This is a genomic window from Pseudomonas sp. Ant30-3 (assembly GCF_000690905.1).
In the GTDB taxonomy this organism is placed as follows: Bacteria; Pseudomonadota; Gammaproteobacteria; order Pseudomonadales; family Pseudomonadaceae; genus Aquipseudomonas.
Map to the genome: position 1 here is coordinate 57672 of NZ_JMCL01000025.1, position 104342 is coordinate 162013.

Sequence of the window (104342 nt, forward strand, 5' to 3'; positions counted from 1 at the left end):
CTGTTCGAGCAAGGTTACGACGTCAGACTCGGCACCTTCTGTGAAACCCCGCTTACACCGCGCAATTTCATGTTGCTTGCGGAGAAGTCTTGAACGTCTGCAGCCTGTGGATAACTCTGTTGATTAAATTAAAGTGGATCCAATATTTACAGCTGTTTCAGGGTTGAAACGTTGCTGATCACTTTTCATACACTCGCATAAAAAACCGCTAAAACAGGGATTTGCGCACTTAATGAGAACGGATCCACAAAATTGCTCGTCGTGGCGCGATACATATGCCGCGTTGTGCATAAGCGTTAAGCCGAAACAACATAAACAGCTTTCAAACCTTGAATATCGTTTCCTAGCGGCGGGATTTACCCACGTGAACAGCGAAATCCAAGGAACAGAATACGGGCGTTTTTTGCTGGATCTCATCAGCATTATCAGGGCTCGTGGACCTCACCTGACGCCTTCGTAAAAATAGTCTGAATTCAGGGGTTTACAGAACCATTCCAATCGCTATAATCGTCGCCCTAACACGCCGGTATAGCTCAGTTGGTAGAGCAACTGACTTGTAATCAGTAGGTCCCGGGTTCGACTCCTGGTGCCGGCACCATACAAAACAAGGGCTTGCAGCGATGCAGGCCCTTGTTGTTTCTGCTCGGGTAACATCTGGGGTAACAAAACCCATCGTTTTGCTACCCTGAGCCAGCCTCTCAGCATTGCTTGGCAGTGGTGCACTGGGGTTATTTCAAACCCAATGAATCCAGACGAGCGGCAATCCTTGCCCCGTGCTCTCGTTGTTTCAGGCGGTGCACTGGGGTGCCTTGATCGGGCGCGCTCACTCCGGCACAGCATCGGCCTTGGATACTTCCGCCAGCTCCTTCTTGATCCTGAACACGGTGGCACGTCCACAGCCGCACAGCTTCGCTATCGCATCTGCGCTCAAGCCCTTGGCGAGCCAGCCTTGCACCTTATCCCGTAACTCAGCGTCTTTTGGTCGACCGTTGAACCGGCCCTCGTCCTTCGCGACAGCGATACCCTCGGACTGACGTTGGCGAATGAATGAGCGTTCCAGCTCGCCCACTGCGCCAAGCATGGTCAGGATGAATCGGGAGGTCGGTGATTCGTCGAAGGTCAGTGATGGTTCAAGGAACTCCACCTTCACACCTTGCTTAAGCATCTGGTCCAGCAGGTCCAGCAAGTCTTTTGTGTTTCGCCCCAGCCGGTCCACGCTCTTGACCGTCACGGTATCGCCCCGGCGTAGCTTCCCGATCATCCGTTGCAGCTCTGGCCGGTCGGTGTTCTTACCGCTGGCATGGTCTGTGAACACTTCGTCAAGGCCAAGCCCATCGAGCGCAACGGTTTGACGCGCGGTGTTCTGTTCTTTGGTCGAGACGCGGACGTATCCAAACTTCATGCTCATGCTGGCGCTACCTCATTTGAAAGTATCAATTCGTGAGGTAAACGATACAGGATCGTTTGAGTTATGCAATGAGACTTATGAGACTAGAATCAGGTACCCGACGAGAGGTATCGCAATGTGTACCCTAATGAGACCTTCCGGCGACTCTTGCGCAGATCCTCAAACTCAGGCGGTCATTGCCTCAGTTTGAGGATGCCAGCGGTGATAGCGGCTGCATTCTTGTCGAGCGTGCCGAGTGCTGTGATGGCGTTGTCGTGCGTATCGGGTGAACCGGTGGCCCTAGCCCACAGCGCCACTTCTTCAATGGCAGCAGCTAAGGCGTGCTGGTTGTGCAGCAGTAGAGTCAGCACATCCGCTGTAGCGATATTGGCTTCATTCAGGTCTGGCATAACGATCATCCGTGAAGTGGGGAACGACCATCCTAGCGCAGAGCTGGGCCTGTGCCGACGTTCAGGACCGACAGGCGCGAGGGCCACGGGGGCAATGGCGATGCTTTTAGTGGAGGGACCCACTCGGGTGAGTACAATATTTTTAGGTCGCAGCCCGGAGCCGAAAAAGGGAAGCAGCCGTTAGGCCACTTCCAGTTCTGCCAAATGCCGCTCCAGCAAATGAATCTGCTGCTCGCGCTCGGCGTGCTCCAACAGGATTTCACGGACAACCCAAGGAGATACAGTTTCAAGCTGCATATCCCACGCCATGAACCCGCCGAGGTCCGTGCCTTCGTACCCGACGACTACCGACAGACTGTAATGCCGAGGCCAGATGCAATGCTGGGCCATGCTTTCACTGTGCGGCCAAGTCGGCTCTTTCGGGCTACCAGCCACCACGCTGGGTGTACCGTTCACCAAGTACCGCAGGCCGCTAGGCGAGGAGTCCGATAACGTGTACTCCTCATGCCAAGGTTTGATCTCCGGCATCCTGTTCCGTGCCTCGATCCTTGTGCGGGCGCGACTCATGCCGACACCACAGCGGTGCGATGCTGGGCGCGGTGCAGGGCCAGCAGAACGTCCACAGCCAGGTACTTCTCCCCGCTCAGGGTTACAACGTACGTGCCTGAGTTGGTGCAGCCACCGGCCACGTCTCCGGCTTCCCGGCTACGCGTGCCAGTGCAGCCGTTCCAGCGGTTCCAGCGCAGTCCGCTAGGGCTGGACAGGTCAGGGCTGAATGCTTCCTTGAACGCGGTCAGGACTTGTTTAGTGATGGGTGCTTTCATTTGGTTCTCCAATAGGTGCAGCCCACCCATTGGGTAGGCATCAAGTTTGATTTGGTTTAGGTGCCGCAAGGGCTTGGGCGATACTGCGGACGCATAACGCCAGTTCTCGGTCTTGCTGGATAAGCGGTTCGATTGCAGCGCGGGACTGTTCAGGGTCGCCAGATAGCAGCGCATCAACGGCGAGCATCAGCGGCTCAGTGTCGAGAGCCACGGACCCGGCACGCAGCACGCAGCCACCCGCTAGGAAGTACCGACCGACGGCCACGGGACCCAAGCGGTTCAAGATGACTTTCTGATCCAACAGGCGCTGGGTTCGCAGATGGCGCTGCTGCCAGTTCTCGGATGCAGCGTCATTCGTTGGTACGTACACGATCTGCCCACTTGGCAGTGTCTTGAACACGCTAGGAACCCGTGCACCGTTGCAGGCCCGACACGTCAGGTTCCGAGTGTGCCGCTCGTTCCCACCGCAATCGGTGCAATTCCAACCGTCATCAAGGAAGGTCTTAGCGCCGGACATGACAGCGGCGTACCGGGCGGGCTTCATCGCACGCATGCTCTGTAGCCTTGCCTCATACCCGGGATACCCAAGTCGCATCTTGATGAGGTCGTCGGCAGATGGGTGCTGCCCGCGCCGGAGCGCAGGCTTATGAGTGCTCACACCAAGCCCCGGAGCTTGTCAGCGAACACCGTCCCCAAGTACGGGGCAGGCTTCGCAGATTGCGACCGAGCCAGCATCACTTGTCCCCGGTCATACAGTGCGCGGGCCTTGCCAGCAGCGGACGCCTCAAGCGGAATCCATGCCTGATCCACGAACACACTCAGGACCCAACCGGCACCCGGTGCGACGGTGATGCTGTAGCTGCTCCATCCGGCAGCGTTCTTACCCGCCTCGAACGTCACAGAGCCACGCGTACCGCAGGCATCGGCCCACTCGTCAGCGAGCGCACGCCAGTCCAGAGCACGGCCTTTCACAAGAGCGGGGACATCGACACTTGGACCCGCAAGGTTCTGCGCCATGCTTGCCCGATCAGTGTCTACCAGCTCCAGCAGGAACTTGAACTCAGCGGCGGATAGATGCTCAGCGGCGCGCACGGCAGCGACTTCACCTTGAACAGCGGTCAGAACCTTGTCGGTCCACTCGGAACCGGCACTCGCAGCGGCTGCACTCTCACGCCCCAGAAGGTCGCGGTAGCGGTTGCCACGCAAGCTGTTCACACCGTGCGCGGCGAACACCCGCAGGGCGTACCGGAGATCATCCGCGGTCTTGATGTGCTCGCCTACGACTTGCCGCAGGGCTTCGCTGAGCTTCCCGCCATTACCGCGCAGGCTGTTAGATACAGGTTCACCAGCAGGAACACCGGTAATGCGCACTGAACGCGGCAGGTCCGTGCTGGCATCGATCAGCGCGATTGCATCGGCTTGCGCCAGCAGCGTATCCAAGGCCGGAACCTCAGGAACAGCGCATAGGCGCTCGGCAGGAACTGGTACAAGTACAGGTGCCGGAACGGGGGCTGCACCGTCGAAGGTCAGCGGCGCCATTAGATCGGCATCGGACAGGCTCGCCAGCGTAGCGAGCTGAGCGGCGGATGGGGTTTTGAATGCGGTCATAGTCATCTCCTTAGGAATGGAATTACGGAGTAGGGGTCTCGCGGTACGCCTGAGCGAATGCATCCGAAACCTCGACAGATTCAGCGTCGGTGCCGGAGTTCTTCAGGTAGTAAGCAGTCAGCGCCAGATCGCTTCGGGTCAGTTCCTTTCCATCAAGGATCTGCATTAGCTCATCCTCGTACTTCGCCTTCACGGCGGGGCGGGACGAGCTGCGCAGATGGCTGGTGAGGAACTCGATACGCCGGCGCTCGGTGTAGCTCAGGCTGGATTTTTTAGCGGCCATGGGTGTTTCTCCTTATGCGGTGTGGATGATTCCGGCGGCTGCCAGTGCATCAACGAGTGCCTGAGCCGTTGCCGTGTGGGCTGTGAGTTCAGTCCCGGTCGGAGGGGTGGAGGTATCTGCGTACCGCTGGAATGAGCGGTCAAGTCGGTTAGCAAGGGAGCGCAGAGCAAGGCGCTGCGCGGGAGTGAGGGTGGCGAGAGTTGCCATGGGTGATTCTCCTTTCAGGGATGGGGTTCAGGGATGGGTACAGCGGGTGGCCGGGGCCAGGGTGAATCGGTGACGGATCAGTCTTGTGTATTCAGCTCAAGGGCAAGCTCAAGCAGCACGCCGACGTGTGCAAACAGGGGCCAAGTGGGGTTCATCTGAACGAACGCTCGGAACGAACGGCAGCCGGTTCCGGCGTACACGTCATGGATGGTCAGGCCGAGTCGCTCAGCGAATCGACCGAGGCGGCCACCGGTGGCTGTGACGTACCACGCAGGGAGATGAATGCCACGGGCACCCGCCAGCTCTCGCCAGTGCGTCTTGTCAGCGAAGTCGAGTTTCAGGTTCTTGCGTGCGAAGTCTTGGGCAGCTTGACGGGTGGCCGCTGCTTTAATCGGGTTCGGTTGTACGTGCATGGTGATACCTCCGTGCGTTGGGGACGGACACACGGCTTCCACGGATCTCAGGACGCCAAAAATCGCGCTAGGCTCGAACTGGCCCAGTAGGGTCGGTTCAGCACTAACGTTGATTCTCGGGTTCTGAGAGCCGTTAAAACGGGGTGTCGGGTTGGGATGTGGCGGTGTAGCGAGGGGAGCCGGGAGGCTCGGTCAGGAATAGGTGCCAGCGTCTACGAAGGAGAACGCATCGCTGGCGGCTGCTGGGGCGACCAAACCCCAACAGCAGAAAGGGTGCCGACTAATCGGCGGTGTTACTCGTCTTCTTGATCATCGTCTAGGTTGCCTTCGTGGTAGCGGCGTAGCCAGTACGCCTCAGGCGTCTCGTACGGCGCCTCTTGAATCCACCGCTGTACATCGGCAAGGGGCTCGCCCAGCTCGGAGGCGATAGCAGCAGGCTGCATACCTTCGTGTGCCATGAGGCGAGCTTGGTGCTGGGGCATCAGCTCGCTGTCGTCGATGATCAAAGAGCCATCCGGCAGAGTGATATGGGCCATTGTCTGTGCTCCCGGTCAGTGAGTGAGTTCTGCTCTCGTCTTTTACAATGAAACTCGACGGTTTTGGGGTGTGACAAGGGGTACATGTACCCCCTGTTTTTTGGATTTTGCTGTAGTACTTACAGTACATACATCAACACCTGTCACCGGTTACGCTTCAGGAACTGCTTCACGGTGTTGACCTTCTGGCCGGTAGCTTTCGCGATAGCTGTAGGTCCATCGCCAGCAGTGAGCATACGTCGAGCGATGTCATGCCAGTGCTCTCCAGCCTCGATAATGCCAAACCGGATATCGTTCTGCTTCTGGACTTTAGCCACTTCGGCCTGTACCTGAGCTTTCACGAACTCCATCATCTGAGCATTCATGAAGGACTTTTTAACCGCTTTCAATGAGTGAGCCATAGTGCCCTCATGCAGTGGACCGGGCTGTAATGCGGAGCCACTGATAGTCAGTAGTACCGGGTGTTCAGAATGGATCTGTAAGGCCGTGCGGTTCTGCTTCGGTGTCTTACGGCACCGGACGGAATTAACCCACGCAGCCTCCTTGCCCAAGGCTTCAAGTGCAGCTTTAGCACTCGGCCCCTTGCCCTCCCCGATCTGGCCTAAGCCGTACGAGAACACCGCGTTAACGTCTGCCTGTGTAAGCCGGTGAGGCTTCTTGCCGTGCAGCTTCAAGAGGCTGCGTACCCGCTCTGCGTGCTCTTTGTTCAAGAGGTACAACGCAGTGGCGAAGGTAGGGCCTGTGCTCCCCGCGAACAGGTCAACGACTGCTCGGTACGACGGGACTTGCTCATACGCGGCTAGCTGGACGGGGGAACCTGAGTTCAACCCCTCCCACCACATTCGCTGCTGTTGGTTCATGCCCACAGTGGGGTCTTCGAATAGCGGACCCAAGCTATCTAAGGTCTGTGATAGATCAGTCATTGGTCGTCTCCTTGTGTGTGTTGGTCTTCCTCTCGGGTCGATGGCTCTTGCAGAGGGTGGACCGCAGCTCTGTGCAGTCGCTTTCTCTGGGACGTTGAGTGGTTAGCTATTGCTTGCGGATCGAAGGACGCGGTTACTAGCCTTCTCTCCCGTTGAGTGCGGTTCTATTGCAAAGTCGTTGGTAGCCTCTCTCTCCCGTTGAGTGACTAGCTAAACGACAAAGCGGCTACAGCCCTTGTAGTACGTGGCTTGTAGCTAGTGCAGACATCCTTCCCTGTCCATTAAGTGCGATTCTATTGCTAGCCTTCTCTCCTCCGTTAAGTGTCCTTCTATTGCGAAGGCTCTAGACCGGTGCGTTGCTGGGTGTGCTCCTCAGCTTGGGATAAGCGCCCGCACCTTCTCCAGCAGCTCACGCGGTGTCCTACGCGGGCAGCATCCGGCGCCACTCATCCACGAACCGATACTCGGTGAGCTCCTGCCCAGTGTCCTTGTCATACCCATGCATCGGGTCTTGAGTCGCGTACAGCATCTCGCCCCATCGCGTCAGGGCTTCGCGTTTCTCTTGATCGTAGCTGTACCGGTCGTACACCGCCGAGACGGACGGGTCAGTGTGATTCAGCACTTTCATCAGGATCAGACGGGGATACCCAAGGCATGACAATGCAGTCGCTACGGTGCGGCGCAGGTCGTGTGGGGTGAATGGCGCCAAGTTATTGAAGAACCGATCAGGGGCGAACTCATCGCGGAGGGCGTGCGCGGGGGCAGTGTCGATGACCGGGCTACCGGGCTTGCGCAGGCTCTCGAACACGGGGCCGGTTTTACCCGTCTCGGGCTTTCCGATCAGATCCAGTACCAGGTTATCGAGTGGTACGCGGTGTGTTCTTCTGTTCTTTGCTACAGCGGCGGGGATAGTCCACCAGTACCCATCGGATTCATTTGAAATATCCTCCCACCGCATCGCCAGCACTTCACCCTTACGCTGCCCGGTGAGAAGCATCACGCCAAGGGATTTCCGCACCGGGGGAGTCGCCTTAATCCAGTCAGTCGCGGTTACAGCAGCGTAGAACGTTTGGATTTCCTCGAATGAAAGCACGCGCTCTCGGCTACGTTCCCGATGCTGACGGCTAACGCCAGCGACCGGCGATTCATTCAACTCGCCCCGCTCCACTGCCCATGCAAACATCTTGCGCACCACGGCCAATAACCGGTTAGCCGCTACCCCGGCCCCGGCGTCCACCTTCTTGTCTATCAGCGCGACAATCTCACGCCGTTGAACATTCTTCGCCAGCGTGCGCCCCAGCGTGGGCACCACGTCGCGCAGTAGTTGCCGTTCATCCTCACGCCACGAACGTTTACGCGGCTTCGCGTACCGTTCTATGTAGCTGGTGCACAACTCCTGAACTGTCAGCGCCTCCTTGTTCTCGACTCGAAGCGCTATCTTTGCGGCGGCGGGGTCCCTGCCGTCTTTCACCGCCTCAGCGGCCTTCGCGTACGCGAGCCTCGCCTCCCGGCAACTCATTCCGGGGAACTTCCCGAGGGTCAAACGGCGCACACGGCCTTCGTGGCGATACATGTAACACCAGCTAATGACCTTGGAAACGCGCACGCCCAGACCGGTGTTGCCCTCATCCCAAATATCGAACCGCGTTTCTGCTGGCTTTACCGTCCTCAGAAACGCATCTGTAAGCACCTTTTTAACACCTGCCACGGCACTATCTCCTGTTACCCCGAATTCTCTCAGGGTAACACTGGAAGCACCGTAAACACTAAGGGATACAGGAAGGGATAGAGCAAACACTGGGAATACGCCCGACTCCCGCGACTTGTAATCAGTAGGTCCCGGGTTCGACTCCTGGTGCCGGCACCATACAAAACAAAGCCCCTGCAGAAATGCTGGGGCTTTGTTGTTTCTGATCCACGTATAAGCTGCGTGACAACGATGGTGATACCGACGGCACCTTTCCTGTCGAATCCCAAGGACACAGTCACCTTCTCGATCATCTCGTCTGGTGAACGGACGACATTCGAGCATCAAGCGCGTATTGAAGTCGTGCAGGAAGTCGCGATCGAGGAATCTTCAAACGGGACGTGCCTCGACCCCGTATTCCTATGCCGTCCGGCTCCTTGTCGCTCTCTTTTGAACATCATCTATATGCCGGCTGCGATTATGGGCATGGCGTTTCTACTATCTGTCCTGCACCAAGTTGCGTTTACTTGTGCTGCGCGCGCTATTACGCCATAATCACCCCACTACTCAGCCCCGTACGCAGCGATTCAGTTCGCTGGCCGTTGGGGTGAAGAAACCGGCCCCGTGCCGGTTTTTTCGTTTCTAAGGATGGGAAATCTTGCGTACCGCGTGCTTTGTAGACGGCTACAACCTATTTTACGGCCTGTTAGCGGGCACCCCATATAAGTGGCTTGATTTGCCTGCCCTGCTGGCTCATATCATTCGTGTCGAGAACCCCGACAGCACGCTCCATTCCGTGAGTTTTTTCACCTCTGGCGTCAAACCCTCCTTGGCGACCAGAGGCATTGCCTCAAAGGAAGCGCAGGACACCTACATTCGTGCACTGATTGCGCGAAACGTTATCGTGTTTTATGGGCGGCACCAGCTTGAATCGGGCAAGGCCCCACGATTTATAGATAAGGGCACTCCTGCGTCCAGGGCCGATCAGGTCGAAGTCTGGAAGCTGGAGGAGAAAGAAACAGACGTTCACATCGCGATCAGCATGTACCGGCTTGCAGCTCGCCAGGCAAAGTTGCCGTCTGAAGAACGCATTCAGCAAATAGTTCTGGTTTCAGCCGACACTGATATGACTCCGGCGCTGCGTGCACTTAGCGAGGATTTCCCTGATCTGCCCGTCGGCGTGATCCTGCCCCACCGGGAGGGCATTCAACGGACAGTCCCTGGATCGCTGAAGCAGTACGCAAAGTGGATGCGGCATGTTGTGAAGAACGTCGAACTGGCCGAGCATCAGCTCCCGCCCCGCGTGCCAACCCGAAAAAAGCCAGCTGACAAACCGACCTACTGGTGAACTGCCTCACCTGAACCCGGACACCGCCAGTTTCGCGTTTTTGTAGAAAACTCGCTTGAGCCTCATCCTGATCAATGGGCCTTCCTGGCAGCGATTCAGCGCATGAGTCCAGAAAATATCCAGCCCGTTATTATCCAGGCGATGGGTAATCGGGACCCTCTTGGGGTCGCCTATGTCGATGACGAAGGTGATGCAGAACCTTGGAAAGATCGTGAATCGAGATCACGTAAATTGACATGCCCGTTGCCTGCTGCTGTCAACATCACGCTGGCTAACTTAATTTACTTTGAAAAGTCGGAATTGCCACAGCCATTGGCAAACCAGCTTGTCCGGCTCGCTGCCTCCTGGTGCCGCACCACACAAGGTTCCAGAGAAGGCTTTCAAAATCTCTGAAACCCTCGAAAAACTCGCCTTCTGGCGGGTTTTTTCGTTTTGGGGTTGCGTCTATTTACGTCAGAAACTGGTTCAACCGTTTTAAGGGTAGAGTCTGGGATACAGGTCGCTTTTATAAAAGGGAGTACCCATGTCGCGCACCACAGCTCCGCTTTCCGATGCAGCTAGCCGCTTGGCAAAACCTACAGACCGAGCCTACAAGCTTTTCGACGGCGATAGCCTCTATCTCCTAGGCCAACCCAATGGCCGCAAAGACTTGCCATTCGCTACCAGCTTGTAGCGAAGCATTGCTTCAATTGAGGAGTGGCATGAACCATTGCTCGTTACTGCTCAAGCATCAAGCTACGCCAAATGATCATCGGCTTTTCTACAGGTGCGACATCCGGTTGCAGCTGCTCCTGCGTGTGCCTGTTGTGCGGTGGCGGCTCCTCTGGTTCAAGCGCTGGAGTCTGATACTTGGCGGCATGTACGTTATCTACTGACATTTTGTGTAGTGCGCTTATTTGATTGTTACGGTGACTTTGCCTTTTGATCTGCCCTGCTCGACGTACCGCAACGCCTCTGCAGTCGATTCAAAAGGGAAGGAGCGATCGATGACCGGTTTGATGACGCCAGCCTCGATGAGCGAAGTGATTTTTTGCAGTTGTATCCCGTCGGCACGCATAAACAAAAATGCATAGCTCACCCCATGTTTGCGGGCTTTTCGGCGAATACCGCTGCTGAGCAGGCGCATGACTTGCCCCAGCAGCCAAGACAAACCTTGCTCCTGGGCAAATTGCGCGGTCGGCGGCCCCGAAAGGGAAATGAGCTGTCCGCCAGGCTTGAGAACCTTGACCGATTTCTCCAGTACATCGGCGCCAAGGCTGTTCAACACCACGTCGAAATCGCGCAACTCGTTTGCAAAATCCTGCTGTTTGTAATCGATGACCACATCCGCCCCGAGTGCTTTCACCCATTCGACGTTCGCCGTGCTGGTGGTGGTCGCAACGAAGGCGCCGAGGTGTTTGGCGAGCTGGATGGCAAGCGTGCCGACACCGCCGGATCCGGCATGAATCAACACCTTCTGGTCTTTTTTCACCTGGGCGGTCTCAACCAGCGCCTGCCAGGCCGTCAAGACAGCCAAGGGGATGGAAGCCGCCTCGGCCATGTCGAGATTCGAGGGTTTCAGCGCGAGCGCGTTTTCGTTCACGGCGATCAGTTCAGCAAACGTCCCGATCCGTGCCTCGGGAGGACGTGCGTAGACTTCGTCACCAGGCTTGAATCGCTTCACCGCCGAACCCGTGCGAACGACCACACCGGCCAGGTCATTGCCTAATACCAATGGAAATGTATAGGGCAAGATCAGTTTGAACTCCCCCGTTTTGATCTTCGAGTCCAACGGGTTCACGCTCGTCGCATGCACCTGGATCAGAACGTCATGTACACCGACCGCAGGGTCGGGCACTTCGCCAATCATCCCGTTCTGCTTGCCGTAGCAATCGATAAAAAATGCCTTCATGTTGCAGCTGCTCTTGTCGGTGGAATGAGAGTGGGGCGCGGCCCCGACAACGTTGATGCGATTAGACGTGCAGGCTGTCAGGAGTCGAGGAACGCCATAGCCTTGGCCACGAAATCGGTATGGTGCTGGAAAATGCTGCCGTGCCCGGCGTCGGGATAAATGATCAGTTGCGCGTTGGGGATTCGCTTCGCCAGCTCAATCGAGTTCACGGTGGGCACCATGATGTCGTTGTCCCCGTTGGCTATCAGGGTCGGCATCCGCAAGCGACTGAGATCTTGCGGCGCTTGCTTGCCCCACGCAGTAATGGCTTTGAACTGCCGAAAAAATGCGCCGGGGGTCGGGCCTTTGCCCCGGTTGTGCTGGCGTTCTTTCAAACGTTGCAAATACTCGGACGCGGCACGTTGGCCGTTGGCCGTGGTAGTGAAGAACAGGTAGAACTTGGGGTCTCGCAGCGTCAGCAAACCTTTGATCATCAATGGCCAGGTCACCGAACCGACGCAGTCGATGCCTGTGCCACCGGCCGGTCCGGTTCCGGTGAGAATCAATCTGCGCACTCGTTCGGGTGCTTTCAGGGCGATGTCTTGAGCGACGAAGCCGCCGAGTGAAAAGCCGAGCAGATCAACTTTGTCAAAACCCAGCGCACGAATCAGCCCGATTGCATCGTCAGCCATCTCACCGACGGTCAATGGCGCGGCGCCGCCCGAGCCACCGATACCGCGATAATCAGTAGTGATGACACGCCGGTTTTTCGCCAGACCGTCGATGATCCTAGGGTCAAAGCTATCCAACACTGCTCCCCAATGGTTGAACATGACCAGCGGGACCTCCGTCCTGGGTCCCAGGTCACGATAGGCGAAGGGTATCCCGCCAATCAGAACCGACTGGGTCGCCGCGCTGATAAATGTCGACTGCGAACCCGCGTGATTGCATGTAGCTATAAGGGTCATGTTTACTCCGTCCGATTGCGGGGCGAGGCCGGCCTGCCCGGCATGGGTCAGACTTGAGTCAAATAGCGTTGCGCCACGGCGGACTGCCTGATCTGCGACAAAAGACCCTGACGCGCGGTTTGCAGGGCATCCCAGCGCTCGCCTTCATGCAGTGGAGGAATGGTCACTGGCTCGCGACGGTCGAAGCCCACCAGTGCGGCATCGACCAGATCACCCACTTCCATGATTTCGCTCAAGGTGTTGATGTCGATTCCGGCGCGATCCCAAATCTCCGTGCGGGTGGCGGCGGGCAGTACGGCTTGCACATATACACCCTGAGGCGAAAGTTCCAGGCTTAGGCCTTGGGAAAGGAACAGCACAAACGCCTTGGTCGCCCCATAGACCGACATGCCGAACTCAGGAGCCAGCCCCACCACCGAACCAATGTTGATAATCGCGCCTTCACCTGCTTTGGACAGGCGTGGCGCGATGGCGCTGGCGAGCCGCACCAGCGCGGTGGTGTTGAGAGCCACCAGTTGCGCAACGCTTTCGGTGCTTTGCTCGATGAAGTTGCCGGACTGTGCGGCGCCGGCATTGTTGACGAGGATGCCGATGCGCGCGTCATCCCGCAGGCGCGTTTCGACGGAGTGCAGGTCGCTGAGTTGAGTCAGGTCGGCCTGAAGCACTTCAATGGCGACGGTGTGTTCGTCACGCAACTTTGCTGCGAGCGTTTCCAGGCGCGAGTGGTCGCGGGCGACCAACACCAGATCATGCCCGCGTTCGGCGAAACGCTCGGCGTAAACCGCGCCGATGCCGGTGGAAGCGCCAGTGATGAGAACGGTAGGGCGAGTTGTCATGATGTCAGCTCTTTCTCAGGAACATGGATTGGGATTGATGCACGAACAAAACCAGGCTCGATCAGCCAGTGCCTAGTTCGCGGCAGCGCTTGATTCGGCAAGCGTCGGGTAGTCGATGTATCCCGCCGCTCCGCCGCCGTAGAGCGTGGAGGGGTCGAAGGCGGACAGTGGCGCACCGGCCTTGAGCCGCTCCACCAGATCAGGGTTGCCTATAAAAGGGCGGCCAAAGGCGATCAGGTCGGCCTTGTCATGCGCAAGGCGTGTCGTGGCCAAGTCCAGGTCATAGCCGTTGTTGGCGATGTAAGTGTTCTTGAAGCGGTGGCGCAAGGCGTCGAAATCAAAGAACGCCACGTCGCGTGGCCCACCGGTTGCACCTTCGACGACGTGCAGATATACGATGTCCAGAGCATTGAGTTGGTCGACGATGTAATCGAACTGAGCCTGTGGATCACTGCTCGATACACCATTGGCTGGCGAGACAGGCGAAAGGCGAATGCCCGTGCGATCAGCACCAATCTCGGCGGCCACCGCGGCCGTCACTTCCAGCAGCAGGCGCGCACGGTTTGCGATTGAGCCGCCGTAGGCATCAGTACGCAGGTTGGCGCCGTCCTTGATGAACTGATCCAGCAAATAGCCGTTTGCACCGTGGATCTCCACGCCGTCGAAGCCTGCCGCAATGGCGTTTGCCGCCGCTTGGCGGAAATCGTTAACGATGCCCGGCAGTTCGTCAGTCTCCAGCGCTCGAGGCTCGGAAACGTCCTCGAAGCGATTGTTGACGAACACCTTGGTCGCGGGACGAAGCGCGGAAGGGGCTACCGGCGCCGCGCCTTGCTGTTGCAGATCCACGTGGGAAACACGGCCCACATGCCACAGCTGCAGGAAAATTCTCCCGCCCTTGGCGTGCACGGCATCGGTCACCTTGCGCCATCCCTCTATCTGCTGCTGCGTGTAAATGCCCGGGGTATCCTGATAGCCCTGTCCCTGCTGCGAGATCTGCGAGGCTTCGGAAATTAGCAAGCCCGCGCTGGCCCGCTGGCTGTAATAGGCAGCAGCAAACTCACTCGGCACAAAGCCTTTGCCTGCGCGATTGCGCGTCAGTGGAGCGAGAACCACGCGGTTCGACAGCGTCAGTGCGCCGAGCGTGTAGGGAGTAAACAGATTCAGGTCGCTCATGGGTGTTTGTTCCGTGCCCGTTGTTAAATGGTCATATCGTTTGAGATTAGGATGATGATCGAAATCTAAACTGTCAATGGTTTTGATTATGATCAACATCTATGTATCATCAGCCAATAAATTTCAGCGGTAGCGAGGTATCGAACATGCGAGTGTCCAAGACCCAGGCCCAGGCAAATCGGGAGCACATCGTCGAAACAGCCTCAGTTGTATTTCGCGAGCGCGGTTTTGACGGTGTCGGCGTGGCCGACCTGATGGCCGCCGCCGGTTTCACTCATGGTGGCTTCTACAAACATTTCGGTTCCAAGGCTGACCTGATGGCCGAAGCCTCGGCCAACAGTCTTGCGCACTCACTGGCCAGCGCCGAAGCATTGAGCGTGAAGGATTTCATCGACGTGTATGTGTCCAGGGATCATCGCGACGGGCGCGCCACGGGTTGCACCATGGCGGCGCTGTGCGGTGACGCGGCGCGTCAGTCGGGCGATTTGAAGTCGGCATTCGCTGAAGGCATCGAGCGCACGTTGCAAACGCTCGGGGAAAAATACCGGACCGGGCCGGATGCAGCGCCGAGTGAGGCGAGGATGAAAATGATTGATCTGCTGGCGCGAGCGGTCGGCGCGATCATGTTATCGCGCGCCTGTCCTGACGACTCGGTGCTGGCCGATGAAATTCTGGCGGTGTGTCACGCGCAAATGACTGCATCATTATCTATTCAATCGTAGATTCAGTCGTAGAGGGGATAGATGGATGTCGCACAAAGCGCGCTGACTCGCTTTCATTTCGTCGTTGGACGAAAGGTGTGGTGCTGCACACTTCCAGCGCATGGGCTTTCCTGAGCTCTGGAGGGCTGATGCCAAAGGCTGGTAATTCCGTAAAAGTCGCTGGTGAAGTTGAGGCCAATCTGATCAAGCAGACGCCTGATCATCTGCGGACGTATCTGCACGATTTTTCGACCCAAACAACGAAGCCCTCAAGTGAGGGCTTTGTTGTTTCTGGCGTTTGGAGAAAGTGCTCTTAGTGCCCCGCACTTTGCCCCCCATCCACATGCAGAATCTCACCAGTAACAAAGTTCGCGCGATCCAGATACACAACCGCCTGCGCGATGTCGCTGATCTCACCCATATGCCCGACCGGGTGCAAGCTGCCCAGCGCTGCGTGAGTTTCCTCGCCGTGCATCGGCGTCTTAATGATGCCAGGGGAAACCGCGTTCACCCGAATTCCGCGCTTGGCGTATTCGATGGCCAGTGATTTAGTCGCTGCGTTCAAACCACCTTTAGTCAGCGAAGCCAGTACCGACGGCAAGCCGTCGATAGCGTGGTCGACCAGACTGGTGGTAATGCTCACAACATGGCCGCTGCCTTGTTTTTCCATCTCGGTGATAGCAAGTTGCGTGATGTAAAAGAAACCGTTCAGGTTAACCGACAGCACGGCGGCGTAATCTTCCGGGGTGTAGTCGGTGAACGGTTTGGCGACGAAAATCCCGGCATTGTTGACCAAAGTGTCGATGCGACCAAACCGTTCAACAGCTTCACGAATCACCCGCTGCGCTACTGCAGGGTCGCCGATGTCGCCGGCCACGGTGTGGATGTCCGGATCGGTGGACGGTTTGATCGAGCGCGAAGTGGCGACCACTTTGTAGTCCAGATCGCGGAATGCTTTGACCATACCTGCGCCGAGCCCTTGGGAAGCGCCAGTGATAACGATGACTTTTTTCGAATTGCTCATGATGAACCTCTACTCATTAATGATGATTAAAAAAGATAAGTAATCAGCCGTTGGCGGAGGCCGTGGCCATTTGTCTCAACATCTGTTCGTAGTACTCGATCGACTGTGAACCGGACACCAGATGACGACCGTTTAACACCAGTGCCGGTACCGAATTAATGCCGCGCTGCCGGTAAAACGTTTCAAGTTCACGGACTTGTTCGGCGAATGCTCCTGAGGCCAATACCTCTTGGGCAGCTTCTGCATTCAGTCCCGCTTCGGCAGCCAGTCGAACCAGCGTCTCGCGATTACTCGGGTTCTGGCCTTCGGCGAAGTAAGCGCGCAGCAGGATCTTTTTCAATGCAGCTTGCCGTCCTTCCTGCAACGCCCATAACAGCAACCGGTGCGCATCAAAGGTGTTGTAAAAGTGGCTACGCTTTTTCAGATCGAACTTGAAACCGATGGCCTCGCCTCGAGCGTTCTGCAAGGCCTTGCCGGCAGCCACGTCTTCAGCGGTGCGTCCGTACTTGCGCATCAAGTGCTCCACAGCTTCCTCACCTTCCGTCGGCATGTCCGGGTTCAACTCGAAAGGCTTGTAAGTCAACTCGACCGAAATGTCCCCGGCCACATTCTCGATCGCTTGCTCCAGCGCCGTCGCGCCCAACGCACACCACGGGCACACCACGTCGGAGATGAAATCGATGGAGACCGCGGTCGTCACGACTTGTCCCCCTCTTCAGTGAGCTGCTGTCGGTACTGCGTGGTGGAGATGCCGGCATAGCCCCAGTTATCGGTGTCGACTTCTTCGATCACGATGTGGGTCAGGTGCGGATCTTTTTTGAGCACGCGTTGCAGGGTTTCAGTGATTTCAGCGATCACCTGAGCTTTCTGCTCACGGGTAACGCCATCGCGGGTAATGCGTACGCTTACGAAAGGCATGAGGAAGATCTCCAGTGACCTGCTCATCGGGATGATGGGTAGGCGTTGGAGCTCAATGTAGGAGTTTGGAGAGACGGGAAAAAGAGGGGGGCGGGAACATCATTAGTTACGCGGTGTAATGGGTTGTTGCATGGCTCAATGCAAATACTGAATCCACTGCGCCCAATTTTTATCAAAAAAAAAACCCCGAACCAGTCGGGGTTTTATCGAGTTCTACAAACTCAACCCATCATCAAAAAACGTTGATCGGGTAATCCACAAACACGCGCACTTCGTTACCGCTGACGTTGTACTCACTCGATTTCTGCGACACGCGCAGGACCGAGCTGCGCAGGCGGACGCTGAGGTCTTTGGCCGGGCCGTTTTGTACGACGTATTTGAACTGGTTGAAGATTTCGCGCTCGGTGCCGCCTTCGCTGGTGGACGTGGTGATGTTGTCGCCACGCACGTAAGCGAAGTTGTAGGTCAGGCCTGGAACACCGAAGTTGGTGAAGTCGAGGCCGTAGCCCAACTGCCAGCTGCGTTCGTCTTCGGCGTTGAAGTCGGACCAGTAGGAGTTGGCCAGGTAGATGGTGTTACCGCCGTCACCGACGCGACCCTGATCCCGCTGATAACCGCCGTAGGCATAACCGAGGTTGCTGTCGCCGGTGCTGCGTTGGTGCGCGAGCGTGAACGAGTGTGGGCCGGTGGCGAAGACCGCAGCCAGGCTCCAGATTTTGTTGTCGTCGCCGGTGGCGCCGCTTTCCCTAACGTAGGAATCGTCCAGCTTGGTGCGGTAGCCGTTGAAGTCCAGAGTCAGCGACTGATCCTTGTCGATCGGGAAGATGTAGTTGGCGTTTACGTATTGCTTCTTCAATACGTCTTCAACATCGGAGGCGTAAAGGGCTGCCTTGAATTGATCGGTGAGCTGATAGCTACCGCCCAATACGTTGATCGACTTCAAGCCACCGCTGTCACGGCCTTCGGCGCTTTTACGCGATTCGGCGGTGAAACGACCAGCGTTCAGCTCCAGGCCTTTGATCTCTTTCGAGGTGATCAAAGTGCCAGTGTAGCTTTCCGGCAGCAGGCGCACGTTGTCGTAGCTCAGCACCGGCAGCGCCGGCATCTGGTCGCCGTAAGTCAGCGTGGTGCTGGAGAAGCGGAACTTGACCGCCGCGCCGGCCTTGGACAGATCGTCGGCTGCGCTGCCGCTTTCACCCTTCTTGAAAAAGTCGATGCCCTGCGCGCCGGTGCGACCTTTGCCGCCGTCCAGACGCAGTGCGTAAAGACCAAAAGCGTCCACGCCGACACCAATGGTGCCCTGGGTGAAACCGGACGAGAACGTACCGATAGCCGCTTGGCCCCACTCGGCTTTGTCTTCGCGCGTGTCTTTGTAGTCACGATTCATATAAGCGTTGCGCAGCAGCACTTTCAGGCTGCTGTCTTCTTTGAATCCCTTGGATTCGGCCTGGTCGTTTGCCATGACCTGTGTAGCGCTCAACATCCCCAGAGCGATCAAACTGATCCGCTTAGTCAACATTTATTCTTTTCCTTATTACGGGTTGATACGCACTGCGTCGAACGGCTGAAACGGCGCTATTGCACTCTTTTTTCACCCCGAAACAAAAAAGGCCCGCGCACGAGCAATCGCGGCGGGCCTTTTTATTATTTTTTGAGACATGGCGGTTCGCCACAGGCGTTGGGGCGAATCGTAGCCGCGCCTTTTGCTATGTGTCAATTTCACGAATCGTCTGAGAATAGGTCGAAATCGTCTAAGAAATTCTGCTACTGCTCCGACGTCGATACCCGCTGCGTATTGAGCGCGCATAAAAAAGCGCCGCCATCCCGGCAGCGCTTTTATCAATCCTTTGTTGGTTCTTATCCTTCCATCACATCCCGCAACGCATCCAGTTCTGCTTCGCTGAATAAACCAGCGGGATAGCGCTCGATGATCATCCGGCGCGGATCAGGTTTCCTGATCTGACGCGTTCCATTGGATTTCAACCAGCGCGCCAGAACCTGGAGCGATTCGCTGTTTACTGCCAGGGGATGCAACGCCCGCTCGCCCATCACATTCACTTCGGCGTTCATATCGCGCTCTCCTGGGTTGTGAGCGGCTAACTTATCCAAGGTTTATGACAGAACAACGAAGGTCTCTGCCTTACCTGTTTCACGGTATGACCGATACAAGAGCTGTGCCAAAGCGTCGCCAACGACAGCTGGCGGGCACAAAAAAACCCGCAGTCCTGACGGGCTGCGGGTTTCATTCATCTGTCGTTGTGAAACTGCTGCATCGCGAATTTTGCAAGCCGCTCATGCTGTTACGACGGCACTCACTCTTTGTGCGGTGCGGGTTGTTGTTGGGTAAGGCAGTGAATATTGCCGCCACCCAGTAACAGTTCACGCCCCGGAACCATCACCACTTCATGCTGTGGAAACAGGCTCTGCAGGATTTCCTTGGCAGGGCCATCCAATGGATCGTTGAAACTCGGCGCGATGATGCCGCCGTTGACGATCAGGAAGTTCACGTATGAACCGGCCAGACGTACGCTTGGATTGCGCTCCTGTGTACCGTCTACCGGATCAACACCGGCGCACTCCTCTTCGGTTGCGTACAGCGGGCCCGGAATCGGCATCTTGTGCACTATGAAGGGGCGCCCTTTGGCGTCAGTACTGTTTTCCAGCACTTTCATTGCAGCCTGGCAACGCGGGTAGTTCGGATCTTGCGGGTCATCGGTCCAGGCCAGCAATACTTCGCCCGGGCGAACGTAGCAGCAGAAGTTATCCACATGCCCATCGGTTTCGTCGTTGAACAAACCGTCCGGCAGCCAGATGATTTTATCCACAGCCAAGTTCGCGCTGAGCACGGCTTCGATTTCCGCGCGATTCATGTGCGGATTACGATTGCGATTGAGCAGGCATTCTTCGGTGGTGATCAGCGTGCCTTCGCCATCGACGTGAATCGATCCGCCTTCGAGCACGAAGCCCTCGGTGCGATAGCGCTGGCTGCGTTCGATCTCGAGGATCTTGCCGCCGACTTGCGAATCTCGGTTCCAGGGCGAATACAGGCCGCCGTCAAAACCGCCCCATGAGTTGAAATCCCAGTTCACGCCGCGGACTTCGCCATTGTTATTGATCACGAACGTCGGCCCCGTGTCGCGGACCCAAGCGTCGTCGCTGGACATCTCGACCACCCGGATATTCGGCACGTCGAGACGGGCGCGAGCGTTTTCGTACTGACCGGCGGACACCGCCACGGTTACAGGTTCGAAACGCGCGATGGCTTTAGCCACCGCGACATGTGCGGCTTGCGCCGGTTTGCCGCCCAGGCGCCAGTTATCCGGGCGCTCCGGCCAGATCATCCAGGTCTGGGTTTGCGGCGCCCACTCGGCCGGCATGTAAAAGCCATCAGCGCGAGGGGTGCTGTTCAAAATGGTCATGCGATCAGGACTCCAGGGAACCGTCGAGGGTCTTCAGTGTGCCATACAGGTTGGGGCGACGGTCACGGAACGAGCCCCATGCACTGCGGATGTGCTCCAGTTCATCAAGATCAAAACGGTGAATCAATACGCCTTCTTCGGTCTCGTTCAATTCCTGAACCTTCTCGCCGAACTGGTTGGCGATGAACGAGGAGCCGTAAAACGTGATGTCGTAGCCGTCCTGCTCTTCGTTACCGATGCGATTGCTGGCGATCAACGGCATCAGGTTGGCACCGGCATGGCCTTGTTGCACACGTTGCCAATGGTCACGGGAGGAAATGGTCTGGTCGTGAGGTTCGCTGCCGATGGCGGTCGGGTAAAAAAGAATTTCCGCGCCCAACAACGCCATGCTCCGCGCGCACTCCGGAAACCACTGATCCCAGCAGATGCCCACGCCGATTTTTGCGTAACGGGTGTTCCACACCTTGAAGCCGGTATCACCAGGGTTGAAATAGTACTTCTCGTGATAGCCAGGACCGTCCGGAATGTGGCTTTTACGATAAATCCCGAGGTTGGAACCATCGGCATCGATGATCGCGATGCTGTTGAAACGCGCGCGGCCCGCCAGCTCGTAGAAGCTGATCGGCAGGACCACTTGCAATTCCTTCGCAACCTTCTGGAAATGCTTGATGGCGACGTTGTCTTCCACCGTCGTTGCCAACTGCAAGTAGTCCGGATTGGGCTTCTGGCAGAAATACGGAGCCTCGAACAGTTCCTGTATCAGGATGATCTGCGCGCCTTTGGCCGCAGCTTCACGAACAAGCCTGTCGGCAGTGTCGATATTGGCTTCGAGGTCCCACGAACAGGCCATCTGGGTGGCGGCGACGGTAACGATACGGCTCATGAATCATCTCCGGGCAGTGCTGATGGGTCGATGTTTGCGTCGACCGGTGAAAGGCGCACGAGCAGTCAGTCGCCAGTGAGCAATGACGACTTTATAACCGATAAAAATCGGCTTTAAAAGAGATTCTCACGGTATACGCTAAAATCATCAGCGTAATTTGCCGATATAAATCGGTAAATACTGCCACTTTGACGGGGCTACAGACCTTCGGCCAACACCTTCGCCAACATATCGACAAAGAAATCCACACTCCGACGCGAGGTTACCATCGGCGGTTTGATCTTCAGGACGTTCAGGTAATCCCCCGTCGGCTGCATGAAAATCCCCAGCTCTCGGAGCCGGTCACACAACGCCGTGGTCTCCTCTGTCGCCGCCTCCAGAGTTTCGCGGTTGCGGATCAACTCGACGCCCAGATAGAAACCGGAGCCGTGCACTGCGCCGACCAGCGGATGAATATCGATCAGCGCTTCAAGACGCTTTTTGAAATAACCGCCGACCACTTGGGCGTTTTCCCAGAGTTTCTCCTCCTCCATGACATCGAGCACCGCCATGCCGATCTGGCAACTGACCGGGCTACCCCCTGCCGAAGAGAAAAAGTAACCCTCCGACTCCAGCGCCTCGGCGATTTCCCGGCGAGTGATTACCGCGCCCAATGGTTGACCGTTGCCCATGCCCTTGGCCATGGTGATGATGTCGGGCACAACGCCCTGCTCTTCAAATCCCCAGAAGAAATTGCCCATGCGGCCATAGCCGACCTGCACTTCGTCGGCGATGCACACGCCACCGTGTGCACGAACCAGAGCATAAGCCTGCTTCAAATAGCCTGGCGGCAGCGAGATGCCGCCCGCATTGCCGTACACCGGCTCGCAGATGAACCCGGCGAGCCGCCGCCCTTGCGAAGCGATTTTCGCCAGGTTGTGTTCGACGCTACGCACGTAGTCCGCTGCACAGTCCGCGCCGCGAAACTCACCGCGATAGGTATTCGGCGCGGGCACCGGATGCACCCAGTCGGGGCGGCTGCTCAATGCCTTGGGATTGTCGGCAATCGAGGTCGAGACCGCATCCGCACCCACGGTCCAGCCGTGATAGGCCTCCAGCACGCTGACCATATCGCGCCCGCCGCTGTAAGCCCATGCCAGGCGGATTGCCAGGTCATTGGCCTCGCTGCCACTGTTGACCAGAAACACCCGGTCCATGGAGTCCGGTGACAATTTCAACAAGCGCTCGGAAAATTCAGCGACCGCTGCATAGTTGAATCGCGAATTTGTGTTGAGCAGCGACCACTGGCGGCTGGCCACGGCGGCCATGCGCGGATGGCCATGACCGAGCACCGCGACATTGTTGAGCATATCGAGGTAAGAACGGCCCTGCATGTCGATCAGGTGATTGCGCCAGCCGCGTTCGATGCGCGGAGGGTCAACGTAATAGTGCTTCTGGGTCCGCGCAAAACTGGCATCGCGGCGCGCGAGCAAGGTCTTTGAATCGAGCTCGGGCTCGGCGTCGCAGGCCAGCCCCAGCAGCATTGCGGGTGATGGACACAACGCTTGCCACGCCGCCGCGCGCGATGGGGTGCAGAACACCGGCGAATCCAGCATACCACTGCGGCACAGCTGCACGGTCAAAGGTCCACTGACGGTCCCCAATACCTGTCCCGAAGCCAATGCTGCCTCCGCGAGCAGCGTCGGCGTGACGCCCGACATTCGCACACTCAGTTGCGCACCATCCAGTTGCAGCACACCTGGTGCCGGCTGATGGAGCTCACCGGCAAACGGCGAGGCGACCTCGGTGCCAAGGGGCACCCGCAACTCGACATGCAATGCAAAGGTGTCCGGTTCCGCAGCACTGTCCGGGCGAGTACGTGACAACCGGTATTGACCATAACGACTCGCCGCCAAGCCATGTGCTGCCGCGGCTTCGCTCAACAGACGCTGATCGATCCCCGGCTCTTCCCAGTTACCCGCCTCAAAATGGGCGCTGAGTACGCCAAGATCGATCAGGGCAAACTCACGACCCACCAGGCTTGGCAGCATCGGAGCGAAACCTTCGATAGCGATGCTCGACTGGCTATGACCAACCGTGCTGAGGATCGCGGCCTCCATCAGCTCCAGCGGTACCGATGTGGCAACGCGGAAGATTTCCCACTCGTGAATCAGATTGTCACGGCTGTAGTCATTTCCCGGATCAATGCAGACCTGTTGTTCGCCACTGAGTACCAGCACCGCCGCCCGCGCGATGATCAACGGCCACAATGCGAGCAACTCTTCATGTTGCAACGGATTGACCGAGTGATACGCCTGAACGGCCGGCAGGATATAAAACGGATCTCCCTCAGCGTGATGCAGGAGTGCCGCGCAAGTCACCGACAAATCGGTAATGCGCCAGGTGCGGATCAGATCGCCAAAATCGATAACGCCTTGCAGTTGCCAATGCCGTTGCGGATCTCGCTGCCAAACCACATTGTCATCAGTGATGTCCATGTGAATGGCCTGCACCGGCAACCTGTCGATCAACGGTTGCAGGTGTCGCTTGGCCTCTTCTGCAACGTGGGCGATCTGCGCGCGCTGCACGTCATCAGTAATCACCGGCAACAAGTGAGCGATCAACGCGTTGGCATGACGGGCGTCCCATTGAAGAGTGCGTTCCAGTCCGGCGTGATCGAAACCGGCCAGCGCCAGATCCATCTCGCCACAGAGCCGCCCAAAGCCGGCCACCACCGAAGCAGGCAGATGATCAAGCTGCGTCAGTGACTGACCCTCGATGTACTCGAGCAGGCGCACGTGCAAGGCTTGATCTGCGACCACCAGCGACAGCAAATCTTCACCGGTTTTGCCGGGGATCACCTTGGGTACCGGCACGCCGGAGTGCTCTGCCAGATGCTTGAGCCCGGCGTGCTGGGCCTGCAGCTCCAGTGCCGAATAATCACCCCGGCAGATTTTCAGGACGAACCGGCCTTGCTCACTGTCGACCCGGAAGTTGAGGTCCTGCTGACTGCCAAGGGCCTGCAACCTTCCGCGCAACCCGTAATGCTCGAAAAGCAGCGCTGAAGCCTGATCCTTCGAAACCTGTGGGCCGGGCAAACTGGCGCGATGAATCAACGTGGCAAGCGGCATACAACGACCCCTGAAAATTTTGTTAGGCGCCTATATCGCCACTGCGATGGACGATGCGCAAGTACCTTATACCTGTTGCGGACAAGCTCAGGAGTGCAGCACACGGTCGACTTCACACCGTCCGAACTTTCCTACATGAATCTCGGATTGCCTCCTCGCGCGAACGGGCGAGTTTTAGACGCTAGTCACGCCGACCAGATTCGCCTGAACATCGGCACTCGCTTCGGCCGCCGCCTTGCGCAAGAATGTCGGCCATTGACGTCTATTGCTGGAGAATCACATGAATGTTGTCACGACCGACCTGCCCGGCGTTCTGATGATTGAACCCAAGGTATTTGGCGACGAGCGCGGCTTCTTTTATGAAAGCTTCAATGCCCGTTCTTTCAATGAGGCGACGGGACTGGACGTGCAGTTTGTTCAAGACAACCATTCCCGCTCGCAAAAAGGCGTGTTGCGCGGTCTGCATTACCAACTGGAAAACACTCAAGGCAAACTGGTTCGGGTGACGGCTGGCGAAGTGCTCGATGTGGCCGTGGACATTCGTCGCAGCTCGCCGCATTTTGGCAAGTGGGTCGCGGTGCGGCTGTCGGCCGAGAACCATCGGCAGATGTGGGTGCCGGAAGGTTTCGCCCATGGTTTTGTGGTGCTGAGCGATTTCGCCGAGTTTCTGTACAAGACCACCGATTACTACACGCCCTCCGCCGAGCGCAGCATTCGCTGGGACGACCCCGATCTGGCGATCGATTGGCAACTGGACGCAGCGCCGCAACTGTCCGGCAAGGATCAAGTGGCAACGCTCTTCAAGGACGCTGACGTCTTTTCCTGAATCGCTGTGCGAATTTTCACCACGACACGTGCCCGAGGCGAGGTGCGCAGACTGCGCTCGCAAGCCTAGGCATAATGCGCCTGTACCCACAGGCGCTTGATGCTCATGACTCCGACCCTCCCCCGCAGACCCCGTTGGCGTAGCCTGGCCCTGCTCGCGCTGTGTCTGGCGCCTTTGCTGTGGCCGCTGGAGCACCTGGCCGAGCGTTATTACCGCAGCGAACTGGCCGGACAAAATCGCCAGACGCTCGACCTGTATGTCGCCAACTTGCTGGGCACCCTGCACCGTTACGAAGTATTACCGCAGATCGTCGGCGATTTGCCCGCCCTGCGCGCCGCACTGGCCGCGCCGGACGACGGCGTGACACAAGGCAACGCCAACCGGTTCCTGAAGAACATCAGCGCGCAGACCGGCGCCGAAGTGATGTACCTGATGGATACCACGGGCAAGACGCTGGCCGCCTCCAACTGGGACAAACATGACAGTTTTGTCGGGCGCAACTTTGCCTTCCGCCCGTATTTCAGCGAAGCGATGGCCGGGCGTCTGGGCCGCTTCTTCGGCCTGGGCACTACCTCGGCCAAGCGTGGTTACTTCTTTGCCGCGGCAGTACGTGACCGCGAAAAAATTGTCGGCGTGCTGGTGGTCAAGGTTGACCTCGACCACACCGAAAGCCTCTGGGGCAAAACCCCGGAACAGTTGCTGGTGACCGACCATAACGGCGTGGTGATCCTCACTTCCCGGCCGGAGTGGCGATTCCGCGCGACCCGCCTGCTGAGCGACGCAGAGCGCAAAGCCATCATCGCCATCCAGCCTTACCCGACCCGCAACCCGAAACCGTTGGATCTCAATACAGACGCCTGGCTGACCCAGACCCAGCAGATCGATGAAACAGGCTGGAGCGTGAGCATCCTCGCGCCCCGCACCCTGATCGACCGACCGGTACGTACGGTCGTGGCCATCGGCGGAGCCACTTTACTGGTGCTGATGCTTTTGCTCGGCCTGATGATGCAGCGGCGCCGGCATTACCTCGAACGTATCGCCTTCGAAGCCAAGGCCCGGCGTGAACTGGAGGGCCGGGTCGCCGAGCGGACCAGCGACCTGGAAGGCCTTAACCGTCGCCTCAAGGAAGAAGTGCTTGAGCGCGAACAGGCCCAGCAGGAACTCGTCCGCGCTCAGGATGACCTGGTCCAGGCGGGCAAGTTGTCGGCGCTGGGCACGATGTCGGCGAGCATCAGTCACGAACTCAATCAGCCGCTGGCAGCGATTCGCAGTTATGCGGAAAACGCCGAGGTGCTGCTTGATCACCAGCGCACGGACGATGCACGGGGCAACCTCAAACTTATCAGCGAACTGACCGGGCGCATGGCATCGATCATTGCGCACCTGCGGGCCTTCGCCCGGCGCGATCGCCACGCTCCGGAAAGCGTCGCCCTGCAACCGGCGCTCGACGACGCGCTGGCGTTGCTGGCCAAACGCCGACGGAGCATGGAAGTCGAGCTGATCCGCGACCTGCCGGCCGCAGCGTTGTGGGTCGAGGCGGGAGAGACCCGTTTGCGGCAGGTGCTTGGCAATTTGCTCGCGAACGCGCTGGACGCGCTGACGGAAAAAGGCCCGCCCCGTAAACTCTGGTTGAGCGCGCAGTCCACTACCGACGGCGTGACGCTGTACATTCGGGACAACGGCCCTGGCTTTTGCATGGAAGCGCTGGGGCGTGCCAGTGAGCCGTTTTACACCACCAAGACCCGCACGCAAGGTCTGGGTCTGGGACTGGCAATCTGCGAAACCCTGATGCGCGCGTTCGGCGGTGAACTGTCGTTCGCCAATCATAAAGACGGCGGCGCCCTGATCACTCTTAAATTGCGCGCAGGCGCACCGGGCGTGAGCCTGCAACCGTCCGAGGACCGTAGTGCATGACCATCGACAACCGCATCCAGGTCGTTTTGATCGACGATGATCCGCATCTGCGCCAGGCATTGAGCCAGACGCTGGATCTGGCCGGACTGAAAATCCTGCCACTCGCCGAGGCCAAGGGTCTGGCGGCGCAACTCGAGCGCGACTGGCCCGGTGTGGTGGTCAGCGACATCCGCATGCCGGGCATGGATGGCCTCGAGCTCCTGACCGAACTGCATGCGCAAGACCCGGAACTGCCAGTGCTGCTGATTACCGGTCATGGCGATGTGCCGCTGGCTGTCCAGGCGATGCGCGCAGGGGCGTATGACTTTCTGGAAAAACCCTTTGCCAGCGACTCTCTGCTCGACAGTGTCCGCCGCGCCCTGGCTCTGCGCCGTCTGGTGCTGGATAACCGCAGCTTGCGGCTGGCCCTGAGCGATCGGAATGAACTGAGTACCCGGCTGGTCGGACACTCGGCACCCATGCGCCGCCTGCGCGAGCAGATCGGCGCACTGGCGGCGACCAGGGCCGACGTGCTGATTCTCGGTGAGACCGGCGCCGGCAAAGAAGTCGTCGCCCGTGCGCTGCATGATTTGTCGAGTCGGCGTAATGGCCCTTTCGTGGCTATCAACGCCGGGGCACTGGCTGAATCGGTGGTGGAAAGCGAGCTGTTCGGTCACGAGCCGGGGGCCTTTACCGGCGCGCAGAAACGGCGTATCGGCAAGTTCGAATTCGCCAACGGCGGCACGTTGTTTCTCGACGAAATCGAAAGCATGAGTCTGGATGTGCAAGTCAAATTGCTGCGAATGCTGCAAGAGCGCGTCGTCGAACGTCTGGGGGGTAATCAGCTGATCCCGCTGGACATCCGCATCATCGCCGCCACCAAGGAAGATTTGCGCCAGTCAGCCGATCAGGGCCGTTTCCGCGCTGACTTGTACTACCGCTTGAACGTCGCCCCCCTGCGCATTCCGCCACTGCGCGAGCGTGGCGAGGATGCGCTGATGCTGTTCCAGCATTTTGCCGAAGAAGCCAGTGCACGCCACGGTCTGCCAACCCATGAATTACAACCCGGCCACCGCGCTTTGCTGCTGCGTCACACCTGGCCCGGCAACGTGCGGGAACTGCAAAACGCGGCGGAACGTTTCGCCCTGGGTCTGGAGCTGGCGTTGGATAACAGCGTGCCGGACGGAGCTGTCGGGCTGGCGGTGGAGATGGTCAGCGGCGGTCTCAGCGAGCAAGTCGAGAACTTCGAGAAATCCTTGATTGCCTCCGAGCTCGCACGCTCCCATGGCTCGGTGCGCAGCCTCGCCGAAGCCCTCGGGATACCGCGCAAAACCCTGCACGACAAATTGCGCAAGCACGGACTGAATTTCGCCGACGCTGGTGCTGGCAGCCACACTGACGAAACTGACTGAGCCAGCTTCATTTCATCCACTTGAACGACAAGGCCAATTCATGAACCGCGACAGTCGTCACCTGGAATCGATCCTCCATCGCGATATTCCCCTGACGCGGGACATGGGCCTGAAAGTGCTCGACTGGCACGATCAGCAATTGCGCCTGCATCTTCCGCTGGACGCCAACGTCAACCACAAGAGCACCATGTTCGGTGGCAGCCTGTATTGCGGCGCGGTGTTGGCCGGTTGGGGCTGGCTTCACCTGCGTTTGCGCGAGGAACGGGTGGAAGAGGGTCACATAGTTATTCAGGAAGGTCAGATCAGTTATCCGCTGCCGGTAACGATGGATGCGATAGCGATCTGCGAGGCGCCGAGTGCAGCAGTGTGGAAGAAGTTTCTGGCGATGTACGAACGTTATGGGCGGGCGCGGCTGACCCTGCACTCGCGGATTGTAAATGCCGACAATGATGTCGATGCGGTGAGGTTTACCGGGCAGTACGTTCTGTATCGTTGACGTAAAAGATCGCTGCCTCGCTTCGCTCGACAGCTGCTACAAAAAATCCCCCGCCGCGGGACCTGCAGGAATTGTAGGACTTGTAGGACTTGTAGGAGCTGTCGAGCGAAGCGAGGCTGCGATCTTTTAACCTCTGCCCCGAGCCAACGCCAACAGCTTCCCCCGCCAGTTCGCCTTAGCCGGCAGCGCAAGAAAAAACTCATTCAACAACGACTCTCGCGCCGGATAGCTGAACGGTGCACCGCCAAGATCCAGCACCTCACCGCCAGCGCCTTCCAGCACACCCTGGGCGGCCGCCGTATCCCATTGCGAAGTCGGCGCCAAGCGCGGGTAGCAATCCGCAGCGCCTTCCGCCAACAGGCAGAACTTCAGCGAACTACCGATATTGGCCAATTTCAGTTCGCCCAGACTGGCACTCAACCCGGCAAGCAAACGCTCTTGCTCGGGACTTGAATGACGACGACTGGCGACAACGGTAAAGGTCTCACCTGCGCCGGGTTCCGTGCGGACCTGAATGGGCATCGGTCCAGTGCCACCGTCACCCCGCCACGCACCCAACCCGGAGCCGCCGACATAGAAGCGCCCGTTCGTCGGCATCGTCACCACACCAAATACCACCATCCCATGTTCGATCAGCGCGATGTTGACGGTAAATTCTTCACTGCCGGAAATGAACTCCTTGGTGCCGTCCAAGGGATCGACCAGCCACCAGCGCTGCCAGCCGGCTCGAACACTCAAGGGAATGTCGGCGTCCTCTTCGGACAACACCGGAATACTCGGATCCAGCGCCGTCAGCCCGGCGAGAATCAGATGGTGGGCTGCCAGGTCGGCTGCCGTCACAGGGGAGTCATCGGATTTGGCGGTCACTTCGGTGTCAGTGCGCCAGAACGGCAGGATCGCCTCGCCAGCTTTTAGCGCCAGTTCGATAACCGGCGCCATCAACGGATGCGGGAAGTTCATGGCAGGAAGACCCCACGCTGAGTCAACAGATCACGGGCCAGATACAGCGCCGCCAAGGCCCGGCCCTCAGTGAATTTCGGATTTTGAGCCAGCGCCGACAATTCGCGCAGGTTGATGGTCTCTACGCCCATCGGCTCCGGCTCGTCACCCTCGAGTCGTTCTTCGTACAAATCAGTGGCCAGCACCACCTGGATTTTCTGGCTCATGTAACCGGGTGACAACGACAGCTCGGTCAGATGTTCCAACTGCCGTGCGCCGTAGCCGGCTTCTTCCTTGAGCTCCCGCTCGGCCGCCGCCAGCACGTCTTCGCCAGGCTCGATCAAGCCTTTGGGCAACGACAGCTCATATTCATCGGTGCCACCGCAGTATTCCTCGACAAGCACCGCGTGATCCGCATCGAGCATCGCCACGATCATTACCGCGCCATAACCGGCACCCTTGCCGACCAGCCGCTCGTAAGTCCGCTCAACACCATTGGAAAATCGCAACTTCAGCTCTTCTACGCAGAACAAACGGCTGGTGGCGACAATCTCGCGGGCGAGGATGGTGGGTTTCTGGCGCATGAGCGGCTCCTTGGCGATAGCGGGTTACTATACCCGGCCTATCCTGATTGTTGATCCCGGATATCTTTTTTAGCGCTGGAGAAGTTTTTTTATGGCCGCCCTGCCCTGGCACGACATTGACACCGTTCTGTTGGACATGGACGGCACGTTGCTCGACCTGCATTTCGACAACCATTTCTGGTTGGAGCACCTGCCTCAGCGCTACGCCGAGTTGCATGGGGTGAGCCGGGCAATGGCCGAAATGGAGTTGCAGCCGCTGTTCGAAAGGCATGCCGGTCAGTTGCAATGGTATTGCCTGGACTTCTGGAGTGCCGAGCTGAAGCTTTCGGTGCGCGAGCTGAAACTGGAAACAGCTCACTTGATCGCGCTCCGCCCGGACGCCGACACCTTTCTTGCGGCGATCAAAAAGGCCGGCAAGCGCGTGGTGATGATCACCAATGCGCACCGTGATTCTCTGTCATTGAAACTGGAAAGGATCGAGCTGGCGCCGTACTTCGAGCGGCTGATCAGCTCTCACGACTACGGCTTCCCCAAGGAAAGCCCGCAGTTCTGGGACGCCTTGCAGGCAGACCTCGATTTCGACCCGGCCCGCAGCCTGTTTATCGACGACACCTTACCGATCCTGCGCAGTGCGCGGGAGTTTGGCGTGGCGCATTTATTGGCTGTGAGTGAGCCGGATAGCCGTAAAGGGCCGAAGGACACGGGGGAGTTTGGAGCAGTGGGTGATTACCGGGATTTGGTCGCGGGTCTTTAGTCCGAGTGAGCAGCATCGCGGGCAAGCCTTGCCTCTATACCCTAGGGAGCAAGGCTTGCCCGCGATCGCTTTCACGCGAAATTAAATTACTCAGGAATACGCAAGGACTGCCCTGGGTAAATCTTGTTCACATCCTTGAGCATCGGCTTGTTGGCGTCGAAGATCTTTTGATACTTGTTGGCATCGCCATAAACGCGCAAAGAAATCGCACTGAGGGTGTCGCCCTTTTCGACCACCACAAACTTGGCCGCAACAACTACTGGCCCGGTCACAGTGATCTGGTCATCAACACCGCTGATACCGGCCACGTTACCCAGCGCCAGAAGGATTTTCTCCTTCTCCTCCTGACTGGTCGCTTCGCCTGTAGCGATGACTTTCTCGCCCTCGACTTTCACCTGAATCTTGGAAGTGTCGATACCTGTGAGGGCATCCTTGACGTGCTTGGTCAACTTCTCGCTGTTGGCTTCGGCCTTGTCGGGCGTCAACGCATCGAGGATTTTTTCACCTGCATCTTTCAAAAAGCTGAAAAGGCTCATCGTGTGCTCTCCTTGGTAATTAAGTGTCCGGACGCAAGAGACTAGACCAACCCTGCAATGCGCGGTTCCAAACCGATCAATGACGTCCGTCCGGTGCAAGCGCTAGAATCCGTTCCTCACCGCACCCATGGAGCGAAGATGGACATCAAGCAGCTCAAATTCCTCATCGCTCTCGACGAAACCCGCCATTTCGGCCAGGCCGCCGCACGCTGTCACATCACTCAGCCGACCCTGTCCATGCGTCTGCGCAGCCTTGAAGAAGAACTCGAATTGCCCCTGGTCAATCGCGGCCAGCGCTTTGAAAGTTTCACGGCGCCGGGCGAGCGTGTTCTGGCATGGGCGCGCACGGTGCTGGCGGCCTACGATGGATTGCAAGCCGAGGCCGCCGCGTGTCGCGGCAATCTGGTCGGCACATTGCGTCTAGGGGTGGTGCCGCTGTCGAGTTTCGATCCGTTGCTGTTGATGCAACGGCTGCACACCGAGCACCCGAATCTGCGCTTTGAATTGTCGGCGTTGAGTTCCGAGCAGATCCTCGAACAACTGGCCAACAATCGTCTGGACCTTGGCGTGTCGTACCTGGATAGGCTGGACGGCGAGCGCTTTGACTCGCTGGCCTTCAGCGAAACCCGTATGGGCCTGCTTTATGATCAACGTTTCTTCAGCTTCAGCGACGCACCGCTGAGTTGGGAAGCGTTGATCGAGTTGCCGTTGGGCATGCTGACCAGCGGCATGCATTTCCGCCAGTCCATTGACCACAATTTTCACAGCCGTGGGCTGACTCCGCAGCCTCTGCTGCAGACCGACGCCGTGCATCAACTGTTACAAGCCGTACACGGTGGCTTGTGCTGCGCCGTGATGCCACTGGACGGAGGCCTGGAAAATCTCACCGATCACTTGCGCTTGCAGCCTATCGAAAACGCGCAAACCCTCGCCAGGCTAGGGTTGATCATGCGCCGCAGCGCCCCACGCTCAGCGCTGGCGGAGGCATGTTTTGCGCTCTATCAGAAATCGCCAGCAGACTCTTGATCGACGTCATCTATCGGTACATCAGTATTAGCGATTAGACGCGACCTATTGACGCGCCTAGGCTTGAAGCTGACCAAACCGTCGGTGATGCCTCATGAACGCCAAGCGCCCTGCCTGCGCGACGCCAGCCCTTGAAACGCCCGCTGCCAGCCAGACTTACAGCTATTGCGACCTGCAACACATCGATTCAGCCAGCACCGAGCTGGCCGAAGAAGTGGCGTTGGCGATTGCCTATAACGGCATCAGTCAGGCTGTAATGCTGGTGACACCGACGGATCTTGAAGACTTTATCGTCGGCTTCAGCCTCGGCAGCGGCATTATCGAAGATCCCACCAATATCTACGACCTGCAGCTCAGCGGCTCAGGCTCGGCGCAATACGCGCAAGTGACCATTGCCAATCGCGCCTTCTGGAACCTCAAACAACAGCGTCGGCAACTGGCCGGCACCAGTGGTTGCGGGCTGTGCGGCGTGGAAGCGGTCGAGCAAGCATTGCCCGATCTCAAGGTGCTGCCCGGTTCGCCACTGCCGCCGGCTGAATGGCTCGATGGATTGCGACAGCGCATCGGTGCGTTCCAGCCACTGGGCCAGCATTGTGGCGCGGTGCATGCGGCGGTGTTCATGAATGCCGAGGGCGAGTTGTTGCTTGGCCGTGAAGACATCGGTCGACACAACGCCCTCGACAAGCTGATCGGCGGGCTGATTCGCCAGAACATCCCCACTGCCGGCGGCCTGGCGATTGTCACCAGCCGATGCAGCCTCGAACTGATTCAGAAAGTATTGCGCGCAGGTATTCAGACCCTGGTCAGCCTGTCGTCGCCCACGGGCCTTGCCGTGCAGTGGGCCCGTCGCCACAACCTCAATCTCATCCACCTGCCGCAGAAAAGTGCGCCGCGGGTCTACAGCCCAGCGTTGGAGAAACAAGCGTGAGTCAACATCGTCAAGCCGACCAGAAACCCGTCCCCCGCTACAAGCCCTACAAAGGCCCGGCCGGCGGCTGGGGCGCACTGATCAGTGTCGCCCAAGCCTGGTTGACCAGCGATAACGCGCTGAAAAACCTGCGCATCATGCTCAAGACCAACCAGAACGGCGGCTTCGACTGCCCCGGTTGTGCCTGGGGCGATTCTCCCGAAAAAGGCATGGTGATGTTCTGTGAGAACGGCGCCAAAGCGGTGAATTGGGAAGCGACCAAGCGCCGCGTCGACAGTGCGTTTTTTGCCAAACACAGCGTCAGTTCTTTGCTGGAACAGAGTGACTACTGGCTGGAATATCAGGGCCGGCTGACCGAACCGTTGAGCTATGACGCTGAAACCGATCGTTACAAGCCGATCAGTTGGGAAGCGGCATTCGCCTTGATCGCCAGACATTTGCAGGGCCTGTCGAGCCCGAACCAGGCCGAGTTCTACACCTCAGGGCGTGCCAGCAACGAGGCCGCGTACCTCTATCAATTGTTCGTGCGCACCTTCGGCACCAATAACTTTCCTGATTGCTCGAACATGTGCCATGAGGCCAGTGGCGTAGCGTTGGCGCAAAGCGTTGGCGTCGGCAAAGGCACGGTGACCTTTAACGACTTCGAACACGCTGATGCCATTTTCGTTTGGGGTCAGAACCCTGGCACCAACCATCCGCGGATGCTCGAACCGCTGCGCGAAGCGGTGAAACGCGGTGCTCAAGTGGTGTGTGTCAACCCGCTGAAAGAGCGTGGCCTGGAGCGGTTCCAGCATCCGCAGCACCCGATCGAAATGCTCACCAACGGTGACAAGCCGACCAACACTGCGTATTTCCGCCCGGCATTGGGCGGCGATATGGCCGTGCTGCGCGGTATGGCCAAGTTTCTCCTGCAGTGGGAGCGCGAAGCGCAGAAGACTGGCGCGCCGGCCGTGTTCGATCACGACTTCCTCAACGAACACAGCGTTAACGTTCTGGAATACCTCGGCGTGATTGATGACACGCCGTGGGAGCAGATCGTCGAGCAGTCCGGTCTGCCGCTGGTGGAGATCGAGCAAGCGGCGCGCATGTACGCCAAGGGCAAGAATGTGATCATGTGCTGGGCGATGGGTATCACCCAGCACCGCCATTCGGTGGCGACCATTCAGGAAATCGCCAACCTGATGCTGCTGCGCGGCAACATTGGCCGGCCCGGCGCCGGTCTGTGCCCGGTGCGTGGCCACAGCAACGTGCAGGGCGACCGCACGATGGGCATCAATGAGCGTCCGCCGGTGGCGTTCCTTGATTCTCTTGAACGGCGCTTCCAGTTCAAGGTGCCGCGTGACAATGGACATAACGTCGTCGAGGCGATCCACGCCATGGCCGATGGCCGCGCGAACGTGTTCATCGGTCTGGGTGGCAACTTCGCCCAGGCGACTCCGGACAGCCATCGCACCTTCAAGGCACTGACCAACTGCGACCTGACGGTGCAGATCAGCACCAAACTCAACCGCAGTCATCTGGCCCACGGCAAGGAAGCGCTGATCCTGCCGTGCCTGGGTCGTACCGATATCGATATCCAGACCGAAGGCGCGCAAGCGGTGACCGTGGAAGATTCGTTCAGCATGGTTCACGCCTCCAACGGTCAGTTGCAGCCGCTGTCGAACCAGATGCGCTCCGAACCGTGGATCATTGCCGGCATTGCTGCTGCGACGCTGGGCAGCAAACCGGTGGACTGGAACTGGCTGGTGGCCGATTACAGTCGCATCCGCGACCTGATCGCCGACACCATTGCGGGCTTCAAGGAGTTCAACGAAAAGATCAAGCACCCGGGCGGTTTTTACCTGGGCAACAGCGCCGGCGCCCGTCGCTGGAACACGCCGTCGGGTCGCGCCAATTTCCGTCCCAACATGCTGCCTGAAGACCTGGTGCACGAACGCACCCGCGCCACCGGCGCTCTGCCGGACCTGATCATGCAGTCGATGCGTTCCCACGATCAGTACAACACCACTATCTATGGCCTCGACGACCGTTATCGCGGGGTTAAAGGCCAGCGAGATGTGTTGTTTGTGAACGAGGCGGACATTATTCGCCTGGGCTTCAAACCGGGACAGAAGGCCGATATCGTTTCAATCTGGGACGATGGCCGTGAGCGCCGGGTGAAAGGCTTCACATTGCTGGCGTTTGATATTCCAGCGGGACAGGCGGCTGCGTATTACCCGGAAGTGAATCCGTTGGTGCCGCTGGAAAGCACGGGGGATGGCAGTCATACGCCAACGTCGAAGTTTGTAGCGATTCGGCTGGAGGCGGCGAGTGAGAGCGGTTTGATCATGGCCAAATCGGCTTGATGCGATAGCAGGCTTGGCCTGTTTGCGGCTCCTACGGGTTGGATACCAGAACCATTCGAATGCTTTTCTATCGCCCACAAAAAAGGCCGTTTTTTCACAAAAACGGCCTTTCCGAAGTAGTTAAAGACCGACAAAAAACACTTAAGTTCCCCAGTTAAAACAGTAACTTATAGAATTGTGTACAAGTCGTGTTACTCGTCGGATTTCGATTGTCACAATCATAAGATCGCCTCAGGATCGCGTCGTCATCCCCTTGAGGTTTCTCTATGAAGTTCTCCTCGATTCTCTTGTTGTCCCTTGGCCTGGTCAGTGGTTTCGCATCTGCAGGCGGCACCACCGAAGCAGGCGTGGGCGGCGCATTGGGCGGGGTTTTGGGCTCGGTCGTCGGTCAGTCGTTAGGCGGCAATACAGGCTCCACCATTGGCGCAGCCTTGGGCGGCGCGGGTGGTAGCGCAGTCGGCGCAGACAAACGCAGCCGTGGCGAAGCCGCTATTGGCGGTGCGCTGGGCGCAGCAGGCGGTAACGTGGTCGGTCGTAGCCTGGGCGGCAGCACCGGCAGCCTGATCGGTTCCGCAGCAGGCGGCGGCGCCGGTGGCGCGCTGGGCAACTACATGGGTAATAAAAGCGACGCTGACGATGATCGACGCTCCCATCGTGGTGGCGATCGTCGCTACTACCGAGATGGCCACCCCGGCCGCGGTCATGCTTACGGGCATCGCAAGCACAAGAAGCACTATCGTCATGATTGAGTCTTGATCACCCGTTGACGAGTAAATAAAAATCGCAGCCCCCGGGCTGCGATTTTTTTTGCCGGTCAAATCACCAAGCGTTCAAGTGCCGTTCGTAAACCAGCCGGAATCGCGACCGGCTGATTCGACGCACGATCCACAAACACATGCACGAAGCGACCCGCTGCGCAGGCTTCAGCCTCACCGAACTTGAATACCGCCAACTCGTACTGCACCGAACTGTTTCCCAGCTTGCCGACGCGCAAGCCGATCTCTATCCGATCCGGAAAGGCAATTGAGGCGAAGTAATCACAGGCTGAACTCACCACAAAACCGACTACTTCGCCGTCATGGATATCAAGCCCACCGACCTCGATCAGGTAAGTGTTCACAGCCGTGTCGAAGAAACTGTAATAGGTGACATTATTGATGTGGCCGTAAGCATCGTTGTCGTGCCAGCGCGTAGTGACCGGCTGGAAATGCGGGTAATCGGAACGTTGCGGCATGGGGTTGGACATCAATGTCTGTTCCAGAAGTGGGATGGCATTCCAAGGCAGGCCGCGGCGGATCTTTCGCGAACCTGCCGGCGACGGCGTTATTACATCTACACCGTTTCGGAATCAGCGAATTTCTTGCCTGCAGCCGCCAGCTCGCCAATCAACCGCGCCGGCTTCCAATGATCACCTTGCCGGGTCTCAAGCGCCAACAACCGCTGATGAATATCTGCCAGACCTTGCTGATCCGCCCAGGCCATAGGCCCGCCCTTTTCTGCCGGGAATCCATAACCATTGAGGTAAACCAGATCGATGTCATGTGCCGAGTCAGCGATTCCTTCCTGAAGAATTTTCGCGCCTTCGTTGACCAATGCCAGCAAGCAGCGCTCCAGAATCTCCTCAGGGCCGATCTCGCGACGCTGGAAGCCTGATTCCTCACTGACTTTCAGCACCAGCGCATCGACCTCCACATCGTGTTCAGCCTGACGGCTACCCGCCTCGTAATGGTAATAGCCATTGCCGCTTTTCTGGCCAAACCGACCCAGCTCGCACAGCCGGTTATCCACCTGTACTTCCGGAGCATCCTGACCTTTGCCGGATAATTCCCGGGCGCGCCATTCCAGGTCGATCCCGACCACGTCGTACATGCGGAAAGGTCCCATCGCAAAGCCGAAACCTTGCAGCGCAGCGTCGACCTGGTGTGGATAGGCGCCCTCGAGCAGCATCTTGCGTGCTTCAAGCACATACGGGTGCAGCATGCGATTGCCGATGAAACCGTGACAGTTGCCCGATACCACGCTGACCTTGCCCATGCGCTGACCCAACGCCAGGGCGGCGTCGAGTGCTGCTGGCGATGTCTGGGCGCCACGAACGATTTCCAGAAGCTTCATGATATGCGCCGGACTGAAGAAGTGCAGGCCAAGCACTTGGGCGGGACGGCGAGTGACGGCGGCGATCGCATCGATATCCAGCGCTGAGGTATTGCTCGCCAAAATGGCTTCGGGTTTAAGCAGGCCATCCAGTTCGCGGAAGATTTTCTGTTTCAGCTCGAGGTTTTCGTAGACCGCTTCAATGACCAGATCGACATCGCGAATCGCCGCGTAATCCGCAGTCGCCGTTACTCGCGCAATCCGCGACTGCGCTTCAGCCTGATCAATCCGTCCTTGGCGTACGTTGTGGGCGCAGGTCTCGGCAACGCTGGCAATCGCCTGCTCCAGCATCTGCGGATTATTGTCGACCCATTGCACCGCTACCCCGGCATTCGCCAGGCACATGACAATGCCACGGCCCATGGTACCCGCGCCAATCACGGCGGCGCGCTGAATATCGAACGATGTCTGGCTCATGATTGTTCTCTTGTTGGCGATCCTTAGAGAGCCCTCACCATAGTCAGCCGCCGCCCATTTTTGAAATTTATTCCTGTGATGGGGGACATTCAGCGGATGGATGCATTCTGAAAGCAAGGCGCAAACCTGAGCAGAGCTTGGCCGGGAACAGAGTTTCTACAAGGATCTCATTAGCCCGAGAGATGGTGTTCAGCCCACGTTCGGACCTCGCCATACGGATATGACTCCAGCGCTGCATACCCCGGAATCGAGCGCGCCTTGAGTTTGGTAAACAACGGCACGCTGATGCCGCACAAGAACCTGGTTACACGTTCCGCCGAGGGAACATCACCAGTGTGCTGCTCGTGCCTGTGGATAAAATCGCTGGATAACGCTTCGAAGCTTTTATCCACAAGCGCTGGAAGCTCGGGGGGCGAAGGGAGTTGCGCTACGTTCCCGTGACACACCGAACAATGTCCGCATTGCCGGGGTGCGTTTTCATCGCCGAAGTATTCGGCCAAGCGATAACCCAGGCAGTGATCGGTGGCGAAAAGCGCCAGCATGGCGTGAATACGCGCGACCTCGGTGTGCTCGTGTCTGGAAAAATAGTGGCGCAGCTCGGTGCTCAGCTCCTGACTGTCAAAGTCCGTATGCAGAAGGCTGTAGACCTCGGTCATCTGCTTGCTTTCCAGCTCGACCCAGCCCTTTTCCTGGAAGTAATCCAGCGCCTTGACCACCCGGGTTCGCTCAGCTGAGTGTTGCTCGTACAACGCGTCGAAATTCACCGTCGCCCATGTCCGCGCACGCGGAGAAGTCTGGATGATCGCCGCCACAAAATCCTTGCGCTCGCCTTCGAAGCGCGCAAGCAATTCCTCAGGTTCCAGCAAATATTTGAAGCGATACTCGGCGTAATAGGCGTAACGCGGCGCGATGACTTTGCGCAGTTCCAGTTGCACCAGCAATGTCTTGAGCGGTAACTGACGAATGTTGCTTTGATCCGCCAGCGGCCCCAGCAGGAATTCCCACTGGCCGTGCGGCGCAGCTGCCTGCAATTCGTCGAGGACGTGGCGGATGCCATCAAGTTCCGGCGTGTCGCCATAAACGAAGTTTTCCAGCACGTTGAGACTGTCACGGTTAGCCAGTACCAGACAATCCGAAGGCTGCCCGTCACGCCCGGCCCGGCCGATTTCCTGACTGTAGTTTTCGATGGATTTGGGCAAGTCGAAATGCACCACGTTCCTGATGTCGCTCTTGTCGATACCCATGCCGAACGCGATCGTGGCAACGATGCAATTGGACTGGCCGCCCATGAAGCGTTTCTGGATAGCCTCCCGTTGCTCGTGAGGCAAGCCCGCGTGATAGGCCTCAGCCTGAATGCCGTTGCGCTCGAGATGTTCGGCGATGTGTTCGGCGGTTTTTTGCAGCGTGACGTAGACAATGCTCGGCTGACCCGGGCGTTCACTCATCCACTCGACGAGGCGTTGGCGCTTGTCTTGCCCGCGTACCGGCTCAACCAACAGGTTAAGGTTTGGCCGATAGAAACCCGTGGTCACCACGTCATTCGGTGCAATCGCGAATTTCGCCTGCATGTCGGCGATCACGTTCGGCGTGGCAGTGGCCGTCAGCAGGAGGGCCTGAGGGATGTTGAACTGGCGCTGATAGTCCGGAAGTTTGAGGTAGTCCGGACGAAAGTTATGGCCCCATTCCGAAATGCAATGCGCCTCATCCACGACCAACAGCGAGATTTTCACTTGCTGCAGGAAATTACGGAAACGTTCGTTTTTCAGACGCTCGACCGAAATCATTAGAATCTTCAGTTCGCCGGACTTGGCGCGAGCCATCACATCACTCGTGTCATCACGATTCTGCGCGGAATCGATGCTGCCCGCGCTGATGCCATGCCGTTGCAGAAACGCCAACTGGTCCTGCATCAATGCCAGAAGCGGCGAAACCACCAGCGTCAAGTGCGGCAGCAACACGGCCGACAGCTGATAACAAAGCGATTTGCCCGAGCCGGTCGGGAAAATCGCCGCGGCCGAGCGACCTGCCAGCACAGCGCTGATCGCTGCTTCCTGGCCGGGCCGAAACTGTGGATAACCGAAAACCTGTTCCAGGGTGTTGTGCATAAGCTGTCACTCCGTTGACCGCTGCGAAGCCCAAAGCCTAGCCGGTGATCGCTGCGCGTCGAGAAAAGGTCAGGGGTAAAAACGATACGGGATGATACCGCGTGTGGTGCAGGGGATCGAAACGCCCTACCTATTCTGAAGCGCACAGGCTGAGGTCCTCCGCGATTCGCCTGAGAATCACGTAGGAAATGTCACCTGTGACGACGCACCCTAAAAAGTCCGCAGAAGCATGTAGGACGGATACCCGATGGTCGTTAAAACGCCTACACACCGTGTCCATTGCGGCTGTATTGCCGCAACGCGTCGCTCGCCTCATAGTTTCCGGCGCAGCTGAAACAGCGTGTCGGCCTGCCCGACTTCTTACAGGACTGACTTAGATGCAAGACCGCTACCGCCCACTCAAAAGCAGCTACAGCGACACCCCTGTCCTGGTTATTGACACCGAGGCCGACCCACACGAAATTCTCGACGCCGCCCGCCAACGCATTCGCGCCGCCAGCGACCTGCTCGAAACACTTTACTGCCTGTGCTTCAACCAAGCCGATTCAAGCGACATTCCCAACATCGTCAGCGCGCTTTACCTGCTCACTCAAGACGGCCGCGACCTGCTCGAAATCGCCCACCAGCGGCTGCCGAAGATCACTGCGTGAAGCAAAATCATGATTGCGCAATGAGGAGCCGCTTTGCGAACGTTGGCATCCACGTCAAGGGTGCCCGTAAAGCGCAGCTCGTCGCGCGTATTCTGGGGGAGTGAGCACACACAGCAAGGACATAACATGGACGTAATGATGGGTTTGCTCGCCGCATTGTTGTGGGGCGGCACGGATTTTCTGGTGGGTCTGAACGCCCGGGCGGTTGGGGTCAAACGAGCGGTATATTTCGGACAGGCACTGGGCTTCTGCATCATGAGCCTGCTGTTGATCGCGTTCCCGGCGTTCATTCTCAAATCTATGGCTGCGCCGCTCGACATCTGGTTGATCGGCGCTGCCGCAGCCGCGCTCACCGTTTCCGGCGCGCTTGCTCTGTCCAAAGCATTTGCCCTGGGCAAAGCATCGATCGTTGCGCCTTTGGTGACCTCTTACGGCGTGGTGACAACACTGTTGTCCTGGGCCGGCGGTGAACAGATCAGCTTGATCCAATTGATGTGCATTGGCCTGTGCGTCATTGGAGTGATTTTCTCCAGTATCCATTCCGATTCGAAAATTCCACATTCCACTCAAGCCAGCAGCTCAATCGCTTACGCTCTTTTAGCGGCGATGTTTTACGGCACCAGTTTCTGGCTGCAAGGCCGGTTCGTCCTTCCCGTGCTCGGACCGGTAACGATGCTCTGGTTGGCGTATTTGATCGGACTGATCGTGTTGGTGCTGATCGTGGCGAGGATCAAAGACGGCTTGAAGATGCCGCCGCTGAAAAACTGTATGACGCTGACCGGCGCAAGCCTGATGAACCTGGGCGGCTTCTCATCGTTCGCGTGGGGCGCAGTCGCCGGATCTGTGTCAGTGGTGACAGTGATCAGCACACTCTCGGGAGGCATCGCAGCAATTCTGGGCTACGTGTTCTTCAAAGAAAGATTGGCGAAGATTCAGGTGCTCGGCGTGGTGTTAGTGCTGGTCGGCGCGTTCGTCCTGCACGTGAAAACATGAACCAGACGCGCAGAAAAAAGCCGCCTCAGAGGGCGGCTTTTTCATCACATCAGACCAATCTTATAACTTCGGCCCGGCAGCCTTGATCGCGTCGCTCACTTCGAACTTCTTGAAGTTCTCAACAAACAAACCGGCGAGTGCTTTCGCAGCTTCGTCATAAGCGGCCTTGTCGGCCCAGGTGTTGCGCGGGTTCAACAGGCCAGTCTCAACACCCGGTACAGCCAAAGGCACGTCGAGATTGATGGTGTCGAGGTGCTCGGTTTCTGCGCCGATCAACGCGCCGCTCTGAATCGCCGCGATCACGCCGCGAGTGGTCGGGATGTTGAAGCGTTTGCCGACGCCGTAGCCACCACCGGTCCAGCCGGTATTGACCAGGTACACCTTGGAGCCAAAGCCGCGGATGCGCTTGATCAGCAGCTCGGCGTATTCGCCGGCCGGACGCGGGAAGAACGGTGCGCCGAAGCAGGTGGAGAAGGTCGATTTGATGCCGCTGCCGGAACCCATTTCGGTCGAGCCCACCAGAGCGGTGTAGCCGGACAAGAAGTGGTAGGCCGCCTGTTCTTCGCTGAGGATCGACACTGGCGGCAGCACGCCGGTCAGGTCGCAGGTCAGGAAGATCACCGCGTTTGGCTCGCCACCGAGGTTCTTCTCGGAACGCTTGGCAACGTGCTCCAGCGGATAGGCGGCGCGGCTGTTCTGGGTCAGGCTGACATCAGCGTAGTCGGCGTGCTTGGCGTCATCGATAACGACGTTTTCCAGGACTGCGCCGTGCTTGATGGCTTTCCAGATAACCGGCTCGTTCTTCTCCGACAAGTCGATGCATTTGGCATAGCAACCGCCTTCGATGTTGAACACAACGCCTTCGCCCCAGCCGTGTTCGTCGTCACCGATCAGGTAACGGCTTTCATCGGCGGACAGGGTGGTTTTACCGGTGCCGGACAGGCCGAAGAACAGGGTTACATCGCCCGCTTCGCCGATGTTGGCAGCGCAGTGCATTGGCAGCACGTCAGCGGCCGGCAGCAGGAAGTTCTGCACCGAGAACATGGCTTTCTTCATTTCACCGGCGTAACGCATGCCGGCAATCAGCACTTTCTTCTGTGCGAAGTTGAGGATCACGCAACCGTCGGAGTTGGTGCCGTCACGCTCTGGCACGCATTCGAAGTTGGCAACGTTGAGCACTTGCCACTCTTCACGGCCAGCCGGGTTGTACTGGGCCGGATTGATGAACAGGCAGCGACCGAACAGGTTCTGCCAGGCAGTCTGCGTAGTCATCTTGACGGCAAGGTAGTGATCTTCCGAGGCACCTACATGCACGTGGGAAACGAAATGCTCTTGCGCGTTGTTGAACGCCTCGACGCGAGCCCACAAGGCATCGAACTTGTCGGCCGGGAACTTGCGGTTGATCGGGCCCCAGGCAATGGCTGCCTGAGTGCTCGGCTCTTCAACGATGAAACGGTCGACTGGCGAGCGACCGGTGCGGTGACCGGTGCGAACAACCAGCGCGCCGGTATCGGCAAGCTCGCCTTCACCGCGATTCAGAGCTTCTTTTACCAGATCATCAACACTCAGATCGGTGTACACGGCGTTATTGGCTTGCGTCATGAGATTCCCCGTCGGCCAGTGGCCGAGTGTGCTCCAAACGTTTTGTAGTAGAAAGTCGTGCACTACTACCGCGACAAAAGTGGGCCGGATTATGCCAGAAAAGCCCAAAAAGAGTAGGGCCCTCCCGTCGTAACGGCGTTATTCCGGCGCTTACCAGTGAATTTACCTGCGCTGAACCGTTTTAGTGACGGGTATCTGACGGTGTGTCAACGCCTGCGCCCGCGAACAACTGAGCGATATCCGCGGCATCGAACAGGTAGCGCTGGTTGCAGAACTGGCAGTCGATCTCGATGTTGCCACCGTGCTCGACAACCAGGTCCTGCGCATCTTCCAGTCCCAAACTGACCAGCGCATTGGCCGATCGTTCGCGCGAGCAGCTGCAGCGGAAACGAAGTTTCTGCACATCGAACAGGCGAACCTGCTCTTCGTGGTAGAGACGATGCAGCACGGTTTCGTTGTCCAGACTGAGCAATTCATCTGCGGTCAGGGTGCTGCCCAGTGCGGTGATGTGCTGCCAGCTCGCGGCGCGATCTTCTTCATCCTTCAAGCGATCGGCCGGCAGTTGCTGCAACAGCAGGCCACGCGAGCGACGACCGTCGGCATACAGCCAGAAACGCGTGCCCACTTGCTGCGACATGACGAAATAATTGGTGAAGCACTCGGACAACGTCTCACCGTCCAGATCAACGATGCCTTGGTAACGCTGGCCCTGAGTCGGATCGATGGTGAGCGCCAGGACGCCATTGGGCATCAGGTCGGCCAGGCTCGCGTCGGCGGCGATTTGATCTGCCTCATAGCGCGCGAGGCCACGAATCTCACGCTCACTGCTGCATTCGATCATCAGCAGTGGAATCGGGCCGTCGGAACGGGCCTGGAGAATCAGCAACCCGTCGAACTTCAGCGTACCGACCAGCAAGGATGCTGCGGCCATGAGTTCGCCCAACAATTGCGCGACCGGCTCTGGGTACGGGTGCTTGGCGAGGACTTCGGCGTAACTGCGTTCCAACGAAACCAGCTCGCCGCGGGTGTCGCTGTCATCGAAGATGAAGCGTTGGGTGTAGTCGGAATCCGTTAGATCGGTCATAGGTCTGGGTATCTGAAGTAATGACAAGATGATTTCAAACAATGGAAATTGCGCGCATGCGGCACCACCGGGTGCGCATTGTTCAGCCATGGGAGGCATTTTATGAACAATCCGGGTTTGTTCCAAGCAAGGTGGAACGTGCGCCGGTTGGCGTAATGTAATGCGATGGCATTGGCATTGCGGGCAGTCTGGTTATGGCTCACGGGCCAGATGTTGTGTGTGGTTTTCGACGAGCGGTTGTTCAACCAACTCTCTTTGCCCCGCAGCACTCACCCGATATGGCTGCAGTTGCGGGCAATTACAAGTCCGCGCTCCCTCGAGGTTCGAAGCCTTTGGAATCTCTTACGGTGTGCGCATCCTCGTGTAGGAGCTACCGCAGGCTGCGATCTTTTCGCTGCCCTTCTCATACTGAGAGCATCGGTAAGCGTCACTCGGCGCTGCTGTTCCCACGAAATTTAAACAGGTCTCGACGCTGTTTCTTGCTCGGCTTGCCATCCGTGCTCACACCCAGCGAGCCAGCCTTGCGCATGGCTGCGGCCGCTTCACGCTTGGCGATGCTGGCCTCGGTTTCGGCATACAGCGTTTGAGCCTCCGGCGCGCCACGGCGCACGATAGACAGGGCCTGGACCTCCACGGTACGTTCCTCGAAGCCCATTCGAATCTGAAACTCGTCGCCGATCCTCGGCTCCTTACCCGGTTTGCAGCGGTCGCCCCGGCAATGCACCTTGCCACTCTCGATTGCCGCCTTGGCCAAGGCACGGGTTTTGTAAAAACGCGCCGCCCATAGCCATTTATCGAGACGGACCTTGTCGTCCTCTTCCTGTTTTTGTGTCACTTGAATTCCTCTTTTGGCCCATAGTCGGAACTGTACTACCGTTTCTGTCGGGCGCAACAATCCCGCCCGCCAGATAGAATGTGATCAAGGCCGACTCACCGGCATGGAGTGATCAAATGACTGTATTTCCGTCTTCATTGACCTCGTCCAAGACGGGTTGTCAGGGCTGCCAGCAAAGCGAACCACTGGGCTTTGATTTTGCATTCGCTTATCAACCGATCGTGGACGTTCGCGACCGTTCAATTTTCGCCAACGAAGCACTGGTGCGAGGGCTCGCCGGGGAGGGGGCATTCTCGGTGCTTGATCAGGTCACGGACGAAAACCGTTACCGCTTCGACCAGCTCTGCCGGATCCGCGCCATTGAGGGTGCGGCGACGATAAATATGCAGACACACTTGTCGATCAACTTCATGCCCAGCGCCGTGTACCGTCCCGAGCTGTGTATTCGCAGCACGCTGGAAGCGGCAAAAAAATACGATTTTCCAGTTGAACGACTGATTTTCGAAACCCTCGAAAGTGATCACGTAGATAACTATCGCCATTTGACTAATATTCTGCGTGAATACCGCGAATTCGGCTTCAAGACCGCTATCGACGACTTCGGAGCGGGCTATTCGGGGCTCAATCTGCTGGCAGATTTCCAACCGGACCTGATCAAGATCGACATGGCGCTCATACGCGATATCGACCGCGATCGTGTTCGTCAGGCCATCGTCCGCGGGATTGTCACAATGTGTGCGGAGCTGAACGTTACAGTGATCGCCGAAGGCATCGAAAGCGCTGGTGAACGGGATTTCCTGGCGGACTGTGGAATTTTTCTGATGCAGGGTTACTGGTTCGCCAAACCTGCATTCAAAGCGTTGGCTCAGGTACAGCCTGAAGCCTGGGCGCGTTAACCGCCGGTTTTTTCCTATTGAAGACATTTGACCATTTGACCGTTGTCGGTCTGCGCGAGTGGATTGCGCTCCCTGATCTGGGAGTCGCCGGCCTGCGAGCCAAAATCGACACGGGCGCCAGCACCTCCAGTTTGCACGCCACCGACATCGAACCGTTCGAGCGCGACGGCGAACGCTGGGTTCGTTTCACAGCGCATCTGGGCACGGTGGTGCAACTGCGTCACCGGCGCTGTGAAGCGCCGCTGGTGACCAAAAAAACCATCAAGAGCTCCAACGGCCATGCGCAGATGCGCTACGTGGTCAGCACCACCCTGGCACTCGGTGATCGGGTCTGGCGGGTCGAGTTCACCCTCGCCTGCCGCAAATCAATGCGATACCGCCTGCTACTCGGCTCCAAAGCCCTGATCGACGGCCAGTTGGTGGTCAATCCAGGCATCAAGTACGTACAAGACAAGCCGGTGTTCCCGGTATCTACCTCCTCCACAGGTGTTGCATGAAGATCGCTGTGCTGTCGCGGAATCCGCGTCTGTATTCCACCCGTCGTCTGGTCGAAGCCGGAACCGAGCGTGGACATGAAATGGTGGTGATCGACACCTTGCGCGCCTATATGAACATCGCAAGCCACAAGCCGCAGATCCACTACCGCGGCAAACCGCTGGAAGGTTTCGACGCGGTGATCCCGAGGATCGGTGCGTCGGTGACGTTTTATGGCTGCGCGGTGCTGCGCCAGTTTGAAATGATGGGGGTGTTTCCACTGAACGAATCGGTGGCCATCGCCCGCTCCCGGGACAAATTGCGCTCGCTGCAATTGCTCTCGCGTCGCGGCATCGGTTTGCCGGTGACAGGTTTTGCCCACTCACCCGACGACGTCCCCGATTTGATCGCCATGGTCAACGGCGCGCCGCTAGTGATCAAGGTGCTCGAAGGGACGCAGGGGATCGGCGTGGTGCTGTGTGAAACCGCGACTGCAGCGGAATCAGTAATCGAGGCATTTATGGGCCTCAAGCAGAACATCATGGTGCAGGAATACATCAAGGAAGCCGGTGGCGCTGACATTCGTTGTTTTGTGGTTGGCGACAAAGTGATCGCGGCGATGAAACGTCAGGCCAAGCCTGGGGAATTTCGTTCCAATCTGCATCGAGGCGGGAGTGCCAGCCTGATAAAAATCACGCCGGAAGAACGCATGACGGCATTGCGTGCGGCCAAGGTGATGGGGTTGGCCGTGGCGGGTGTGGATATCTTGCGCTCCAATCACGGGCCGTTGGTGATGGAAGTGAATTCGTCGCCGGGACTGGAGGGGATCGAGACCACCACCGGGAAGAATGTGGCGGGGATTATTATTGAGCATCTCGAGAAGAATGGCGGGCCGAACATGACCCGGACCAAAGGCAAGGGATAAGGGCAGCTATAAGCTGCAAGACGGAAGGAAACGCCGCTTTTGCTTGAAGCTTGCGGCTGCTTTTATACCGCGTCCCGTGGCAGCATTAACCCAAGCGGCAACCGTACCCGCGCTTCCAGGCCGCCGCCGGCGCGGTTGCGCAGTTCGACATTGCCGCCATGCATTGACGCAATCCGTTTCACGATCGCCAGGCCCAACCCGGTCCCCTTGCCACCTCGGGCACGGTCACCCCGGGTAAAGGGATTGAAAATCGCCTCAAGCTCTGACGGATCAATCCCCGCCCCGCGATCCATCACGCTCAGTACCACATACGGTGCGTTGACATCGCCAGACACATACGCGGCCACTTCAACCCCGGTGCCGGCATGATTCAAGGCATTGCCGATCAGGTTGTTCAGCAGCCGTTTCATCGACACCCGGCGCAGGGGGAATGGCTGAATCGGCTCGAGGCGTAACTGCACTTTTTGTTCATTCTGGTTATACGGCGCAGCCACTTCGCGCACAAGTTCGGTCAGATCGACCTCTTCCACGGACTCGTCGCGACCATCGCGAATAAACGCCAGGAACTGGTCGAGTATCGCGTCCATGTCCTCGATGTCGCGAACCATGTCGTCTGTCAGATCGCTGTGGTCACCCATCAGTTCCAGGGACAGACGCAACCGCGTGAGCGGTGTGCGCAGATCGTGAGACACCCCGGCCAGCATCAACTCACGCTCACGGCCGGCCTGCTCGACGTCTTCGGCCATCTGGTTGAAGGCGCGATAAACCTCGGTCATTTCGCTGGGCGTATCGCTGATCGGCAGGCGCACGCTACGGCCCTGACCAAGCTGCCTGGCCGCATAGACCAAGCGCTTCAAAGGCTGGTTGAGCTGACTGACGAAGATCCAGGCGGAGGCGGTCGACAGCAAGCCGATGGCGAGAAACCAGCCGAGCACGTTCCATATTTTCTGGCCACGCAGAGGGTGCGGATACAGCGGCACCTTCAGCCAGCCATCGCCCAGGCTTGGCGCGCGAACCCATAGCGCCGGCGGCGAATGCATGCGCAGGCGCACTTCAGTGTCGGCGCCCAACTCGGCCTGCATCTGTCGCTGATAGATTTCGCTATACGGCCAATGCTGCTCGCCTGCAGGTACACCTGTGCCGACCACGCGAATCAGCGTTGCGGCTTCGGCAATCTTGTCGCGGTTGTTTTCATCGGCGGCCCAGTAGGCGCGCAGCGTCAGGGCGACGCCGTGGCTGTATTGGCGGTCCACCAGCACATCTTCGTTCATCAACAGATAAACCAGGGTCAACGCCTTGGAGAACAGGACGACGATGAGCACCAGCCACAAGGTGCGGGAGAAAAAACTCTGGGGGAACCAAACGGGGGTTTTCATGAATAACCGTTACACACTTGCAGGAGCGAGCGATGCTCGCACATTGCGGATCGCGAGTCTGCGGACATGGAAGTCCGCACACCCGCTCCTACAAATCGCCGATCACTTGGTGGCGGCGCCATCAGGGACGAACACGTAACCCACGCCCCAGACAGTCTGGATGTAGCGCGGCTTGGAAGGATCCGGTTCGATCATCCGGCGCAGACGGGAAATCTGCACGTCGATGGAGCGCTCCAGGGCATCCCACTCGCGACCACGGGCCAGGTTCATCAGTTTGTCGCGGGTCAACGGCTGACGCGCATTCATCACCAACGCCTTGAGCACGGCAAACTCGCCGGTGGTGAGCATGTGTACTTCGTCACCGCGCTTGAGTTCGCGGGTCGCCAGCGACAGCTCGTAATCACCAAAGGTCACGCTTTCATCTTCGCTGCCTGGCGCGCCCGGCACCGGCGCCGACTGACGACGCAGGACTGCTTTGACGCGCGCCATCAGCTCGTCCGGGTTGAACGGCTTGGCCAGGTAATCGTCGGCACCCAGTTCCAGGCCCTTGATACGGCTCAGCTCATCACCCTTGGCGGTGAGCATGATGATCGGAATCTGGTTGTTCGCGCCGCGCAGACGGCGGCAGGCGGTCAGACCGTCTTCGCCGGGCAGCATCAGGTCGAGGACGACCAGGTTGAACACTTCACGCGCCAGCAGGCGATCCATTTGTTCCGTGTTCGGGACGGCGCGGGCGCGATAGCCCTTGCTGACGAAAAAGCGTTCCAGCAGGCTGCTAAGCCCTGGATCGTCGTCAACGATGAGAATTTTTTCGCCTTCAGCAATGTTTGCAGTGCTGCTCATTAGATGCTCCTTTGATCTCGGCGCGCATTATGGCGTAGCTGCCGTTATACGCACCGTGTGCATTGTTAGCAGATTTTTCCTCGATCGCCAGGAAACCCGGCATTGTGCCTACAGCCTGTGATGCCCCCGAATGACATAACGCTGGTTATAATGCGCGGCCTTTTGTGTCAGGCAACGTCTGATTTCTGCTGCGGCCGCCGCTTTTATTTCCACGGTGCCGGCAGTAAATGTTCGATTTCACGGGTCAACGGGATGCCTGTTGATTCAGGTAGCGGCGCCGGCCAGGCCGCTCAACCAGACTCGCCGGGCCTTTATCCCTGTGCCCGCGAGCCTGCTTTCACAATTTGTCAGGTGGTTTTATGGACAGCATCAACAGCCGCATCGCCGAGGAACTCGGCGTACGCCCACAACAGGTCGAAGCGGCCGTCGCGCTACTCGATGAAGGCTCTACCGTTCCCTTCATCGCCCGTTACCGGAAGGAAGTGACCGGCAGCCTCGATGACATCCAGTTGCGTCATCTGGAAGAGCGCCTGCGCTATCTGCGAGAACTCGACGAACGGCGCATCAGCATCCTCGCCAGCATCAATGAGCAAGGCAAGCTGACCCCGCAACTCGAGCGCGACATCAAGCTCGCCGACACTAAAACCCGCCTTGAAGACTTGTACCTGCCGTACAAACAGAAGCGCCGCACCAAGGGCCAGATCGCTCTTGAAGCCGGCCTCGGCGACCTGGCGGATGGCCTGTTCAACGACCCGACCCTGAGCCCGGAAACCGAAGCTGCGCGCTTCGTCAACGCCGAGAAAGCCGTGGCCGATGTGAAGGCCGCCCTCGAAGGCGCCAAATACATCCTCATGGAGCGTTTCGCCGAAGACGCGGGCCTGCTCGACAAATTGCGCAGCTATTTGAAGCAAGAAGCCACTTTGAGTGCCCGCGTGATTGCCGGCAAGGAAGAGGAAGGCGCCAAATTCCGCGACTATTTCGAACACGACGAACCGCTGAAAAGCATGCCGTCGCACCGCGCGCTGGCGATCTTCCGGGGTCGCAACGAAGGCATTCTGAGTTCCGCTCTGAAAATCGGAGATGAATTGCCCGGCACTATGCACCCGTGCGAAGGCATGATCGGTCAGCAGTTCGGCATTCAGAACCAGAACCGCGCCGCCGACAAATGGCTGGGCGAAGTAGTGCGCTGGACCTGGAAGGTCAAACTTTACACGCACCTTGAAACCGACCTGCTCGGCGAACTGCGCGATGGCGCGGAAACCGAAGCGATCAACGTGTTCGCGCACAACCTGCACGACCTGTTGCTGTCGGCGCCGGCCGGCCCGCGCGCCACACTGGGCCTCGACCCGGGCCTGCGCACCGGCTGCAAGGTGGCGGTGGTCGATTCCACCGGCAAGTTGCTCGATCACGCCACAGTTTACCCGCACGTGCCGCACAACAAGTGGGACCAGACCCTCGCGATTCTGGCCGCTCTGTGCGCCAAGCACGCGGTGGACCTGATTGCGATCGGCAACGGTACCGCTAGCCGCGAAACCGACAAGCTTGCTGCTGAGCTGATCAAAAAGTACCCGGCGATGAAGATGACCAAAGTCATGGTCTCGGAGGCCGGCGCGTCGGTTTACTCGGCGTCGGAACTGGCGTCCAAGGAATTTCCGGACCTGGACGTGTCGATTCGTGGCGCGGTGTCGATTGCCCGTCGCTTGCAGGATCCACTCGCTGAGTTGGTGAAAATCGATCCGAAATCCATCGGTGTCGGCCAATATCAGCACGACGTCTCGCAGCTGAAACTGGCGCGCGGCCTTGACGCCGTGGTCGAGGATTGCGTGAACGCCGTCGGCGTCGATGTGAACACCGCCTCGGTGGCGCTGCTGGCGCGGATCTCCGGCCTCAACGCGACGCTGGCGCAGAACATCGTCAGCCACCGCGACGAACACGGCGCGTTCAAAACCCGTGCGGCGTTGAAAAAAGTTGCGCGTCTGGGCGAAAAAACCTTCGAACAGGCCGCAGGTTTCCTGCGCGTCATGAACGGCGACAATCCGCTGGATTCGTCGGCGGTTCACCCGGAAGCCTATCCGCTGGTACAGCGCATTGCCGCTGAAACCGATCGTGACATTCGCTCGCTGATCGGCGACGCCGCGTTCCTCAAGCGCCTCGATCCGAAGAAGTACACCGACGAAACCTTCGGCCTGCCGACGGTTACCGACATCCTGCAAGAGCTGGAAAAACCCGGTCGCGATCCGCGTCCCGAATTCAAGACTGCCGCGTTCCAGGAAGGCGTCGAAGAGCTCAAGGACCTGCAGCCGGGGATGATCCTCGAAGGCGTGGTGACCAACGTGACCAACTTCGGCGCATTCGTTGATATCGGCGTGCATCAGGACGGTTTGGTGCACATCTCCGCGCTTTCGGAGAAGTTTATCAAGGACCCTCGTGAAGCGGTGAAAGCCGGTGACGTGGTGAAAGTGAAGGTCATGGAAGTCGACATTCCGCGTAAACGCGTGGGCCTGTCGATGCGCATGAGCGACACGCCGGGGGAGAAAATCGACGGTGCCCGTGGTGCGCGTCCCGGGTCGGCGCCACGCCAGTCCCAGAACACCGCACCGCGCAAGGAGACCGCCACTGCGGCGCCGGCCAATAACGCCATGGCTTCGCTGTTCGCCAACGCCAAACAGTTGAAGAAACGTTGATGGACATTCCTGCCGGCCTGACCGAAAGCGCGTATTTCAAGCTACTGGGCTGTCGCTTGCACAGCCTGGATACCGGGGTGGCGCAAGTCGCCCTGGCGTTGGCGCCTGAACTGCGCAATCGCGGCGGCAAGCTGCACGGCGGGGCATTGTTCAGTCTGGTGGACATCGCCATGGGGTTGGCCTGTTCCAGCTCCCACGGCTTTGACCAGCAGAGTGCGACCATCGAATGCAAGATCAACTATATTCGCGCCGTTTCAGACGGTGAAGTGATGTGCACGGCGCGGGTGATTCACCCGGGTCGGCGCACGCTGGTGGTCGAAGCCGAGGTGATGCAGGGCGAAAAACTTGTCGCAAAAGCACAAGGCACGTTCGCAGTCCTATAGCGAGATGCCATGGATTTGGGTTAATTTCAGCGCTGTGGCCACATCGCCGAGATTGCCTGTGTGAAGTGACTGTGGTGAGGGGGCTCGCCCCCGTTCGAGTGCGTAGCACTCGCAAGATTTTAGGGATCACCAGAGATTTTGGGGCTGCTCCGCGGCCCAACGGGGGCAAGCCCCCTCGCCACAGGTCGCTCCTGCAGGGCTTGCGGTGGTCAGTGCAAAAACCAGGCGAAAACGCCAGTTTTAACTTCACCCTTGTAGACCGTCTTGCCCACCCCCATATTGGGGCGACTGACGCGTGAAGGAATCCAACTTGAGCGAACTTCTCAACCGCCGCCTGGCTCTGCTCGGCGAGCGCGCTAACCTCTCTCTGCTCGAGCAGTGTCTTCACGGTATCGAACGTGAATGCCTGCGCGTAACCGGCGAAGGTCGCCTGGCGCAAACGCCGCACCCGGAAGAATTGGGTTCCGCGCTGACCAACGAACAAATCACCACCGACTATTCCGAGTCGCTGCTGGAGTTCATCACGCCTGCCCTGCCCGACCCGGCAGACACGCTGGCGAGCCTGGACAAGATTCACCGCTTTGCCTACAGCAAGCTCGGCACCGAGTACCTGTGGAGTCCATCGATGCCGTGTCCGTTGCCGGCCGAGGCGGACATCCCGATCGCCTATTACGGCACCTCCAACATCGGTCAGCTCAAGTATGTGTATCGCAAGGGCCTGGCCCTGCGCTACGGCAAGACCATGCAATGCATCGCCGGCATTCACTACAACTTTTCCCTGCCGGAAAAGCTCTGGCCGCTGCTCAAAGAATCCGAAGGGTTCGTTGGTACCGACCGCGATTATCAGTCGTCGGCCTACATCGCGCTGATCCGTAATTTCCGTCGTTATAGCTGGCTGCTGATGTACCTGTTCGGTGCGTCACCAGCGCTGGACGCAGGTTTCCTGCGCGGCCGTTCGCATCAGTTGGAACAACTGGACCCGGACACCTTGTATCTGCCCTACGCAACCAGTTTGCGCATGAGCGATCTGGGTTACCAGAGCAACGCCCAGGCCGGTTTGACGCCGTGCTACAACGATCTCACCAGTTACACCGACAGCCTGCGTAAAGCCGTGGCCACGCCGTATGCACCGTACGTTGAAATCGGTACGCATCAGGACGGTGAGTGGGTTCAGCTCAACACCAACATCCTGCAAATCGAAAACGAGTACTACTCCAACATTCGCCCCAAGCGCGTGACCTACACCGGCGAGCGGCCCATTCAGGCGTTGGTCTCTCGTGGCATTCAGTACGTCGAAGTGCGTTGCCTGGACATCAACCCGTTCCTGCCGATGGGCATTGACCTCACCGAGTCGCGATTCCTCGATGCATTTCTGTTGTACTGCGCGTTCAATGACAGCCCGCTGCTGACCAACGATTCCTGCAGCAACGCGACCTCGAACTTCCTCAGCGTGGTCAAGGAAGGTCGCCGTCCGGGCCTGCAATTGCAGCGCGACGGTCAGCCGGTCGACTTGAAGGAGTGGGCAGCAGAACTGCTGGAGCAAATCGCCCCGCTGGCGGCATTGCTGGATCAGAGCCATGGCGGCGAGAATCATAGCCAGGCGCTCGATGCACAATTGGCCAAGGTCAAGGATCCCTCGCTGACGCCTTCCGCTCAGGTATTGGCGGCGATGGCGGAGCACAAGGAAAGCTTCAGCCAGTTCTCCCTGCGTCAGAGCCAGGCGCATGCCGAGTTCTTCCGCAGCGAGCCGTTGAGTGGCGAAGACCAGGCGAACTTTGAAGAGCGGGCGCGTGCGTCGCTGGTTGAGCAAGTGGAGATTGAGCGCAACGAAGTGGGTGATTTCGATGTGTTTGTCGGGTCGTACCAGGCGAGTATTCTGGCGATCAGTAACTAGCGTTGGCGGGCCTGCGGACGTTAATCGCCAGCAAGCCTGCCCTTACAGATTCGGGGATGACGCAAGCTCCCCGTGTTACACAAAACCTGTAGGAGACGGCTTGCTGGCGATGCGGTCCGCTGGACTGTCTGAAAACGCTATTCAGCCGTCGACGGTTTCTCCCACAGATTAATCCCGCCTTCCTGGGCAAACCGGTCAATCTCTGCCAGCTCCTCAGGGCTAAAGCTCAGATTCTTCAACGCGCCGACGTTTTCGATAATCTGCTCGGGCCGGCTCGCGCCGATCAGTGCCGACGTGACGCGCGGATCACGCAGCGTCCACGCCAGCGCCAATTGCGCCAGGCTTTGCCCGCGCCGCTTGGCGATCTCGTTCAACGCACGCACATGTTCAATGTTGGCCTCGGACAAATGCGCAGCCTGCAGAGAACCACCCCCAGGGCGATTTACCCGCGCATCCGCCGGCACACCATTGAGGTATTTGTCGGTCAACAAACCTTGAGCCAGCGGCGTGAAGGCGATCACGCCGGTGCCGAGCTCTTCAGTCGTATCCAGCAAATCCTTCTCAACCCAACGATTGAGCAGGTTGTACGCCGGCTGGTGAATCAGCAACGGCACTTTCCACTCTTTCAACAACGCGGCCATTTCTCGGGTTTTCACGCCGGAATAGGACGAGATGCCGATGTACAACGCCTTGCCCTGCTGCACAGCGGTGGCCAGTGCGCTGGCGGTTTCTTCCAGTGGCGTGTCGGGGTCGAAGCGGTGCGAGTAGAAAATATCCACGTAGTCCAGGCCCAGACGCTGCAGGCTCTGGTCGAGGCTGGCCAGCACGTACTTGCGCGATCCGCCGCCCTGGCCGTAAGGACCGGGCCACATGTCCCAACCGGCCTTGCTGGAGATGATCAGTTCGTCACGATACTGCTTGAAGTCTTCGCGCAGCAAACGGCCGAAGTTGATCTCGGCGCTACCGTACGGCGGGCCATAGTTGTTGGCGAGGTCAAAATGGTTGATGCCCAGATCGAACGCGGTGCGCAGCAGCGAGCGCTGGGTGTCGATCGGCGTGCTGTCGCCGAAGTTGTGCCACAGGCCCAGCGACAGTGCCGGCAGCACCAGACCGCTGCGACCGACGCGGCGGTAAGGAATGGAGTCGTAGCGGTTCTCGGCAGCGGTGTAGGTCATCGAATCCTCTCTTGTGAGTCTTATCTGAAACTTGAAGGTCGTGCCGACCTTATCGCGAGCAGGCTCGCTCCTGCAGGATATGCGTCAGGCCGACAACTCGCGCAAGGCCGCGGCGGCCAAAAAGCCGGATCTTGAGGTGTAGCGTTGATCCCGTCTGACAGTCTGATCTATGCGCTCCAGCAACTGCTCAGGCAGTGTCGCGTTGAAGCGCACCGATTTGCCGAAGTAAGGTGTGATGTCGAAATCTACAACACCCCAGACACCACCTGAGTAATCCGGATTATCGAGGTGAGCATCAATTTCACGCACTTGCGGCAGTGGCTCGCCATCCGCGACCAGACCTTCATAGTGAAGAGACAGCGCTTCTTTGACATTTTCAAATGCTTGCGCGACGGTACTGCCTGCGGAGAAGCAACCCGGTACATCCGGGATAATCACTCCATATTCAGAGTCGGCATCCTTATGCAGAACGACCGGAAATTTCATTTCGGAGCATCCTTCCTGTGATGTGGCCTTCTAAAGAACCCTTTGGTAGTGTGAGGTCTCATTTCAAACCTGCCTGCTTCAATATGCTGTTGATCGTCCCTTTCGGAAGGTCGGCATCGGGGTGCTTAATCGTTACCCGACCCGTCTTGCAATGATGTTTGTATTGGTGGTGGCTACCCTTCACCGCTACCAGATACCAACCATCGTCCTCGATCATCCTGATCATCTCCCGACTTCGCATAATCCTCGTCCCAGTGGCCAGCAATCTGCTGAGCACCTTACGCGAAGTAGTCGCGTTCTATACACACCATACACACACTGTTAAATATTAGCGTAAAGCCATCGCATTGCATTTTTCCGGGACCGGCGGCGGCTGCATTCTCTCTGCATAAGCATCGCTTTTGCTTGCTTTCAGATTGTGCAGATGCTCAATTTTTAAGCATTCCAGGAGGCCAGCATCTGTATCGACCGCATTAAACATGTGACTCTGATTCCACCGCCTGACCATAACCTCCAAGGAGTCACCGTCATGACAAACCGGATTTCGAAAGTCGCTCTCGTCACCGGCGCTTCTCGCGGCATCGGTGCTGTAATCGCCAGGCAACTGGCCAGCGACGGTTTCTCCGTCGCCATCAATTACGCCAGCAGTGCGACCGAGGCAGCTCGATTGGCGGTTGAGCTGCAGAAGGCGGGACATCAAGCCATCGCGGTCAAGGCTGACGTGGCCAGCGCGGAAGATGTGCGGCGAATGTTCGATGAAATCGAAGCGCAACTGGGCAAGGTCGACGTACTGGTGAACAACGCTGGCATTCTTAAAGTCATGCCGCTGGCGCAACACAGCGACGAGCTGTTCGATCAGACCTTCAATATCCATGCACGGGGCACTTTCAACACGATGCGTGAAGCGGCCACTCGCCTGAACGACGGCGGCCGGATCATCAATTTTTCCAGCAGCACGGTGGGTTTGAATCTGCCAGGTTACGCGGTGTACATCGCCAGCAAGGCTGCGGTTGAATCGCTGACGCAGGTGTTCGCCAAGGAGATGCGCGGGCGCAACATCACCGTTAACGCAGTGGCACCGGGGCCGGTGGCGACTGAGCTGTTTCTGCACGGCAAAAGTGAGGAGCATATCCAGAACTTCGCCAGGATGCCGCCACTGGAGCGTTTGGGTCAGCCGGAGGATATTGCGCGAGTGGTGTCGTTTCTGGCGGGACCGGATTCGGAATGGATCAACGGGCAGATTCTGCGGGCGAATGGGGGGTTGGTTTAAGGATAGCGGTGACTATGCTCAATAAGCAGCAAGGACACCGAGGTGACCCTATCGCGAGCAGGCTCGCTCCCACAAATGACCGAGCTCTCATCCAGCAAGGCGGTTGGATGTGGGAGCGAGCCTGCTCGCGATGGCTGCCTCAAAAGCAATGCATACCGGACGGGTAGACTCACTATGCACACCACCATCATCATCACCTTCGGCCTGATCCTCCTCGCCCTGATGCTGTTCATCGGCGAGAAAATCGGCTTCAGCCGCCACACGCTGACCTACAGCTTCATCATCCTGTGGCTGGCGCTGACGATGATCAACGGTGCCATCGGCGTAGTCACCGCCGGCCAGTCCGTGACCACGGAATTGGTGGTCGGCAGTGTCGTGTTCGGCATTCCGGTGGCGTCGCTGGTGCTGTTCATGGTGTTCTCGGAAGAGCTTCAGTGATACTCAAGTCAAGGAGTGGGCGAACAAACTGTTACTTCTTACAGTATCCCGAGCATGCAGAATCCCTCACTTTCAGCTTGATGAGTGGGGTACGAATGAGTATGGAGTACTGCAATGAACGGCCATTCCTCGCATGACACTGAGACGCCGAATCTTATCGCGACTGATCCGCGAGGTTTGACGATTCGCAACGTTGCTTACTGCCGGCAGCGGGTAGAACAGTCAGCTGAGACGCGGATTACCCGCCAAATCTTCAATGCTTCCGGGCAACTTACTTCCTCGTGGGACCCAAGATTATGGGGAACTGCGCCTAATCCGAATATGTCGACAATCCGCGCCGTTTCCGGCCGCCCGCTGCTCACAGATGCCGTCGACAGCGGATGGAAAGTTGACCTCATAAATGGTGCAGGGGCACCGCTTTCAAGTTGGGACGGCCGAGGAAGTCAAAATCACAACCAATACGATGCAATGCTTCGGCTGGTTGCAGTGGTGGAGTCTCTGGCCAATCAGGCGCCTTGTACTGTAGAGCGTTTCAGCTATGGCGGCGCTTCGGCCCTAAACAATCAACGCGGCCAACTTATCCGACACGACCACCCTGCAGGCACTCTCGATCATTGCCATTTCGATCTGCGGGGTAGATCTGCGATGGAGCGGACCCGCTTTCTCACCGAGCTGCACCCTCCAGACTGGCCCTTGGACCTGGAGTCGCGGGACACATTGCTTGAGAAAGAGATATTTACCACGTCTCAGGCATTTAACGCGGCGGGCGACATGCTCATCCAAATAGATGCCTTGACCAATCTCAGGCTGTTCTATTACACCACAGCCGGTGAATTGAAAGCGGTCCTTCTGAAGACAACGTCCTCTGATGAAATGCCAATCCCCTTGATCAGCGATATCCGCTATGGAGCCGACGGCGAGATCGAAACAGAAACAGCAGGCAATGGAGTGGTAACTGCCTATGAGCATTGCGCAATTAACGGTCTTCTAGTCCGACTAAGTATTTGTGGGCATGCTGAAAAACCCCTCCAGGATCTACATTTTTTTTACGACCCTGTGGGCAACGTTTGCAGCATTGAAGATAAATCCCAACTCACGCGCTATTCACGGAACCAGCTAATCGAGCCGATCGCTCGTCATCGCTATGACAGTCTTTATCAACTGGTTGAAGCCAAGGGCCGGGAGGTTAGTCAGCCGAGCCATGGACCCGGCCTGCCGTTGTGGCATACGCCCATCGTAGACCCCAACCAGTTATCCCTTTACACACAGACATTCGACTACGATGAAGCCGGTAACTTAAAGACCCGACGTCACAGCGGCGCAAAAACTTTCGAAATGTTTACAGCAGCAACAAGCAATCGCAGCGTGTCTCATCAAGAGAACGCTGCCAACGGCTTTGACGAAAATGGCAACCAGCAAGAATTACAACGCGGACAGCGTATGAACTGGGATGCTCGCAACCAATTGACGCATGTCACTCAAGTCAAGCGGGCGGATGGGCCGGAAGATGACGAGTCTTATATTTATGATCGATTGGGCCATCGCGCAAGAAAAATACGTAGCATGCAAAGTTATGCACATCGACTTCATAGCGAAACTCGTTACTTACCTGGAGTCGAGATACATCGCTGTTCGGCGACGGGTGAAGAGAAAAATATCGCATGCCTAAAAATTGGAAGAATTTCTGTCCGCGTCACGCACTGGACTAGCAAGAAGCCGGAAAACCTCCCCAACGGCTACCTCATATACGCCTTCAGTAATCACCTAGGCTCAAGCGTGGTGGAACTGGATGATCAGGCTAACCTGCTCAGTGTTGAGGGCTACTATCCGTTTGGTGGCACCGCATGGTGGATGGGTAATACCGCTATTGGAGAAAGACTCAAAACTTTTCGCTACGCTGGCAAGGAGCGAGATGCGACAGGACTTTATTATTATGGGTACCGTTATTACGCCCCTTGGCTGCAGCGTTGGATGAATCCGGATCCTGCCGGAGCGGTAGACGGCTTGAATATCTATCAATTTACAGGTAATGACCCTGTTGGCCATATAGACCCTGACGGTAGAGATGACAAGCGATTTAATACTAATGCCACCAAAAAACATAAGAACCTACAGCGGCAAAAAGAACAGTTTTATGCGGAAAACGTTAGTAATCTCCAACAATGGCAAAATCTTCCCGATAGTTGGGTATTGGTTCACACCTTAGACTTGGATAGAGGCACCCACAATCTCGACAGCCCGTTATTAAATGATGATGCAAGCACAGTGCTCTCGTCATGGGATGCTGTAAGCACAAGCCTGATTGATTTAAGTGATCGGAAAACAAAAAAATCTCAAATGATCACCATGGGAGAAATTGCGTTCAAGCTTAGCCTATCTCCTTCCAATTTAATTGGTACGTTTCCGATGGATGTAAATTTTCCAAATCATGCAGGAAACGAAAAAAACAAATCTCGAGAGAAAAAAACTACGATTGAAGCAAAGGGTGCATTAGCGCAAGCGATTTTCAGCGGAAACCGCCCTGGAGTAATTGCCGACTTCAAAAACAAAAATGTCAGCAGTTTTTACTCAATTACCCCACCTTCGAAATTATTAGAGACGCAGAGGCAACTCAAGCAGGCTTACAATGAAGTTATCATAATGGGTAAGAAAGACGTCTCGTTGCACCCAGGCATGCCAGTATCAGAAAAACTTGTCGTTGAGGAGATTTATGTGCTCCCGTTTGGGGGAATTGTTTTGGACAATAACGGCGATCCAATTTTAACCAGAAAACTGGCAAAAGCGGTTAGCCAAGTCCGCGCTGCCAACCCTGGCATACCGATTTCCTTCAAATGAATGTTAACGAAAAAGCCCTTGTAAATTACAAGGGCTGTACGACATTTATTACCCAATATTGCGCAATCGTTATCAACGCACCAGATGCAAAAACTGCATATGCCGCTCGTACTGATCAAGGATGTCGTTGATGATCTGCTCCTTGGTGTAACCCACCAGATCGTAGTCCTGACTGCCCTCGCTCAAATGCACTTCCGCACGGTAGTAACGGCGGTTATTGAGCTGTTTGGAACCCATGCCACCGCGGGCGAAAGACGGCGTGAAGTAGCCACGCATCTGCACTTGATAGATGAACGGATGCTGCTCGCCATGACCTATTTCCAGGCTGACGCTGTCGTTCGACGGATCGGGCTGCGTGACCACGTTCAGACCCTTCTCGACGAACACCGCCGTCACCTCTTCGATCGCCGGGCGCACCGTCGTCTCAAGGAAGCGGTACACCTCGTCGCGAGACGGGAAGTGCACAGCCTGACTCAAGCGCTGACGCCAGCCACCGCGCCGCGAACCGGAGACCGGTGCCAGCGAATGCATCTGTGCGATCTGCTTCTGCGATTCCAGATAGAACGCCTTGTGCAGCCCCCACATCATCAACAGCAGAATCATCGAGAACGGCAATGACGTCAGCACTACCGCTGATTTCAGCGCATCGATACTGCCGGAGAACAGCAGCGCACTGGTCACCAGCGCAGTCATCGCGCCCCAGAACACGCGCAGCCATTTCGGCCCGTCCTCGTCCGGGTTACCGCCTTTCGCAGACAGGGTCGACAGCACCACGGTGCCGGAGTCTGCCGAGGTGACGAAGAACACGAAGCTGATGAACACCGTGACCGCGATCACGGTTTTGCTCCACGGGTAGGTTTCCAGCAGCAGATAAAGTGTCATCGACGGATTTTCGATGGCCGACATGCCGAGCTCGCTCATGCCGTGGTTGAGTACCTGATCGATGGCGCTGTTGCCGAAAATCGACATCCACGCCAGGGTGAAACCGAGCGGAATCAACAGCACGCCGAAGACGAATTCACGGATGGTGCGGCCACGGGAAATCCGTGCAATGAACAGGCCCACGAACGGCGACCATGCAATCCACCAGGCCCAATAAAACACCGTCCAGCCGCCCAGCCAGTCGCTCGGCTTGTCGTAGGCGTACAGGTCGAAACTCTTCATCGGCAACGCGCCGAGGTAGTCACCGATGTTCTGGATCAAGGTATTGAGCAGGTGCTGCGTCGGGCCGGCGAACAACACGAACAGCAGCAGCGCACAGGCCAGAAGCATGTTGATGTCGGACATCACCCGCACGCCTTTATCGACGCCGGACACCGCTACGATGATCGCCGCGCCCATCATCAACGTGATCAGGCCTACCTGAATCCACTGGGTGTGAGCGATGCCGAACAGGTAATCCAGCCCGGAATTGAGGTGCAACACGCCAAAACCCATGTCCGCGCCGAGGCCGAACACCGTGGCGATGATGCCGAAGCCGTCCACCGCATAACCAATCGGCCCGTTGATGCGCTTGCCGATCAGCGGGTACAACGCCGAGCGCAAGGCCAGCGGCAGGTTGTGCCGGTAAGCGAAGTAGGCCAGCGCCATGCCGACGAAAGCGAATACGCCCCAGCCATGCAGGCCCCAGTGCAGAAACAGAATCTGCATCGCCTGACGCGCTGCATCGGCAGTGCCGGCCTCACCTTGCGGCGGTTGCGAGAGGTGAGTCAGCGGTTCGGACACGCAAAAGAAGAACAGCGTGATGCTGATCCCGGCGGCGAAGAGCATGCCGGCCCAGGACAGGTAACTGAATTCGGGCTCGTCGTGGTCGGCACCGAGCTTGATCTTGCCGTAGCCGGACAAGGCGGTGACCACCACGAAGACCAGATACAGCGTCATCGCGAGCATGTAATACCAGCCGACCGTGTTGGCCGCCCAGTTTTGCGCTTCAAGCAGCCAGGCGCCGGCCTGTTCAGGCATGGCAATGACGACGATGCCGAACAGCAGAATGAACGTCGCTGCGAAGTAGAATACCGGCGGGTTCATGCGGACCTGACCGCTAGGAGGAAGAGACGAAGTGCTCATGAAACGGGCACCTCGCGGGTGTGAAACAGGGCAATCGGTAACGGACTCGGCAAGGGCAAGCCTCCTGTTATGAACGGGCAGCAAACCAGTGGTTTAACTTGATTGAGCGTTCAAGTTAAACATGAATAGGGTGCTAAGGACTAATCGCAGGGCTCGGCGGTATCTTTCCTACGCTAGTTCAAGGAAGGGTATGAGGGGCGATTTGCGGGATTCGTTCAGAGGGAATTCAGCTGAATGCCAGTATTTCAATCCTGCTTGAAACCATCGCGGGCAAGCCACGCTCCCACAGGATTTGTAGCGTTCAAAAATCTCCGGCTCGACACAGAACCAGTGTGGGAGCGTGGCTGCTCTGGGCGGCACTCCGACGATGGCGTCAGCGAGAACACTAAATATTCCGGGCCTTACTTCTGCGTCCCGTCATCATGCTGCAAATTGGCCTGGGTCAGATTGCACCCGGCCGGCACGTTGCGGGTCAGCCAGACGTTGCCGCCGATGGTCGAGCCTTGGCCAATCGTGATTCGCCCCAGAATCGTCGCACCGGCATAAATCACCACGTCATCCTCGACAATCGGATGGCGCGCATGGCCTTTCTGCAACTGCCCGTCTTCGTCCGCCGGGAAGCGTTTGGCGCCGAGTGTCACGGCCTGATAAATGCGCACGCGCTCGCCAATAATCGCAGTTTCGCCGATCACCACGCCTGTCCCGTGATCAATAAAGAAACTGCGGCCGATCTGCGCACCGGGATGAATGTCGATGCCGGTCGCCGAATGCGCGATCTCCGCACTGATCCGCGCCAGCAATGGCAGCCCGGCACGGTACAAATGATGGGCGAGGCGATGGTGAATCACCGCCAGAATTCCCGGATAGCACAGCAATACTTCATCCACGCTGCGGGCCGCCGGATCGCCGTGATAGGCCGCCAGCACGTCGGTATCCAGCAAGCTGCGCAGGCCGGGCAAGGCAAGCGCGAAATCCTGAATGATCTGGATGGTGCGCGCTTCGACTTCGGTGTCGGCCGCGAGACTGTGGCGGGCGGCGTAACGCAGTTCGAGACGCGCCTGAGCGAGCAAGGCATTCAGCGCAACGTCCAGCGTATGGCCAACGTAGAAGTCTTCGCTTTCCTCGCGCAGGTCCACCGGCCCCAGGCGCATCGGGAACAATGCGCCACACAACGCTTCGAGAATCTCCGCCATCGCCGCACGGGACGGCAACTCACGGCCACCCTGTTCGCCGCTGACACGGCCATTTTGCGCACGCCATTGGTCGCGCGCTGTGCGCAGCTGGCTGACGATGGTCTGCAATTGCCAATGACTGGAACGCTCGCTCACGGTTGAAACTCCTCTGGGGCGACCGGACTGCCGGGCCGCGCTGACGGCGATTACTTTACGGCAAGGCCATCAACTCGAATTAAGAACTGATTGTGCTGTGCTCAGCACTTTGCGCTATATACGCATCGGCGGTTGCCCGGGTAGAAAGCCGTGCTTATAGTCCTGCCATCCTCCTCCGCCAGTACGGAACCATGATCAAACAACAGCTCGCCCGATTTGACCGTCTCAATCTGCTCGCCCATCCGACTCCGCTGGAAAAACTCGAACGTCTGTCTACATGGCTGGGCCGCGATGTGTACGTCAAACGCGATGATCTGACGCCACTGGCGCTGGGCGGCAACAAGCTGCGCAAGCTTGAATACCTCGGCGCCGATGCACTGGCCCAGGGCGCGGATACACTGATTACCGCCGGCGCGCTGCAATCCAATCACGTGCGCCAGACTGCCGCTCTGGCGGCACGCCTGGGTCTCGCCTGCGTCGCGTTGCTGGAAAATCCGTTAGGCACCGACGATGCCAACTATCTCGGCAACGGTAATCGGCTCCTGCTGGACATGTTTGATGCGAAAGTCGAACTGGTTGAAAACCTTGATAACGCCGACGAGCAACTGGAGGCGCTGGCGGCACGCTTGCGCAACAGCGGCAAGAAGCCCTATCTCGTTCCCATCGGTGGCTCTAACGCGCTCGGCGCGCTGGGTTATGTGCGCGCAGGGCTGGAGCTGGCCGAGCAGATCAAGGACACCGGCCTGACCTTCGCTGCCGTGGTGCTGGCCTCGGGCAGCGCCGGCACCCACAGTGGATTGGCGCTGGCCCTGAGCGAAGTGCTGCCGGATCTGCCGGTCATTGGCGTGACGGTATCGCGCAGCGACGAGGATCAGCGGCCAAAGGTGCAGGGCTTGGCCGAGCGCACAGCCGAGTTGCTGGGCCTGAGTCTGCCAGGGAGTTTCAAGATCGAATTATGGGACGAATATTTCGGCCCGCGTTATGGCGAGCCGAATGCCGGTACGCTGGCGGCGGTGAAATTGATGGCGTCTCAGGAAGGCTTGCTGCTCGACCCGGTCTACACCGGTAAGGCCATGGCCGGTTTGCTCGACGGGATTGGACGTGGGCGTTTCGATGAAGGCCCGATCATCTTCCTGCATACCGGTGGGGCGCCGGCGTTGTTTGCGTATAAAGACTTCCTGTAGGCGATTTGCAGCGAGACGCATACGCTGCTTTTAGGGCAGGATATCGCAGTCGTCCGAATCCCGTTTTGCCAACTTTCCTAAAAGCGTCTTCATAAGAAAACACAGGGGCTTGTCATGAATTTTTCCGCACTACGTCGAAATCTGCTGGTGGGTTCGCTGGGTCTGGCACTCAGCGCAGGCCTGCTTGGGCAAGCGGTTGCCGGTGAGCAACTGCAGAAAATCAAGGACGCGGGCGTGATCAACGTCGGCCTGGAAGGCACCTACCCACCGTTCAGTTTCGTCGATGCCGACGGCAAACTGTCCGGCTTCGAGGTCGAGTTCTCCGAGGCGCTGGCCAAAGAGTTGGGCGTGAAGGTCAAACTTCAACCGACCAAATGGGACGGCATCCTTCCGGCGCTGGAATCCAAACGCCTGGACGCGGTGATCAACCAGGTGACCATCTCCGAAGAGCGCAAGAAGAAGTATGACTTCTCCGAGCCTTACACAGTTTCCGGAATTCAGACGCTGGTTCTGACCAAGAATAAAGACAGCATCAAGACCGCCGCAGACCTGGGTGGCAAAAAAGTCGGCGTCGGCCTCGGCACCAACTACGAGCAGTGGCTCAAAGCCAACGTGCCGACCGCTGACATCCGCACCTATGAAGATGATCCGACCAAGTTCCAGGACCTGCGTGTTGGCCGTATCGACGCCATCCTGATCGATCGTCTCGCCGCGCTGGAATACGCCAGAAAGGCGAAGGACACCACTGCTGCCGGCGAAGCGTTCTCTCGTCAGGAAGCCGGTGTCACCCTGCGCAAAGGCGAGCCTGAGCTGCTCGCAGAAGTGAACAAGGCGATCGACAAGCTGCGTGCCGACGGGACGTTGAAGAAGCTTTCGGAAAAATACTTCAGCGCTGACGTCACTCAATAATGGAAGAGGCTTTCCAACTCATACTGGATTCCGCGCCCTTCCTTTTGAAGGGTGCGTATTACACGGTGGTCCTCAGCCTGGGCGGTATGTTCTTCGGGCTGTTGATGGGCTTCGGCCTGGCATTGATGCGCCTGTCGCGCTTCAAACTGGTGAGCTGGATTGCGCGCATCTACGTGTCGTTTTTCCGCGGCACGCCGTTGCTGGTGCAACTGTTCGTGATCTATTACGGCTTGCCGCAACTGGGCGTCGAACTTGATCCATTGCCCGCGGCCCTGATTGGCTTCTCGCTGAACATGGCGGCTTATGCCTGCGAAATCCTGCGTGCCGCGATCAGCTCCATCGAGCGCGGCCAGTGGGAAGCAGCAGCGAGCATCGGCATGACCCGAGCACAAACCTTGCGCCGGGCGATCCTGCCGCAAGCGATGCGCACGGCCCTGCCGCCGTTGGGCAACAGCTTCATTTCGCTGGTCAAGGACACGGCGCTGGCCGCCACCATCCAGGTTCCGGAACTGTTCCGCCAGGCGCAACTAATCACCGCTCGGACCTTCGAAATTTTCACCATGTACCTTGCCGCCGCGCTGATCTACTGGATTCTGGCCACGGTGCTTTCGCACCTGCAGAACAAGCTGGAAGAGCGGGTCAATCGGCACGATCAGGAGTCCTGACCCAATGATTGTCGTGGAAAAACTGACAAAGCAGTTCAAGGGTCAAGTCGTGCTCAACGGCATCGATCTGCAAGTGAAGGAAGGCGAGGTCGTCGCCATCATCGGGCCCAGCGGTTCGGGGAAGACCACGTTCCTGCGCTGCCTGAATTTTCTTGAAGAACCCACCAGCGGCCGGATCAAGGTCGGCGACATCGAGATCGATGGCAGCCGCCCACTGAACCAGCAACAAACCCTGGTGCGACGCTTGCGCCAGCACGTGGGTTTCGTCTTCCAGAACTTCAACCTGTTTCCTCACCGCACCGCGCTGGAAAACGTGATCGAAGGACCGATCGTGGTGAAAAAAATGGCCCAGGCCGAAGCGATCGCCCTTGGCAAAAAGCTCTTGGCCCGGGTTGGCCTGGCGGGCAAGGAAGACGCCTACCCGCGTCGACTGTCAGGCGGTCAGCAGCAGCGCGTGGCGATTGCCCGTGCGCTGGCGATGGAACCGGAAGTCATCCTGTTCGATGAGCCGACCTCAGCGCTTGATCCGGAGCTGGTGGGCGAGGTACTGGCGACTATTCGCAGCCTGGCTGAGGAACGACGCACCATGGTCATCGTCACCCACGAAATGGGTTTTGCCCGTGACGTCGCCAATCGCGTGGTGTTTTTCGACAAGGGCGTGATCGTTGAACAGGGTGAGGCGAAGGAACTGTTTGCCAATCCAAAAGAACAACGGACGCAGCAATTCCTCAGCAAGTTTCTTAACAACGCCCATCACTGAGTTAATTCCCGGACGTCAACTTCCATGGATGGAAGCTTCTTTCTTTTTATCCTCTACACCCCATCTCTCCAATACATTTAACTCAAACACAATAACCTGATTTTGTAGCTTCGAGCGGTACATATATATGTCCTGCGACATTTTCGCTCGCCTAAAATCAGACAAATCCATCACTCCCGGTGTGAAGGGATCATCGCGAATCAAGCGCGCAAAGGCCCGGTTTTGCGGGCATGTTCGACTGAACGATGGCGCAGATTAACCGTGAAGCGTAGGAACTTTCTGAATAACGCAAGATATCGCGCATAACTAATTTCAACTATTGACAACTATTAAGCCGATCTCTTATCTAGTCAAACTTCAGACATCCTTCGCTGCACACAGCCGTTATTCACAGCACTACAAAACCGTTCGTTATGTTGCAGTTTTCTAATTGATCTCAGAAACGGACTTCGCCGCTAGACTTCAAGGAAAGACCCATGAAAAACAATTCGAACACAACTGAACTTGCGGCACCGATCGTGGCGCAATCGCACAAAAGCGGTATCAACATCACCTCGGCGGCATTTCTGCTGATCGATGTGCCGCCTTACGCTGGCATGGACGCAGGCGACCTGATCGAATTGTTCTGGGATGACTGCTACGTAGCTTCGAAAGTGCTGGAGGCGGATGACGTCGGCAACGCCGTCGCTCTGCGCATACCGGAAAGCTTTATCGCGAACGGCGCTTCACGGATTCACTACCGGCTGATGCAGGTTGGTCAGGGGCCGGCGCAGTCGCCAACCACGCAGGTGCAGGTCAAGCTCGACTGCCCGGGTGGTCAGACCCTGGCGTTGTACACGGATGAAAACCAGCGTCTGGAGCCGGTGCACATCCCCGAGGCCATCCGCCGCAAAGGCGTCAATCCCAGCCAGATCAAGCGCGGCGTTCCCTTGACCATCGCGCCCTATCTGAACATGGCCGTCGACGACGAGGTCACCTTGCGCTGGGGCGACGTGCGCATGGACTTGCCCAAGCTCACCGCCAGTGATGTCGGCCAGCCGATCCAGGTCTGGGTACCCCCCGCGATCATCATCGAGGCCGGCGAAGATCCGCGGCTCGACGTGACCTATTGCATCCTCGACCGGGTGGGCAACAACTCTCGCTGGGCGCCGGCACGGACGTTGAAGATTGGTTGCGTGAATCCGTATCTGCAAGTCCGTTCGAAAGAACTGTTGATGGCCGCAGAGCCACGCAAACGCTGAATCTCAACAACCGTAGGAGCAAAGCTTGCTCGCGATGGCGTCAGTCCAGCCATTCCGTGTAATCGTTCTTCGCGAGCTAGCTTTGCTCCGACGGAGGTGGATCGCCATCTTCTATCTATATTCCTAAAAGTTAGTGTATTAATTTTTTATACGCGTTTAGGGTATATAAACCGGACCACCGGACATTCTTGTTTATACGTCGCCGCCACACGCGGCGCCCATGAGATGTGAGGTAGGTATGGTCCGGAACACAATCACCCCAGTGCAGATCACCAGGGCATTGCGTGCAGCCAAGGAGCGGCGCTGATGTCCAGTCTGGCAGATGCAATCATTCAGAGTGATCTGGATGTCGCTCCGTTGTTGTTGCCCGCGCAAATCCTGCGCAACGATGCCCAGGCCATAAAGGCCGCCCATGAGCTGGCGCAAGTCGCCCGCGTGCAAGCGGCCAAACGCGACCGTCAGCGCAAGTTACCGTGGTCAGAAATCGAACAGTTCACCCGCAGCGGTCTGGGCAGTATTGCCATACCGCGTAAGTACGGTGGCCCGCAGGTTTCCTTCGTCACCATCGCCGACGTGTTCGCGATCATTTCGGCAGCCGATCCGGCGCTGGGGCAGATCCCGCAGAATCAGTTCGGCATTCTCAATCTGGTCTTGAGTTGCGCCACTGACGCGCAAAAAAAACAGCTGTTCAACAGCGTGCTGGAAGGCTGGCGCATCGGCAACGCAGGCCCGGAACGGGGCACCAAAAACACTCTGGAACTGACAGCAAGAATCACTGCAGACGCCGATGGATTTATCCTCAGCGGGCAGAAATTTTATTCGACTGGCGCACTGTTCGCTCATTGGGTCGCGGTCAAGGCGCTGAATGACGAGGGTAGACAGGTGCTCGCCTTCGTCCGTCGCGGGACGCCGGGGCTGCGCATCGTTGATGACTGGTCCGGTTTCGGCCAGCGGACCACCGCCAGCGGCACCCTTTTGCTGCACAACGTGCGTGTCGAGGCCGAGCTGGTCGTGGACAACTGGAAGATCAACGACACGCCCAATATTCAGGGCGCCGTGTCGCAGCTGATCCAGGCAGCAATTGACGCCGGCATCGCCCAGGGCGCCATCGATGACGCTATCGAGTTCGTGAAAACCCGCGCACGGCCGTGGATCGACGCCAAGGTCGAGCGCGCCAGTGACGACCTGTATGTAATCGCCGACATAGGCAAGCTGAAAATCGAATTGCACGCCGCCGAAGCACTGTTGCGCAAGGCCGGGGGCGTGCTTGATCAGGTCAATGCTGCACCGATCACTGCCGAGTCCGCCGCACGCGCTTCGATTGCCGTGGCGGAAGCCAAAGTGCTGACCACCGAGATCTCATTGCTGGCCAGCGAGAAGCTTTTCGAACTGGCCGGCAGTCGCGCCACCCTCGCCGAATTCAACCTCGATCGTCACTGGCGCAACGCACGCGTGCACACCCTGCACGATCCGGTGCGGTGGAAATATCACGCCGTCGGCAACTACCACCTGAACGGCACGTTGCCCCGCCGCCACTCATGGATCTGATGACCCGACAATTTTTACCAGAGCTCTGGAGAAATACATGACGCATTCTCACCACGTCGCGGTCATTACCAGCGACGAGCAAGCCTTGATTGTTGCCAGCGATCTGGCCGATGACTTCAAACGCGACAGCGCTCTGCGTGACCGCGAGCGGCGTTTGCCACATTCGGAACTGGAAGTGTTTTCCCGTTCGGGCCTGTGGGGTATCAGCGTGCCAAAAGCGTACGGCGGTGCCAGCGTTTCCAACGTCACGCTGGCCAAGGTGATCGCGCTGATCGCCCAAGCGGATGGGTCGCTCGGGCAGATCCCGCAGAATCATTTTTATGCGTTGGAAGTGCTGCGCGTTAACGGCAGCGTCGAGCAGCAAAAACGTCTCTACGCCGAAGTATTGGCCGGCCAGCGCTTCGGCAATGCGCTGGCCGAACTCGGCACCAAAAACGCCCATGACCGCCTCACCCGACTGACCCGCGACGGCGATGGATATCGCATTAGCGGCCGTAAGTTTTACGCCACGGGCGCGATCTATGCGCAACGTATCCCAACTTCAGTGGTGGATGAACACGGCGTGCAGCAACTGGCCTTCGTGCCCCGTGACAGCAAAGGGTTGACCGTCATCGATGACTGGAGTGGTTTCGGCCAGCGCACCACCGGCAGCGGCTCGGTGGTGTTTGAAGACGTGTACGTCGCTGCCGAAGACGTCATCCCGTTCCAGAGCGCTTTCGAACGGCCGACGCCTGTCGGGCCCTTGGCGCAGATTCTTCACGCGGCCATCGACACCGGCATCGCCCGCGCCGCGTACGAAGATGCCTTGCACTTCGTGCGCAGCAAAACCCGGCCGTGGATCGACGCCACCCATGAAAAAGCCACCGACGATCCACTGACCCTGAAGAGTTTCGGCCACCTGAGCATTCGCCTTCATGCGGCTGAAGCACTGCTGGAACGCGCCGGCGAACTCCTCGACAAAGCTCAGTCGCACACCAATGCCGAGACAGTCGCGGCGGCGTCCATTGCGGTCGCCGAAGCGCGCGCGATCAGTACCGAGATTTCTCTCGCAGCCGGCAGCACGTTGTTCGAGCTGGCGGGCAGTCAGGCAACACTGGCCGAGCATGGCCTGGACCGGCATTGGCGCAACGCCCGGGTGCACACCCTGCACGACCCGGTGCGCTGGAAATATCACGCCGTCGGTAACTATTACCTCAACGATGAAAACCCGCCGCTGCGGGGGACTATCTGATGGCCCGTGCGAAAAAGAAGATCCTGCTCAACGCGTTCAACATGAATTGCATCGGCCATATCAATCACGGTTTGTGGACGCATCCCCGCGACACGTCGACCCGATACAACACCCTTGAATACTGGACCGAACTGGCCCAACTGCTGGAGCGTGGTCTGTTCGACGGTTTGTTCATCGCCGACATCGTCGGGGTGTACGACGTTTACCAGAACTCGGTTGATGTGCCGTTGAAAGAGTCGATCCAGCTGCCGGTCAATGATCCGCTCTTGCTGGTGTCGGCCATGGCCGCTGTCACCAAAAACCTCGGCTTCGGTCTGACCGCCAACCTGACCTACGAACCGCCGTACCTGTTCGCCCGGCGCATGTCGACGCTCGATCATCTGAGCAGTGGCCGGGTCGGCTGGAACATCGTTACCGGTTACCTCGACAGCGCCGCCAAAGCCATGGGCCTGAGTGAGCAGGTCGAACACGACCGGCGTTACGACCAGGCCGATGAGTACCTCGAGGTGCTCTACAAACTCTGGGAAGGCAGCTGGGAAAACGGCGCGGTGCTCAACGATCCAAAGCAGCGGATCTACGCGCAGCCAGACAAGGTGCACAAGGTCGAGCACCAGGGCGAGTTCTATCAGGTCGAGGGTTATCACCTTTGTGAACCTTCGCCGCAACGCACCCCGGTGCTGTTTCAGGCCGGCAGTTCCGATCGCGGTTTGCAGTTCGCCGGGCGGCATGCCGAGTGCGTGTTCATCAGTGGCCAGAACAAACCATCGACCAAATTGCAGGTGGACAAGGTGCGCGCCAGCGCCGTTGCGGCCGGGCGAAATCCTGAGGACATCAAGGTGTTCATGGGTTTGAACGTGATTGTCGGCGCCACGCAAGAGCTCGCATGGCAGAAGCACGCCGAATACCTCAGCTACGCCAGTGCCGAGGCGGGCGTGGCACATTTTTCGGCATCCACCGGGATCGATTTTTCCCAATACGCCATCGACGAGCCGATCCAGTACGTGAAAAGCAATGCGATCCAGTCGGCTACCAGACATCTGCAGAACAACGACTGGACCCGCCGCAAATTACTCGAACAACACGCCCTCGGTGGCCGCTACATCACCGTGGTCGGCTCGCCCGGGCAGGTGGCCGATGAGCTGGAATCGTGGATCGCCGAGACCGGGCTGGATGGCTTCAACCTGACGCGGATCGTCACGCCGGAAAGCTACGTAGATTTTATTGAGCTGGTAATTCCGGAGTTGCAGCGCCGTGGTTCGTACAAGACCGCTTACGACACCGGCAGCCTGCGGGGAAAACTGTTTCACGGTGAGGCGTATTTGCCTGAGCGACATACGGGCGCTGCGTTCCGCCGCTGAAACATCGCCAGCAAGCCGGCTCCTACAGGGGCAACGCGATCCCTGTAGGAGCTGGCGTGCCAGCGATGAGGCCCGCGCAAACACCCAAACTCTTACGCACTGACTGGAAAATACACCATGAAAAAGCCCCGTCTACCTCACCCAGTCAAAGCACTGGCCTTGGCCTTCGGCCTCTTCAGTTCCGTCACCTTCGCCGCCGACGCGCCGCTCAAGATTGGCACCACCGCAGCCTTCGCCATCCCGCTGGAAGCGGCCGTCGAAGAAGCCGACAAACAAGGCCTAAAGGTTGAACTCGTGGAGTTCAGCGACTGGATCGCGCCCAACGTCAGCCTCGCATCCGGCGACATCGACGTGAATTACTTTCAGCACATTCCATTTCTTGAGAACGCCAAAAGCGCCGCCGGGTTTGACCTGGTGCCGTTCGCGCCAGGCATCATCAACAACGTCGGCCTTTACTCGAAACAGTACAAAAACTTCGACGAGTTACCCGAACGCGCGAGCGTCGCTATTGCCAACGACCCGATCAACAGCGGTCGTGGCTTGCAACTGCTGGCCAAGGCGGGCCTGATCACGCTCAAACCGGGTGTCGGTTACAAGGCCACCGAAGAAGACATCATCGCCAACCCGAAGAACATCAAAATCCTTCAAGTCGAAGCCGTGCAACTGGTGCGCGCCTATGACGACGCCGATCTGGTTCAGGGCTACCCGGCCTACATTCGCCTGTCGAAGACCTTCGATGCCGGCTCGGCGCTGCTGTTCGACGGCCTCGATCACAAGGAATACGTGATTCAGTTCGTGATCCAGCCGAAGAGCAAGACAGACCCGCGACTGATCAAATTCGTCGACATCTATCAGCACTCCCCGTCCGTTCGCGCCGCCCTCGATAAAGCGCACGGCAAGCTGTATCAAGCTGGTTGGGAAAGCTGAGCATGACGGCTGCTATCCAACGGCGACTGGAGACTCCAGAGCCTCAACACGCGCGACAGACAGAACTGCACCCGGAGCTGAACCGAGCCCACGTGCGCTTCATTGGTCTGGGCAAAACCTACAACGGTCAACAAGGCCCCGTGGCGGCGTTACAGGGCATTGACCTGGCGATACAGCGCGGGGAAGTGTTCGGCATCATCGGCCGCAGTGGCGCGGGCAAATCTTCGCTGATTCGCACCATCAACCGTCTCGAGCAACCGAGCACGGGACGCGTGCTGATCGATCAAATAGACATCGGTGAATTCGATGAAAACAGTCTGGTGAAGCTGCGTCGGCGCATCGGCATGATCTTCCAGCACTTCAATCTGATGTCGGCCAAGACCGTGTGGCAGAACGTTGAGCTGCCCTTGAAAGTAGCCGGAGTAGCGAAAGAAAAACGTGAAAGGAAAGTACGCGAGTTATTGGAACTGGTCGGTCTGGAATCAAAACATGAGGCCTACCCGGCGCAGCTGTCCGGTGGCCAGAAACAGCGCGTCGGCATTGCCCGGGCGCTGGTGCACGACCCGCAGATTCTGCTGTGTGACGAAGCCACCTCCGCACTCGATCCTGAGACCACGCAATCGATCCTCGGACTGCTGCGCGAGATCAATCAGCGCCTTGGTCTGACCATCGTTTTGATCACCCACGAAATGGCGGTGATCCGCGATATCTGTGACCGCGTGGTGGTGCTGGAACAAGGGCGCATCGTTGAGCAAGGGCCGGTGTGGCAAGTGTTCGGCAACCCGCAGCACGAGGTCAGTAAAACCTTGCTGGCGCCGCTGCAACACGCCTTGCCGGAGGATCTGCAGAGCCGCCTTCAGGCGCAACCGCCGTCGCCCGATGCGGGAGTCGTGCTGCGGCTGCGCTTCACCGGCAGTGCGACCGACGAGCCGGATCTGGCCGCGCTGTTCGCGGCGCTCGGCGGGCGTGTGCGTTTGCTGCACGGTGGCATGGAAAGGATTCAGGGGCATGCGCTCGGGCAGTTGTTGTTGGCGGTGACGGGTTCATCGCTCGCAACTGAAGCCTTGCGGCAGCGTGCGAGTCAATGGGCGCAACAGGTAGAGGTGCTCGGTTATGTGGTTTGATCGCTTGTTGCAGGGGTTCACCGATACCTTTTTGATGGTCGGCGTGTCGTCGTTGATCGCGCTGCTGGCGGGCATTCCACTGGCGGTGATCCTGGTCACCAGCGGCAAAGGCGGCATCTACCAAGCACCCGCGCTGAACCGCGCATTGGGCGCGTTCGTGAACCTGTTCCGCTCGATTCCGTTTCTGATTTTGATGGTGGCATTGATTCCGTTCACCCGGCTGATCGTCGGCACCACCTACGGCGTCTGGGCAGCGGTCGTGCCACTGACCATCGCCGCCACGCCGTTTTTTGCGCGGATCGCCGAAGTCAGTTTGCGCGAAGTGGATCATGGGTTGATAGAAGCGGCGCAGGCGATGGGTTGCCGGCGTTGGCATATCGTTTGGCATGTGCTGCTGCCTGAGGCGCTGCCGGGGATTGTGGGTGGTTTCACCATCACGCTGGTGACGATGATCAACTCCTCGGCCATGGCCGGGGCGATTGGTGCCGGCGGGCTTGGGGATATTGCTTATCGCTACGGCTATCAGCGGTTTGATAGCCAGATCATGTTGACGGTAATTGTGTTGCTGGTGGTGTTGGTGGCGATGATTCAGCTGGGTGGGGATCGGTTGGCGCGGGGGTTGAATAAGCGCTAGTCCACCGAGTGCCTGAGCATACACGAACGGTAATAACACTTTAGAGACAGAGTGTGCCTGCCCTTTCAAGATCTGATTATGCAGCACATAGCCAACTCGCGCGCGGTAAGTCTTAACTGCTCAGGAGACCGCTAAACAATTGGCTATCTGCAAGCCTGGCCTGATACAACTGGTTCATGCTATGTGCCGCAAATACCAAGCTGTCAGCATTTTCAGAGGCCATTTTGGCCCTCAGATCTGGACTCCTGTTAAAAAAATAAACGGCGGTATCAACATCGATACCCGAATTTACGCGACCAAAATGTTCTCCGACAGCGCTAATAAAGCTTTCGTGATCCAGCGTAAAGTCATTCATATATTCGACAACCATCCCGCCTTGCATAATGATTTCAGACACACCCTGCTCAGGAATATCAAATTGTGTTCGCGGTGGAGAAAGCCGCGACGTATTGGAACTCAAATAAAAATGATCTAACGCACCAGCCCCAATATTTGAAAACCTGTTCACTCTGTTTAAATGCAAAATTTCATGACCCAATATCATGCTCAGGGAACCGGCTTTTATATGATGAGTATTAAGAGCCACCCGACCATAAAAATCCTCCGTGGAGATGTGAGCCTGATATTTTGGGTTTCCCCTGTAAGCTAAAAACTTACCGTCCCCCCAAGCCCCCTGATACTCTTTTGCCATTTTCTGCCCTCGCGTCCAAGCGTCGAAAACCTTGCCGACAACATCCCTATAAGCAGGACCAAAGTACTGCTGCATAATTGTTTCGCTTTCCGCAAAATTGCTCTTAAGGGCTTCCTGTGCGCCAGAAAAAAAGCGCTCAGCTTCTAACAACTCTGCTTTGACAATGGCTCTCTGCTCTGTTTGGAGTTGTGTTAACCCACGAGCGACTATCACAGCCCCAACCGGAATGTTGCTCTCAAACCCATCATTCTCCCCTTCATACCAGCGCCCATCCACATCCTTTCGATTAACAGGACTATTGGAGACAAAGGTAAAAAGGTTGAGACCGTTCACAAGTCCGGCCGGGTCGGGGCTTAACCATAACTGTAGCCACGGCGCGTAATAGCGATATCCATAGTAATGAAGCCCCGTCGCATCCCGCTCCTTGCCCGAATAACGATGTGTTTTGTACTTCGCGGCCAATGCACTTTTCCCCGCCCAACAGGCCGTGCCGCCGAAGGTATAGTAATGTTCTCGCGTCAGCACGCCTGCTTCGTGATCCAGTTCCAGTGTGCTGGACCCGAGATGATCGCTAACGCTGTAACGCAGTTGATCGGTGTGCGCGCCATCTGGCCAATGCAGAGCTCGAATGCTACAGCGTCCCGCGTCGACGCTGATGACATGTCTCTCTTCGCCGTCGGCCTGCCGATGGACTTCCAGACCGGGCAGGTAACGCACTTCCGTACGCAGGGTTTGATTATTGGCCTGGCTGACATGCACTTTGCGCAGGCGATGACCGGGGCGGTCGTAGGTGTAGCACTCGTAATCGTCGGGCTCGTTTGCTCGCTTGACCAAGGTCACCCGGCTTAACTGATTGCGGCCGTCCCAGATCATGGTTTGTCCGCGTTGCAGCTCCCGTTGATTGCCGCAGGCATCGAAACCGGAATCTATTTGCGCCTCGCCCGGCAGAGAGCCGTCCTCCCGTTGCGCCAGGCTGCGGTTGCTGCGGGCGGAGGTGAACATGGAAAAGCCCGGAGCACCGCTGTGATGGCGGGTGATCAGGTTTCCTGCCGGGTCGTACTCGAAACGTTGGGTGTAGTTGCGCCGCTGAGTCGGGTCCAGCGGAATTGGCAGCAAGTCCGGTAGCGCAGGCCCGTGGCTGGGTTGGCTCACCTCCCAGCCGCTGGCTTCGATCAGTTGATAGAGGCTGTCATAGCGGTAGCGATTGATCGGGTCGATGCGCTGATTGTTGAAATGGGAAACGGGTTGGGACTGGTCTTCCAACTCGACGATGTTACCGACAGGGTCGTAGCGGTAGTGCAGATCCTGCTGTGGTTTTTGATCACCGAATTGCGAGATCAGTCTGATCAACCGACCGTTATCGGCGCTGTAGTCGGCACGTGTTACCACGCCATTGCCGGCGGTTTCGCTTTCGATCTGATCATGGGCGTTGTAGTGGATGTCGCTGATCAGCCGTTGAGGGTTTCCCGGCCCATCCAGTAACAACCCTGCCTCACGCAATTTGCCCGCCACGTCGTAGCCAAAGGTCCGCTCATTACCCATGGCATCGGTCAGACGCTGGAGTTCGCCAGAGGGATTGAACGCGTAGCAGGTCACGAATGGCTGCTTTTCCAGCAACCTGTCTCGGTCTTCTAACTGTAACGGCCAGTCGGGAATTCCGAGGTCGGTGAGAAAGCGGCAGTTTTCAATCAAGACCGAACCGGTCAGCCCGTAGTCGACGACGAATTGCGTGCTGGCCGGATTGTCATGACGGATCAGCCGTCCGCACTGATTGTGCAGGGTGAACGCTGGATCGGAGCCACCGTAGGCCAGGCGCTCCAGCACGCGCGATGGTTCGCCGGCGACTTGCTCGGCGACCGTGATTGGACGTTGTTGATCGTCATAATCGATGTGACGCTGACTGCCCCGCGCATCCCGGAATGAACACAGCGAGCCGGCCTGATCCAGCAGGCTCAGCTGCCAACCGGCATCGACGCTGTCCGTCAACAATGGTTGTCCGCTCAAGCCGTGGACGGTGCTCAGATTCGGCTTGGGCGCTGTTCCCCACAATCGCGGGTCCCAGGTTTCAGCCATCCGCCCCTGAGCGTCGAAAATCTGCCGGGTAATGCGAGACTCAATGACGGCGTTATCCGGACGCCGACAGTAGGCCACGCTGCGGATCGCCAGCGAACGCGGCTCCATGGCCGTCAAGGTCGGGGTGTGAGAGTGGGCGTTCACGGTATCGACGGTCCTTCAAGGGTCAAGCAAGACTGAGCCGTTTCGAGCAGGACCGATACTGTAAGAAGTAACAGGTCGGTGGCTGTCAGATCGCCTTCGCGAGCAGGCTCGCTCCTACAGGGGACCGTCGCGCACACAAATCTGGTGTGCGCTGGAGATCAACTGTGGGAGCGAGCCTGCTCGCGATTGGCTGCGCAGCAGCGTCGGTCTTGAGAGCGTATATTCTGCAAATCCCAATTGCCTGCGCAGCCGCCCCGATGAAACAGACCCCCGACGACCTCCAGCAGATCACCGCCACCACCCTCGGCCATTACAACTCGGTGGCCGAGGGGTTTCGCCAAGGGACGCGCGATCACGACGTCAGTCAGAACATTGATGCGCTGTTGCGGCATATCCACGGTGCGGCACCGTTCGACATTCTCGACTTTGGCTGTGGCCCTGGTCGTGATTTGCAAACGTTCACGCGCATGGGGCATCACGCTGTCGGGCTGGATGGCTCGGAGAAGTTTGCGCAGATGGCGCGCGATGACAGCGGTTGCGAGGTGTGGCAGCAAGACTTTCTGAAGCTGGATTTACCTGCCGAACGCTTCGACGGGATTTTTGCCAATGCGGTGCTGTTTCACATCCCGCGTCAGGAGCTGCCGCGGGTGTTGAAGCAATTGCTCGAAAGCCTCAAACCCGATGGCGTGTTGTTCAGCTCCAATCCACGCGGCGACAATCAGGAGGGCTGGAATGGTCCGCGCTACGGCTCGTATCACGACCTGCAGGCATGGCAGGCATTGATGACTGAAGCAGGGTTCGTCGAGTTGGAGCACTATTACCGGCCAGCGGGGCTGCCACTCGCGCAGCAGCCGTGGTTGGCCAGTGTCTGGCGCAGGCTGTAACGCCTGCGGCTCAGTGCGGGCTGGCAACCTGATAACTCACCGCGCCGCCCTCGGGCGTGAACGCCGTGATGCTGTGCGCAGCCAACCGCTGACCCTGCACTTTTCGCTCGCACGCATCAAAATTGGCCACTAACCGCGTGGCATCGGCAAACGTTGTTTGCTGCACCTTGCGATCCTTTGTCAGCCAACTGAAATCAGTCAACGCCTGAGTCGCCAGACGTTCATGCAGCGGCCGAAAAAACGCGTCCTGACGCTGGATCAAAGGCAACCGCTGCTCCAGCGTTGCGGCACTCAGGTGATAAAGCGGCGCGACGTTATAGAGCAGTTGAGTCAACTCGTTTTCAACATGGACATTATTCAGTTTCAAACTATCGAAGGTCCAGTGATGGCTGGTGATGACCGAGCCATGGAACACGGCCTGGTAAAGCGGTAAACGCATGACCGGATCAAAATAAAGACCGCGATAAGGTTCTTTGGCCGGCACCGATTTGAAAAAAATATCTGGCTGTTCGGGGGGAAACCAGCTGCCCAAAAAATAAGGCGAGCGCGGGTTTTTGCTCATGGCCTCATCGCCCCAGCCGAACACCGGCGTCTGCATGCCGTGGGCAAACAGAATGCCCTGCGCGGTAACTGCATTGCCGTCTTCGGAGCCCATGGCCAGGTTGAGCGTTTCATTGATCCAGCGGCCGGCAGCGATATTCTCGGCGGCGTTCTGCGCCTGGGTCATGCTCGCGCCGGGCCGGTAACTGTCAAACAGCATGCCCGCCGCTGTCACGTCCAGAAACCAGCTGTTGAAGCCGGCCACGGCCTGGATAGCTTTGATCCGTGATTCAAGCAAAGGCCTGATGCATCTGGGGTCGGTGTAGTAGCCGCTGTTGAGAAATCCGCTGCGCATTTCTCCGCCCTTGAGGACGATGCCGCAGTTGCGATAAGCGTTGCTGCCGAGATGGGCTGTGGTCCAGTCCGGGTTGTCAGTCGGGCTCAAGACCGTTTCGTATGAATCATAAGGCGCTACCAGATAGCCCGCGGCCACACCCGCCCGAACGGCTTCGGGATGCCACAGCCCCGCTTCCCACGCGTCACCCACTCCCAGCCAAAGTCGCGGCAGCCTGGCCTGCTGCAATCGCTCGATCATGTTCACTGAAACAGCGTCGCCCCACCGCGCTGGATCCGCCGTCAAGGCAGCGGCGAAGACCTGCGCAAATTCGGCTCGCAGCTCACCATAACGCTTGGCCAACACGTGCATATCGGGCTCGCTGACCGTTTGCCAGCTCTGTCGCGCAGTGCGATTGAGCGCTGCATTGAGATCGCGCAACAAGCTGCGTTGCTGATACGGATTGAGCGCACGCCCCGCGCCCTTCAACACCTTTTGACTCTCTTCTCCCAGATAGCCGCGCAACTGCTTCGCTGTAGGCGATTGACCGTTGAGCAACGTAATCAACGCTGGCCAGTCCCGCACATCCGCAGGCCCCAGCAAGCCTCCACCCCACAGGTAGATATGCGCAGCACCGAGCAATTTTTTGCCTTCCGGGGTCATCACCAGCTTGGCGCTCAGGGTTTCATATCGTCCTGTGTCGAGCAGCCATTGCCGATACCGTTTGGCACCGCTCAAGAGATCGGCGGCGCCCAGCGTCAGGCGAAAAGTCATCGCTGCAGTCGGGTCCAATGCGGTGAATTCGTGGCTCGCTGCCAAAGCGATTCCGCGACCGTCAGCACTGAACGTCAGCCGATTGTTATAGGGGTTGGTCATCAGCCAGTTCAGTGTGAAATTGCCGTGATCGACGCCCCACAGCGGCAAACTCAAATCCTGCGTGGTGTTGAACTCGCCCTGCTTGAGGAGGAACGTTTGCCATTGCTCATGACCGGAAGGCACATAATGCCCCTCGGCCAGCGGCCAGATCAGGCCTTTGCCCATGGCGCTGCCGGGCTGTCTGAGAAAGCTCAGCTCGCCGGGTTCACGGGCGGCAATGGACAGGATCAGATCATGTTGCTCGAGGACTGCGCTGAGCACCCAAGCGCCGTCGTCCCATTGCCAGTCAATGCGGTTTTCGCTCAGCTTGAGCTGGTCAACCTTGCGCGCGGGGGCACCAGTGGATGCCTGCACGGGAGTGCCAAGCGCAGGCGTCACACGAACGGCCAAGGTTGCCGCGTCGACCTCCACACGCCAAAGCGCATTCTCAAGCACGGTATCGGCCAGCGCCCATGGACACGTCAGCACGCCAGTGATCAACAAAACAAAACGCCACATGACGCGTCCCTCTTCCGGATAGAAAAGGGACGCTAACGCATCACGCCTGGCTTGTAAGTCAGACCGTTCCGAAAGTGACGGCCGGACGCAACATCAAGCCGGAGTCGAGGCCTCTTTCTTCGGCTCGCGAATCTTGTACCAGGCCACGTACAGCGCCGGCAAAAACAGCAGCGTCAGCAACGTCGCGATAATGATCCCGCCAATCATCGCGTAGGCCATCGGCCCCCAGAACACTTCCCGGGCGATCGGAATCATCCCCAGGCTCGCGGCGGCCGCAGTCAGCAAGATCGGTCGACGGCGATGTTCGGTGGCTTGCAACACGGCGTCCCATGGCGCGTAGCCGTCTTTCTCGTAGGCATCGATTTGCGTCACCAGAATCACCGAGTTGCGGATGATGATGCCGATCAGTGCGAGAATCCCCAGGATGGCCACGAAGCCCATCGGCGTGCCCGTCGGGATCAGCGCCAACACCACGCCGATCAAGCCAAGCGGCGCGACACTGGCCACCAGGAACATCTTCTGCACGCTGTGCAACTGGATCATCAGGAAGGTCGCCATCAGAAACAGCATCAACGGCACGACCTTGGCGATCGGCCCTTGGGCCTTGCCGCTTTCCTCGACCGTCCCGCCGGTAGCGACCTTGTAACCGACTGGCAAACCTTCGGCGAACTTGTCGATGGCAGGCTTCAGTTGCTTGACCAGATCGGTCGGCTGAATCTCGTCGCGCACTGCCGCCTTGATGGTAATGGTCGGCTTGCGGTCGCGGCGCCACACCAGCGGCTGCTCGAGTTCATAGCGCACCGTGGCGAAGGCGAGCAGCGGAATCGACGTGCCGCCCGGCGTGACGATCTGCAGGTTCTGCAAGGTTTCCGGCGTGCCGCGCTCTGCGTCGACCGCCCGCCCGACCACGTTGATCAAGTAGATATCGTCGTTGACCTGAGTCACCGGCGCCCCCACCACGATGCTGTTCATCAGGTTGGCCACGTCTTCCGAAGACAACCCCAATTGCCGCGCCCGGTCTTGTGCAATGTCGATGCGCAGGACTTTACCGGGCTCGTTCCAGTCGTAGATGATCTCGCCGATGTGCGAGTTCTTGTCCAGTTCAGTGGCCAGCTCGATCGCGTGTTTGCGCACCTGATCGATGTCTTTGCCGCTGACCCGATACTGAATCGGCCGCCCCACTGGCGGGCCCATTTCCAACGCTTGCACGTAGCTGCCGATGCCGACGAACTCTTTGCGCAAACGTTCGTTCAGGCGCGCGCTCAGGGCCGCTCGCGATTCCAGGCCTTTGCTGACGATGACCAGTTGCGCGTAGTACGGGTTCTGCAATTGCTGGTCGAGCGGCAGGTAGAAACGGATTGCCCCTTCGCCGATGTAGGTGCTCCAGCGCACGATGTCCGGGTCACCCTTGAGCGATTCTTCCAGCTTGTCGACAGCCTTGCGGGTTTCGGCGATCGAGGCGTTTTGCGGCAGGTTTAGATCGACCAGAATTTCCGGGCGGTCCGAGGACGGGAAGAACTGGTTCTGCACGAATTGCATGGAGAACACCGAGGCGGCGAACAGCGCGATGGTGATGCCGATCGCCCACCAGCGATTACGCATCGCCCAGAGCATGCCGCCGTTGAAGGCGCGGCCGATGCGTCCCGGCTCGGCGTTATGCGGTTTCACCTTGGCGCTGAGGATGTGCACGCCGATCACGGGCGCGAACAGCACCGCGACAACCCACGACACCAGCATCGCCACGGCAATCACCGCGAACAGCGTGAAGGTGTACTCGCCCGCCGAGCTGGCGTTGAGACCAATCGGCACGAAACCGGCCACCGTCACCAGCGTGCCGGTGAGCATCGGGAACGCGGTCGAGGTGTAGGCAAACGTCGCTGCCTGTTCTTTGGTCTCGCCCATTTCCAGGCGTGTGACCATCATCTCGACCGTGATCATCGCGTCGTCCACCAACAGGCCGAGGGCGATGATCAGCGCGCCGAGGGAAATCCGCTGCATGGTGATGCCGCTGTATTCCATGAACACAAACACCATCGCCAGCACCAGCGGGATCGAACACGCCACCACCAGCCCGGCTCGCACGCCGAGGCTGATAAAGCTGACGATCAGCACAATCACCACCGCTTCGAACAATGCGCTGGTGAAACCGCCAACGGCTTCTTCTACCACTTCTGCCTGGTCCGACACCTTGTGCACACCGACGCCCACCGGCAAGTCGGCGGTCAGTTCATCCATGCGCAGGTGCAGCGCCTTGCCGAATTCCTGAATGTTGCCGCCCTTCTTCATCGCAATCGCCAGGCCTATGCCGGGCTGGCCATTGAAGCGGAATTCCGGGGTCGACGGGTCGACGTAACCGCGACTGATTTCGGCGACATCCGCGAGGCGATAGAAGCGGTCGTTGAGCCGCAGGTTGACGTTGGCCAGGTCTTTCTCGGATTTGAATTGCCCCGTGGTGCGCACGGAAATCCGCTCCGGACCGGCCTCGATCACGCCCGCCGGGGTCACGGCGTTTTGCGATTGCAGGCTCTGCACCACCTGGCCTTGATCGATACCCAGTGCGGCCAGTTTGCGCGTGGAGAAATTCAGGTAGAGGACTTCATCCTGCTCGCCAACCATTTCGACCTTGCCGAGCCCCGGCACTTCGCGGATCTCGGCGCGCACCTGCTCGACGTAGTCGCGCAACTGACGCATCGACAAACCATCGGCGGTGAAGGCGTAGACCGAGCCGAACACATCACCAAATTCGTCGTTGAATCCCGGCCCTTGCAGGCCTTGTGGGAAGTCCCCGCGAATGTCGTTGATCTTCTTGCGCACCTGATACCAGATGTCCGGGATGTCCTCGGCGCTGGTGGTGTCGCGCAGGTACACGAACACCGTCGATTCGCCGGGGCGGGTGTAGCTTTTGACGTAATCGAGGGAGTCGAGCTCCTCGAGCTTTTTCTCGATGCGGTCAGTCACCTGCTTGAGGGTTTCTTCCTGCGTCGCACCGGGCCAGCGGGTCTGGATCACCATGGTTTTGATGGTGAACGACGGGTCTTCCTCGCGACCAAGGTTCATGTACGAGAACACGCCCATCAGCAGCGCAACGAACATCAGATACCAGACAAACGACTGATGCTTGAGAGCCCATTCAGATAAATTGAAACTCCCTTTCATTGCGGGCTTTCCTCGTCGATTTTCACTTTCTGGCCAGGTTTGAGGCTGTTCACGCCAGCACTGACAACGCGCTCGCCGGTCTTCACGCTGTTGGTCAACACAACGCTGCTGTCAGTGCGGCTGACAAGGCTGACGTCCCGTGGGGAAACGGTCTGCGTTTGCGGATCGACGACCCAGATGCGCGTCTTGCCGTCGACTTCCTGCAGCACGCTGATCGGCAGTTCGATACGCGGTTTGATCGTCGAGCTGAGGGTCACGCTGATCGCTGTGCCCAGACGAAAGCCTGGCGGCGTGTCGGTCAGCGTCAGGCGCGCGCGCCGGGTGCGGGTGGCGCTTTGTGCCTGGGGTTCGATTTCGCGAACGATGGCCGTAGTGGTGATGCTCGGGTCGAGTTGCGCGGCGACCTGAAACACCACGTCCGTGGGCAACTGCTCAACCAGGGTGTCAGGCAGGTCGATCACTGCTTCCTTGATGTCCGGTTGTGCCAGGGTCACGACCTGCTGGCCGGCCGTCACCACTTGCCCGGCTTCGGCATTCCACGCGGTGACGATGGATTTCTGATCGGTGCGCAATTCGACGTAACCGAGTTGGTCTTTGGCCTGGTCGACAGCCGCTTTCGCCTGATCGAGGGAGGCCTGAGTTGTTTTCAGATCAGTCTGGGCGATGTCCAGTTGCGCCTGCGCGCCAACCCCGCGATTGAACAACTCCTGCTGGCGTCGCGCGTTGGCCTGGGCGTTGATGAGCTGTGCCTGGATGCGGGCGAGATCGCCTTGGGCCGAACGCAACTGGTTCTGCTGATCGGTGGGATCAAGGGTCGCGAGCAATGCGCCCTTCTCGACTTCAGCGCCCACGTCGACGTTGCGACTGGCGATGCGCCCCGGCACACGAAAGCCCAGATTGCTTTCATAACGCGCCTGAATGCTGCCGGCGAAACGGCCAAGGGTTTCTTCGTTCAAGGCCTCGACCTTGATCGACAATACCGGGCGCACCGGCTCCGGGGGCGCTTCCTCTTTCGAGCAGGCCGCGAGCATGACAGCGGCGACCACCAGCCACAGACGCTTCATGGCTGAGCTCCTTCGACAAGATCCTTATAAGTGTTTTCGGCGATTTCCACCTTCACGCCCGGGTGCAACAACTGGCCGCCGGCGATCACAACTTTCTCGCCGCCCTTGAGGCCCTCGCTGATGACCACGTGGCCGGTCAGATAACGGCCGACAGTGACTGTATGCAACTGCGCCTTGCCTTCGGCATCCACCAGCCACACGGCCGGATCGCTGAGATTTTTGGTCAGCGCCGACCACGGCAGCTCAACCGCCGATTTGCCCGGTGTCTTGGCGGTGGCGCTGACCACCGAACCGAGTTGCATGCCTTGTGGCAAATGATCAAGGGTGACTTTGACTTGCACGGTGCCGGTCTGCGCTGACACCGCGGGGGTGATTTCCCGAACGGTGCCGGTGGTTTTGATCGATGGGTTCTCCAGCAGGCTGACCTCCACCGTCTTATCAGAAGGGGCTTCGCTCAACAGCGATTCATAGATGTTGAACACGGCGTCGCGCTCACCGTCCCGGGCCAGGCTGAAAATCGGCACCGTGGCCTGCACCACCTGGCCGACTTCAGCCTGACGCGCCGTGATCACGCCTGGCGCGTCGGCGATCAGCGCGGTGTAGCTCAACTGATCGCGGGCGTTGGCCAGTTGCGCCTGGGCCGCCGCCAGCGCACTTTGGCTGCTGCGCAACGCGGCTTGAGCGGAGTCGTATTCGCTTTTGCTGGTGTAGCCCTTGGGCAAGAGTTTTTCCTGGCGTACAAAAGCTGCAGCGGTCTGCTTGACCCGCGCCTGTTCGGCGGCGACTTGTGCTTGCGCAGAGTTGACGTTGGTCTGCAGGTCCTTGGGATCAAGTTTAGCCAGCACCTGTTTGGCCGTCACGCGATCGCCCACATCAACCATGCGCTGAATGATCTTGCCGCCCACGCGAAACGACAGTTCAGTCTGGACCCGCGCCTGGACATCGCCGGTGAGGGTCACTGAAGCGGCATAATCAGTGGATTTGACGGCTTGCACGAACACCCGCGGACGGTCCTTTTCGACCTGCGGTTTATCACCACACGCGGTAAGCAACGTCAGCAGGCTCAGGCCAACCACTGTTTTCAATCGGGGACCAGCCATGCAAACTCCTTTGCGTTGTACGGACGTGCCAGTGACGATACGACTGTGAGCTTAGAACAGGGTTCAACAGGCGCACAGGTTTGCTTAGCACTCTGTGAGAACGAGCCTGACGACCCATTTACAAGGAAGCTTCTCATGCTCAAAACGCTCGCGGTAGCCAATTACCGCTCGATCAACAAATTGGTGATTCCGCTGGGCCGATTGAATCTGATTACCGGCCCCAATGGCAGCGGCAAATCCAATCTCTATCGCGCGCTGCGCCTGCTGGCGGAAACCGCTCAGGGCGGTGTGGTTAATGCGCTGGCCCGTGAAGGCGGGCTGGATTCAACGTTTTGGGCCGGGCCGGAAAACATCACCCGGCGCATGCGTAATGGTGAAGTACCGATCGAGGCCACCGTTCGCCACGGCGTCAAACGCCTGCGACTGGGGTTTGCGGGTGAGGATTTCAGCTACGCAATCGCCCTTGGATTGCCAGAGCCCAGCCATTCGGCCTTTTCGCTGGACCCGGAAATAAAAAAGGAATGCATCTGGAGCGGCCCGTTTTACCGCCCCGCCAGTCTGCTGGTCGAGCGCAATGGCCCAATGATCCGTGCGCGTGAAGGCCGCAGTTGGGAAGTGCTGGCGCAACACACACCGATTTTCGACAGCCTGTTCGATCAGGTCGGCAGCTTCCAGACATCACCGGAAGTCATGCAACTGCGCGAGTTCATTCGTCGCTGGCGGTTTTACGATCACTTTCGCAGCGACGCCGATGCACCGGTGCGGCAACCGCAACTGGGCACGCGCACTCCGGTGCTGCATCACGACGGACGAGACCTGGCTGCCGCGCTGCAAACCATCCGCGAAATCGGTGATCCCGAAGCCTTGCAACTGGCGATCAGCGATGCCTTCCCCGGGGCAAGACTGAACATCGCCACCTTGCAGGGCGGACGATTCGCCATCGAATTTCATCAGGAGGGTTTGCTGCGGCCCTTGTCGGCAGCCGAACTGTCGGACGGCACGTTGCGTTATTTGCTGTTGGTCGCAGCATTGCTGACGCCTCGCCCACCGTCGTTGATGGTGCTGAACGAGCCGGAAACCAGCCTGCACCCTGACCTGTTACCGGCCTTGGCGCGGTTGATCATTCGCGCGTCCGAGCAATGTCAGGTGTGGGTGGTATCGCATGCACGACGTTTGATCTCTGCTTTGCAGGAAGACCCGGAGTGCAATTGCATCGTGCTGGAAAAAACCCTCGGCCAGACCGGACTGGTTGGCCAACGGCTGCTGGACGAGCCCGCGTGGTATTGGCCGGACTGAGGGGGTGCGTCACCAAGTCGAAGGACGACAACTATTTTCCCTTTCGTTGTAGGAAGACTCCTTTTTTCGTACAACCCCTCCTAGGACGCGCCGTTTTTGCCCAGACTTACCCGGTCAAATCCTCGCAAGGAAGAGAAAATGGCTGATGTAAAAGTGCCTCAGCGGTTGGACCCGCAGGATATCGTGAAGTGGTTGATAGCATTGCGCAGAGCGTTGAAGGGCAGGATCTGAGCTCCCAAGAAAAAATCACTACCTGTGTAGGAGCTGCCGGAGGCTGCGATCTTTTGCTTTGGATGCACACAATAAAAACGCCGACGCTATTGCTAGCCGTCGGCGTTTTTTTGGAGCGTTACTTCGCCAATCAGAACGCCGGCAATACCGCGCCGCTGTACTTCTTCTCGATGAAAGCTTTCACTTCAGGGCTGGTCAAGGCTTTGGCCAGTTTCTGAATCGCAGCGCTGTCCTTGTTGTCCGGACGCGCCACCAGGAAGTTCACGTAAGGCGAGTCGGCGCCTTCGATGATCAGCGCGTCTTTAGCCGGGTTCAGGCCCGCTTCCAGCGCGTAGTTGGTGTTGATCATGTCCAGGTCGACTTGATCCAGAACACGCGGGAGCATGGCGGATTCCAGTTCCTTGAACTTGAAGTTACGCGGGTTCTTGGCGATGTCTTTTGGCGTGGCCAGGGCGTTTTTCGGATCTTTCAATTCGATCAGGCCAGCCTTCTGCAGCAGGATCAACGCACGGCCACTGTTGCTGCCTTCGTTCGGGATGGCAATGGTCGCGCCGTCTTTCAGCTCAGCCAGGGACTTGACCTTTTTCGAGTAGCCGCCGAAGGGTTCTACGTGAACGCCGATCACGGTCACCAGATTGGTGCCTTTGCCTTCGTTGAAGCTTTTCAGGTACGGCAGAGTCTGGAAGTAGTTGGCGTCCAGACGCTTCTGATCAACCTGCACGTTCGGCTGAACGTAATCGGTGAACACTTTGATTTCCAGGTCCACGCCTTCTTTGGCGAGGGCTGGTTTGATCAGTTCGAGAATCTCGGCGTGCGGAACCGGAGTCGCCGCAACCACCAGTTTTTCGCCAGCATTAGCCAGACCCGCAGTCAGGGCAGCCGCCAATGCGGTGAACAACAGAACCTTTTTCATGCAGTGTCCTTATCGAATATCACGGTCGTCATCGACGACGGCTTGTTTAGTACGAGTGCCAGTGAAGTGCTATCGCTGGCGTGACGCGGACAATACCGGGATTTTTTATTCCGCAACAATATCTTTTATTCACTTTCATATTCCATTTTGTTCATACAGCGAGCGCTAGTGTTGTAGCAGCTGCCGAAGACTGCGTTTCCATTCTGCTCAAACAGCGAGAGATTCCGTCGTAGCAGCTGCCGAAGGCTGCGTTCGACTGCGCAGCAGTCGCAAAAAGGACATTAGAGTTCTGTGCAAAAGCGCAGCGTTCAGGTTACGAGCGCTTCGCACTCGGACGCAGCCTTCGGCAGCTGCTACAGATTTTGCGTTAGCCTTTCCAGCAAATGCTTCAATTCGGATCGCTCGGTTGGGGTGCCATTTTTGATTATTTGGGCAACCTGCTGTTCGATTTGCAGCCGCGAGGCCAGAGGCTCAGGCAGATTCAAATGTGCCGGCAGGATCTCGTCCCCGGTACTCACCAGCAACGCAAAATGAATCACGTTTTCCAGCTCTCGCGTATTGCCCGGCCAGCTGTGCTGCTCAAGTACCTGCTGCGCCGCATGGCTGATCAACGGCACCGGTAGAGCGAGGCGCTGGCTATAGATGCCGAGAAAATATTCGGACAGCGACAGGATATCGCCGACACGCTCGCGCAATGCCGGCAATTCGAGCTGGCCTTCTTTGAGGTAGTGATAAAGGCGCTCATGGAATTTCCCGGCGGCGACCGCTTGCGCCAGGTCGATACTGGTGGCGGCAACCAGACGCACGTCCACCGGGCTAGGTTGAGGGGCACCTACGCGGGTGACTTCGTGATTCTCCAGGGCCGCGAGCAATTTAATCTGAATCGGCAGCGGCAAATCGCCGATTTCATCCAGGTACAACGTGCCGCCGTTGGCCGAACCAAACCAGCCCGCCCGACTGCTGGCCGATCCGCTGTGACTGCCAGCCGCGTAGCCGAACAATTCGGCGTTGGCATACGTCGGGCTGATCGCGCCGCAATTGACTGAAACGAACAGCCCGCCGCGATCACTCGCACGATGAATGTGCCGCGCCAGCAACTCTTTACCGGTGCCGGTTTCGCCGCGGATCAACACCGAAATCGAGCGCAGTGCCAGTTGCTCAAGCTGCTGGCGCAATTGCCGCGAGCGCGGATCGACGAAAACCAATGCTTTGGCGCGAATGCTCAGCGGGCTTTTTTCTGCATCGGGAAAGGTCAGCAGTGGCTGACCGAAGGCTTCAAAATTCATGGCAGGCTCCCGCCCAAAACCGCCGGCAGACGGGGGCGTCTAGAAAAAAATGATGCTCAAGCGCGACGCAGGGCGTGATGTTCCATGCGATGTTGCAGACGATAGAGATAGGCGAAACCTTGCTCCCAACGCTGATGCCCAGACTTCACATTGATGTGCCCGGCGCCCGTGAGAATTGCCGCTTCAGCGCCCCAGTTACGCGCCAACTCCAGCGCACGTGGCGCACTGACGGCACTGTCGTTGTCGGCGCTGACGACCTGGCTGGGGAAAGGCAAAAGATCGCTCGGGATTGGCGCGAAGTTGCGCAGGGCCGGCGCGCACGCCGGGCGTTCGACGTCCGCCGGCGCGACCAGCAGCGCACCACGCACCTGCCGCAAAAACTGCGCAGGCGCACTCGCGGCCCAATGCGCTACGGTGATGCAGCCCAGGCTATGGGCGATCAGGATCACCGGGGTGCTGTCGGCAGCAATGGCTTCGGCGAGCGCGGCGACCCAGTCTTCACGTCGCGGTGTCAGCCAGTCGTCCTGCTCAACCCGTGCGCTGTTCGGCAGATTGTTGTGCCAATGGCTTTGCCAATGATCCTCCGCCGATCCTTGCCAGCCCGGCACAATCAGGTAGCGAATTGATTCGTTGCGCATGGGGAGCTCTCCTGCTGCGTGTCTGTTCCTGGCCGAGTATAAAGACGAGAGTTATATCCTCTAAGGAATAAGAAGCTATTTATTAAGACCCATAAAGAATATAAGCAGCTGCAAAAACTGTCGGAGCTGGCTTGCCAGCGATAGCGTCTCCACTGACTCTCATCGGGTGTCCAGGCACCCGCCATCGCTGGCAAGCCAGCTCCTACAGGGGTTGTGATGGGGATTGGAAAGCAGAATAAAAAAAGGACCGCACCCTGCCAAGGAGACGGCCCCGGAAAACTCAATGTTTCGTGTGATCAATCTGAAGCGACAATCGCATACCAATCGATATCCTTTAAAGGAATATTTAATTCGATTAATAGATTACGATGGCATAAACAATCGACACTGCAGCGCCTTAAGCGTCCAACGCTGGCATTCAACGTAAAGGCTGTTTGGGTCAGATTGATGACGAAACCCTTGAGCATCCTTTCTATGTTCATCAACCAGAGGCGACTGGCATCTTCCGGGTAACAGGAACGTCCTGCTGCACAAACCGATTCGCCCGTCCAAACGTGCCGAAATCATTAAACCGCACGCCCATCTCGCGCATTACCTTATGCGCTACCGGCACGGTCATCTGGCGAATATAAAACGGCTCTTTCACCACAAAATGATGAATCCCATGGCTGCTGCCAAAATTGAAGCAGAACGCCTGCAACGGCCACATCCACCACGGGTTCAGCACCTGGGTCTGCTGGATCACGTTGCCCGGCTCGACGTCGCCGTAGTAGTGCATGTTCGAACTGACAAAGTGCAGGCAAAAAGTGCGCAACACGTTCGGCCCGATGATCACGACAACAGCAATATCGATCACCAGCATGACGGACAGTGCGCTAGCCGACCAGTCAATCGGAACACCCAGTAACCAGGCGACACCGTTGGCCGCGTGGAACCCGAGGAACACATACCATGCGCCCCAATGCAGCAACGCCAGCGGCGCATAAACCTTCAGTACGCGTTTGCAGATGCTGAGCTTGTGCGCCCAGGTTTTCGCCCGCAGCATGCGGATGAACGCCGACATCAGGTTGTCGCCGACCATCAACAATCGCGCAAATCCCCAAGGCTCGCCATTGGTGATGGCGCGCTCTTCCATGTCCGCTTCAGTGCCGGAGAATTTGTGATGGTTGAGGTGCAGGTGCCGGCGAATCCACGGGTTGATCGTGCTTGGCCGCGCCAGCCAGACCAGGCCCATCATCAAATTGTGCGGCACGCGCTGCTTTCTAAAGTACATGCTGTGAATCAGATCGTGTTCCAGCTCGTGGGTCAGCGAGGCGAAGAACGCGTTGAGCAACAGGCACATCCACCACGCCATGGAACCGTTGATGTAGAGCATCGCCGAAGCAATCATGCCGGCCAGCGCGAAAGCTAGAATGCCCGCGCCGATCGCATCCTGATGATTGAGAACCGGGTAGCGCTGACGCAATTCCACGCCTTTGGCCAGCACCACTTCGCGAATATGCGCAGATCGCTGTGCTGCATTCAGTCGCTGGGGACTTGCAGAAGTACCGTCCATGCTTCCATCCTCTGGTTATAGGTGTTTGCATCCTGCCGTGTGAACCGGCAAACCGTGGTAGCCGTGAACGCCAACCTGTTGACCGGAAGCGCCAATCAGTATGACTGAACCGACCTCCCTCGCCAGCTGGACCCGTGCCTTGCGCAAGCAACTCGATGCGCTGGGCCTCGACAGCACCGACCTGTGCCACCAGGCGGGGCTCGACCCGCAATTGATGGACGACCCTAACGCCCGTTATCCGTTGTCGGGCACCACGCGTTTGTGGGAAATCGCGGTGAAGGTCAGTGGCGATCCGGCAATTGGCTTGCGCGTGTCGCGTTTCGTCAGTCCCACCACCTTTCACGCGCTTGGTTATGCACTGGTTGCCAGCGCCAGCCTGCGCGAAGTGTTTGAGCGCATCGTGCGTTATCACCAGGTGGTCAGCGATGCCTTGGAACTGGAGCTGACGCGCGGCGACGACCGCTACCGTTTTCACCTGAAAATCCCGGCTGGTAATCCGGCACCGGCGTTCGAGGCGATTGACGCGTTCAGCGCAATCTACGTGCGCACCTGCCGCAATCGCCTCGGTCGCGACTATGCACCGCTGGCGGTGTATTTACGCCGCCCGGAACCCGTCGATGCGCACCAATGGCACAAAGTCTTCCGCTCGCCAGTGTTTTTTGCGGCCGAGGAAGACTGCCTGGAATTCTCGCTGACGGACTTCGAGAGCCATCTGGACGACGCCAATCCGGAACTGGCAGAACACAACGAAGCCGTGCTGAAACGCACGCTGGCCCAGCTCAAGCCGTTGACCTGGGAACGCAAGGTGCGCGACGCAATTGAAGAGCAATTGCCGGAAGGCGAACCAAGCGCCGAGCACATTGCCCAGACTTTGCACCTGAGCTTGCGCAGCCTGCAACGGCATCTGGCGGACGAAGGTTGCCGCTTCGATACGTTGCTCAATGAAAGCCGCGAGAATCTCGCGCTGGTGCATTTGCGTGATCTGCAATGCTCGTTGAGCGAAATCAGTTATCTGCTCGGGTTTGCCGATACCAGCAGTTTCAACCGCGCGTTCAAGCGCTGGACGGGGATGACACCGGGGCAGTTTCGGGATGGGTTGCGGTGATTGATCATAGAGATCTAGTGCCTGATCTGCCCCATCGCTAGCAGGCTAGCTCCCACAGGGATCTCGGTCGGATACAGACAGGCTGATCAGTGTGGGAGCTAGCTGCCACATTTGAACTTCAGTAAACCCAAACTATGCACTCGATGGAGATCCCTGTGGGAGCCAGCCTGCTGGCGATGAGGCCCGTCAATCCAAGACAAAACCCAACCCGAACACCGTGCCGGTCTGATCACTGCTCACCCGCACCCGCCCGCCATGCAACCCCATGATCGAACTCACGATCGCCAACCCCAAACCGCCTGAATCACCTGGTTCTGCCCGCGAAGGATCGACCCGGTAAAACCGGTCAAACACTTTGCCCAGATGCTGCGGCGCAATGATCGGGCCGACGTTGTGCACCTCCAGCCAACACATCCCCGAGTCATCGCGCCGCTGCAACGTAATGACGGAGCCAGCATCGGCGTGTCTTACTGCGTTGGCCAACAAGTTGCCAAGCGCGCGCTGCAGCAACATCTGATCCGCCAGCAATTCACCGGACAGGGCGTTTTGCAAACCAATATCCCGATCATCAGCCAGCGCTTCAAAGTAATCGCAGAGTTCATCGCCGACGCTGGCCAGGTCCAGCACGCGCACATCAAGCGCGCGTTCGGCCTGTTCGGCGCGGGCGAGGAACATCAGGTTTTCCGCCATGCGTTTGAGTCGTTCGAACTCTTCCATGTTGGAGGCGAGCACTTCCTGATATTCCGCCGCGCTGCGCGGTTGATTCAGCGCCAGGCCATTGCTGCCGAGCAAGTTGTGCAGCGGCGTGCGGATTTCATGCGCGAGGTCGGCCGAGAATTGCGACAGCCGTTGAAAGCCATCATCGAGCCGGGTCAGCATGCCGTTCAAGGCGTGTACCGGCTCGTGCAGTTCCGCCGGAATGCCGGCCGCCGGCAGCCGTTGATCAAGACTGCGCAAATCGATGCCACGCACCGCTTCACTCAGCTGCCGTAGCGGTCGCAAGCCGCGGCGCAACAGCATCAGGCCCAATGCGAAGGCCAGCAATGCGCCCAGGCTGACCGCCAGATAAAGCTGCATCCGGTAACTGGCGAGCATCTGCTCACGCTCGCTCAATACCTTGCCAGCGACCACCGTCAATGCCTCGCCGCTGGGGCCTCGGGCCTGCCCGGACAGCAACGCCACCGCCGCACCGTCCGGCGCTTGCCAGGTGATGACGTCGCTGCGTTGTGGCGCCCGCTCGGGGGCAATCGCGTCCAGGGCCGGAAGCTTCTGCTGACGCGGGTTGATGCCAATGACGGTAGAGCCATCGGCCCGCGTTACACGCAACAAACTGTCCTGATTGCCGAGCATGTTCTGGTACAAACGCGGCCGCGCCTGCAAGGCGCCAAGGCTGTCACTGTCGGCGAGCAGCGCGCGCACTTGCTCCAGGCGACCGAGTAACGCGAGGTCGTCGCGATAGGCGATTTCCGAGGCCAGCGAACGGTAGAGGAAAACCCCGATCACGCTCAGTACCAACGCACAAACGGCGGCGAACGCCAGCGCCAGCCTGAAGGCGATGGAATTAGAGCGCATCGTCCGGTGCTTCCAGTTGATAGCCGACGCCGCGCACGGTATGGATCAGCTTCGGCATGTAGGGATCGTCGACCTTGGAGCGCAGGCGGCGCACTGCAACTTCGACCATGTTGGTGTCGCTGTCGAAATTCAGGTTCCACACCTGCGAGGCAATCAGCGTGCGCGACAGCACTTCACCCTGGCGACTGGCGAGCAATTGCAGCAGGGTGAATTCTTTGTTGGTCAGGTTGATGCGTTGCCCGCCGCGACTGACCCGGCGGCGCAAGACGTCAATTTCGAGGTCGGCGATGCTGTACGACTCGGCTTCGCGCATCGGCCCACGCCGCAGCAAGGTGCGCACGCGCGCGAGCAATTCGGCGAAGGCGAACGGCTTGAGCAAATAATCGTCGGCGCCGAGTTCGAGGCCACGAACGCGGTCTTCGATGGCATCCTTGGCTGTCAAAAACAGCACCGGCGTCGCTCCGCGCTGGCGAATCAGCTGCAGCAATTGCCAGCCGTTCAAGCCTGGCAGCATTACATCAAGAATGATCAGGTCATATTCCTGCTGCTCGATAAAGTAACGCCCATCGAGTCCATTCAGCGCCACGTCCACGGCAAAACCCGACTCGCCCAGGCCCTTGGCCAGGAAGTTCGCGGTTTTGGCTTCATCTTCAACGACCAGCAAACGCATGGCACACCTCGATTATTCAGACGTACAGGCTAGGCGTCTTCGGCCCCGTTGCCCATTACAAACTTGTAATCCTGCTGACGGGGTTCTGACGGGAATGGCTGGGTAAGGTGGCCACCTCGACTTACGGAGCCTGGCCATGCTGTTCAAAACCCTCGTCACAAGCCTTGCACTCGGCCTCACCGGTAGCGCGTTTGCCGCTGCCGAATTGCCTCGCCACGCCGACCTTGATCTGCGCACCGCCAGATTGCTGGCCGACGCCACCCTGGCCAATTGCACCGGAACCGTCTCAGTGCTCGATCGCGGCGGCAATCTGTTGGTGACCCTGCGTGCCGACGGCATCGGTTCGCACAACACCGCCGCCAGCCAACGCACGGCTTACACCGCGCTGTCGACGAAAACCCCGACCCGTCTGTTTGCCGAACGCGCTCGCAACAACCCGGAAGCCGCCAACCTCAACACCCTCGACGAATTGCTGTTGCTGGGCGGCGGCGTGCCGTTGTTTGCCGGCGATGAACTGGTCGGCGCGCTCGGCGTCGCCGGCTCCGGCGGTGCCGAGCAGGACGAAAATTGCGCCATCAAAGCAGCTGACACCGTCGGCCTGTCGATCAAAAAATCCATCTGAGGAGTTGCACCATGAAAACCCTGCGCATGACCCTGGCCGCCATTGGCCTTAGCAGCTTGTCGACGCTGGCCCTCGCGGCCGGCAACCCTTTGAGCGTGCACGTGCTCAATCTGGAAAACGGTTTGCCTTCACCGGGCATCAACGTGACCCTGGAAAAACACGTCGGTCAGAACTGGCAACCGCTGGCTGAAGGCACTACCAACGAACAGGGGCGCATCGCCGAATTGTTCCCGGCCAAACAGGCCTTTGAAGCCGGGGAATATCGCGTGGTGTTCAAGACCGGCGAGTATTTCAAGAAGACTAAACACGAGACATTCTTTCCGGAAATTCCGGTGATTTTTGAAGTGAAGCAGACGGATCAGCACTACCACATTCCGCTGCTGCTGAGCCCTTATGGGTTCTCGACTTATCGCGGATCGTAGGTTCGGCGTCGGCGGTCAGGATGTCGCCAGTACCCTCAACCGCTCGGCATCCACGATTTCTATCTCGCCGTACTTGAGATGAACGATGCCTTGGGCCTGCAGATCGTTGAGCATCTGGTTAGTCGTCTGCCGCGACAGCGAAAGCATCGACGCCAGCTGCTCCTGGGGCAATTGCAGGACGCGGCGTGGTGGATCGATTTCGCCGTAACCCTGCGCAATCATCAGCAGTCGATGGGCTAATCGCGCCGAGGCTGGCCGCAAACTCAGTTGTTCGAGACTGATGAAGGTCAGGCGCAGTTTCTGGCTCATCAACAGTGCCAATTGCCGCCAGTGAACGGGCTGCTCATCCAGCAACGCCAGCAGTGCATTTTGCGGCACATGCAGCAAGGTGCATGGGCCCGCAGCGAACGCATCATGAGTTCGCGGCTGACCGTCGAACAAGGAAATCTCGCCAAACCAGTGCGGCGCTTCAACCACACTCAGCAAGGCCTCCTTGCCTTGCTCGCTCACCGCGCCAATGCGCACCGAACCTTCAAGTACGGCGTACAGCCCACACGGTGAGTCACCGCGCTGGAACAGTCGCTGACCCGACACCAACTGCCGGACCCGCGCAGCCGTGAGCAGACTATCCTGTAAAGAGTCAGGCAAATGGCTAAACCACTGCCCCGCCATCAGGCGCGAACGCCAGAGCTGCATGCCCAAATGAAAACTCCTGGAGATTGTCGCCTGGCTGACAGAGCCAAATCTGCACCCGGGGCATGATCCATCACCCTACAGGAGGAATAACAATGAAAAGCCTCGTTGACCATCTCAGCCAATACGCCGCCTACCATCGCGACCCGCGCAATATTGCCACGCATTTTGTCGGCATTCCGCTGATTGTCGTGGCCGTGGCCGTGTTGCTCTCGCGTCCGCAGTGGATGGGAGGATGGCTGTCGCCGGCCATGCTGGTGGCGCTGGCGTCAGCGTGGTTTTACCTGCGGCTGGAGCTGCGTCTTGGCCTGCTGATGAGCGTATTGTTGGGGCTGTGTGTCTGGGCCGGCCAGGTACTCGCACAGCAAAGCACGCTGGTGTGGCTGGCGAGCGGTCTCGGACTGTTTGTGGTGGGCTGGGCGATTCAGTTTGTCGGGCATCACTACGAAGGCCGCAAACCGGCGTTTGTCGATGACGTGACCGGGTTGATTATCGGGCCGTTGTTTGTGGTGGCGGAGCTGGCGTTTTTACTGGGTTTGCGGCGTGAGTTGAAGGAGCAGATCGAGGCGCGGGCGGGTGGGGTGCGGGTTAATCCGCGCCGGGCCGCGGCGTAGATCGCCTTCGCAAACAAGTCGGAGCGCCGAACAGTCGCTTCCACAGGAGAACTTGTGAACCACACAAATCCTGTAGGAGCCGGCTTGCTGGCGATAGCGGTGTAACTGGTGCACCGCGTTATCGTTAATCGCCAGCAAGCCGGCTCCTACAAGATCAGATGTTAGCCACTTTCTGCCAGACCTTTGGCTTGAAAAACAACGTCTCACCCTTCGCCAACCCGGTCAGGCTGTCGTGATCCTTTACCACTTCCGCTTCGATCAACTCGCTCTGCCCTTCCACCTTCAGCGTCACTCGGGTGGTCGCGCCCAGCGGTCGAATATCGCGCACTTCAGCCGCGTGGTGATCTTCCAGTTCATGGCGCGACAGCGAGACTTCGTGCGGGCGGAACAGTACATGGTTGTCCTCCCCCAGATGCAGGCGGTTCGAGTCACCAAGGAAGTGATAAACGAAATCGCTGGCCGGATTTTCGTAGACCTCGCCCGGTGAGCCGATCTGCTCGATCACGCCCTTGTTCATCACCACGATACGGTCGGCGACTTCCATGGCTTCTTCCTGGTCGTGGGTCACGAACACCGAGGTCAGGTTGATGTCCTCGTGCAGCCGCGCCAACCAGCGGCGCAGTTCTTTACGGACCTTGGCATCGAGTGCACCAAACGGCTCATCAAGCAGCAAAACCTTCGGCTCCACCGCCAGTGCACGGGCCAGCGCGATACGCTGGCGCTGACCACCGGAGAGTTGCTCCGGGTAACGGTCCGACAGCCAGTCCAGCTGCACCATGTTCAGCAGTTCGTGGACTTTCCCGGCGATCTGGCTTTCGCTCGGGCGCTGGTTTTTCGGCTTCATGCGCAGGCCGAACGCGACGTTGTCGAACACCGTCATGTGGCGGAACAACGCGTAATGCTGGAACACGAAGCCGACGTTGCGATCACGCACGTCGTGGCCGGAAACGTCTTCGCCGTGGAAGACGATGCTGCCCTGATCCGGCGTTTCCAGACCGGCGATGATCCGCAGCAGCGTGGTCTTGCCGCAACCCGACGGGCCCAGCAGCGCGACCAGTTCGCCGCTCTGAATGTCCAGGCTGATGTTGTCCAGCGCCTTGAACGCGTTGAAATTCTTGCTGACGTTACGCACTTCGATCGACATGAATTATTCCTCCGCGGCGCTGGCGCGCAGGCGGTTAATACGGTTTTCGCTCCACTGCTTCAGCAGCAGGATGAAGAGCGCCATGATCAGCAACAGGCTCGCCACGGCGAACGCGGCCACGTGGTTGTATTCGTTGTAGAGGATCTCGACGTGCAACGGCAAGGTGTTGGTCACCCCGCGAATGTGCCCGGAAACCACCGACACCGCACCGAACTCACCCATCGCCCGCGCGGTACACAGCACCACGCCGTAGATCAGGCCCCATTTGATATTGGGAACAGTGACGTGCCAGAACATCTGCCAGCCATTGGCACCGAGCAGGCGCGCAGCCTCCTCTTCCTGGGTGCCTTGTTCCTGCATCAGCGGGATCAACTCACGCGCCACAAATGGCACGGTGACGAAAATCGTCGCCAGCACGATGCCCGGCAAGGCGAAGACGATCTGGATGTCGTGATCTTGCAGCCACGGTCCGAACAAACCTTGCGCACCGAACATCAGCACATAAACCAGACCGGCGATGACCGGCGAGACCGAGAACGGCAGGTCGATCAGGGTGACGAGGATACTTTTGCCACGGAACGAATATTTGCTCACACACCAGGCTGCGCTGACACCGAACACCAGGTTCAGCGGCACCGAAATCAGCACGGCGAACACCGTGAGCTTCAACGCGGAAAGTGCATCGGGCTCAAAGATCGCCGTGAAGAACGCGCCGAGCCCCATCTTCAAACCCTGGGATACGACGATCACCAACGGCAACAATAAAAACAGCGCAAAAATCAGCCAGCTAAGACCGATCAACAGGCGACGCGATGAGGCACTGCCTCGGCGTGAGGCGTTCGAGGAAGCAGCCGCAATAGACGATTGGGACATGTTTGCGCCTCCTTAGGGGGTTTCGATGCGCCGCTGCAGCAAGTTGATCAGCAGCAATAGAATGAAAGAAACCACCAGCATCAGTACGCCAATGGAAGTAGCGCCGGTGTAATCGTACTGGTCGAGTTTGACCATGATCAGCAGCGGCAGAATCTCGGTTTTCATCGGCATGTTGCCGGCAATGAAAATCACCGAACCGTACTCGCCGACCCCACGGGCAAAGGCCAAAGCGAAACCGGTCAACCAGGCAGGCAGCAGCGCCGGCACCAGAATATGGCGGAAAACCTGCCAGGGTTTCGCACCCAGACACGCCGCCGCTTCTTCCACTTCACGGGGGATATCGGCCAGTACGGGCTGTACGGTACGTACCACGAATGGCAGCGTAACGAACGTCAGCGCAAGCGTGATGCCGAAGGGGGTATACGCGATCTTGAAACCCAGGTCGGCCGCGAATTGACCCACCCAGCCGTTCGGTGCGTACAGCGCGGTCAGGGCGATACCGGCCACCGCCGTGGGCAATGCGAACGGCAAATCGATCATCGCATCGATGATTTTTCGCCCCGGGAAGGTATAACGCACCAGCACCCAGGCGAGCAGCGTGCCGATAATGCCGTTGATGATCGCGGCACACAGCGCGGTTCCGAAGCTCAGCTTCAACGCCGCCAGCACGCGAGGCGCCGAGATGATCGTCCAGAACTGATCCCAGGTAAGTTGAGCGGCGTGGACGAACATCGCCGCCAGCGGTATGAGCACAATCAGGCTGAGGTACACCAAGGTGTAACCCAGCGTCAGCCCGAAGCCGGGTATGACGGGGGAGATACGACGCGACATAAAAGTCCTTGGTTGAGAACGCGATCCGCTGAAAGCATCAATGTGGGAGCGGGCCCTGTGGGGAGGGGATTTATCCCCGTCGGGCGGCGTAGCTGCCCCAAAACCATCGCATGCGGTGCGCCTGGCATTCCGCAATAGCCGATTTTGGAGCTACTACGTAGCCCAACGGGGATAAATCCCCTCGCCACAAAGGCTCACTACCACACGTGGTGAGTCAGATTACTGCGCCTGATAGATCTGGTCGAACACGCCACCGTCATTGAAAAATTTCGGTTGAGCACTCTTCCAGCCGCCGAAGTCCTTGTCGATGGTCACCAGTTCCAGTGTCGGGAACTGCTGGGCGTACTTGGCGGCCACATCCTTGTCCCGTGGACGATAGAAGTTTTTCGCGGCGATTTCCTGTCCGGCCGGGCTGTACAGGTGCTTGAGGTACGCTTCGGCGATTTCGGCGTTGCCTTTCTTCTCGGCGTTCTTGTCGACCACTGCCACTGGTGGCTCGGCGAGGATCGACAGTGAAGGCACGACGATGTCGAACTTGTCCGCACCGCCGTCTTCTTTCAAAGCCAGGAACGCTTCGTTTTCCCAGGCCAGCAACACGTCGCCCTGACCGTTGTTGACGAAGGTGATGGTCGAACCGCGAGCGCCGGTATCCAGCACTGGAACGTGCTTGAACAATGTCTGAACGTATTCTTTGGCCTTGGCTTCGTCGCCGCCGTTGGCTTTCAGACCGTAGGCCCACGCCGCGAGGAAATTCCAGCGCGCACCACCGGAGGTTTTTGGGTTCGGTGTAATCACTTCGACGCCGCTTTTGGTCAGGTCGCCCCAGTCCTTGATGCCTTTCGGGTTGCCCTTGCGCACCAGGAAAACGATGGTCGAGGTGTACGGCGTGCTCGCTTGCGGCAGACGCTTCTGCCAATCCGTCGGCAGGGTCTTGCCCAGCTTGGCGATCTCGTCGATGTCACCGGCCAGCGCCAGAGTCACTACGTCGGCGCGCAAACCATCAATCACCGCCCGGCCCTGCTTGCCGGATCCACCGTGAGATTGCTGGATTTTCACGTTGTCGCCGGCGTGGTCTTTCTTCCAGAAATTGACGAACTCAGCGTTGTATTCCTGATACAGCTCGCGTGTCGGGTCGTACGACACATTAAGCAACTCGTAATCCTTGGCAACCGCAGAACCCGCAAAGAAGGCACTGGCCAGCGCAGCCAAAGCGAAATGACGAATCGACGACATGGTGAAAGCTCCTGGAATTCTGGGTGTATTAGCTTTTTTTTATGGTGGCTGAAATGGGGTTGCCTCAGCTCGGCTTGGCACCCGGGTTCTGCAGACGGAATTTTTCCTTGCGCTCGATTTGCACCACCTGAGCGTTATGCACAGTGATCTCCACCGCGCCGAAGCGCAGATCGCGCAAAGCACTCTGAATTTCACGCAAAATGGTGGCTTCGTCTTGACCGTCAACGCTACGCAGGGATGCGCTCATGGGCTGCTCCTTCAACTGAGAGATCGCCTGGCAGTGGGCGGCACTGCTTGCGGCGTGAGAGCAATATAGATAAGCGCGGTTATTCTTAAAAATACTATTTAAGAATGTTTATATAACCAAAACTTAAATCTGTTAACTGGGATGGACTTGCGGCGTGCGCCTGACTTCACCGCTGGCCGGCCCCATGTGGCGAGGGAGCTTGCTCCCGCTGGGGTGCAAAGCAGCCCTGAAAATCTTGCGTCCGCTGCGCAGCCGAGCGGGAGCAAGCTCCCTCGCCA

The 104342-nt window shown here is 58.2% G+C and carries 98 protein-coding genes and 1 tRNA gene (1 of these 99 only partly in view); 42 read left to right on the plus strand and 57 right to left on the minus strand.

Going from position 1 to position 104342, the window contains the following annotated elements; genetic code table 11:
* Together DU29_RS0106295 and DU29_RS0106300 are read left to right on the plus strand one after the other, a co-directional pair.
* On the plus strand, positions 1–93 hold the 3' end of the coding sequence (locus DU29_RS0106295; RefSeq protein WP_028620968.1) for a methyltransferase. 1137 nt of this gene lie to the left of the window's left edge; only the last 93 of its 1230 coding nucleotides appear in the window; its start codon lies off the left edge, out of view; it ends in the stop codon at positions 91–93.
* Positions 94–522: 429 nt separating this feature from the next.
* Positions 523–598, plus strand: a tRNA-Thr gene (locus DU29_RS0106300).
* A gap of 225 nt (positions 599–823) precedes the next feature.
* Here the strand turns inward: DU29_RS0106300 and DU29_RS0106305 are convergent.
* From DU29_RS0106305 to DU29_RS01000000129535, 11 genes are all read right to left on the minus strand, one after another.
* A complete protein-coding gene (locus DU29_RS0106305) occupies positions 824–1408 on the minus strand; it encodes a recombinase family protein (RefSeq protein WP_236645575.1) in 585 nt (194 codons plus the stop codon).
* A gap of 173 nt (positions 1409–1581) precedes the next feature.
* Positions 1582–1797, minus strand: a complete 216-nt coding sequence (locus DU29_RS0106310) for a hypothetical protein (protein ID WP_028620970.1) — start codon at positions 1795–1797, stop codon at positions 1582–1584.
* 180 nt (positions 1798–1977) lie between these two features.
* On the minus strand, positions 1978–2325 hold the full coding sequence (locus DU29_RS1000000133155) for a hypothetical protein (RefSeq protein ID WP_236645576.1): 348 nt from the start codon (positions 2323–2325) through the stop codon (positions 1978–1980).
* 35 nt (positions 2326–2360) lie between these two features.
* A complete protein-coding gene (locus DU29_RS0106320) occupies positions 2361–2621 on the minus strand; it encodes a hypothetical protein (protein ID WP_028620972.1) in 261 nt (86 codons plus the stop codon).
* 40 nt (positions 2622–2661) lie between these two features.
* Positions 2662–3021, minus strand: coding sequence for a hypothetical protein (locus DU29_RS1000000133160; RefSeq protein WP_236645577.1), 360 nt, complete (start codon positions 3019–3021; stop codon positions 2662–2664).
* Between the two features lie 254 nt (positions 3022–3275).
* Positions 3276–4229: a hypothetical protein gene (locus DU29_RS0106330; protein WP_028620974.1), complete on the minus strand. Its 954-nt coding sequence runs from the start codon at positions 4227–4229 to the stop codon at positions 3276–3278.
* Positions 4230–4251: 22 nt separating this feature from the next.
* Positions 4252–4512 (minus strand): hypothetical protein, encoded by a 261-nt coding sequence (locus DU29_RS0106335; RefSeq protein WP_028620975.1) that lies wholly within the window; start codon positions 4510–4512, stop codon positions 4252–4254.
* Positions 4513–4796: 284 nt separating this feature from the next.
* Positions 4797–5132, minus strand: a complete 336-nt coding sequence (locus DU29_RS01000000129530; RefSeq protein ID WP_236645578.1) for a hypothetical protein — start codon at positions 5130–5132, stop codon at positions 4797–4799.
* 293 nt (positions 5133–5425) lie between these two features.
* Positions 5426–5668 carry a hypothetical protein gene (locus tag DU29_RS0106350; protein ID WP_028620977.1) on the minus strand — a complete coding sequence of 81 codons (243 nt, stop codon included), beginning with the start codon at positions 5666–5668 and terminating at the stop codon, positions 5426–5428.
* Positions 5669–5811: 143 nt separating this feature from the next.
* Positions 5812–6591, minus strand: coding sequence for a hypothetical protein (locus tag DU29_RS0106355; RefSeq protein ID WP_028620978.1), 780 nt, complete (start codon positions 6589–6591; stop codon positions 5812–5814).
* Between the two features lie 421 nt (positions 6592–7012).
* Positions 7013–8299: a tyrosine-type recombinase/integrase gene (locus tag DU29_RS01000000129535; protein WP_050483079.1), complete on the minus strand. Its 1287-nt coding sequence runs from the start codon at positions 8297–8299 to the stop codon at positions 7013–7015.
* Between the two features lie 637 nt (positions 8300–8936).
* Between DU29_RS01000000129535 and DU29_RS0106365 the strand changes: the two genes are divergently transcribed.
* Together DU29_RS0106365 and DU29_RS1000000131200 are read left to right on the plus strand one after the other, a co-directional pair.
* Entirely contained in the window at positions 8937–9626 is a 690-nt protein-coding gene (locus DU29_RS0106365) for an NYN domain-containing protein (protein WP_028620979.1), read from the plus strand.
* 102 nt (positions 9627–9728) lie between these two features.
* Positions 9729–10019: a hypothetical protein gene (locus tag DU29_RS1000000131200; protein ID WP_236645579.1), complete on the plus strand. Its 291-nt coding sequence runs from the start codon at positions 9729–9731 to the stop codon at positions 10017–10019.
* Between the two features lie 499 nt (positions 10020–10518).
* Here DU29_RS1000000131200 and DU29_RS0106375 read toward each other — a convergent pair whose 3' ends face one another.
* The 4 genes from DU29_RS0106375 to DU29_RS0106390 all read right to left on the minus strand — a co-directional run bounded on the left by DU29_RS0106375 (position 10519) and on the right by DU29_RS0106390 (position 14473).
* A complete protein-coding gene (locus DU29_RS0106375; RefSeq protein ID WP_028620980.1) occupies positions 10519–11517 on the minus strand; it encodes an NADP-dependent oxidoreductase in 999 nt (332 codons plus the stop codon).
* Positions 11518–11594: 77 nt separating this feature from the next.
* A complete protein-coding gene (locus tag DU29_RS0106380; RefSeq protein WP_028620981.1) occupies positions 11595–12464 on the minus strand; it encodes an alpha/beta fold hydrolase in 870 nt (289 codons plus the stop codon).
* Positions 12465–12511: 47 nt separating this feature from the next.
* Positions 12512–13300, minus strand: coding sequence for an SDR family NAD(P)-dependent oxidoreductase (locus tag DU29_RS0106385; protein ID WP_028620982.1), 789 nt, complete (start codon positions 13298–13300; stop codon positions 12512–12514).
* Between the two features lie 72 nt (positions 13301–13372).
* Complete coding sequence (locus tag DU29_RS0106390) at positions 13373–14473, minus strand: alkene reductase (protein WP_028620983.1); 1101 nt, start codon at positions 14471–14473, stop codon at positions 13373–13375.
* A 146-nt stretch (positions 14474–14619) separates the two neighbouring features.
* On the opposite strand from DU29_RS0106390, the gene DU29_RS0106395 reads away from it, so the two are divergent.
* Positions 14620–15195, plus strand: a complete 576-nt coding sequence (locus DU29_RS0106395) for a TetR/AcrR family transcriptional regulator (RefSeq protein WP_028620984.1) — start codon at positions 14620–14622, stop codon at positions 15193–15195.
* Positions 15196–15487: 292 nt separating this feature from the next.
* Here the strand turns inward: DU29_RS0106395 and DU29_RS0106400 are convergent, their stop codons facing one another.
* The 8 genes from DU29_RS0106400 to DU29_RS0106435 all read right to left on the minus strand — a co-directional run bounded on the left by DU29_RS0106400 (position 15488) and on the right by DU29_RS0106435 (position 24528).
* Positions 15488–16198 carry an SDR family NAD(P)-dependent oxidoreductase gene (locus DU29_RS0106400; protein ID WP_028620985.1) on the minus strand — a complete coding sequence of 237 codons (711 nt, stop codon included), beginning with the start codon at positions 16196–16198 and terminating at the stop codon, positions 15488–15490.
* Between the two features lie 43 nt (positions 16199–16241).
* Positions 16242–16898, minus strand: coding sequence for a DsbA family oxidoreductase (locus DU29_RS0106405; RefSeq protein WP_028620986.1), 657 nt, complete (start codon positions 16896–16898; stop codon positions 16242–16244).
* Complete coding sequence (locus DU29_RS0106410) at positions 16895–17116, minus strand: tautomerase family protein (RefSeq protein ID WP_028620987.1); 222 nt, start codon at positions 17114–17116, stop codon at positions 16895–16897. The genes DU29_RS0106405 and DU29_RS0106410 overlap by 4 nt, the downstream gene beginning before the upstream one ends.
* Positions 17117–17348: 232 nt before the next feature.
* Complete coding sequence (locus DU29_RS0106415) at positions 17349–18635, minus strand: OprD family porin (protein WP_028620988.1); 1287 nt, start codon at positions 18633–18635, stop codon at positions 17349–17351.
* A 338-nt stretch (positions 18636–18973) separates the two neighbouring features.
* Entirely contained in the window at positions 18974–19186 is a 213-nt protein-coding gene (locus DU29_RS0106420) for a hypothetical protein (protein WP_028620989.1), read from the minus strand.
* A gap of 242 nt (positions 19187–19428) precedes the next feature.
* A complete protein-coding gene (gene aguA, locus DU29_RS0106425; RefSeq protein WP_028620990.1) occupies positions 19429–20535 on the minus strand; it encodes an agmatine deiminase in 1107 nt (368 codons plus the stop codon).
* A 4-nt stretch (positions 20536–20539) separates the two neighbouring features.
* A complete protein-coding gene (gene aguB, locus DU29_RS0106430; protein ID WP_028620991.1) occupies positions 20540–21418 on the minus strand; it encodes an N-carbamoylputrescine amidase in 879 nt (292 codons plus the stop codon).
* A gap of 197 nt (positions 21419–21615) precedes the next feature.
* Complete coding sequence (locus DU29_RS0106435) at positions 21616–24528, minus strand: aminotransferase (protein WP_028620992.1); 2913 nt, start codon at positions 24526–24528, stop codon at positions 21616–21618.
* 280 nt (positions 24529–24808) lie between these two features.
* Between DU29_RS0106435 and rfbC the strand changes: the two genes are divergently transcribed.
* The 4 genes from rfbC to DU29_RS0106455 all read left to right on the plus strand — a co-directional run bounded on the left by rfbC (position 24809) and on the right by DU29_RS0106455 (position 29155).
* On the plus strand, positions 24809–25354 hold the full coding sequence (gene rfbC / locus DU29_RS0106440; RefSeq protein WP_028620993.1) for a dTDP-4-dehydrorhamnose 3,5-epimerase: 546 nt from the start codon (positions 24809–24811) through the stop codon (positions 25352–25354).
* A 105-nt stretch (positions 25355–25459) separates the two neighbouring features.
* Positions 25460–27268 (plus strand): sensor histidine kinase, encoded by a 1809-nt coding sequence (locus DU29_RS0106445; RefSeq protein ID WP_028620994.1) that lies wholly within the window; start codon positions 25460–25462, stop codon positions 27266–27268.
* Positions 27265–28659, plus strand: coding sequence for a sigma-54-dependent transcriptional regulator (locus DU29_RS0106450; RefSeq protein ID WP_028620995.1), 1395 nt, complete (start codon positions 27265–27267; stop codon positions 28657–28659). The genes DU29_RS0106445 and DU29_RS0106450 overlap by 4 nt, the downstream gene beginning before the upstream one ends.
* 40 nt (positions 28660–28699) lie before the next feature.
* Complete coding sequence (locus DU29_RS0106455) at positions 28700–29155, plus strand: YiiD C-terminal domain-containing protein (RefSeq protein WP_028620996.1); 456 nt, start codon at positions 28700–28702, stop codon at positions 29153–29155.
* Between the two features lie 126 nt (positions 29156–29281).
* Here the strand turns inward: DU29_RS0106455 and cysQ are convergent, their stop codons facing one another.
* Positions 29282–30115 carry a 3'(2'),5'-bisphosphate nucleotidase CysQ gene (gene cysQ / locus DU29_RS0106460; protein WP_028620997.1) on the minus strand — a complete coding sequence of 278 codons (834 nt, stop codon included), beginning with the start codon at positions 30113–30115 and terminating at the stop codon, positions 29282–29284.
* Positions 30112–30678, minus strand: coding sequence for an ADP compounds hydrolase NudE (gene nudE, locus DU29_RS0106465; protein WP_028620998.1), 567 nt, complete (start codon positions 30676–30678; stop codon positions 30112–30114). Before nudE ends, cysQ begins: the two co-directional genes overlap by 4 nt.
* Before the next feature lie 91 nt (positions 30679–30769).
* Between nudE and yrfG the strand changes: the two genes are divergently transcribed.
* Positions 30770–31432, plus strand: coding sequence for a GMP/IMP nucleotidase (gene yrfG, locus DU29_RS0106470; RefSeq protein ID WP_028620999.1), 663 nt, complete (start codon positions 30770–30772; stop codon positions 31430–31432).
* Positions 31433–31518: 86 nt separating this feature from the next.
* Here the strand turns inward: yrfG and lysM are convergent, their stop codons facing one another.
* Positions 31519–31968, minus strand: coding sequence for a peptidoglycan-binding protein LysM (lysM, locus tag DU29_RS0106475; protein WP_028621000.1), 450 nt, complete (start codon positions 31966–31968; stop codon positions 31519–31521).
* Positions 31969–32106: 138 nt separating this feature from the next.
* Here lysM and DU29_RS0106480 point away from each other — a divergent pair, with 138 nt between their 5' ends.
* The 4 genes from DU29_RS0106480 to DU29_RS0106495 all read left to right on the plus strand — a co-directional run bounded on the left by DU29_RS0106480 (position 32107) and on the right by DU29_RS0106495 (position 37016).
* Complete coding sequence (locus DU29_RS0106480; protein ID WP_028621001.1) at positions 32107–32994, plus strand: LysR family transcriptional regulator; 888 nt, start codon at positions 32107–32109, stop codon at positions 32992–32994.
* Between the two features lie 94 nt (positions 32995–33088).
* Positions 33089–33922 (plus strand): formate dehydrogenase accessory sulfurtransferase FdhD, encoded by an 834-nt coding sequence (gene fdhD / locus DU29_RS0106485; protein ID WP_028621002.1) that lies wholly within the window; start codon positions 33089–33091, stop codon positions 33920–33922.
* A complete protein-coding gene (locus DU29_RS0106490) occupies positions 33919–36267 on the plus strand; it encodes an FdhF/YdeP family oxidoreductase (RefSeq protein ID WP_028621003.1) in 2349 nt (782 codons plus the stop codon). Before fdhD ends, DU29_RS0106490 begins: the two co-directional genes overlap by 4 nt.
* Before the next feature lie 266 nt (positions 36268–36533).
* Positions 36534–37016 carry a glycine zipper domain-containing protein gene (locus DU29_RS0106495; protein WP_028621004.1) on the plus strand — a complete coding sequence of 161 codons (483 nt, stop codon included), beginning with the start codon at positions 36534–36536 and terminating at the stop codon, positions 37014–37016.
* Between the two features lie 65 nt (positions 37017–37081).
* Here DU29_RS0106495 and DU29_RS0106500 read toward each other — a convergent pair whose 3' ends face one another.
* The 3 genes from DU29_RS0106500 to DU29_RS0106510 all read right to left on the minus strand — a co-directional run bounded on the left by DU29_RS0106500 (position 37082) and on the right by DU29_RS0106510 (position 40940).
* On the minus strand, positions 37082–37513 hold the full coding sequence (locus DU29_RS0106500) for an acyl-CoA thioesterase (RefSeq protein WP_028621005.1): 432 nt from the start codon (positions 37511–37513) through the stop codon (positions 37082–37084).
* An 86-nt stretch (positions 37514–37599) separates the two neighbouring features.
* On the minus strand, positions 37600–38835 hold the full coding sequence (locus DU29_RS0106505; protein WP_028621006.1) for a 3-hydroxyacyl-CoA dehydrogenase: 1236 nt from the start codon (positions 38833–38835) through the stop codon (positions 37600–37602).
* A 170-nt stretch (positions 38836–39005) separates the two neighbouring features.
* The gene (locus DU29_RS0106510) at positions 39006–40940 is read right to left on the minus strand and encodes a RecQ family ATP-dependent DNA helicase (protein ID WP_028621007.1); all 1935 of its coding nucleotides are present in this window, start codon (positions 40938–40940) and stop codon (positions 39006–39008) included.
* A 377-nt stretch (positions 40941–41317) separates the two neighbouring features.
* Here DU29_RS0106510 and DU29_RS0106515 point away from each other — a divergent pair, with 377 nt between their 5' ends.
* A complete protein-coding gene (locus DU29_RS0106515) occupies positions 41318–41590 on the plus strand; it encodes a hypothetical protein (RefSeq protein ID WP_028621008.1) in 273 nt (90 codons plus the stop codon).
* 138 nt (positions 41591–41728) lie between these two features.
* Positions 41729–42583 carry a DMT family transporter gene (locus tag DU29_RS0106525; protein WP_028621009.1) on the plus strand — a complete coding sequence of 285 codons (855 nt, stop codon included), beginning with the start codon at positions 41729–41731 and terminating at the stop codon, positions 42581–42583.
* A gap of 60 nt (positions 42584–42643) precedes the next feature.
* Here the strand turns inward: DU29_RS0106525 and DU29_RS0106530 are convergent, their stop codons facing one another.
* The 3 genes from DU29_RS0106530 to DU29_RS0106540 form a co-directional block, all read right to left on the minus strand.
* Positions 42644–44185, minus strand: coding sequence for a phosphoenolpyruvate carboxykinase (locus DU29_RS0106530; RefSeq protein WP_028621010.1), 1542 nt, complete (start codon positions 44183–44185; stop codon positions 42644–42646).
* A 181-nt stretch (positions 44186–44366) separates the two neighbouring features.
* Positions 44367–45269: an Hsp33 family molecular chaperone HslO gene (gene hslO / locus DU29_RS0106535; RefSeq protein WP_028621011.1), complete on the minus strand. Its 903-nt coding sequence runs from the start codon at positions 45267–45269 to the stop codon at positions 44367–44369.
* A 427-nt stretch (positions 45270–45696) separates the two neighbouring features.
* Positions 45697–46104, minus strand: a complete 408-nt coding sequence (locus tag DU29_RS0106540) for an RNA-binding S4 domain-containing protein (protein WP_028621012.1) — start codon at positions 46102–46104, stop codon at positions 45697–45699.
* 116 nt (positions 46105–46220) lie between these two features.
* Here DU29_RS0106540 and rimA point away from each other — a divergent pair, with 116 nt between their 5' ends.
* The 3 genes from rimA to rimK are packed head-to-tail and all read left to right on the plus strand — an operon-like array spanning position 46221 to position 48399.
* Positions 46221–47000, plus strand: a complete 780-nt coding sequence (rimA, locus tag DU29_RS0106545) for a S6 modification regulatory phosphodiesterase RimA (protein ID WP_028621013.1) — start codon at positions 46221–46223, stop codon at positions 46998–47000.
* Positions 47001–47017: 17 nt separating this feature from the next.
* Positions 47018–47497, plus strand: a complete 480-nt coding sequence (gene rimB / locus DU29_RS0106550) for a retropepsin-like aspartic endopeptidase RimB (protein WP_028621014.1) — start codon at positions 47018–47020, stop codon at positions 47495–47497.
* Positions 47494–48399: a 30S ribosomal protein S6--L-glutamate ligase gene (gene rimK / locus DU29_RS0106555; protein WP_028621015.1), complete on the plus strand. Its 906-nt coding sequence runs from the start codon at positions 47494–47496 to the stop codon at positions 48397–48399. Before rimB ends, rimK begins: the two co-directional genes overlap by 4 nt.
* Positions 48400–48461: 62 nt before the next feature.
* Here rimK and DU29_RS0106560 read toward each other — a convergent pair whose 3' ends face one another.
* Together DU29_RS0106560 and ompR are read right to left on the minus strand one after the other, a co-directional pair.
* Entirely contained in the window at positions 48462–49775 is a 1314-nt protein-coding gene (locus tag DU29_RS0106560) for an ATP-binding protein (RefSeq protein ID WP_028621016.1), read from the minus strand.
* Between the two features lie 102 nt (positions 49776–49877).
* Positions 49878–50618 carry an osmolarity response regulator transcription factor OmpR gene (ompR, locus tag DU29_RS0106565; RefSeq protein WP_008032260.1) on the minus strand — a complete coding sequence of 247 codons (741 nt, stop codon included), beginning with the start codon at positions 50616–50618 and terminating at the stop codon, positions 49878–49880.
* A 359-nt stretch (positions 50619–50977) separates the two neighbouring features.
* On the opposite strand from ompR, the gene DU29_RS0106570 reads away from it, so the two are divergent.
* The 3 genes from DU29_RS0106570 to gshA all read left to right on the plus strand — a co-directional run bounded on the left by DU29_RS0106570 (position 50978) and on the right by gshA (position 55579).
* A complete protein-coding gene (locus DU29_RS0106570; RefSeq protein WP_028621017.1) occupies positions 50978–53302 on the plus strand; it encodes a Tex family protein in 2325 nt (774 codons plus the stop codon).
* Positions 53302–53685, plus strand: coding sequence for a PaaI family thioesterase (locus tag DU29_RS1000000130895; RefSeq protein ID WP_028621018.1), 384 nt, complete (start codon positions 53302–53304; stop codon positions 53683–53685). The genes DU29_RS0106570 and DU29_RS1000000130895 overlap by 1 nt, the downstream gene beginning before the upstream one ends.
* A gap of 310 nt (positions 53686–53995) precedes the next feature.
* Complete coding sequence (gene gshA / locus DU29_RS0106580; protein ID WP_028621019.1) at positions 53996–55579, plus strand: glutamate--cysteine ligase; 1584 nt, start codon at positions 53996–53998, stop codon at positions 55577–55579.
* A 137-nt stretch (positions 55580–55716) separates the two neighbouring features.
* On the opposite strand, the gene mgrA is transcribed toward gshA, so the two are convergent.
* The 4 genes from mgrA to DU29_RS1000000132790 all read right to left on the minus strand — a co-directional run bounded on the left by mgrA (position 55717) and on the right by DU29_RS1000000132790 (position 57721).
* Entirely contained in the window at positions 55717–56754 is a 1038-nt protein-coding gene (gene mgrA, locus DU29_RS0106585; protein ID WP_028621020.1) for an L-glyceraldehyde 3-phosphate reductase, read from the minus strand.
* 84 nt (positions 56755–56838) lie between these two features.
* Positions 56839–57240 carry a type II toxin-antitoxin system HicB family antitoxin gene (locus DU29_RS0106590; RefSeq protein ID WP_028621021.1) on the minus strand — a complete coding sequence of 134 codons (402 nt, stop codon included), beginning with the start codon at positions 57238–57240 and terminating at the stop codon, positions 56839–56841.
* Between the two features lie 58 nt (positions 57241–57298).
* Entirely contained in the window at positions 57299–57481 is a 183-nt protein-coding gene (locus DU29_RS0106595) for a type II toxin-antitoxin system HicA family toxin (protein WP_028621022.1), read from the minus strand.
* An 87-nt stretch (positions 57482–57568) separates the two neighbouring features.
* Positions 57569–57721 (minus strand): hypothetical protein, encoded by a 153-nt coding sequence (locus tag DU29_RS1000000132790; protein WP_161781277.1) that lies wholly within the window; start codon positions 57719–57721, stop codon positions 57569–57571.
* Positions 57722–57769: 48 nt separating this feature from the next.
* Here DU29_RS1000000132790 and DU29_RS0106605 point away from each other — a divergent pair, with 48 nt between their 5' ends.
* From DU29_RS0106605 to DU29_RS01000000129545, 3 genes are all read left to right on the plus strand, one after another.
* A complete protein-coding gene (locus DU29_RS0106605) occupies positions 57770–58510 on the plus strand; it encodes an SDR family oxidoreductase (protein WP_028621023.1) in 741 nt (246 codons plus the stop codon).
* Between the two features lie 174 nt (positions 58511–58684).
* Positions 58685–58948, plus strand: coding sequence for a hypothetical protein (locus tag DU29_RS0106610; RefSeq protein WP_028621024.1), 264 nt, complete (start codon positions 58685–58687; stop codon positions 58946–58948).
* Positions 58949–59062: 114 nt separating this feature from the next.
* The gene (locus DU29_RS01000000129545) at positions 59063–61783 is read left to right on the plus strand and encodes an RHS repeat domain-containing protein (protein WP_081832445.1); all 2721 of its coding nucleotides are present in this window, start codon (positions 59063–59065) and stop codon (positions 61781–61783) included.
* A gap of 72 nt (positions 61784–61855) precedes the next feature.
* Here DU29_RS01000000129545 and betT read toward each other — a convergent pair whose 3' ends face one another.
* On the minus strand, positions 61856–63811 hold the full coding sequence (betT, locus tag DU29_RS0106620; RefSeq protein WP_177326946.1) for a choline transporter BetT: 1956 nt from the start codon (positions 63809–63811) through the stop codon (positions 61856–61858).
* A 440-nt stretch (positions 63812–64251) separates the two neighbouring features.
* Positions 64252–65178 (minus strand): serine O-acetyltransferase EpsC, encoded by a 927-nt coding sequence (epsC, locus tag DU29_RS0106625; protein WP_028621026.1) that lies wholly within the window; start codon positions 65176–65178, stop codon positions 64252–64254.
* Between the two features lie 191 nt (positions 65179–65369).
* Between epsC and DU29_RS0106630 the strand changes: the two genes are divergently transcribed.
* The 11 genes from DU29_RS0106630 (at position 65370) to DU29_RS0106680 (ending at position 76759) form a co-directional block, all read left to right on the plus strand.
* Positions 65370–66362, plus strand: a complete 993-nt coding sequence (locus DU29_RS0106630; RefSeq protein WP_028621027.1) for a D-cysteine desulfhydrase — start codon at positions 65370–65372, stop codon at positions 66360–66362.
* A 114-nt stretch (positions 66363–66476) separates the two neighbouring features.
* Entirely contained in the window at positions 66477–67271 is a 795-nt protein-coding gene (gene tcyJ / locus DU29_RS0106635; protein WP_028621028.1) for a cystine ABC transporter substrate-binding protein, read from the plus strand.
* A complete protein-coding gene (gene tcyL, locus DU29_RS0106640) occupies positions 67271–67936 on the plus strand; it encodes a cystine ABC transporter permease (RefSeq protein WP_028621029.1) in 666 nt (221 codons plus the stop codon). The genes tcyJ and tcyL overlap by 1 nt, the downstream gene beginning before the upstream one ends.
* Positions 67937–67940: 4 nt before the next feature.
* Positions 67941–68696: an L-cystine ABC transporter ATP-binding protein TcyN gene (gene tcyN / locus DU29_RS0106645; RefSeq protein ID WP_028621030.1), complete on the plus strand. Its 756-nt coding sequence runs from the start codon at positions 67941–67943 to the stop codon at positions 68694–68696.
* Between the two features lie 476 nt (positions 68697–69172).
* Entirely contained in the window at positions 69173–69937 is a 765-nt protein-coding gene (locus DU29_RS0106650) for a hypothetical protein (protein ID WP_028621031.1), read from the plus strand.
* A 306-nt stretch (positions 69938–70243) separates the two neighbouring features.
* A complete protein-coding gene (locus tag DU29_RS0106655) occupies positions 70244–71485 on the plus strand; it encodes an SfnB family sulfur acquisition oxidoreductase (RefSeq protein ID WP_028621032.1) in 1242 nt (413 codons plus the stop codon).
* Positions 71486–71522: 37 nt separating this feature from the next.
* Positions 71523–72716 (plus strand): SfnB family sulfur acquisition oxidoreductase, encoded by a 1194-nt coding sequence (locus tag DU29_RS0106660; protein WP_028621033.1) that lies wholly within the window; start codon positions 71523–71525, stop codon positions 72714–72716.
* Positions 72716–74074, plus strand: a complete 1359-nt coding sequence (locus tag DU29_RS0106665; protein WP_028621034.1) for an LLM class flavin-dependent oxidoreductase — start codon at positions 72716–72718, stop codon at positions 74072–74074. The genes DU29_RS0106660 and DU29_RS0106665 overlap by 1 nt, the downstream gene beginning before the upstream one ends.
* 117 nt (positions 74075–74191) lie before the next feature.
* Positions 74192–75001, plus strand: a complete 810-nt coding sequence (locus DU29_RS0106670; RefSeq protein WP_028621035.1) for a MetQ/NlpA family ABC transporter substrate-binding protein — start codon at positions 74192–74194, stop codon at positions 74999–75001.
* 2 nt (positions 75002–75003) lie between these two features.
* On the plus strand, positions 75004–76125 hold the full coding sequence (locus tag DU29_RS0106675; protein WP_028621036.1) for a methionine ABC transporter ATP-binding protein: 1122 nt from the start codon (positions 75004–75006) through the stop codon (positions 76123–76125).
* Positions 76115–76759, plus strand: coding sequence for a methionine ABC transporter permease (locus tag DU29_RS0106680; RefSeq protein ID WP_028621037.1), 645 nt, complete (start codon positions 76115–76117; stop codon positions 76757–76759). The genes DU29_RS0106675 and DU29_RS0106680 overlap by 11 nt, the downstream gene beginning before the upstream one ends.
* 112 nt (positions 76760–76871) lie before the next feature.
* Here the strand turns inward: DU29_RS0106680 and DU29_RS0106685 are convergent, their stop codons facing one another.
* Positions 76872–79667, minus strand: coding sequence for an RHS repeat domain-containing protein (locus DU29_RS0106685; RefSeq protein WP_028621038.1), 2796 nt, complete (start codon positions 79665–79667; stop codon positions 76872–76874).
* A 257-nt stretch (positions 79668–79924) separates the two neighbouring features.
* On the opposite strand from DU29_RS0106685, the gene DU29_RS0106690 reads away from it, so the two are divergent.
* Entirely contained in the window at positions 79925–80551 is a 627-nt protein-coding gene (locus tag DU29_RS0106690; protein WP_028621039.1) for a class I SAM-dependent methyltransferase, read from the plus strand.
* 10 nt (positions 80552–80561) lie between these two features.
* On the opposite strand, the gene DU29_RS0106695 is transcribed toward DU29_RS0106690, so the two are convergent.
* From DU29_RS0106695 to DU29_RS0106710, 4 genes are all read right to left on the minus strand, one after another.
* Complete coding sequence (locus tag DU29_RS0106695) at positions 80562–82799, minus strand: glycoside hydrolase (RefSeq protein ID WP_028621040.1); 2238 nt, start codon at positions 82797–82799, stop codon at positions 80562–80564.
* A 93-nt stretch (positions 82800–82892) separates the two neighbouring features.
* Entirely contained in the window at positions 82893–85955 is a 3063-nt protein-coding gene (locus DU29_RS0106700; protein WP_028621041.1) for an efflux RND transporter permease subunit, read from the minus strand.
* Positions 85952–87019, minus strand: a complete 1068-nt coding sequence (locus DU29_RS0106705; RefSeq protein WP_028621042.1) for an efflux RND transporter periplasmic adaptor subunit — start codon at positions 87017–87019, stop codon at positions 85952–85954. Before DU29_RS0106705 ends, DU29_RS0106700 begins: the two co-directional genes overlap by 4 nt.
* Positions 87016–88119 carry an efflux RND transporter periplasmic adaptor subunit gene (locus DU29_RS0106710; protein ID WP_028621043.1) on the minus strand — a complete coding sequence of 368 codons (1104 nt, stop codon included), beginning with the start codon at positions 88117–88119 and terminating at the stop codon, positions 87016–87018. The genes DU29_RS0106705 and DU29_RS0106710 overlap by 4 nt, the downstream gene beginning before the upstream one ends.
* Before the next feature lie 135 nt (positions 88120–88254).
* On the opposite strand from DU29_RS0106710, the gene DU29_RS0106715 reads away from it, so the two are divergent.
* Complete coding sequence (locus tag DU29_RS0106715) at positions 88255–89415, plus strand: AAA family ATPase (protein ID WP_028621044.1); 1161 nt, start codon at positions 88255–88257, stop codon at positions 89413–89415.
* Between the two features lie 361 nt (positions 89416–89776).
* On the opposite strand, the gene DU29_RS0106725 is transcribed toward DU29_RS0106715, so the two are convergent.
* The 4 genes from DU29_RS0106725 to DU29_RS0106740 all read right to left on the minus strand — a co-directional run bounded on the left by DU29_RS0106725 (position 89777) and on the right by DU29_RS0106740 (position 94038).
* Positions 89777–90559, minus strand: coding sequence for a MetQ/NlpA family ABC transporter substrate-binding protein (locus tag DU29_RS0106725; RefSeq protein WP_028621045.1), 783 nt, complete (start codon positions 90557–90559; stop codon positions 89777–89779).
* A gap of 353 nt (positions 90560–90912) precedes the next feature.
* Positions 90913–91845 carry a sigma 54-interacting transcriptional regulator gene (locus tag DU29_RS0106730; protein WP_028621046.1) on the minus strand — a complete coding sequence of 311 codons (933 nt, stop codon included), beginning with the start codon at positions 91843–91845 and terminating at the stop codon, positions 90913–90915.
* Positions 91846–91901: 56 nt separating this feature from the next.
* The gene (locus tag DU29_RS0106735) at positions 91902–92483 is read right to left on the minus strand and encodes an alpha/beta hydrolase (protein WP_028621047.1); all 582 of its coding nucleotides are present in this window, start codon (positions 92481–92483) and stop codon (positions 91902–91904) included.
* A 481-nt stretch (positions 92484–92964) separates the two neighbouring features.
* Positions 92965–94038, minus strand: a complete 1074-nt coding sequence (locus DU29_RS0106740) for a fatty acid desaturase (protein WP_028621048.1) — start codon at positions 94036–94038, stop codon at positions 92965–92967.
* A 100-nt stretch (positions 94039–94138) separates the two neighbouring features.
* On the opposite strand from DU29_RS0106740, the gene DU29_RS0106745 reads away from it, so the two are divergent.
* On the plus strand, positions 94139–95143 hold the full coding sequence (locus DU29_RS0106745; protein WP_028621049.1) for an AraC family transcriptional regulator: 1005 nt from the start codon (positions 94139–94141) through the stop codon (positions 95141–95143).
* 186 nt (positions 95144–95329) lie between these two features.
* Here DU29_RS0106745 and DU29_RS0106750 read toward each other — a convergent pair whose 3' ends face one another.
* Complete coding sequence (locus DU29_RS0106750; protein ID WP_028621050.1) at positions 95330–96715, minus strand: heavy metal sensor histidine kinase; 1386 nt, start codon at positions 96713–96715, stop codon at positions 95330–95332.
* Entirely contained in the window at positions 96705–97385 is a 681-nt protein-coding gene (locus DU29_RS0106755; RefSeq protein WP_028621051.1) for a heavy metal response regulator transcription factor, read from the minus strand. Before DU29_RS0106755 ends, DU29_RS0106750 begins: the two co-directional genes overlap by 11 nt.
* A gap of 136 nt (positions 97386–97521) precedes the next feature.
* Here DU29_RS0106755 and DU29_RS0106760 point away from each other — a divergent pair, with 136 nt between their 5' ends.
* Entirely contained in the window at positions 97522–98007 is a 486-nt protein-coding gene (locus DU29_RS0106760; RefSeq protein ID WP_028621052.1) for a GlcG/HbpS family heme-binding protein, read from the plus strand.
* An 11-nt stretch (positions 98008–98018) separates the two neighbouring features.
* Positions 98019–98429: a hydroxyisourate hydrolase gene (uraH, locus tag DU29_RS0106765; protein WP_028621053.1), complete on the plus strand. Its 411-nt coding sequence runs from the start codon at positions 98019–98021 to the stop codon at positions 98427–98429.
* Between the two features lie 15 nt (positions 98430–98444).
* Here uraH and DU29_RS0106770 read toward each other — a convergent pair whose 3' ends face one another.
* Complete coding sequence (locus tag DU29_RS0106770) at positions 98445–99131, minus strand: Crp/Fnr family transcriptional regulator (RefSeq protein WP_028621054.1); 687 nt, start codon at positions 99129–99131, stop codon at positions 98445–98447.
* An 86-nt stretch (positions 99132–99217) separates the two neighbouring features.
* Between DU29_RS0106770 and DU29_RS0106775 the strand changes: the two genes are divergently transcribed.
* Positions 99218–99736 carry an Mpo1 family 2-hydroxy fatty acid dioxygenase gene (locus DU29_RS0106775; RefSeq protein ID WP_028621055.1) on the plus strand — a complete coding sequence of 173 codons (519 nt, stop codon included), beginning with the start codon at positions 99218–99220 and terminating at the stop codon, positions 99734–99736.
* Between the two features lie 154 nt (positions 99737–99890).
* On the opposite strand, the gene DU29_RS0106780 is transcribed toward DU29_RS0106775, so the two are convergent.
* The 5 genes from DU29_RS0106780 to oscA form a co-directional block, all read right to left on the minus strand.
* Positions 99891–100880 carry a sulfate/molybdate ABC transporter ATP-binding protein gene (locus DU29_RS0106780; protein ID WP_028621056.1) on the minus strand — a complete coding sequence of 330 codons (990 nt, stop codon included), beginning with the start codon at positions 100878–100880 and terminating at the stop codon, positions 99891–99893.
* Between the two features lie 3 nt (positions 100881–100883).
* Positions 100884–101753 (minus strand): sulfate ABC transporter permease subunit CysW, encoded by an 870-nt coding sequence (gene cysW / locus DU29_RS0106785; protein WP_028621057.1) that lies wholly within the window; start codon positions 101751–101753, stop codon positions 100884–100886.
* Between the two features lie 12 nt (positions 101754–101765).
* Positions 101766–102584, minus strand: a complete 819-nt coding sequence (cysT, locus tag DU29_RS0106790; RefSeq protein WP_028621058.1) for a sulfate ABC transporter permease subunit CysT — start codon at positions 102582–102584, stop codon at positions 101766–101768.
* A gap of 219 nt (positions 102585–102803) precedes the next feature.
* Entirely contained in the window at positions 102804–103817 is a 1014-nt protein-coding gene (locus DU29_RS0106795) for a sulfate ABC transporter substrate-binding protein (protein ID WP_028621059.1), read from the minus strand.
* A gap of 64 nt (positions 103818–103881) precedes the next feature.
* The gene (gene oscA, locus DU29_RS0106800; RefSeq protein WP_028621060.1) at positions 103882–104064 is read right to left on the minus strand and encodes a sulfur starvation response protein OscA; all 183 of its coding nucleotides are present in this window, start codon (positions 104062–104064) and stop codon (positions 103882–103884) included.
* Positions 104065–104342: the final 278 nt, after the last annotated feature.

Excerpts from the sequence above, each read along its gene's own strand:
- DU29_RS0106410 (WP_028620987.1), bottom strand. The coding sequence starts at position 17,116 with ATGCCTTTCGTAAGCGTACGCATTACCCGCGATGGCGTTACCCGTGAG.
- lysM (WP_028621000.1), bottom strand. The coding sequence starts at position 31,968 with ATGAGCCTTTTCAGCTTTTTGAAAGATGCAGGTGAAAAAATCCTCGAT.
- tcyL (WP_028621029.1), top strand. The coding sequence starts at position 67,271 with ATGGAAGAGGCTTTCCAACTCATACTGGATTCCGCGCCCTTCCTTTTG.
- tcyJ (WP_028621028.1), top strand. The coding sequence starts at position 66,477 with ATGAATTTTTCCGCACTACGTCGAAATCTGCTGGTGGGTTCGCTGGGT.
- mgrA (WP_028621020.1), bottom strand. The coding sequence starts at position 56,754 with ATGACCTACACCGCTGCCGAGAACCGCTACGACTCCATTCCTTACCGC.
- DU29_RS0106375 (WP_028620980.1), bottom strand. The coding sequence starts at position 11,517 with ATGAAGGCATTTTTTATCGATTGCTACGGCAAGCAGAACGGGATGATT.
- DU29_RS0106415 (WP_028620988.1), bottom strand. The coding sequence starts at position 18,635 with ATGTTGACTAAGCGGATCAGTTTGATCGCTCTGGGGATGTTGAGCGCT.
- DU29_RS0106670 (WP_028621035.1), top strand. The coding sequence starts at position 74,192 with ATGAAAAAGCCCCGTCTACCTCACCCAGTCAAAGCACTGGCCTTGGCC.
- DU29_RS0106435 (WP_028620992.1), bottom strand. The coding sequence starts at position 24,528 with ATGCCGCTTGCCACGTTGATTCATCGCGCCAGTTTGCCCGGCCCACAG.
- DU29_RS0106515 (WP_028621008.1), top strand. The coding sequence starts at position 41,318 with ATGCAAGACCGCTACCGCCCACTCAAAAGCAGCTACAGCGACACCCCT.
- tcyN (WP_028621030.1), top strand. The coding sequence starts at position 67,941 with ATGATTGTCGTGGAAAAACTGACAAAGCAGTTCAAGGGTCAAGTCGTG.
- DU29_RS0106775 (WP_028621055.1), top strand. The coding sequence starts at position 99,218 with ATGAAAAGCCTCGTTGACCATCTCAGCCAATACGCCGCCTACCATCGC.
- DU29_RS0106320 (WP_028620972.1), bottom strand. The coding sequence starts at position 2,621 with ATGAAAGCACCCATCACTAAACAAGTCCTGACCGCGTTCAAGGAAGCA.
- aguA (WP_028620990.1), bottom strand. The coding sequence starts at position 20,535 with ATGACCATTTTGAACAGCACCCCTCGCGCTGATGGCTTTTACATGCCG.
- DU29_RS0106690 (WP_028621039.1), top strand. The coding sequence starts at position 79,925 with ATGAAACAGACCCCCGACGACCTCCAGCAGATCACCGCCACCACCCTC.
- uraH (WP_028621053.1), top strand. The coding sequence starts at position 98,019 with ATGAAAACCCTGCGCATGACCCTGGCCGCCATTGGCCTTAGCAGCTTG.
- fdhD (WP_028621002.1), top strand. The coding sequence starts at position 33,089 with ATGAACGCCAAGCGCCCTGCCTGCGCGACGCCAGCCCTTGAAACGCCC.
- DU29_RS0106725 (WP_028621045.1), bottom strand. The coding sequence starts at position 90,559 with ATGAAAAAGGTTCTGTTGTTCACCGCATTGGCGGCTGCCCTGACTGCG.
- DU29_RS0106505 (WP_028621006.1), bottom strand. The coding sequence starts at position 38,835 with ATGAGCCAGACATCGTTCGATATTCAGCGCGCCGCCGTGATTGGCGCG.
- DU29_RS0106450 (WP_028620995.1), top strand. The coding sequence starts at position 27,265 with ATGACCATCGACAACCGCATCCAGGTCGTTTTGATCGACGATGATCCG.
- DU29_RS0106735 (WP_028621047.1), bottom strand. The coding sequence starts at position 92,483 with ATGCGCAACGAATCAATTCGCTACCTGATTGTGCCGGGCTGGCAAGGA.
- DU29_RS0106350 (WP_028620977.1), bottom strand. The coding sequence starts at position 5,668 with ATGGCCCATATCACTCTGCCGGATGGCTCTTTGATCATCGACGACAGC.
- DU29_RS0106655 (WP_028621032.1), top strand. The coding sequence starts at position 70,244 with ATGTCCAGTCTGGCAGATGCAATCATTCAGAGTGATCTGGATGTCGCT.
- DU29_RS0106650 (WP_028621031.1), top strand. The coding sequence starts at position 69,173 with ATGAAAAACAATTCGAACACAACTGAACTTGCGGCACCGATCGTGGCG.
- DU29_RS0106595 (WP_028621022.1), bottom strand. The coding sequence starts at position 57,481 with ATGCGAAGTCGGGAGATGATCAGGATGATCGAGGACGATGGTTGGTAT.
- DU29_RS1000000132790 (WP_161781277.1), bottom strand. The coding sequence starts at position 57,721 with ATGTTTAATGCGGTCGATACAGATGCTGGCCTCCTGGAATGCTTAAAA.
- DU29_RS1000000133155 (WP_236645576.1), bottom strand. The coding sequence starts at position 2,325 with ATGCCGGAGATCAAACCTTGGCATGAGGAGTACACGTTATCGGACTCC.
- DU29_RS0106335 (WP_028620975.1), bottom strand. The coding sequence starts at position 4,512 with ATGGCCGCTAAAAAATCCAGCCTGAGCTACACCGAGCGCCGGCGTATC.
- DU29_RS0106420 (WP_028620989.1), bottom strand. The coding sequence starts at position 19,186 with ATGAACGCCGAAGTGAATGTGATGGGCGAGCGGGCGTTGCATCCCCTG.
- DU29_RS0106380 (WP_028620981.1), bottom strand. The coding sequence starts at position 12,464 with ATGACCCTTATAGCTACATGCAATCACGCGGGTTCGCAGTCGACATTT.
- DU29_RS0106390 (WP_028620983.1), bottom strand. The coding sequence starts at position 14,473 with ATGAGCGACCTGAATCTGTTTACTCCCTACACGCTCGGCGCACTGACG.
- DU29_RS0106560 (WP_028621016.1), bottom strand. The coding sequence starts at position 49,775 with ATGAAAACCCCCGTTTGGTTCCCCCAGAGTTTTTTCTCCCGCACCTTG.
- DU29_RS0106630 (WP_028621027.1), top strand. The coding sequence starts at position 65,370 with ATGATCAAACAACAGCTCGCCCGATTTGACCGTCTCAATCTGCTCGCC.
- DU29_RS0106480 (WP_028621001.1), top strand. The coding sequence starts at position 32,107 with ATGGACATCAAGCAGCTCAAATTCCTCATCGCTCTCGACGAAACCCGC.
- rimK (WP_028621015.1), top strand. The coding sequence starts at position 47,494 with ATGAAGATCGCTGTGCTGTCGCGGAATCCGCGTCTGTATTCCACCCGT.
- DU29_RS0106590 (WP_028621021.1), bottom strand. The coding sequence starts at position 57,240 with ATGAAATTTCCGGTCGTTCTGCATAAGGATGCCGACTCTGAATATGGA.
- aguB (WP_028620991.1), bottom strand. The coding sequence starts at position 21,418 with ATGAGCCGTATCGTTACCGTCGCCGCCACCCAGATGGCCTGTTCGTGG.
- DU29_RS1000000130895 (WP_028621018.1), top strand. The coding sequence starts at position 53,302 with ATGGACATTCCTGCCGGCCTGACCGAAAGCGCGTATTTCAAGCTACTG.
- DU29_RS0106510 (WP_028621007.1), bottom strand. The coding sequence starts at position 40,940 with ATGCACAACACCCTGGAACAGGTTTTCGGTTATCCACAGTTTCGGCCC.
- DU29_RS0106570 (WP_028621017.1), top strand. The coding sequence starts at position 50,978 with ATGGACAGCATCAACAGCCGCATCGCCGAGGAACTCGGCGTACGCCCA.
- DU29_RS0106700 (WP_028621041.1), bottom strand. The coding sequence starts at position 85,955 with ATGAAAGGGAGTTTCAATTTATCTGAATGGGCTCTCAAGCATCAGTCG.
- cysT (WP_028621058.1), bottom strand. The coding sequence starts at position 102,584 with ATGTCGCGTCGTATCTCCCCCGTCATACCCGGCTTCGGGCTGACGCTG.
- DU29_RS0106455 (WP_028620996.1), top strand. The coding sequence starts at position 28,700 with ATGAACCGCGACAGTCGTCACCTGGAATCGATCCTCCATCGCGATATT.
- DU29_RS0106705 (WP_028621042.1), bottom strand. The coding sequence starts at position 87,019 with ATGAAGCGTCTGTGGCTGGTGGTCGCCGCTGTCATGCTCGCGGCCTGC.
- rimA (WP_028621013.1), top strand. The coding sequence starts at position 46,221 with ATGACTGTATTTCCGTCTTCATTGACCTCGTCCAAGACGGGTTGTCAG.
- DU29_RS1000000131200 (WP_236645579.1), top strand. The coding sequence starts at position 9,729 with ATGAGTCCAGAAAATATCCAGCCCGTTATTATCCAGGCGATGGGTAAT.
- DU29_RS0106445 (WP_028620994.1), top strand. The coding sequence starts at position 25,460 with ATGACTCCGACCCTCCCCCGCAGACCCCGTTGGCGTAGCCTGGCCCTG.
- DU29_RS0106610 (WP_028621024.1), top strand. The coding sequence starts at position 58,685 with ATGCACACCACCATCATCATCACCTTCGGCCTGATCCTCCTCGCCCTG.
- cysW (WP_028621057.1), bottom strand. The coding sequence starts at position 101,753 with ATGTCCCAATCGTCTATTGCGGCTGCTTCCTCGAACGCCTCACGCCGA.
- DU29_RS0106675 (WP_028621036.1), top strand. The coding sequence starts at position 75,004 with ATGACGGCTGCTATCCAACGGCGACTGGAGACTCCAGAGCCTCAACAC.
- DU29_RS0106665 (WP_028621034.1), top strand. The coding sequence starts at position 72,716 with ATGGCCCGTGCGAAAAAGAAGATCCTGCTCAACGCGTTCAACATGAAT.
- DU29_RS0106385 (WP_028620982.1), bottom strand. The coding sequence starts at position 13,300 with ATGACAACTCGCCCTACCGTTCTCATCACTGGCGCTTCCACCGGCATC.
- DU29_RS0106760 (WP_028621052.1), top strand. The coding sequence starts at position 97,522 with ATGCTGTTCAAAACCCTCGTCACAAGCCTTGCACTCGGCCTCACCGGT.
- betT (WP_177326946.1), bottom strand. The coding sequence starts at position 63,811 with ATGAACCCGCCGGTATTCTACTTCGCAGCGACGTTCATTCTGCTGTTC.
- cysQ (WP_028620997.1), bottom strand. The coding sequence starts at position 30,115 with ATGAACTTCCCGCATCCGTTGATGGCGCCGGTTATCGAACTGGCGCTA.
- rfbC (WP_028620993.1), top strand. The coding sequence starts at position 24,809 with ATGAATGTTGTCACGACCGACCTGCCCGGCGTTCTGATGATTGAACCC.
- ompR (WP_008032260.1), bottom strand. The coding sequence starts at position 50,618 with ATGAGCAGCACTGCAAACATTGCTGAAGGCGAAAAAATTCTCATCGTT.
- DU29_RS0106660 (WP_028621033.1), top strand. The coding sequence starts at position 71,523 with ATGACGCATTCTCACCACGTCGCGGTCATTACCAGCGACGAGCAAGCC.
- DU29_RS0106750 (WP_028621050.1), bottom strand. The coding sequence starts at position 96,715 with ATGCGCTCTAATTCCATCGCCTTCAGGCTGGCGCTGGCGTTCGCCGCC.
- DU29_RS0106740 (WP_028621048.1), bottom strand. The coding sequence starts at position 94,038 with ATGGACGGTACTTCTGCAAGTCCCCAGCGACTGAATGCAGCACAGCGA.
- DU29_RS0106495 (WP_028621004.1), top strand. The coding sequence starts at position 36,534 with ATGAAGTTCTCCTCGATTCTCTTGTTGTCCCTTGGCCTGGTCAGTGGT.
- DU29_RS0106605 (WP_028621023.1), top strand. The coding sequence starts at position 57,770 with ATGACAAACCGGATTTCGAAAGTCGCTCTCGTCACCGGCGCTTCTCGC.
- DU29_RS0106305 (WP_236645575.1), bottom strand. The coding sequence starts at position 1,408 with ATGAGCATGAAGTTTGGATACGTCCGCGTCTCGACCAAAGAACAGAAC.
- yrfG (WP_028620999.1), top strand. The coding sequence starts at position 30,770 with ATGGCCGCCCTGCCCTGGCACGACATTGACACCGTTCTGTTGGACATG.
- oscA (WP_028621060.1), bottom strand. The coding sequence starts at position 104,064 with ATGAGCGCATCCCTGCGTAGCGTTGACGGTCAAGACGAAGCCACCATT.
- DU29_RS01000000129530 (WP_236645578.1), bottom strand. The coding sequence starts at position 5,132 with ATGCACGTACAACCGAACCCGATTAAAGCAGCGGCCACCCGTCAAGCT.
- DU29_RS0106715 (WP_028621044.1), top strand. The coding sequence starts at position 88,255 with ATGCTCAAAACGCTCGCGGTAGCCAATTACCGCTCGATCAACAAATTG.
- DU29_RS0106355 (WP_028620978.1), bottom strand. The coding sequence starts at position 6,591 with ATGACTGATCTATCACAGACCTTAGATAGCTTGGGTCCGCTATTCGAA.
- DU29_RS0106330 (WP_028620974.1), bottom strand. The coding sequence starts at position 4,229 with ATGACCGCATTCAAAACCCCATCCGCCGCTCAGCTCGCTACGCTGGCG.
- DU29_RS0106730 (WP_028621046.1), bottom strand. The coding sequence starts at position 91,845 with ATGAATTTTGAAGCCTTCGGTCAGCCACTGCTGACCTTTCCCGATGCA.
- DU29_RS0106680 (WP_028621037.1), top strand. The coding sequence starts at position 76,115 with ATGTGGTTTGATCGCTTGTTGCAGGGGTTCACCGATACCTTTTTGATG.
- DU29_RS0106310 (WP_028620970.1), bottom strand. The coding sequence starts at position 1,797 with ATGCCAGACCTGAATGAAGCCAATATCGCTACAGCGGATGTGCTGACT.
- DU29_RS0106500 (WP_028621005.1), bottom strand. The coding sequence starts at position 37,513 with ATGTCCAACCCCATGCCGCAACGTTCCGATTACCCGCATTTCCAGCCG.
- hslO (WP_028621011.1), bottom strand. The coding sequence starts at position 45,269 with ATGACCGATCTAACGGATTCCGACTACACCCAACGCTTCATCTTCGAT.
- nudE (WP_028620998.1), bottom strand. The coding sequence starts at position 30,678 with ATGCGCCAGAAACCCACCATCCTCGCCCGCGAGATTGTCGCCACCAGC.
- DU29_RS0106710 (WP_028621043.1), bottom strand. The coding sequence starts at position 88,119 with ATGGCTGGTCCCCGATTGAAAACAGTGGTTGGCCTGAGCCTGCTGACG.
- DU29_RS0106530 (WP_028621010.1), bottom strand. The coding sequence starts at position 44,185 with ATGACGCAAGCCAATAACGCCGTGTACACCGATCTGAGTGTTGATGAT.
- DU29_RS0106400 (WP_028620985.1), bottom strand. The coding sequence starts at position 16,198 with ATGAGCAATTCGAAAAAAGTCATCGTTATCACTGGCGCTTCCCAAGGG.
- DU29_RS0106745 (WP_028621049.1), top strand. The coding sequence starts at position 94,139 with ATGACTGAACCGACCTCCCTCGCCAGCTGGACCCGTGCCTTGCGCAAG.
- DU29_RS0106695 (WP_028621040.1), bottom strand. The coding sequence starts at position 82,799 with ATGTGGCGTTTTGTTTTGTTGATCACTGGCGTGCTGACGTGTCCATGG.
- DU29_RS0106525 (WP_028621009.1), top strand. The coding sequence starts at position 41,729 with ATGGGTTTGCTCGCCGCATTGTTGTGGGGCGGCACGGATTTTCTGGTG.
- DU29_RS0106755 (WP_028621051.1), bottom strand. The coding sequence starts at position 97,385 with ATGCGTTTGCTGGTCGTTGAAGATGAAGCCAAAACCGCGAACTTCCTG.
- DU29_RS0106780 (WP_028621056.1), bottom strand. The coding sequence starts at position 100,880 with ATGTCGATCGAAGTGCGTAACGTCAGCAAGAATTTCAACGCGTTCAAG.
- DU29_RS0106795 (WP_028621059.1), bottom strand. The coding sequence starts at position 103,817 with ATGTCGTCGATTCGTCATTTCGCTTTGGCTGCGCTGGCCAGTGCCTTC.
- DU29_RS0106395 (WP_028620984.1), top strand. The coding sequence starts at position 14,620 with ATGCGAGTGTCCAAGACCCAGGCCCAGGCAAATCGGGAGCACATCGTC.
- DU29_RS01000000129545 (WP_081832445.1), top strand. The coding sequence starts at position 59,063 with ATGAACGGCCATTCCTCGCATGACACTGAGACGCCGAATCTTATCGCG.